This window comes from Pseudomonas sp. OA65 (genome assembly GCF_017498305.1).
In the GTDB taxonomy this organism is placed as follows: domain Bacteria; phylum Pseudomonadota; class Gammaproteobacteria; order Pseudomonadales; family Pseudomonadaceae; genus Aquipseudomonas; species Aquipseudomonas zanjanensis.
This window is the reverse complement of sequence record NZ_JAGDEZ010000006.1, coordinates 113,682-229,024: the sequence shown is the minus strand read 5'-3', so window position 1 is coordinate 229,024 and position 115,343 is coordinate 113,682. Positions and strand designations below refer to the sequence as shown.

General features: G+C 60.4%; 102 protein-coding genes (2 of these 102 cut by a window edge). 39 read left to right on the top strand and 63 right to left on the bottom strand.

Features of this window, described 5'->3' with window-relative positions; all coding sequences use genetic code 11:
* Positions 1-1,744: the 3' portion of an autotransporter outer membrane beta-barrel domain-containing protein gene (locus J3361_RS07725; protein ID WP_207963708.1), read on the top strand. 398 nt of this gene lie to the left of the window's left edge; 1,744 of the gene's 2,142 nt are visible here — the last part of the coding sequence; its start codon lies off the left edge, out of view; its stop codon occupies positions 1,742-1,744.
* A 64-nt stretch (positions 1,745-1,808) separates the two neighbouring features.
* Here J3361_RS07725 and oadA read toward each other — a convergent pair whose 3' ends face one another.
* On the bottom strand, positions 1,809-3,617 hold the full coding sequence (gene oadA, locus J3361_RS07720) for a sodium-extruding oxaloacetate decarboxylase subunit alpha (RefSeq protein ID WP_207963706.1): 1,809 nt from the start codon (positions 3,615-3,617) through the stop codon (positions 1,809-1,811).
* A 12-nt stretch (positions 3,618-3,629) separates the two neighbouring features.
* Complete coding sequence (locus J3361_RS07715) at positions 3,630-5,045, bottom strand: acetyl-CoA carboxylase biotin carboxylase subunit (protein ID WP_003187105.1); 1,416 nt, start codon at positions 5,043-5,045, stop codon at positions 3,630-3,632.
* 187 nt (positions 5,046-5,232) lie between these two features.
* On the opposite strand from J3361_RS07715, the gene J3361_RS07710 reads away from it, so the two are divergent.
* Positions 5,233-6,195 (top strand): LysR family transcriptional regulator, encoded by a 963-nt coding sequence (locus tag J3361_RS07710; RefSeq protein WP_243458777.1) that lies wholly within the window; start codon positions 5,233-5,235, stop codon positions 6,193-6,195.
* On the opposite strand, the gene J3361_RS07705 is transcribed toward J3361_RS07710, so the two are convergent.
* Together J3361_RS07705 and hexR are read right to left on the bottom strand one after the other, a co-directional pair.
* Positions 6,137-6,346, bottom strand: a complete 210-nt coding sequence (locus J3361_RS07705; RefSeq protein ID WP_080675527.1) for a hypothetical protein — start codon at positions 6,344-6,346, stop codon at positions 6,137-6,139. The two genes, J3361_RS07710 and J3361_RS07705, sit on opposite strands and share 59 nt — an antisense overlap.
* Positions 6,347-6,599: 253 nt before the next feature.
* Complete coding sequence (gene hexR, locus J3361_RS07700; protein ID WP_003187110.1) at positions 6,600-7,466, bottom strand: transcriptional regulator HexR; 867 nt, start codon at positions 7,464-7,466, stop codon at positions 6,600-6,602.
* A gap of 433 nt (positions 7,467-7,899) precedes the next feature.
* On the opposite strand from hexR, the gene J3361_RS07695 reads away from it, so the two are divergent.
* Positions 7,900-8,214, top strand: a complete 315-nt coding sequence (locus tag J3361_RS07695) for a hypothetical protein (protein WP_207963704.1) — start codon at positions 7,900-7,902, stop codon at positions 8,212-8,214.
* A 71-nt stretch (positions 8,215-8,285) separates the two neighbouring features.
* On the opposite strand, the gene J3361_RS07690 is transcribed toward J3361_RS07695, so the two are convergent.
* Positions 8,286-11,156 (bottom strand): EAL domain-containing protein, encoded by a 2,871-nt coding sequence (locus J3361_RS07690; protein ID WP_207963702.1) that lies wholly within the window; start codon positions 11,154-11,156, stop codon positions 8,286-8,288.
* A 260-nt stretch (positions 11,157-11,416) separates the two neighbouring features.
* Between J3361_RS07690 and uvrD the strand changes: the two genes are divergently transcribed.
* The 3 genes from uvrD (at position 11,417) to J3361_RS07675 (ending at position 15,342) form a co-directional block, all read left to right on the top strand.
* Entirely contained in the window at positions 11,417-13,600 is a 2,184-nt protein-coding gene (gene uvrD, locus J3361_RS07685; protein ID WP_207963700.1) for a DNA helicase II, read from the top strand.
* Positions 13,601-13,918: 318 nt separating this feature from the next.
* Positions 13,919-14,794 carry a Tim44 domain-containing protein gene (locus tag J3361_RS07680; RefSeq protein ID WP_053126712.1) on the top strand — a complete coding sequence of 292 codons (876 nt, stop codon included), beginning with the start codon at positions 13,919-13,921 and terminating at the stop codon, positions 14,792-14,794.
* A 140-nt stretch (positions 14,795-14,934) separates the two neighbouring features.
* Positions 14,935-15,342, top strand: a complete 408-nt coding sequence (locus tag J3361_RS07675; RefSeq protein WP_024616886.1) for an SMI1/KNR4 family protein — start codon at positions 14,935-14,937, stop codon at positions 15,340-15,342.
* 13 nt (positions 15,343-15,355) lie between these two features.
* On the opposite strand, the gene J3361_RS07670 is transcribed toward J3361_RS07675, so the two are convergent.
* Complete coding sequence (locus J3361_RS07670) at positions 15,356-17,119, bottom strand: cation:proton antiporter (RefSeq protein ID WP_207963698.1); 1,764 nt, start codon at positions 17,117-17,119, stop codon at positions 15,356-15,358.
* A gap of 277 nt (positions 17,120-17,396) precedes the next feature.
* Here J3361_RS07670 and J3361_RS07665 point away from each other — a divergent pair, with 277 nt between their 5' ends.
* Positions 17,397-17,882 carry an acyl-CoA thioesterase gene (locus J3361_RS07665; RefSeq protein ID WP_053126717.1) on the top strand — a complete coding sequence of 162 codons (486 nt, stop codon included), beginning with the start codon at positions 17,397-17,399 and terminating at the stop codon, positions 17,880-17,882.
* Positions 17,883-18,006: 124 nt separating this feature from the next.
* On the opposite strand, the gene pdxY is transcribed toward J3361_RS07665, so the two are convergent.
* Positions 18,007-18,879: a pyridoxal kinase PdxY gene (gene pdxY / locus J3361_RS07660; RefSeq protein WP_207963696.1), complete on the bottom strand. Its 873-nt coding sequence runs from the start codon at positions 18,877-18,879 to the stop codon at positions 18,007-18,009.
* A 119-nt stretch (positions 18,880-18,998) separates the two neighbouring features.
* Between pdxY and J3361_RS07655 the strand changes: the two genes are divergently transcribed.
* Positions 18,999-19,421 (top strand): DUF3301 domain-containing protein, encoded by a 423-nt coding sequence (locus tag J3361_RS07655; RefSeq protein ID WP_207963694.1) that lies wholly within the window; start codon positions 18,999-19,001, stop codon positions 19,419-19,421.
* Between the two features lie 12 nt (positions 19,422-19,433).
* Here J3361_RS07655 and J3361_RS07650 read toward each other — a convergent pair whose 3' ends face one another.
* Positions 19,434-20,399, bottom strand: a complete 966-nt coding sequence (locus J3361_RS07650; protein WP_207963693.1) for a CobW-like GTP-binding protein — start codon at positions 20,397-20,399, stop codon at positions 19,434-19,436.
* Positions 20,400-20,426: 27 nt separating this feature from the next.
* Here J3361_RS07650 and J3361_RS07645 point away from each other — a divergent pair, with 27 nt between their 5' ends.
* A complete protein-coding gene (locus tag J3361_RS07645) occupies positions 20,427-20,780 on the top strand; it encodes an NADH:ubiquinone oxidoreductase (RefSeq protein WP_207963691.1) in 354 nt (117 codons plus the stop codon).
* Here the strand turns inward: J3361_RS07645 and J3361_RS07640 are convergent.
* Both J3361_RS07640 and zigA read right to left on the bottom strand, forming a co-directional pair.
* Positions 20,777-21,427, bottom strand: coding sequence for a DUF1826 domain-containing protein (locus J3361_RS07640; protein WP_207963689.1), 651 nt, complete (start codon positions 21,425-21,427; stop codon positions 20,777-20,779). The two genes, J3361_RS07645 and J3361_RS07640, sit on opposite strands and share 4 nt — an antisense overlap.
* On the bottom strand, positions 21,427-22,635 hold the full coding sequence (gene zigA, locus J3361_RS07635) for a zinc metallochaperone GTPase ZigA (RefSeq protein ID WP_207963687.1): 1,209 nt from the start codon (positions 22,633-22,635) through the stop codon (positions 21,427-21,429). Before zigA ends, J3361_RS07640 begins: the two co-directional genes overlap by 1 nt.
* A 145-nt stretch (positions 22,636-22,780) precedes the next feature.
* Between zigA and J3361_RS07630 the strand changes: the two genes are divergently transcribed.
* The 5 genes from J3361_RS07630 (at position 22,781) to J3361_RS07610 (ending at position 26,602) form a co-directional block, all read left to right on the top strand.
* Positions 22,781-23,170: a glutamine synthetase gene (locus J3361_RS07630; protein ID WP_207963685.1), complete on the top strand. Its 390-nt coding sequence runs from the start codon at positions 22,781-22,783 to the stop codon at positions 23,168-23,170.
* A gap of 117 nt (positions 23,171-23,287) precedes the next feature.
* Positions 23,288-24,184, top strand: coding sequence for a GTP cyclohydrolase FolE2 (gene folE2 / locus J3361_RS07625; protein ID WP_207963683.1), 897 nt, complete (start codon positions 23,288-23,290; stop codon positions 24,182-24,184).
* Positions 24,181-24,849, top strand: coding sequence for an ATP-binding cassette domain-containing protein (locus J3361_RS07620; protein WP_207963681.1), 669 nt, complete (start codon positions 24,181-24,183; stop codon positions 24,847-24,849). Before folE2 ends, J3361_RS07620 begins: the two co-directional genes overlap by 4 nt.
* Complete coding sequence (locus J3361_RS07615) at positions 24,849-25,715, top strand: metal ABC transporter permease (RefSeq protein WP_207963679.1); 867 nt, start codon at positions 24,849-24,851, stop codon at positions 25,713-25,715. Before J3361_RS07620 ends, J3361_RS07615 begins: the two co-directional genes overlap by 1 nt.
* A gap of 11 nt (positions 25,716-25,726) precedes the next feature.
* Positions 25,727-26,602 (top strand): metal ABC transporter substrate-binding protein, encoded by an 876-nt coding sequence (locus J3361_RS07610; protein ID WP_207963677.1) that lies wholly within the window; start codon positions 25,727-25,729, stop codon positions 26,600-26,602.
* Between the two features lie 152 nt (positions 26,603-26,754).
* On the opposite strand, the gene J3361_RS07605 is transcribed toward J3361_RS07610, so the two are convergent.
* Positions 26,755-27,276 (bottom strand): DUF3617 domain-containing protein, encoded by a 522-nt coding sequence (locus J3361_RS07605; RefSeq protein ID WP_207963675.1) that lies wholly within the window; start codon positions 27,274-27,276, stop codon positions 26,755-26,757.
* Positions 27,277-27,416: 140 nt separating this feature from the next.
* Here J3361_RS07605 and cls point away from each other — a divergent pair, with 140 nt between their 5' ends.
* Complete coding sequence (gene cls / locus J3361_RS07600; RefSeq protein ID WP_207963673.1) at positions 27,417-28,856, top strand: cardiolipin synthase; 1,440 nt, start codon at positions 27,417-27,419, stop codon at positions 28,854-28,856.
* Here cls and cfaB read toward each other — a convergent pair.
* The 5 genes from cfaB to J3361_RS07575 form a co-directional block, all read right to left on the bottom strand.
* The gene (cfaB, locus tag J3361_RS07595) at positions 28,853-30,040 is read right to left on the bottom strand and encodes a C17 cyclopropane fatty acid synthase CfaB (protein ID WP_207963671.1); all 1,188 of its coding nucleotides are present in this window, start codon (positions 30,038-30,040) and stop codon (positions 28,853-28,855) included. The two genes, cls and cfaB, sit on opposite strands and share 4 nt — an antisense overlap.
* 184 nt (positions 30,041-30,224) lie before the next feature.
* The gene (locus J3361_RS07590; protein ID WP_207963669.1) at positions 30,225-32,141 is read right to left on the bottom strand and encodes a heavy metal translocating P-type ATPase; all 1,917 of its coding nucleotides are present in this window, start codon (positions 32,139-32,141) and stop codon (positions 30,225-30,227) included.
* Positions 32,138-33,190 carry a protease modulator HflK gene (locus tag J3361_RS07585; protein ID WP_207963667.1) on the bottom strand — a complete coding sequence of 351 codons (1,053 nt, stop codon included), beginning with the start codon at positions 33,188-33,190 and terminating at the stop codon, positions 32,138-32,140. The genes J3361_RS07590 and J3361_RS07585 overlap by 4 nt, the downstream gene beginning before the upstream one ends.
* Positions 33,187-34,227 carry a protease modulator HflC gene (locus tag J3361_RS07580; RefSeq protein ID WP_207963664.1) on the bottom strand — a complete coding sequence of 347 codons (1,041 nt, stop codon included), beginning with the start codon at positions 34,225-34,227 and terminating at the stop codon, positions 33,187-33,189. Before J3361_RS07580 ends, J3361_RS07585 begins: the two co-directional genes overlap by 4 nt.
* The gene (locus J3361_RS07575; protein ID WP_207963663.1) at positions 34,224-36,185 is read right to left on the bottom strand and encodes a protease modulator HflK; all 1,962 of its coding nucleotides are present in this window, start codon (positions 36,183-36,185) and stop codon (positions 34,224-34,226) included. Before J3361_RS07575 ends, J3361_RS07580 begins: the two co-directional genes overlap by 4 nt.
* Positions 36,186-36,406: 221 nt before the next feature.
* On the opposite strand from J3361_RS07575, the gene lpdA reads away from it, so the two are divergent.
* On the top strand, positions 36,407-37,807 hold the full coding sequence (gene lpdA, locus J3361_RS07570) for a dihydrolipoyl dehydrogenase (RefSeq protein WP_207963662.1): 1,401 nt from the start codon (positions 36,407-36,409) through the stop codon (positions 37,805-37,807).
* A 178-nt stretch (positions 37,808-37,985) separates the two neighbouring features.
* Here lpdA and J3361_RS07565 read toward each other — a convergent pair whose 3' ends face one another.
* The 7 genes from J3361_RS07565 to J3361_RS07535 form a co-directional block, all read right to left on the bottom strand.
* On the bottom strand, positions 37,986-40,136 hold the full coding sequence (locus tag J3361_RS07565; RefSeq protein ID WP_207963661.1) for a hypothetical protein: 2,151 nt from the start codon (positions 40,134-40,136) through the stop codon (positions 37,986-37,988).
* Positions 40,123-41,316, bottom strand: a complete 1,194-nt coding sequence (locus J3361_RS07560; protein WP_207963660.1) for a DUF3142 domain-containing protein — start codon at positions 41,314-41,316, stop codon at positions 40,123-40,125. Before J3361_RS07560 ends, J3361_RS07565 begins: the two co-directional genes overlap by 14 nt.
* Positions 41,317-41,523: 207 nt before the next feature.
* Complete coding sequence (locus J3361_RS07555; RefSeq protein WP_207963659.1) at positions 41,524-42,339, bottom strand: class I SAM-dependent methyltransferase; 816 nt, start codon at positions 42,337-42,339, stop codon at positions 41,524-41,526.
* Positions 42,333-43,487, bottom strand: coding sequence for an acyltransferase (locus tag J3361_RS07550; protein ID WP_207963658.1), 1,155 nt, complete (start codon positions 43,485-43,487; stop codon positions 42,333-42,335). The genes J3361_RS07555 and J3361_RS07550 overlap by 7 nt, the downstream gene beginning before the upstream one ends.
* Complete coding sequence (locus J3361_RS07545; RefSeq protein WP_207963657.1) at positions 43,484-44,353, bottom strand: class I SAM-dependent methyltransferase; 870 nt, start codon at positions 44,351-44,353, stop codon at positions 43,484-43,486. The genes J3361_RS07550 and J3361_RS07545 overlap by 4 nt, the downstream gene beginning before the upstream one ends.
* Entirely contained in the window at positions 44,350-45,642 is a 1,293-nt protein-coding gene (locus tag J3361_RS07540) for a glycosyltransferase (protein ID WP_207963655.1), read from the bottom strand. Before J3361_RS07540 ends, J3361_RS07545 begins: the two co-directional genes overlap by 4 nt.
* Positions 45,636-47,240 carry a glycosyltransferase gene (locus J3361_RS07535; RefSeq protein ID WP_207963653.1) on the bottom strand — a complete coding sequence of 535 codons (1,605 nt, stop codon included), beginning with the start codon at positions 47,238-47,240 and terminating at the stop codon, positions 45,636-45,638. The genes J3361_RS07540 and J3361_RS07535 overlap by 7 nt, the downstream gene beginning before the upstream one ends.
* Before the next feature lie 425 nt (positions 47,241-47,665).
* On the opposite strand from J3361_RS07535, the gene J3361_RS07530 reads away from it, so the two are divergent.
* From J3361_RS07530 to J3361_RS07495, 8 genes are read left to right on the top strand one after another with little or no spacing between them, the layout of a single operon-like run.
* Positions 47,666-48,580: a GDP-mannose 4,6-dehydratase gene (locus J3361_RS07530; protein WP_207963651.1), complete on the top strand. Its 915-nt coding sequence runs from the start codon at positions 47,666-47,668 to the stop codon at positions 48,578-48,580.
* Positions 48,577-49,545 carry a GDP-mannose 4,6-dehydratase gene (gene gmd, locus J3361_RS07525; RefSeq protein ID WP_207963649.1) on the top strand — a complete coding sequence of 323 codons (969 nt, stop codon included), beginning with the start codon at positions 48,577-48,579 and terminating at the stop codon, positions 49,543-49,545. The genes J3361_RS07530 and gmd overlap by 4 nt, the downstream gene beginning before the upstream one ends.
* Before the next feature lie 3 nt (positions 49,546-49,548).
* On the top strand, positions 49,549-51,000 hold the full coding sequence (locus J3361_RS07520) for a mannose-1-phosphate guanylyltransferase/mannose-6-phosphate isomerase (protein WP_207963647.1): 1,452 nt from the start codon (positions 49,549-49,551) through the stop codon (positions 50,998-51,000).
* A complete protein-coding gene (locus J3361_RS07515) occupies positions 50,991-51,788 on the top strand; it encodes an ABC transporter permease (RefSeq protein ID WP_207963645.1) in 798 nt (265 codons plus the stop codon). The genes J3361_RS07520 and J3361_RS07515 overlap by 10 nt, the downstream gene beginning before the upstream one ends.
* Positions 51,788-53,053, top strand: a complete 1,266-nt coding sequence (locus J3361_RS07510) for an ABC transporter ATP-binding protein (protein ID WP_207963643.1) — start codon at positions 51,788-51,790, stop codon at positions 53,051-53,053. Before J3361_RS07515 ends, J3361_RS07510 begins: the two co-directional genes overlap by 1 nt.
* Positions 53,050-54,417 (top strand): glycosyltransferase family 1 protein, encoded by a 1,368-nt coding sequence (locus J3361_RS07505; protein WP_207963641.1) that lies wholly within the window; start codon positions 53,050-53,052, stop codon positions 54,415-54,417. Before J3361_RS07510 ends, J3361_RS07505 begins: the two co-directional genes overlap by 4 nt.
* Positions 54,408-55,538: a glycosyltransferase family 1 protein gene (locus tag J3361_RS07500; protein ID WP_207963639.1), complete on the top strand. Its 1,131-nt coding sequence runs from the start codon at positions 54,408-54,410 to the stop codon at positions 55,536-55,538. Before J3361_RS07505 ends, J3361_RS07500 begins: the two co-directional genes overlap by 10 nt.
* A complete protein-coding gene (locus J3361_RS07495; RefSeq protein ID WP_207963637.1) occupies positions 55,539-56,669 on the top strand; it encodes a glycosyltransferase family 4 protein in 1,131 nt (376 codons plus the stop codon).
* A 128-nt stretch (positions 56,670-56,797) separates the two neighbouring features.
* Here the strand turns inward: J3361_RS07495 and J3361_RS07490 are convergent, their stop codons facing one another.
* Both J3361_RS07490 and J3361_RS07485 read right to left on the bottom strand, forming a co-directional pair.
* On the bottom strand, positions 56,798-57,424 hold the full coding sequence (locus J3361_RS07490) for a glutathione S-transferase (protein WP_207963635.1): 627 nt from the start codon (positions 57,422-57,424) through the stop codon (positions 56,798-56,800).
* A 125-nt stretch (positions 57,425-57,549) separates the two neighbouring features.
* Positions 57,550-58,452, bottom strand: a complete 903-nt coding sequence (locus J3361_RS07485) for a LysR family transcriptional regulator (RefSeq protein ID WP_207963633.1) — start codon at positions 58,450-58,452, stop codon at positions 57,550-57,552.
* Between the two features lie 329 nt (positions 58,453-58,781).
* Here J3361_RS07485 and J3361_RS07480 point away from each other — a divergent pair, with 329 nt between their 5' ends.
* Positions 58,782-61,004, top strand: coding sequence for an LTA synthase family protein (locus tag J3361_RS07480; protein ID WP_207963632.1), 2,223 nt, complete (start codon positions 58,782-58,784; stop codon positions 61,002-61,004).
* A 53-nt stretch (positions 61,005-61,057) separates the two neighbouring features.
* Here J3361_RS07480 and J3361_RS07475 read toward each other — a convergent pair whose 3' ends face one another.
* Entirely contained in the window at positions 61,058-62,047 is a 990-nt protein-coding gene (locus tag J3361_RS07475; RefSeq protein ID WP_207963631.1) for an aspartate-semialdehyde dehydrogenase, read from the bottom strand.
* Positions 62,048-62,177: 130 nt separating this feature from the next.
* On the opposite strand from J3361_RS07475, the gene ftrA reads away from it, so the two are divergent.
* Positions 62,178-63,164 carry a transcriptional regulator FtrA gene (ftrA, locus tag J3361_RS07470; RefSeq protein ID WP_207963630.1) on the top strand — a complete coding sequence of 329 codons (987 nt, stop codon included), beginning with the start codon at positions 62,178-62,180 and terminating at the stop codon, positions 63,162-63,164.
* Here ftrA and nudK read toward each other — a convergent pair.
* Genes nudK through J3361_RS07450 form a run of 4 tightly spaced genes read right to left on the bottom strand, consistent with a single transcriptional unit; the run spans position 63,161 to position 66,520 of the window.
* Entirely contained in the window at positions 63,161-63,757 is a 597-nt protein-coding gene (nudK, locus tag J3361_RS07465) for a GDP-mannose pyrophosphatase NudK (RefSeq protein ID WP_207963629.1), read from the bottom strand. The two genes, ftrA and nudK, sit on opposite strands and share 4 nt — an antisense overlap.
* A gap of 41 nt (positions 63,758-63,798) precedes the next feature.
* Positions 63,799-64,632, bottom strand: a complete 834-nt coding sequence (nadE, locus tag J3361_RS07460) for an ammonia-dependent NAD(+) synthetase (protein WP_207963628.1) — start codon at positions 64,630-64,632, stop codon at positions 63,799-63,801.
* Position 64,633: 1 nt separating this feature from the next.
* The gene (gene pncB, locus J3361_RS07455) at positions 64,634-65,863 is read right to left on the bottom strand and encodes a nicotinate phosphoribosyltransferase (RefSeq protein WP_207963626.1); all 1,230 of its coding nucleotides are present in this window, start codon (positions 65,861-65,863) and stop codon (positions 64,634-64,636) included.
* Positions 65,864-65,872: 9 nt separating this feature from the next.
* Positions 65,873-66,520 carry a nicotinamidase gene (locus J3361_RS07450; protein WP_207963624.1) on the bottom strand — a complete coding sequence of 216 codons (648 nt, stop codon included), beginning with the start codon at positions 66,518-66,520 and terminating at the stop codon, positions 65,873-65,875.
* A gap of 183 nt (positions 66,521-66,703) precedes the next feature.
* On the opposite strand from J3361_RS07450, the gene J3361_RS07445 reads away from it, so the two are divergent.
* On the top strand, positions 66,704-67,261 hold the full coding sequence (locus tag J3361_RS07445; protein ID WP_207963622.1) for an adenylyltransferase/cytidyltransferase family protein: 558 nt from the start codon (positions 66,704-66,706) through the stop codon (positions 67,259-67,261).
* Positions 67,251-67,958 (top strand): NUDIX hydrolase, encoded by a 708-nt coding sequence (locus tag J3361_RS07440; protein WP_207963620.1) that lies wholly within the window; start codon positions 67,251-67,253, stop codon positions 67,956-67,958. The genes J3361_RS07445 and J3361_RS07440 overlap by 11 nt, the downstream gene beginning before the upstream one ends.
* 3 nt (positions 67,959-67,961) lie before the next feature.
* On the opposite strand, the gene J3361_RS07435 is transcribed toward J3361_RS07440, so the two are convergent.
* The 7 genes from J3361_RS07435 to J3361_RS07405 all read right to left on the bottom strand — a co-directional run bounded on the left by J3361_RS07435 (position 67,962) and on the right by J3361_RS07405 (position 75,594).
* On the bottom strand, positions 67,962-69,218 hold the full coding sequence (locus J3361_RS07435) for a HipA domain-containing protein (RefSeq protein ID WP_207963716.1): 1,257 nt from the start codon (positions 69,216-69,218) through the stop codon (positions 67,962-67,964).
* Positions 69,211-69,669: a helix-turn-helix domain-containing protein gene (locus tag J3361_RS07430; RefSeq protein ID WP_207963619.1), complete on the bottom strand. Its 459-nt coding sequence runs from the start codon at positions 69,667-69,669 to the stop codon at positions 69,211-69,213. The genes J3361_RS07435 and J3361_RS07430 overlap by 8 nt, the downstream gene beginning before the upstream one ends.
* 192 nt (positions 69,670-69,861) lie before the next feature.
* Positions 69,862-71,292 carry an FAD-binding oxidoreductase gene (locus tag J3361_RS07425; RefSeq protein ID WP_207963617.1) on the bottom strand — a complete coding sequence of 477 codons (1,431 nt, stop codon included), beginning with the start codon at positions 71,290-71,292 and terminating at the stop codon, positions 69,862-69,864.
* Between the two features lie 22 nt (positions 71,293-71,314).
* Positions 71,315-72,472 carry a mandelate racemase/muconate lactonizing enzyme family protein gene (locus J3361_RS07420; RefSeq protein WP_207963615.1) on the bottom strand — a complete coding sequence of 386 codons (1,158 nt, stop codon included), beginning with the start codon at positions 72,470-72,472 and terminating at the stop codon, positions 71,315-71,317.
* 70 nt (positions 72,473-72,542) lie between these two features.
* Complete coding sequence (locus tag J3361_RS07415; RefSeq protein WP_207963613.1) at positions 72,543-74,063, bottom strand: tripartite tricarboxylate transporter permease; 1,521 nt, start codon at positions 74,061-74,063, stop codon at positions 72,543-72,545.
* 9 nt (positions 74,064-74,072) lie between these two features.
* On the bottom strand, positions 74,073-74,546 hold the full coding sequence (locus J3361_RS07410; protein ID WP_207963612.1) for a tripartite tricarboxylate transporter TctB family protein: 474 nt from the start codon (positions 74,544-74,546) through the stop codon (positions 74,073-74,075).
* Between the two features lie 76 nt (positions 74,547-74,622).
* Positions 74,623-75,594 carry a tripartite tricarboxylate transporter substrate binding protein gene (locus tag J3361_RS07405; RefSeq protein WP_207963611.1) on the bottom strand — a complete coding sequence of 324 codons (972 nt, stop codon included), beginning with the start codon at positions 75,592-75,594 and terminating at the stop codon, positions 74,623-74,625.
* Between the two features lie 96 nt (positions 75,595-75,690).
* Between J3361_RS07405 and J3361_RS07400 the strand changes: the two genes are divergently transcribed.
* Entirely contained in the window at positions 75,691-75,864 is a 174-nt protein-coding gene (locus tag J3361_RS07400) for a hypothetical protein (protein WP_207963610.1), read from the top strand.
* A gap of 247 nt (positions 75,865-76,111) precedes the next feature.
* Here J3361_RS07400 and glmS read toward each other — a convergent pair whose 3' ends face one another.
* From glmS to rpmH, 21 genes are all read right to left on the bottom strand, one after another.
* On the bottom strand, positions 76,112-77,944 hold the full coding sequence (gene glmS, locus J3361_RS07395; RefSeq protein ID WP_207963609.1) for a glutamine--fructose-6-phosphate transaminase (isomerizing): 1,833 nt from the start codon (positions 77,942-77,944) through the stop codon (positions 76,112-76,114).
* A gap of 1 nt (position 77,945) precedes the next feature.
* Positions 77,946-78,722: a DeoR family transcriptional regulator gene (locus J3361_RS07390; RefSeq protein ID WP_060739917.1), complete on the bottom strand. Its 777-nt coding sequence runs from the start codon at positions 78,720-78,722 to the stop codon at positions 77,946-77,948.
* Positions 78,723-78,931: 209 nt separating this feature from the next.
* Complete coding sequence (gene glmU, locus J3361_RS07385; protein ID WP_207963608.1) at positions 78,932-80,299, bottom strand: bifunctional UDP-N-acetylglucosamine diphosphorylase/glucosamine-1-phosphate N-acetyltransferase GlmU; 1,368 nt, start codon at positions 80,297-80,299, stop codon at positions 78,932-78,934.
* Positions 80,300-80,414: 115 nt separating this feature from the next.
* Positions 80,415-80,840, bottom strand: coding sequence for a F0F1 ATP synthase subunit epsilon (locus J3361_RS07380; RefSeq protein ID WP_039593182.1), 426 nt, complete (start codon positions 80,838-80,840; stop codon positions 80,415-80,417).
* Between the two features lie 45 nt (positions 80,841-80,885).
* Positions 80,886-82,262: a F0F1 ATP synthase subunit beta gene (gene atpD, locus J3361_RS07375; RefSeq protein WP_003187186.1), complete on the bottom strand. Its 1,377-nt coding sequence runs from the start codon at positions 82,260-82,262 to the stop codon at positions 80,886-80,888.
* A 27-nt stretch (positions 82,263-82,289) separates the two neighbouring features.
* The gene (gene atpG, locus J3361_RS07370; RefSeq protein WP_030139034.1) at positions 82,290-83,150 is read right to left on the bottom strand and encodes a F0F1 ATP synthase subunit gamma; all 861 of its coding nucleotides are present in this window, start codon (positions 83,148-83,150) and stop codon (positions 82,290-82,292) included.
* Positions 83,151-83,200: 50 nt separating this feature from the next.
* Complete coding sequence (gene atpA / locus J3361_RS07365; protein ID WP_024777788.1) at positions 83,201-84,745, bottom strand: F0F1 ATP synthase subunit alpha; 1,545 nt, start codon at positions 84,743-84,745, stop codon at positions 83,201-83,203.
* A gap of 21 nt (positions 84,746-84,766) precedes the next feature.
* Positions 84,767-85,303, bottom strand: a complete 537-nt coding sequence (locus J3361_RS07360) for a F0F1 ATP synthase subunit delta (RefSeq protein WP_003187192.1) — start codon at positions 85,301-85,303, stop codon at positions 84,767-84,769.
* A 12-nt stretch (positions 85,304-85,315) separates the two neighbouring features.
* Entirely contained in the window at positions 85,316-85,786 is a 471-nt protein-coding gene (locus J3361_RS07355) for a F0F1 ATP synthase subunit B (RefSeq protein ID WP_030139033.1), read from the bottom strand.
* A 58-nt stretch (positions 85,787-85,844) separates the two neighbouring features.
* Positions 85,845-86,102 carry a F0F1 ATP synthase subunit C gene (gene atpE / locus J3361_RS07350; RefSeq protein ID WP_003097235.1) on the bottom strand — a complete coding sequence of 86 codons (258 nt, stop codon included), beginning with the start codon at positions 86,100-86,102 and terminating at the stop codon, positions 85,845-85,847.
* Between the two features lie 130 nt (positions 86,103-86,232).
* On the bottom strand, positions 86,233-87,102 hold the full coding sequence (gene atpB / locus J3361_RS07345; protein WP_039593180.1) for a F0F1 ATP synthase subunit A: 870 nt from the start codon (positions 87,100-87,102) through the stop codon (positions 86,233-86,235).
* A 16-nt stretch (positions 87,103-87,118) separates the two neighbouring features.
* Positions 87,119-87,526 (bottom strand): F0F1 ATP synthase subunit I, encoded by a 408-nt coding sequence (locus tag J3361_RS07340; protein WP_053126821.1) that lies wholly within the window; start codon positions 87,524-87,526, stop codon positions 87,119-87,121.
* A gap of 148 nt (positions 87,527-87,674) precedes the next feature.
* The gene (locus J3361_RS07335) at positions 87,675-88,547 is read right to left on the bottom strand and encodes a ParB/RepB/Spo0J family partition protein (RefSeq protein WP_053126822.1); all 873 of its coding nucleotides are present in this window, start codon (positions 88,545-88,547) and stop codon (positions 87,675-87,677) included.
* Positions 88,548-88,556: 9 nt separating this feature from the next.
* Positions 88,557-89,354: a ParA family protein gene (locus J3361_RS07330; protein WP_003187199.1), complete on the bottom strand. Its 798-nt coding sequence runs from the start codon at positions 89,352-89,354 to the stop codon at positions 88,557-88,559.
* 18 nt (positions 89,355-89,372) lie between these two features.
* Positions 89,373-90,008, bottom strand: coding sequence for a 16S rRNA (guanine(527)-N(7))-methyltransferase RsmG (gene rsmG / locus J3361_RS07325; RefSeq protein ID WP_207963714.1), 636 nt, complete (start codon positions 90,006-90,008; stop codon positions 89,373-89,375).
* A 5-nt stretch (positions 90,009-90,013) separates the two neighbouring features.
* Positions 90,014-91,912, bottom strand: coding sequence for a tRNA uridine-5-carboxymethylaminomethyl(34) synthesis enzyme MnmG (gene mnmG, locus J3361_RS07320; protein ID WP_207963607.1), 1,899 nt, complete (start codon positions 91,910-91,912; stop codon positions 90,014-90,016).
* Positions 91,913-92,656: 744 nt separating this feature from the next.
* Positions 92,657-94,027, bottom strand: coding sequence for a tRNA uridine-5-carboxymethylaminomethyl(34) synthesis GTPase MnmE (gene mnmE / locus J3361_RS07315; protein WP_207963605.1), 1,371 nt, complete (start codon positions 94,025-94,027; stop codon positions 92,657-92,659).
* 79 nt (positions 94,028-94,106) lie between these two features.
* Complete coding sequence (yidC, locus tag J3361_RS07310) at positions 94,107-95,789, bottom strand: membrane protein insertase YidC (protein WP_207963603.1); 1,683 nt, start codon at positions 95,787-95,789, stop codon at positions 94,107-94,109.
* 2 nt (positions 95,790-95,791) lie between these two features.
* The gene (yidD, locus tag J3361_RS07305; protein ID WP_010465488.1) at positions 95,792-96,037 is read right to left on the bottom strand and encodes a membrane protein insertion efficiency factor YidD; all 246 of its coding nucleotides are present in this window, start codon (positions 96,035-96,037) and stop codon (positions 95,792-95,794) included.
* A complete protein-coding gene (gene rnpA / locus J3361_RS07300) occupies positions 96,030-96,431 on the bottom strand; it encodes a ribonuclease P protein component (protein ID WP_003207107.1) in 402 nt (133 codons plus the stop codon). Before rnpA ends, yidD begins: the two co-directional genes overlap by 8 nt.
* A 16-nt stretch (positions 96,432-96,447) precedes the next feature.
* The gene (gene rpmH, locus J3361_RS07295; protein WP_003213577.1) at positions 96,448-96,582 is read right to left on the bottom strand and encodes a 50S ribosomal protein L34; all 135 of its coding nucleotides are present in this window, start codon (positions 96,580-96,582) and stop codon (positions 96,448-96,450) included.
* A gap of 567 nt (positions 96,583-97,149) precedes the next feature.
* Between rpmH and dnaA the strand changes: the two genes are divergently transcribed.
* The 5 genes from dnaA to gabP all read left to right on the top strand — a co-directional run bounded on the left by dnaA (position 97,150) and on the right by gabP (position 105,056).
* Positions 97,150-98,676, top strand: coding sequence for a chromosomal replication initiator protein DnaA (gene dnaA, locus J3361_RS07290; RefSeq protein ID WP_207963601.1), 1,527 nt, complete (start codon positions 97,150-97,152; stop codon positions 98,674-98,676).
* 39 nt (positions 98,677-98,715) lie between these two features.
* Entirely contained in the window at positions 98,716-99,819 is a 1,104-nt protein-coding gene (dnaN, locus tag J3361_RS07285) for a DNA polymerase III subunit beta (RefSeq protein WP_003196145.1), read from the top strand.
* Positions 99,820-99,833: 14 nt separating this feature from the next.
* The gene (recF, locus tag J3361_RS07280) at positions 99,834-100,937 is read left to right on the top strand and encodes a DNA replication/repair protein RecF (RefSeq protein WP_003196148.1); all 1,104 of its coding nucleotides are present in this window, start codon (positions 99,834-99,836) and stop codon (positions 100,935-100,937) included.
* Between the two features lie 5 nt (positions 100,938-100,942).
* A complete protein-coding gene (gene gyrB / locus J3361_RS07275; protein WP_207963599.1) occupies positions 100,943-103,360 on the top strand; it encodes a DNA topoisomerase (ATP-hydrolyzing) subunit B in 2,418 nt (805 codons plus the stop codon).
* Between the two features lie 301 nt (positions 103,361-103,661).
* A complete protein-coding gene (gene gabP, locus J3361_RS07270) occupies positions 103,662-105,056 on the top strand; it encodes a GABA permease (protein ID WP_207963598.1) in 1,395 nt (464 codons plus the stop codon).
* Positions 105,057-105,208: 152 nt separating this feature from the next.
* Here gabP and J3361_RS07265 read toward each other — a convergent pair whose 3' ends face one another.
* A complete protein-coding gene (locus J3361_RS07265; RefSeq protein ID WP_207963596.1) occupies positions 105,209-105,943 on the bottom strand; it encodes a response regulator transcription factor in 735 nt (244 codons plus the stop codon).
* A 201-nt stretch (positions 105,944-106,144) separates the two neighbouring features.
* Between J3361_RS07265 and J3361_RS07260 the strand changes: the two genes are divergently transcribed.
* A complete protein-coding gene (locus J3361_RS07260; RefSeq protein ID WP_207963594.1) occupies positions 106,145-107,662 on the top strand; it encodes a HAMP domain-containing sensor histidine kinase in 1,518 nt (505 codons plus the stop codon).
* A gap of 200 nt (positions 107,663-107,862) precedes the next feature.
* Here the strand turns inward: J3361_RS07260 and J3361_RS07255 are convergent, their stop codons facing one another.
* From J3361_RS07255 to glyQ, 4 genes are all read right to left on the bottom strand, one after another.
* Positions 107,863-108,642: a lysophospholipid acyltransferase family protein gene (locus J3361_RS07255; RefSeq protein ID WP_207963592.1), complete on the bottom strand. Its 780-nt coding sequence runs from the start codon at positions 108,640-108,642 to the stop codon at positions 107,863-107,865.
* A gap of 80 nt (positions 108,643-108,722) precedes the next feature.
* A complete protein-coding gene (gmhB, locus tag J3361_RS07250) occupies positions 108,723-109,256 on the bottom strand; it encodes a D-glycero-beta-D-manno-heptose 1,7-bisphosphate 7-phosphatase (protein ID WP_060739901.1) in 534 nt (177 codons plus the stop codon).
* A 3-nt stretch (positions 109,257-109,259) separates the two neighbouring features.
* Positions 109,260-111,314 carry a glycine--tRNA ligase subunit beta gene (gene glyS, locus J3361_RS07245; protein ID WP_207963590.1) on the bottom strand — a complete coding sequence of 685 codons (2,055 nt, stop codon included), beginning with the start codon at positions 111,312-111,314 and terminating at the stop codon, positions 109,260-109,262.
* On the bottom strand, positions 111,311-112,264 hold the full coding sequence (glyQ, locus tag J3361_RS07240) for a glycine--tRNA ligase subunit alpha (protein WP_207963588.1): 954 nt from the start codon (positions 112,262-112,264) through the stop codon (positions 111,311-111,313). The genes glyS and glyQ overlap by 4 nt, the downstream gene beginning before the upstream one ends.
* Before the next feature lie 81 nt (positions 112,265-112,345).
* Between glyQ and J3361_RS07235 the strand changes: the two genes are divergently transcribed.
* From J3361_RS07235 to J3361_RS07220, 4 genes are all read left to right on the top strand, one after another.
* Entirely contained in the window at positions 112,346-112,903 is a 558-nt protein-coding gene (locus tag J3361_RS07235) for a DNA-3-methyladenine glycosylase I (RefSeq protein WP_207963586.1), read from the top strand.
* Between the two features lie 43 nt (positions 112,904-112,946).
* The gene (locus tag J3361_RS07230; RefSeq protein WP_207963584.1) at positions 112,947-113,834 is read left to right on the top strand and encodes a lysophospholipid acyltransferase; all 888 of its coding nucleotides are present in this window, start codon (positions 112,947-112,949) and stop codon (positions 113,832-113,834) included.
* A gap of 522 nt (positions 113,835-114,356) precedes the next feature.
* Positions 114,357-115,082 (top strand): hypothetical protein, encoded by a 726-nt coding sequence (locus J3361_RS07225; protein WP_207963582.1) that lies wholly within the window; start codon positions 114,357-114,359, stop codon positions 115,080-115,082.
* Between the two features lie 190 nt (positions 115,083-115,272).
* Positions 115,273-115,343, top strand: the beginning of a protein-coding gene (locus J3361_RS07220) for a VOC family protein (protein WP_207963579.1). It continues 283 nt past the right edge of the window; only the first 71 of its 354 coding nucleotides appear in the window; the start codon lies at positions 115,273-115,275; its stop codon lies beyond the right edge, outside the window.

Below are 115,343 nucleotides of genomic sequence, written 5' to 3'. Positions count from 1 at the left end.
CGGTGCAAGCCTGGTCGACTCGAAGGCCAAGCTGACCAACACCGGTCAGATTGCGAGTGCGGTGCACGTGCTTGGTATATTCGATAACCGGGGTACCGTGGCCGGTCCCGTGTTCGTTGGAAGAAACGCCACGTTCAGCGGCAACGGGACGGTCGATGCGCTGGATGTAACGGGCTTGATGAAGGTCGGTCCAGACATTGGCGCGCCTTCGGTTACCAACGACCTCAAACTCTCCAAGAGCGCGACGTTGGTTTACGGAATCGACGCGGAGAAAGGCAGCGCCACGATCAAGGTTGGCGGTACCGCGACGCTGGGCAATGCAACGTTGAAAATCCCCGCCGTACCTGGCGAATACACCGATACGCACAGGCGCGTCGTGATTGATGCGGGCAAGATCGAGGGGAAATTCGGAAAGATCGACAGTGAACTTGCCTTTCTGACAGCGACACCTGACTACACGGTAGAGAAACAGGTAGGGCTGGTCTTTGAGCGCAACAACGTTCCGCTGGGAGACGCAGCCACCTCTTCCAACGGTCGCAACTTGATGGAATCTATCGAAGAGCAACAACCGCCAAAAACACCGAAACCGGAACTGTCCAGTACCTTGGTGGCTGCGCCTTCTCCTGCCGTCGATTCGCAAACCAGCAGCCCAACATCAACATCCACCGAACCACCAAAAATCATTGCCAGCGCCCCGCCCAAGTCCGTCGCCAAGTTGCAAGCCATAAAGCCTGCCCCCAAACCCAACGCCGCAATTAGCGCATTGCTCGGTACTAACAAGACCACAGCCGCCGATGCCATCGACCAACTCGGCGGCTACGACACCGCTGACCTGGGCAACGCCACCCTGAGCAGCGTTGCACCGATCAGCTCGGGAATGCTTTCCGCCATGGGCGGCAATAACCCAATGGGTAAGCATGATAACGGCCAGGTCTGGGTCCAGGTCATCGGCAACAGCGGCAGCCTCGCCAAGGAATGGGGCGACTTTGCCCTCAAGCATTCGACCAAGGGCATGATGCTGGGAACCGACTGGGCTGTCAGCCCCGATTGGCGGCTGGGCATTATCGGCAGCAAAACCCAGACGCGGATGGACAGCTATCAATTCGAAGGCGCGCTCGACAGTTGGCTCGCCGGCGCGTACGCCTTGCGCCAGGACGGTCCGCTGGCGCTGCGCCTGGGCGTTGTTTATGGCAATCATGACGGCAGCACCAAGCGCCACGTTGCCTTCAACGGGTTCAGGGATCGCTTGAAGGGTCGTTACGATGCCACGACACAACAGGTCTTCGGGCAGGTGGGCTACAACCTGGATGTTGGACATTTCGATATCGAACCCTATGTCCAAGGGGGTTACCAGCGCTATCGACGCGATGCCTATACCGAAAGAGGTGGAGACGCCGCATTGCAGTACAACGGCCAGGCACAAGAACACTACAGCAGCGACCTCGGCCTGCGCCTCGCTCGCCCTTTTGTGTTCGACCAAGGCATGCGATTGACTCCGCGCGTCGATGTCGGCTGGAAGCACCTATACGGCGACGTCAGGGGCAGCTCCCATCAGCACTTGGTTCATGGCGGCAATACCTACACCATCAAAGGCGTCGAACTGGACCGTGACAGCTTGCTCTGGCAGGCAGGGCTAGATTTGGCCGTATCGCCACGTCATACCCTGGGACTGAATTACAGCGGCGAAACCGGCCAGGACAACCGCAACGGTTCGCTGATGGGCCAGTGGCGGATGATGTTCTGACGGGCGAAAAAAAAGGGGAGCACCTGCTCCCCCGAGGTAAAACATTGCATCGAGGCTGTTGGAATCAGCCTTCGATCTCGATCAGGATCTCGCCCGGGTTGACCCGGTCGCCCTTGGCCACATGAATGGCGGTGACCTTGCCGGCGATGGCCGCCTGGACTTCGGTTTCCATCTTCATGGCTTCGGTGATCAGCACCGCTTGGCCGGCTTTCACCACGTCGCCCTCCTTGACCAGGACATCGACGATGTTACCCGGCATGGTGGTGCTGACATGGCCTGGCGCAGTGGCTTGCTTGCGCTTGCTGCTGCCGCCGCCGACGAACTCATTGAGTGGTTCGAACACGACTTCTTCCGGCATGCCATCGATGGACAAGTAGAAGTGACGCTTGCCTTCGGCCTTGACGCCCACACCGGTGATGTCGACGCGATAGGTTTCGCCGTGCACGTCGATGACGAACTCGGTCGGCACACCTTCACCGCCCGCGGAGCTCACGCTGCCTGCCTCAGGAATTGGCAGCAGCACTTCAGGGGTCAGGGTGCCGGCTTCGCGTTCCTCGAGGAACTTGCGACCGATGTCCGGGAACATGGCATAGGTCAGCACGTCCTCTTCGGACTTGGCCAGTGCACCGATTTCGCCGCGCAGCTTGGTCATTTCCGGCTTGAGCAAATCGGCCGGGCGCACATCGATCACTTCTTCGCTGCCGATGGCCTGGCGACGCAGCTTCTCACTCACCGAGCCCGGCGCCTTGCCGTAACCGCCCTGCAGATAGAGCTTCACTTCGTTGGTGATGGTCTTGTAGCGCTCACCGGCCAACACGTTGAAGAACGCTTGGGTACCGACGATCTGCGAGGTCGGGGTCACCAGCGGCGGGAAGCCGAGGTCTTCGCGTACTCGCGGGATTTCCGCCAGCACTTCGTTCATCCGGTTCAGTGCGCCCTGCTCTTTCAGTTGGTTGGCGAGGTTGGAGATCATCCCGCCCGGTACCTGGTTGACCTGGACGCGGGTGTCCACCGCAGTGAACTCGCTTTCGAACTGGTGATACTTTTTACGCACGGCGTAGAAGTACAGACCGATCTCCTGCAACAGCTCCAGGTCCAGCCCTGTGTCGAATTCACTGCCTTTAAGGGCCGCTACCATCGACTCGGTACCCGGATGGCTGGTGCCCCAGGCGAAGCTGGAGATCGCGGTGTCAATGTGATCGGCACCGTTTTCGATGGCCTTGAGTTGGCACATCGCGGCCAGGCCGGCGGTGTCGTGGGAATGGATGAACACCGGCAACGATTGCTCGGCCTTCAGCGCTTTCACCAGTTCGCCAGTGGCATAGGGGGTCAGCAGACCGGCCATGTCCTTGATCGCCACCGAGTCGCAACCCATGGCTTCCATCTGCTTGGCCTGGGCCACGAACGCGTCGATGGTGTGCACCGGGCTGGTGGTGTAGGCGATGGTGCCTTGGGCGTGCTTGCCGGCAGCCTTCACCGCTTCGATGGCGACCCGCAGGTTACGCACGTCGTTCATCGCATCGAAAATACGGAACACATCGATGCCGTTGACGGCGGCCTTGGCGACGAATGCCTTGACCACGTCATCGCTGTAATGGCGATAGCCCAGCAGGTTCTGGCCGCGCAGGAGCATTTGCAGGCGGGTGTTGGGCAGCGCCGCGCGCAGTTGACGCAGACGCTCCCATGGATCTTCCTTCAGGAAGCGCACGCAGGCGTCGAAGGTTGCGCCGCCCCAGACTTCCAGCGACCAATAGCCGACCTTGTCGAGCTTGTCGCAGATCGGCAGCATGTCTTCGGTGCGCATGCGCGTGGCGAGCAGCGATTGGTGAGCGTCGCGCAGGATTGTGTCGGTAACGTGGATCTTCTTGGACATTGTCATGATTCCTTACAGGCCTGCGTGGGCGGCAATGGCGGCGGCGATGGCCAGGGCCAGCTCTTCGGGTTTGCGCTTGATCGAGTAGTTGGTCAGTTCAGGGTGGCTTTCAACGAAGCTGGTGTTGAACTGGCCGCTGCGGAACTCCGGATTGCGCAGGATCTCTTGGTAATACGCGGCGGTGGTCTTGACCCCCTGCAGGCGCATGTCATCCAGGGCTCGCAGGCCACGGTCCATCGCTTCTTCCCAGGTCAGCGCCCAGACCACCAGTTTCAGGCACATCGAATCGTAGAACGGCGGAATGGTGTAGCCGGTGTAGATCGCCGTGTCGGTGCGCACACCCGGGCCGCCCGGGGCGTAGTAACGGGTGATCTTGCCGAAGCTGGGCAGGAAGTTGTTTTTCGGGTCCTCGGCGTTGATGCGGAACTGCAACGCAAAACCCCGGTGCTGGATATCTTCCTGCTTGACCGACAACGGCAGCCCGGAGGCGATGCGGATCTGTTCGCGAACAATGTCGATACCGGTGATTTCTTCGGTGATGGTGTGTTCCACCTGCACCCGGGTGTTCATCTCCATGAAGTACACCTCGCCTTCGGCGAGCAGGAACTCCACGGTGCCGGCATTCTCGTAACCCACGGCCTTGGCGGCGCGTACCGAGAGGTCGCCGATGTAGGCGCGCTGCTCAGGGGTCAGTTGCGGGCTTGGAGCGATCTCGATCAGCTTCTGGTTGCGGCGTTGGATCGAGCAATCCCGTTCGAACAGGTGCACGACGTTGCCGAAGCTGTCACCCAGGATCTGCGCTTCGATGTGCTTGGGATTGACGATGCATTTTTCCAGGAATACTTCCGCCGAACCGAACGCCTTGGTGGCTTCGGAAATCACCCGCGGGAAGGCCTGTTCGAGTTCTTCACGGCTGTTGCAACGACGGATACCGCGACCGCCGCCACCAGAGGTGGCCTTGAGCATCACCGGGTAACCGATCCGATCACCTTCGGTCAGGGCCTCTTCGATGCCCGCCACGTTGCCTTCGGTGCCCGGCGTGACCGGCACACCGGCCTTGATCATGCTGCGGCGCGCTTCGGTCTTGTCACCCATGCGGCGAATGACTTCCGCCGAAGGGCCAATGAATTTGATGCCGCGTTCAGCGCAAATGTCCGCCAGTTCGGCGTTTTCCGAGAGAAAACCGTAGCCAGGGTGCAAGGCATCACAGCCAGTTTCCACCGCCAGGTTCACCAGTTTGCGCGGATTGAGATAGCCGGCCAGCGGATCAGCGCCGATGCTGTGGGCCTCGTCCGCACGCTTGACATGCAACGCATGGCGGTCCGCGTCGGAATAGACCGCGACCGAGCGAATGCCCATCTCGGCGCAAGCGCGCACGATGCGGACGGCGATCTCACCACGGTTGGCGATCAGGATCTTTGTTATCAATTGGAGGTTCCCTTGAGCCGGTGATACCACGGCCTGGGGTCCAGGCCGACGCGTGACCAGATGTAACAATTGGTCGCAGCTCCACACTAGTCCTGGCTGGGGATTAACAAAAATGAATAATTATTGGGTCATGCATAAGTAAAGACTTATAGTCGCGCTATTCATTTCGGCCCAGGGTGCTTGGATTATGCGTAAGTCATTGATGCGTATGACATTGCGTCAACTGCAGATTTTCAATGAGGTGTGCGACCTAAGGTCCTACAGCCGTGCTGCCGAGGAAATGTCTCTCACACAACCGGCCGTCAGCCTACAGATTCGTTCCTTGGAAGAGCTGATTGGCCAGCCGTTATTCGAGTATGTCGGCAAGAAGCTCTACATGACCGAAGCCGCCGAAGCCCTGCAACGTGCCAGCCGGGACATCTTCGGGCGCCTGGAAAACCTCGATATGCAGCTCTCGGACATGCAGGGTTCGCTGCAAGGCCAATTGAAGTTGGCGGTGGAGTCCAGCGCCAAGTACTTCGTCCCGCATTTGTTCGCCGCGTTCAAGCGTCAGCATCCGGAGGTCAACCTGAACCTCACGGTGGTCAATCGCGGCCAGGTCATCCGCCGGCTCTCGGACAACCGCGACGACCTGGTCATCATGTCCATGGTGCCCCAGGACATGGGCCTGGAATTCCTGCCCTTTCTCAACAATCCGATCGTCGCCGTGGCGCCGCCCGATCATCCGTTGTGCCACCTGGGTCCGCTGCGTTTGCAGGACCTGGAGCCTTATACGCTGCTGTTGCGCGAACCGGGGTCCGGCACGCGACTGGCCTGCGAGGAATATTTCAAGGAGAAACGGGTGCATTTCACCCAGACGCTGGAAGTGGCGTCAGCGGAGGCCCAGCGCGAGTGCGTAGTCGCCGGGCTGGGCGTGGCGCTGCTGACGCGCCACGCCGCATGCCGGGAACTGTCATCCGGCGCGCTCATCGAGTTGCCGGTGGAGGAATTGCCACTGTACCGCAGCTGGTGCCTGGTGCAAGCCAGGGCCAAGCGCCTGTCACCGGTGGCCCATGCCTTCCTGGCCTTCGTTCGCGGCGAGCGCGCTCAGATCAGCGGCCTGGTTGAGCGTTTCGACGGGAAGCCGCCGGCGTTGCCTGCCAGTAATTGAATTCTACCGCGTCAGGGAATTCGCTGATCTCGGCCAGAAGCTGACGCTGTTCATAGCGGTCTTCAATTGCACGACGGAACGCCATGCGGCGCTGGTCTTCCTGCTGACGACGGGTTTTGACGGCGCTGCGTTCTTCGTAGGACTGGGTCATGTCGAGTCTCCCAAGACGTATACGGGAGCTTTACGATGACGATGAGGGATGACGGTTTGGCGGCGCGTGCGTTACAGAACGATGAATTCAGGGGAAATGACACTTTGTGGCGAGGGAGCTTGCTCCCGCTCGGCTGCGCAGCAGTCGCAAACCAGCCAATGCGGTGTATCTGGGGAAAATCGTTGGGGCCGCTTCGCAGCCCAGCGGGAGCAAGCTCCCTCGCCACAAAGCGCCTAACTTCCAAGACCAGTGCTCAGTCGTCCAGCGCCTTCACCGATTTGGGCGACAGCCGCAGGCTGCGAAGGCTACGCTTCACGCTCTTGAGGTGGTTGACCAGGCTCGGACCGCGCGCCATGGCGACGCCCATCGCCAGCACATCGATCACCACCAGATGAGCGATGCGCGAGGTCAGTGGAGTGTAGATCTCGGTGTCCTCATGCACATCAATGGCCAGGTTCACCGTGGACAGCTCTGCCAAGGGTGTCTGGCTCGGGCACAAGGTGATCAGCGAAGCCCCGCTTTCGCGCACCAGGTTCGCAGTGATCAGCAGGTCCTTGGAACGCCCCGACTGGGAAATGCAGATCGCCACGTCGGTGGGTTTCAAGGTGACCGCCGACATGGCCTGCATGTGCGGGTCGGAATAGGCCGCCGCGGTCAGCAGCAACCGGAAGAACTTGTGCTGGGCGTCGGCCGCCACCGCGCCCGAGGCGCCGAAGCCATAAAACTCGACACGCTGGGCCTGGGACATGGCCGTGACGGCTTTTTGCAACGCCACCGGGTCGAGTTTCTCGCGAACCTCCATGAGGGTATGCAGGGTGGTGTCGAAGATTTTCAGGCTGTAGTCAGCCACTGAATCATCTTCATGGATCGCAAACTGACCGAAGCTCGCGCCGGCGGCCAGGCTTTGCGCCAGCTTGAGTTTCAGATCCTGGAAACCCGAGCAACCAATGGCCCGGCAGAAGCGCACGATGGTCGGTTCGCTGATGCCGACGCTGTGGGCAAGATCGGCCATGGAGCTATGCATCACGGCCGCAGGATCAAGCAGTACGTGATCGGCGACTTTCAGCTCCGACTTGCGCAGCAAGTGGCGTGACTGGGCGATGTGTTGCAACAGGTTCAAGGGGCTGGACTCTTGTTATGGGCAGATGCCGGGATGTAGCAAGCTTGTAGTTATACTACAAGAATTGGCTCTTTGCCCGTCCAAAACGTAACTGGATTGCCTCGCTGCCCCCTTGTTTTGGCCGAGGATCGCCCGATGTAGCAGGCTATGTCGGTGCGCAAACCACCCCCGCAGCCGATCCGCTGACTTCCAGACCCGCCCTGAACCTCAAATGTGTCTAGTGATCATGAACTCATCACTAAACAACTTAAAGCCCTTGAACAATATATCCCCGCACTAACAGCCCAACGACTTCACAGCACAACTAAGCAAGTCGATGCAAACTCATCTTTCCTTACAATACCAACGACAATCAAGCCAACACCATCAAGTCGAAGTCGATATATTAGGCCCCGCAGGAAGCAATCAACTTTAACTACAGGAACTTACTATTATGAAAATCATCACTAAAGATTGGACCGCACAAATCGATCGTATGCCAGGCGCTGCATCTTTCCGCACCTTTGGCACCGTAACCGTAGCAAATTCCGGCGTTATCCCGACGTTGGTACGGAGCGAAAAACAAGACAAATCCTTTGATCTACGCTTGGATTTGGTACTTCAAAACGCCGGTGGAGTTTCGCTACAAGTACTTACAGACAAGGTTGTCGAGTATAAAGAACTGGGCGACTCCAATGTCACTGGCGTAAGTATTTTTTTCGAAGGCCAGCTACTGCACCATATCGATAACGTGATTATCACTCACTAAGCTCACGCTTTTTACAACTTCCCGTCGGAGGACTTGGTTGTCCGACGGGAAGTTATCCCTACGCCGTTTAGTCACCCTTCATATTGAGCGCGTAACAACGCTGCCAGCCCCTCGGCTCCCACCGGACGGCTGATCAAATAACCCTGCACCTCATCGCAATGCTCATTCCTGAGGAACTCGAGCTGCTCTTGGCGCTCAACGCCTTCGGCCACTACCTTTAGCGACAAGCCATGGGCCATTGCAATGATTGCCCGGGTAATGGCGGTGTCCACGCTGCCCTCCCCCAGCCCGCGAATGAACGCTTGGTCGATCTTCACATAGTCCACCGGGATACGCTTGAGGTAGCTCAGGGATGAGTAGCCGGTGCCAAAATCATCGATCGCCAGCTTAACCCCAAGGTCACGTAGTTGCTGGAACGTGGCAATGATGTGTTCAACGCTGTCGAGCAACTGGCTTTCGGTCAATTCCAGTTCCAGGTACTGGGGCGCCAGGCCGGTTTCCTCCAACACTTGCCGCACCAGGCTGACCAGCTTGCCCTGGCGCAATTGGTGTACCGACAGATTGACCGACACCCTGATCGGCTCAAGCCCTTGGCGCTGCCATTCGCAAGCCTGCCAGCAGGCCTGGCGCAACACGAACTCGCCAATCGGCCCGATCAACCCGGTTTCTTCAGCCAAGCCGATGAAGTCCCCCGGCGGGACTCGGCCCATGGTCGGATGATCCCAACGCACCAGCGCCTCGGCGGCGTTCAGGCGACCGGTCGCCAGGCACAATTTCGGTTGATAAAAGACCTTCAGTTGTTTCTCTTCCAAAGCCTTGCGCAGTTGATTCTCCAGTTGCAGGCGCTCCAGCGTGCTGGCCTGGAGGCTGTCGGTGTAGAACTGGAAATTGTTGCCCCCCAGATGCTTGGCGTGCTGCATGGCCATGTTCGCCTGGCTGACCAGCGTGGCAATTTCCCGCGTGTTGTCTGGCAACAAGCTGATGCCGATGGAGGCACTGAGCACCAATTCATGACCTTCGATGGTCAGCGGCACGCGCAGCTTGGCGGCCAACCGGGTCGCCACTCGCGCCAGGCTGGAAAGGTTGCCGTAGGCATCGAACAACACCGCAAACTCATCGCCCGATAACCGGGCGATGGTGTCGGCCTCGGGCAGCGCATTGATCAGGCGCCGCGCCATCTTCTGCAACAACTGGTCAGCAATGTCATGGCCGAGGCTGTCGTTGAGCAACTTGAAACGGTCCAGGTTGATGTGCAACAACGCCAGGCTGCGTCGTCCGCCCTGGCGCACCCGCTGATGAGCTTCGTTCAGGCGCTCGCGGAACAGCGAGCGATTCGCCAGCCCGGTCAGTTCGTCGTAGTGGGTCAGGTAACGCATGCGCTCTTCGGATTCGCGGCGCGCCGAAAGATCGGCGAAAAAACCCACGATATGGCTGACATTTCCCCGAGCATTGCGCACGACGTTCAGTTGCAGCCATTGCGGATACAACTCGCCGTTGGCCCGCGCCTCCACCAACTCACCCTGCCAGGTGCCATGCTGTTTGAGCGCTTGGCGAATGATGGGGTAGTGCCGGCGCGCGTCGCGGCTGCACGGCAGGTTGACGACGTTGCGCCCGAGCATGTCATCGATATTGAAACCGGTGACTCGCGTAAACGCTTGATTGGCCGCGAGCAGCACATAGTTGGGGTCGAAAATCACAATGCCTTCGCTGGCGGCCTCGAACACCGTGGCCGCCAGCTGCCGTTGCTGCTCGATCTCCTTGCTCGCGCTGATGTCGCGCCGAGTCCCGACCATGCGCAGCACCCGTCCGCTGGCGCTGCGCTCCACGGCCCGGCCACGGTCTTCGATCCAGACCCAATGACCATCGCCGTGCCGCACCCGGTATTCGATCTGGTAATCCTCGCTGCGGCCCTTGAGGTGTTCGATCAGGGCCCGCTTGAGCGCCGGCAGGTCTTGGGGATGCAGGCGCGGAGTGAGATGGCTGAGCATCGCTGTGACGTATTCGGGCTCCAGGCCAAACAGTTCCTTGAGCTGGGTGTGATGGACTTCGTCAGTCTGCAGGTTCCAATCCCACAACCCCAACTCACTGGCCTTGAGGGCCAGGGCCAAGCGCGCCTCGCTTTTGCTCAGGGCTTGGCTGGCGGCCTCCAACTCAAGGCTGCGCTGCGCGACCCGCGCCTCCAGGCCCACCTGGGCCGCCCGCAATTTTTCCTCGGCCGAGCGCCGTTGCTCAACCTCCCGACCCAGCGCCTCGTTGAGCATCGCACCGCGGGTTTGGGTTTGCTGCAGATGCTCGATCAACGCCTGGTTCTGGAAACGGCGCAACATGCCGTTCTGGATCAGGCGGTTGACTTGCCAAGCCACCACACTCAGGGAAACCAGCACAATCAGCCCGAGCCAGCCCCACCCCCGTTGCTGCTCATCGCCGCCCCAGAAGAGATAGCCGATGGCCGGTAACAGGCAGGGCAAGGCAAAGGACAGGAACGCCGGAAGACTCACGGCATAGGCCACGCTGGCCGACAGCGCGGCCGCGCCAATCAGGCCGAACACCCAGGCCTGCTGCTGGAAGCTGTCGGCCGGGACTAATGCGATGCCGGCCCCGGCCAGCGTGAGGCCGGTCATCGCCGAGCCCAGCAAGAACATACGCAACCAGATCGGATGAGCCTGGCGGTTTGGCATTGCCGAATCGAACGCCGCCACCTGGATCACTCGCAACGCCACCAGGGACAACAGCCAGACGAGCCAGACGCTGACCAGAAAATAGCGCTGTGGCTCCCATAACAGTGCGGCGCAGACCAGACCGTTGAGCAGCATGAACAATGTGGGAAGCAGTGAGCCTTGATACAGCAGACGTGTGCGCTCGACCGCCATCTCCGTGGCGTACTGCTTGCAGATGACCCGGGGTTCCACACAGGGGCCCGCCGGATCGGAATTGAGGGTCATTGGCACTGTTCTTGTTCTTATAGAGAGGAGCGTGGAGAACCCGAAACGAGCACCGAGCATACACAAGCCACGGGCCATCCCACACTGCCCCAGCTCATAAAAACCTTGAAAAAGTCGCTATTTCATTGGCTGGCGACCCTCCCGAGCGAGTCCCGCCAACGCCTGTAGCCTGTGACTCGCCGGTCATCACCAAACGGTCTTTTATCGGCGGATGCAAAGCTCGGTTTGCCCGGGGTGACGCCGCACCCTAGAATGCCCCGATGCGCGATGATCTCTCCCTTCTGCTGAACTCACTCAACGATGCCCAACGTCAGGCCGTAGCCGCCTCCGTGGGTCGTCAGTTGGTCCTGGCCGGTGCCGGCTCCGGTAAAACCCGAGTGCTGGTGCACCGTATCGCCTGGTTGATCCAGGTCGAGAACGCCTCGCCCCATTCGATCCTGTCGGTGACGTTCACCAACAAGGCCGCGGCCGAGATGCGCCATCGCATCGAGCAACTGATGGGCATCAACCCCGCCGGCATGTGGGTCGGCACCTTCCACGGCCTGGCACACCGCTTGTTGCGGGCGCATTGGCAAGAGGCCGGGCTGAGCCAGACCTTCCAGATCCTGGACAGCGACGATCAGCAGCGTCTGGTCAAGCGGGTGATCCGCGAGCTGGGCCTGGACGAACAACGCTGGCCGGCCCGCCAGGCCCAATGGTTCATCAACGGCCAGAAAGACGAAGGCCTGCGTCCGCAGCATATTCAAGCCAGCGGCGATCTGTTCCTGGCGACCATGCGCAGCATCTACGAAGCCTACGAGGCGGCGTGCCAGCGTGCCGGGGTCATCGACTTTTCCGAGCTGCTGCTGCGGGCCCTGGACCTGTGGCGCGACCACCCGGGCCTGCTGGCTCACTACCAAAAGCGCTTCCGGCATGTACTGGTGGACGAATTCCAGGACACCAACGCCGTGCAATACGCCTGGTTGCGCCTGCTCGCCAAGGGCGGCGACAGCCTGATGGTGGTGGGTGACGACGATCAGTCGATCTATGGCTGGCGCGGCGCCAAGATCGAGAACATTCACCAGTACTCGGCGGACTTCCCCGACGCCGAAGTCATCCGCCTGGAACAGAACTACCGCTCCACTGCCGGCATCCTCAAGGCCGCCAACGCGCTGATCGCCAACAACACCGGTCGCCTGGGCAAGGAACTGTGGACTGACGGCGGCGAAGGCGAAGCCATCAACCTCTATGCCGCCTTCAACGAACACGATGAAGCCCGCTATGTGGTGGAAACCATCGAGAGCGCGCTGAAAACCGGCCTGGCCCGCAGCGACATCGCCATCCTGTACCGTTCCAACGCCCAGTCGCGTGTACTGGAAGAGGCCTTGCTGCGCGAACGGATTCCTTACCGCATCTATGGTGGCCAGCGCTTCTTCGAACGTGCGGAAATCAAGAACGCCATGGCCTACCTGCGCCTGATCGAAGGTCGCGGCAACGACGCGGCCCTGGAGCGGGTAATCAACGTGCCGACGCGGGGCATCGGCGAGAAAACCGTCGAGGCTATTCGCGACCACGCGCGCCACAGCCATGTGTCCATGTGGGAAGCCATGCATCAACTGGTCACCAACAAAGGCATGACCGGTCGCGCCGCCGGTGCCCTGAAGGCCTTCATGGACCTGATCGAAGACCTGGCCGCCAAATGCGGGGACATGCCCCTGCACTTGATGACCCAGACCGTCATCGAGCAGTCCGGCCTGATCGCCTACCACGAAGCGGAAAAAGGTGAGAAAGGCCAGGCTCGGGTGGAAAACCTCGAGGAACTGGTCAGCGCCGCGCGCAACTTCGAGAACACCGAAGAAGACGCAGACCTGTCGCCCCTGTCGGCCTTCCTGGGTCACGCTTCCCTTGAGGCCGGCGACACCCAGGCCGACGAACATGAAGACAGCATCCAACTGATGACCCTGCACAGCGCCAAGGGCCTGGAATTCCCTTACGTGTTCCTCGTGGGCATGGAAGAAGGCCTGTTTCCCCACAAAATGAGCCTGGAGGAGCCGGGACGCCTGGAAGAGGAACGACGCCTGGCCTATGTCGGCATCACCCGTGCCATGCAGAACCTGGTCATGACCTACGCCGAAACCCGACGCTTGTATGGCAGCGAGACCTACAACAAAGTGTCGCGCTTCGTACGTGAAGTGCCGAAGGGCTTGATCCAGGAAGTACGGCTGTCCAACAGTGTCAGCCGACCGTTCGGTGGCGGCCAGCAACAAAGCACCAGCAGCTTGTTTGGCGGCAGCGATATCCCGGAAACCGGCTTCAGCCTCGGCCAGACCGTGCGGCATTCGGTATTCGGCGATGGCGTGATCCTCAACTTCGAAGGCGCCGGCGCCCAGGCCCGGGTACAAGTGAACTTCAGCGAAGGCAGCAAATGGTTGATGCTGGGGTATGCCAAGCTCGAGGCGATCTGAAGATTTGCTAAACCCTGTGGAGCAAGGCTTGTGGGAGCAAGGCTTGCCCGCGAGGCGGTGGCACATTCGCCATAGGTGTGTCAGACAGATCGCTATCGCGGGCAAGCCTTGCTCCCACAGATACCTTCCCCTACCCATACTAGTTTTCCGACAGAACTTGTCCCCCTTTCCTACAGCCCAAAGCGAACAGGCCTTCTTGCACAGCCGAAGCTGAACCTCAGCTGTCACGCAAAAGCCCGAAACACTCTGTCACTAGCCAGCAACAGTTCAGCTGTGCAACATGGCGCGCGTGCTATCCACAAATGGGAATGCCTTTATATGAAACGTTTTCTTAGCATCGCCATGGCGCTGTGCATCGGCCTGACGATGGCCATCGACGCCAATGCCGCCAAGCGTTTTGGCGGTGGTAAAAGCTCGGGCGCTGCCCCGACTCACCAGACCAGCCAGATGGCACCGTCATCTGCCGCCGGTTCTACCGCTGCCACTGCGGGCGCGGCCGGTGCCGCGGGCGCTGCCACCAAGGCCAGCGGCGCTTCGCGCTGGCTCGGCCCCTTGGCCGGCATCGCGGCCGGTGGCCTGCTCGCCTCCATGTTCATGGGCGACGGCTTCCAGGGCATGCAGATCTTCGACATCCTGATCATGGCGGTCATCGCCTTCCTGGTCTTCCGCTTCATTGCCGCCCGTCGTCGCAAGCAGCAGGAGCAACTCGCTCCAGCCGGCCACGCGCCGATGCAGCGTGAAGTGTTCAACCAGCAGCCTGCCAGTGGTTCGATCTTCGGTGGTTCGGCAGCGCCTGTGGCCGCTCGTCCGGTCATCAATGCGCCGGCCTGGTTCAATGAACAACGCTTCATCGAAGCCGCGCGCAACCACTTCATGGCCCTGCAACAGCATTGGGACGCGAACGAGATGGACAAGATCTCCGAGTTCGTCACCCCGCAATTGCTGGAATTCCTCAAGCGCGAACGGGCCGAGCTGGGTGACGGCTTCCAGTCCACCTACATCGACAACCTGCAGGTGCAACTGGATGGCGTCGACGATCGCGCCGACAAGACCATCGCCACCCTGACCTTCAGCGGTGTGTCGAAGGATTCTCGCTTCGACAAGGGCGAAGCGTTCAGCGAAAGCTGGAACATGGAACGTGCCCAGGGCGATGACCAGCCTTGGCTGGTGGCAGGTATCCGCCAGAACGGTTGAACCTTTACCGGTTTTGCATGTTGAAATAAAAGAACCCCGGCTCAGGCCGGGGTTTTCTATTTCGCGGTTGCATCTATAGCGAGCTACTGTATAAACCGCTCCATATAAAACCGCGCCATCGAGAAAGAGGATCCCCGGACGTGGAAGAAATCATCGAACAATTGCGTGAAGCCAACGAGCCCGTACCGGTCCCGCTGGAATTGCCCGACGAAGACTTGCTGGTAGAGATCGAAGAGCAGCTGTTCATCGACATCCCCTTCGTCTTCAGGGAGTTTTTGCTGACCGTCAGCGATGTCGTCTACGGCAGCCTGGAACCGGTGACCGTCACCGATCCACAATCCCACACCTACCTGCCTGACGTGGCCGCCAATGCCTGGGATGCCGGCGTCGACCGCAGCCTGATCCCGATCTGCCAGGACGGCGACGATTATTACTGCGTCGAAGAAGACGGTACGGTGGTGTTGTGGCAAGCCGAAGAAGAACTGGTCGCCGAGGAAACCTGGGAATCGGTCTGGCACTGGGCCCGGGACGTCTGGCTGGAAAGCTGAGCCCCGCTGCCGGTCAATGCCCGGACGACTCCTTGTGGTTGTCCAGGGTTTCAAGCAAGGCCACCTGCATCCGTGTATGCAAGCGGATGAACCAGCGCCAGAGCAATGCCGCCACGGCAGTCGCCACCACGGCGATCAGTACGAGCAACTTGTTGGTCGGCAGGATGCTGGCCGACAAGGCGGCCAATAGCAGGAATATCACCAGCAGCGAGAGAAGCGGAATCACTTCGGCGATCACCCGACGCACGCGCTGGGTGTGGCGGCCAGCTATCTCCGGCTTCACGCCCATCTCCGCCAGCAACATCGACAGCGCCTTGAGCTTGCGGTACGCGGCGATCAGGAACGGTAGCGACAGCAGCAACGCGCCGCCCCAGATCAGTGCTTTCTGCCAGCTCGGATCGCTGATCCAGGCTTGCAGGTAAGCCGACATCCGCTCGGCGAAATATCCCCCCGAGACAAAAATGGCGATGACCAACGCTAGGTTGACGCCGACCTGCAGCAGAATCCGCCGGATCATCGACGCCAGCATCGCACCTTCGCCGTGGGGCTGAATGCTACGCAGCCATTCGCCATACATCCCCAGCACCCGCGTCAGCCGTTGCGGCATGGCCGTCGCCAACTTGACGGACAGCGGGTCGGCGGCTCGGATCAAGTACGGCGTCAGCAGTGTGGTCAGCACCGAGACGGCGACCGCTACCGGGTAGAGGAAATCGCTGGTGACCTGGAGGGTCATCCCCAGCGACGCGATGATGAAGGAAAATTCGCCGATCTGCGAAAGACCCATCCCAACGCGCAGCGAGGTGCGTCCATCGTTGCCGGCGATAAAGGCACCGAGTCCGCAGGACAACATCTTGCCAAGCACCACGGCGCCCGTGATCACCGCAATTGGCCAGGCATACTGCAGCAATATCGCCGGATCGAGCATCAGCCCGATGGCGACAAAGAAGATGGCGCTGAACAGATCGCGCACCGGCTCCACCAACCGCTCGATCTTCAGCAGTTGCCGGGACTCGGCCATGATCGCACCGATCAGGAACGCCCCCAGCACCATGCTGTATTCCAGCTTCACCACCAGCAGGCAGAAGCCGAAACACAGGCCGAGCACGGTAATGAGCAGCATTTCATTGCTGTCGAACTTCGCCACGTACGCCAGTAACCTCGGCACCAGCAGAATGCCGATGACCAACGCGACGATCATGAAAAGGGACAACTTGCCGACGGTGGAAAACACCTCGCCGGAGCTCACGGTGCCGCTGACGGCGATGCTCGACAGCAAGGCGATGATACCGATACCGAGGATGTCCTCGACGATCAACACCCCGAAGATAAGCTGCGCGAAGCGCTCGTTCTTCATCTTCAGGTCGTTGAGGGCCTTGACGATGATGGTGGTGGAGGAAATGGCCAGGATCGCGCCCAAAAACAGCGCGTCCATGGTGCTCCACTCGAACCAGCGGCCGATTTCATAGCCGATCCAGATCATCAACACGATTTCGAGGAACGCCGCGATGAAGGCCGTGGCGCCGACCTTGAACAGTTTGCGCAGGCTGAATTCCAGGCCTAGGCAAAACATCAGGAAGATCACCCCGAGCTCGGCCAGGGTCTTGATCGTGTCTTCGTCGTGGATAAAACCAAACGGCGGCGTGTGCGGGCCAATGATGAAGCCGGCCACGATATAGCCCAGTACCACCGGTTGTTTGAAACGATGAAAGAGTACGGTTACCAACCCCGCAGCCAGCATGATGATCGCCAGATCCTGGATGAAACTGATGGCATGCATGTCGGGGCTCCCTGTTCAAATGACGCACTGCCGAGCTGGAGAAATCCGTTTCCGCTGTAGGAATTGCCCTCGCAAGGGGCTTTTGAAGGGTAACACCGCGACTTCCGACAAAAAGACGGTGCAATATACGGAAACAGATCCATCGGCGCGTGACGGCAAGCACAGGCGCAGCGTCCCGATATCGGTGGTTTTAAAACGGGGTGACCTGTTTGCAGGCCACTCACCAGCATCCGCAGAGGTGCACTCCCGAATGACTGCCTTGAACCGTGAGTACGTTATGGAACCCGGAAACGCCCAGCTGTCGATGACGGTGTTGATGACCCCCGATATGGCCAACTTCTCTGGCAATGTCCATGGCGGCACCTTGCTCAAATACCTCGATGAAGTCGCCTACGCCTGCGCCAGCCGCTACGCCGGGCGCTACGTGGTGACCCTGTCGGTTGACCAGGTGATCTTCCGCGAGCCGATTCATGTCGGCGAACTGGTGACCTTCCTGGCCTCGGTGAACTACACCGGCAACACGTCGATGGAAGTGGGCATCAAAGTCGTGACCGAAAATATTCGCGAACGCTCGGTGCGTCACACCAACAGTTGCTTCTTCACCATGGTTGCGGTGGATGACCAGCGCAAACCCGCTGCCGTGCCGCCCTTGCAGCCGCAGAACAGCGAAGAAAAGCGCCGCTACGAACAAGCCCAGCAACGGCGGCAGATTCGCCAGGAACTGGAGAAGCGTTATCAGGACATCAAGGCAGATGGGCCTTAAGCGACCATTGAAACAAATGTGGGAGCGAGCCTGCTCGCGATGGCGGCATCAAATCCAACATTGATTTGCCTGTCACACCGCTATCGCGAGCAGGCTCGCTCCCACATGGATTAGGGCTGTTTGATCAGAGGCTGATCGGCACCGCCTCGAACCGCACCCGCGGATGGGCGATCCGGTCCTGGGCACGGACCAGTTCCAGTTCATAGCTGGTGCAGGCCTGGGTTTCCAGCAGCACTTCGTGCACCGCAGCGGCGGTGAATTCGAACGCCGCCACCAGGCTGTCCCCCAACAGTATCCGTGCCAGGAACAACCCCGAGGTCAGGTCACCCACACCCACCGGCTGGCGCGGGAAAGCCAGCAGTGGACGGCGCAGGTGCCAACTGCCCTCGGCGGTCACCAGCAGCATTTCGAAGCTATCGTCGGGTTTGCCGGGGTAGGCCAGGTGCTTGACCAGCACCGCTTTCGGGCCACGGACCAGCAACGCGCGAGCCATGGCCAGGCAATCCAGCAAGGACTGCGCCTTGCGCCCGGAAAAACTGTCCAGTTCCAGTTGGTTCGGGCACATGAGGTCCGCCACCGCAGCGGCTTCTTCCAAGAGAAACTCGCTTACCTCGGGCGCCACGATACAGCCCTTCTCTGGATGCCCCATGACCGGGTCACACAGGTACAGCGCCTTTGGGTTGGCCGCCTTGATCCGCGCCACGCCCGTCAGAATCGCCCGCCCCTGGGCCGCACTGCCCAGGTAACCGGACAACACCGCATCGCAATGCCCCAGCTCGCCGATGGCGGCAATGCCTTCCACCAAGGCCGGTATCTGCTCTGGCGCCAGCACCTCCCCGGTCCATTGGCCGTACTGGGTGTGATTGGAAAATTGCACGGTATTGAGCGGCCAAACGTTCACGCCGACCCGCTGCATCGGAAACACTGCGGCGCTGTTGCCAGCGTGACCGAACACCACGTGGGACTGAATGGCAAGCAGATGAGGCGTACGTTTCATGCGGGAGGTTTCCGTAAAACGATTGAAATTCAAGCCGCGCAGTATGCGACTAAACGCAGCCTGTACGACAGACCGGCGAGACAGTTAAGCTGACAGCAACTTGTTGGAGCACTTCGTTCATGCTGACCCTTGGAAACATTTTCGTGCTGATGCTGCTGGCTAGCGGCGGCGCCTGGCTGTGGCACAACCATGGTTTGCGCGAACGAGCGTTGGCGAGGGTCATGCAGCATTGCGCCAACCTCAAGATCGAATTGTTGGACGGCAACGTGGCGCTGAAAAAAATCGGCTTCGTGAAGGACGCCAATGGTCGACGACGCCTGGCTCGCGTCTATACCTTCGAGTTCACCGTCACCGGCGAAAGCCGCCATTCGGGAACCATCACCCAGTTTGGTGCCCACAGCGCACACATAGAACTGGCGCCCTACCCGATGCCGTTCGAAGAAACACCGCCAACGCCTCTTGAGCCGGTCCAGACCAGGCCCAGGGCCGAAGTCATCGAGTTGAGCCAGTGGCGCCAGGAACACAACAAGTGGAAGCCTTGAAACAGGGTTGAGTCAGGCACACCGGCAGTTCGCCAAACCGGCTTGCAGGCGATCGACGTCTTGCGGCTGATCGAAAATCAACTCGATCCGGGAGTCCTGGCGCCATTCGCTGGCTTGCCAGCCCAGCGCCGCCCCTTCCAACGCATTGGCTGAAACCCAACCGTCGAGGCTGTGGATAACCATTTTCGCCCGTTTCCAGTCTTGGCCTTGTAGCCATCGCGTCAATGTCGCTGCGTCGAATTGCTGGCTGGGGTGCCAGCGCCAACCAATACTCCAGCCACCTTCCTGCTGCTGATACAAGCAGATCGGCAGCGTCGGGTCGGACCAGATGGCCTGTATCTGGCCCAGGCTCTTCGGTAGATTCAAGTTATCCACAGCCCCACTGCCCCGAGACGCAAGGCCTGGCAATCGCTCGATCGGGAACGCCGCGTATTGCGTCCAGTACAACGCGTGCCCTGACAACTGCGCCGTCAGTCGTTCGCGATCGGCTTGGGTGACGGTCTCGGATTTGTTCAGCACCAGCAGTCCGGCACTCGCCAAGGCTTGTTGCTGTGCCCCGGGCAAGGGCTTGCCGTCCACCATTACCCGGGCATCCAACACCAGCACACAGGGTTGCACCGCCAGCACGCCGAGCCATGGCGCTTCGCTCAACTGCCGCATCAACTGCGCCGGATGGCCCAAGCCCGAGGGTTCGATGAACAGCCGATCCGGTCGGGCCTTGCGCAGCAAACGCCCAAGACCGATCTGAAACGGCGCGCCGTTGACGCAACACAAGCAGCCGCCGGCCACTTCGCCCAGTGCGATACCATCGCCAGCCTGGGTCAGCAGCGCGGCATCCAGGCCGATCTGGCCAAACTCATTGATCAGCACCGCCCAGCGCTCGTTGGCCGGTCGCTGGGCGAGCAGATCCCTGATCAGGCTGGTCTTGCCGGCGCCCAAAGGGCCGGCGATGACATGGGTGGGAATGTGCTGCAACATAATCGACGACTTTCGATGGAGGTGAACATGCGGATGATCGGCTGGTTGTTACTGGCATTGACGTCGAACCAGGCATTGGCCCAGGCCTGTGTGGTCCACAGCCAGGCGGAACGGCTCGATGTGAAAGTCTGCCAGCAAAACCGCAACATTCCGCAGAAGCTCTTTGCCGACGGTTTCTGCCAGCCAAAACTTGCCGGCCAAAAGGTCGAGGTGCAATACGTCGATCAATGCCCTGGCGGCGCGTTCGGCGTGTGCAGCAACGCCCAGGTCGCCAATATGCCTTACCGCCAGGATATTCACTATTACGGCGTGGCGACCGATGCCGCTTACCTGCAGCCATTTTGTGAGGGGAAAAGCCAGGGAACTTGGCTCAAGCCTTAAGCCAGCCAATCCAGGGTGAGAATCAATCGGCGCTCTCCCGGCGCGAGCTCCGGTGATCGATGGATCAGGCCAAACCCCTCATCACCGTGCCATTTCTCGCCTTTAAGCAAGCCGACATCACCGCAACCAAACTGCTGGATCACGCGCGGATCAACCGGCCCGGCTTCAGGCTGTGCCAGGCGTCGGCGGTCCATGGCCTCCTCCTTGAGCCACTGGCTGCCGACACCCGCATAGGTAGTCAGCAACCGCACCGGCACGTGGTCAACATGGAAACGCGGGCACATGGCCTTGTCCAGGGTGCGTAGACGCATACCTACACGTTGGGCGCCCAGCAGGCAGGCAAACGCACTGACGAGCCAGGAAACATCGGCGATAAAACCTTCATAGCCTTGCAGGTCGCTGAAACCTGCAGCCAGGCCGTGCAGCGCTGGACGGGTGTCCTCCTCTGGCAAGTCGAGCACACGGGACTCAGCCAGTGGCTGGTCCATCGCTAGCACCATGGCGGCAAAATCGCTGATGTGTGCAGGAAGCTGCCGCTGCCAGACCGCCAGGTTGGTGCCGTCGTCCAGGATCTGCGTGAATATTCCCGGCGTATCAGCTTGGACCTGCCGTACCCCAACCGCGCTTATCAGACTGGGCGCCAGCATCACGCTGCGACCTCGTCATGCCACGGCCCGAACGGATCCGGCAACAAGCGCCAACGCTCCACACCCAAGACCATTTCCGCATCGGTGAGCAGGCACGCGTCCAATTCAGCAGTGAGTTGGGCAAAATCGATGTCCTGACCAATAAAGACCAGTTCCTGGCGACAATCGCCGGTGGCGGCCAGCCAGTTCTTCATGATTGCTGCCGTGCTCTCTTCATCCTGCGGCCATTGGTTTTTCGGCACGAACCGCCACCAGCGCCCAGCGAAGCCATGCCGCATCAAGCCTCCCGCCTGGGACCAACTGCCCGCCTCCTCAGACTTGCTGGCCAGCCAGAAAAAACCCTTGGAGCGCAGGAGTTTGCCGTTGGGCCACGGACGGTCGATGAAGCTGAAGAACCGTTGGGGATGGAACGGCCGGCGGGCACGGTAGGCAGTCGAGGCGATGCCATATTCCTCGGCTTCGGGCACGTGTTCGCCACGCAACTCCTGTAGCCAACCAGGTGCCTGGGCGGCGCGTTCAAAGTCGAAAAGGCCAGTGTCGAGAATTCGGCCCAGGGGTACCTGCCCCATGACCATGGGGATGATCTGCGCCTGGGCGTTGAGGCGCCGCAGAATCGCGCTCAATTCTTCACGCTCGTGTTGGCTGATCAAATCGATCTTGCTGATCAGAATGACGTCGGCAAACTCGATCTGTTCGATCAGCAAATCGGTGATCGAGCGCTCATCCTCGTCTCCCAAGGTTTCGCCCCGTGAGGCCAGGCTCTCAGCAGCCTGGTAATCCAACAGGAAATTCACCCCATCGACCACCGTGACCATGGTGTCGAGTCGCGCCACGTCGGCCAAGCTTCGGCCTTCTTCATCACGAAACGTGAAAGTTTCCGCCACGGGCAACGGCTCAGAGATACCTGTGGACTCGATCAGCAGGTAATCGAAGCGCCCTTCCCTGGCGAGTTGCCCGACTTCTTCAAGCAGGTCCTCACGCAACGTGCAGCAGATGCAGCCGTTGCTCATTTCCACCAGTTTCTCTTCGGAACGATTCAGGGTGACATCTCGCTGGACTTCGCTGCCATCGATGTTGATTTCGCTCATATCGTTGACGATTACGGCGACCCGCAAATTGTCTCGATTACGCAGGACGTGGTTGAGCAACGTGCTTTTACCGGCACCGAGAAATCCGGAAAGCACGGTTACGGGAAGGCGATTGGGCATCGGTATATCCTCATCGGGCGGCCGCTTCGACGTCGGCTCGTTTCCAAGGTTTGGCTGGGTTCAAGGCCTGGTTATTTTGTATGTTATAGTATAACAACACAGTTCAGCCAGCCCCACCGGTCCTCATTGGTCCTGAGATCAATTCATGCGCAATCATCTGAAACTTGTTTTGGCGGGCCCGTTGCTGCTGTGGACGCTGAGCGTAGCGGCCCAAAGCCCACTTTCGGCGAACTGCACCCGAAGCGCGAATTTGCTGGCCTGCGTGGATGGCCAAGGCAATGCCTACAGCGTTGCGACAGTTGGAGATACGATTTATTTGCGCGGCTTTGAAGCCGCCAGTCGCCGTTATTGGGCGCAAACAAACAGCCGTTACGGTCAGCTCACGTTCTTTACTGGCTTGGCATCGGATGGAGAAAGTTGGGTTGGTTACAGCCGACGTGTGGGTTGGACAACCCTCAATCGCTTCTCAAGCTCGGGTGGTAGCGGCGGCGTATTTGTATGCGGCCGCATGAACGGATGTCAGGATTCACGCTGATGTTTCACGTGGAACGTGAGCCCTGGGGGTAGATGAAACTCCTTTCATGGAAAAGGTTTCTTTAAATTGACTGTTATACTATAACATCTAATTTTGAACCTTCGATGAGCCTTGACCATGAATGCGTTAACGCTGCCCGACGTGGCTGCGCAGGTTTCACGTCAAACCCTGCCCCTTGATTGGGTGGGCATGTGTGGCATCGCAACTCCGGTGTTGATTGACGGCCAGCGCCTAAGTGCAACGGCCGACGCCGGCGTCAGCCTCGATGACGGTGAGGCGCGTGGCATCCACATGTCACGCTTATACCTGGCGCTAGGGTTGCTAGAGAAAAGGCCACTTTCACCATCGCTAATGCGCCAGATCTTGGAGCGATTCCTGGATAGCCATGAAGGTTTGTCCGATGCGGCCTCGCTCAGCGTACATACAGATCTGCTGCTCAAGCGTCCGGCGCTAATCAGTCCATTGATGGGCTGGAAAGGTTATCCGGTGAGTATCAATGCTCACTTAAAAAACAGAGTGTTCCACGTGGAACTGAAAATCCAGATTCCTTATTCCTCGACTTGCCCATGTTCGGCGGCCCTTTCGCGGCAGTTGATTCAGCAGCAATTCGTAGACGACTTTGCCAATAGGAAACTTGAGCACGCCGAAATCTTGGCTTGGCTGGGTTCATCGAACGGCATCGTCGCTACCCCACATAGCCAACGAAGTACCGCGACCCTGAGCTTGCGCCTGGACGCCAACGTCGAGGAATTGCCCTTACAGTCGTTCATCAACGAAGCCGAAGCAGCCCTCGGCACCGCTGTGCAAACCGCCGTCAAACGCGCCGATGAACAAGCATTCGCCCTGGCGAACGGCCAAAACCTGATGTTCTGCGAAGACGCTGCGCGGCGGCTGAACACGGCTCTGGCCCGGTCCCCGCAGATCACGGCCCTGGATGTACGCGTCGTTCACGCCGAGAGCCTTCATGCCCATGACGCCGTGGCGCAAAGCCGCTGGACCCGAGACCTATCATGATCAACTGCCAAGCACTGCGCTGGGGCATACCCGGGCAACCGCTCACGCCAGCGCTCGCCATGGAGCGACCGGAAGGCAGCCTCACCGCCATCATCGGTGCCAACGGCTCGGGAAAAAGCAGCCTGTTGAAGGTCATTGCGGGGCTGCAAAAACCACTCTCCGGCAAGGTCACCCTGAATGTTCCACGACGTGGTGGCGTTTCATTCATGCCGCAGCAGCAACATCTGGATCGGCAATTTCCCATCAGTTTGCAAGAACTGGTGGCCGCCGGTTCCTGGGGTAACCGCCACACGCCGGCCATGCGCAGACAGTTGCTGCAAACCGTACTGGAGGATTGGGCACTGAGCGGCCTCGAACATCGTCCCTTGATGGCGCTGTCCGGAGGCGAGCTGCAACGTGCCCTGCTCGCTCGGCTGAGTCTGGCTGAGGCGCCCTTGCTGTTGCTCGACGAACCCCATGCCGCCCTCGACGAACAAGGCCAAATGCTGTTGTGGAAGCACATTCACCGATGGCATGCCGCGGGCAGAACGATCGTGGTGGTGTGTCATGATTTGGCGGCGGTACGCCAACATGTTCCCCATACACTGCTGATCAAAAACACCGGTTGCGTGCTCGGCCGCAGTGTCGACTTGATTGCCCAACAACCCCAAACGTGGGTGGCTTGATGCTCGCGGCCGCTCATTTCTGGCAACCGTTCCAAGAATTTGTCTTCATGCGCCGGGCCTTGCTGGGTGGCCTGGTGTTGGCGTGCAGCACGGCGCCGTTGGGTGTGTTCCTGATTCTTCGGCGCATGAGCCTGATCGGGGATGCTGTCGCTCACGGCATCCTGCCCGGCGCCGCTCTCGGGTTCTGGTTTGCCGGACTGAGCCTGCCAGCCTTGACCCTCGGCGGCCTGGGCGCGGGCTTGAGCATGGCCGGCCTCGCCGCCTGGATTACTCGGCGCACCGGGCTGCGAGAAGACGCCAGCCTCGCGGCGATGTATCCCATTTCTTTGGCAGCGGGGGTGCTGATCCTTGGCATGGCCGGCAAACGCCTGGACTTGCTGCACCTGCTGTTCGGCTCGGCCTTGGCGGTAGATGGCCCGACGCTCACCGGCATGCTGTGGGTGTCCGGCGCCAGTCTGGCGGCGATGGCGTTGATCTACCGACCGCTGCTGCTCGATACCCTGGATCCATTGTTCCTGCAAACCGTCAGTCGTCTCGGCCCGTTGGCCCATGGTGTGTTCCTGACGCTGGTGGTGCTGAACCTGGTGATCGGCTTCCAAGCCATCGGCGCGCTGATGGTGGTCGGCCTGATGATGCTGCCGGCCGCCGCGTCGCGATTCTGGAGCCGTCGCCTGCCGCTGCTGATGCTCATCGCCGCGCTGCTCGGGTGCCTCTCGGTCTGGCTTGGCCTGTTGCTGTCCTTCTACTACTCACTGCCCAGCGGGCCGTCCATCGTTCTGGTGGCAGGCGCGTTGTATCTGTTGTCGGTGGTATTCGGTCCGGTGCACGGTTTGCTGCACCGCCCGCCTTTGCTCACATCCCAATGAGGTGTCTCCCGATGCGCGTTCTGCTCGTGCTACTCAGTCTGATGCTGTCCATGTCTCTGTCCGCCGCAGAAAAACTCCAGGTTGTGACCAGCTTCAGCATCCTCGCCGACATGACCCGGCAGGTCGGCGGTGAGCATATTCAAATCACCAACATGGTCGGGCCCGACGCCGATGCACACACCTACGAACCCACGCCAGACGATGCCAAGGCATTGCTCAAGGCAAAACTGATCATCAAGAATGGCTTGGGCTTCGAGCCGTGGCTGGACCGCCTGGTGACCAGCACCGAAACCAGCGCCCCGGTGATCAGCGCCAGCCGCGGCGTCATCCCGCGATCGTTGGACGAGGATGGTGAGACCGTCCCCGACCCGCACGCGTGGCACAACCTGGCGAACGCCGAGTTGTACGTCCGCAACATCACCAAGGCACTGGAAGCGGCCGACCCGGCCAACAAAGCCGATTACGAACGCAACAGCCAGGCGTACCTGAAGAAGATCTACGCCCTGCTCGCCGAAGCCAAGACCAAGCTCGGTGCACTGCCTGCCGGTAATCGCAAGATCGTGACCTCCCACGACGCCTTCGGCTACCTGGGCCAGGCCTATGGCATCGAGTTCATGGCGCCCCAGGGTTTATCCACCGAGCGCGAACCGTCAGCAGCGGAAGTCGCGGCGCTGATTACCCAGATCCGTCAGGCGAAGGTCAAAGCGGTGTTCATGGAAAACATCAAGGATGCGCGCCTGCTCAAGCAGATCGCCGACGAGAGCGGTGCCCACATCGGCGGCACGTTGTACTCCGATGCACTCGCCGCCAGCGGACCGGCCAGTACGTTCACCGGCCTGTTCGAGTACAACCTCAATACGTTGTATGAGGCGCTGAGTCGGCCTTGATCAAGCACTTGTGGTAAGGCTGCCCTTACCAAGCACTTGTGGGAGCAAGGCTTGCCCGCGATGAACGATGACGCGCTTGGCGATAAACCAAGTTGCCCGCATCGCGAGCAAGCTTTGCTCCCACAGGTTCACCAAGAGATTACGTTTACGATTCAAGCCCTCGGCTTGACCGTCCCGCAATCCTGCCCCAGCCACACTGCGCGAGTGTCGAGGCTGCCGTTCTGTTGGATGCCGGTGGCGTTAAAAGTGCCATTGACCTTGGTGGTGAATTCACGATCGCTCTGGAACGTGGCGACCCCATTCCCCTGGGCTTTTGGGCAACTGAAGCGAAACTTCCACTGATTGCCGGTGCGATCGGTGATTTGCTGTTTGCAACCCGATTGCGGGTCTTGCAGCGGAATGTCATTGGTTTGCACCTGCGCCGGCGTCAGGCACACGCGAATGCCTTTGCCGCCCATGGTGATGCCCTGCTTTTCCAGCATCGCCCGTTGCTCCGGGGTCATCTGGGTTTGCAACTGGCCGAGGATCAGCTGCAGGTCCGGCAGGTTCTGGTTATCGACCTTCATGTTGCTGGTGGTCAATTCCCACAAACCCGGCTGGAGCATTTGCGCCTGAGCCGCCATCGAAACCGACACACCCATCGCCAAGGCCACACCCAGCAGACGAACATTCATTACACAAACTCCAGAGGACAAGTGGCCGTTAGACGCCGGCCACGGGCTTCGGTTCAGGCCTGAACCGGTGAATTAAATAGCGACATTCGCCATGGAACATGGTCTGTTAAGCATTGAAACCTCAGGAGCAAGGCTGCCCCATGGATTATTTCGGCCCGCATGTTTTCGGTTACCTGATCGCGCTGCTCCACACCCTGGGTTCCATCGCCGCTGTCCACGCCGTACTGACGGTGCGCACAGCCCAAGGCTCGATTGCCTGGGCCCTGTCGCTGACGTTCATTCCCTACCTGACGTTGATTCCATATCTGGTGTTCGGCCGCAGCACCTTCGATGGCTACATCAAGGCGCGCCGGCAAGCCAACGAGGAAATGCGCAAGGCGATCTCAGAGCTGAACTGGCGGCCGTGGGTCGAAGAAGCCCTGACCGCTCGCGCCTCCCAGGCCTACGCTTCATTGCGGGCCATGCCGAAACTGGGGCGCGCGCCGTGCCTGGCGAATAACCAGGTGCGGTTGCTCGTCAACGGCCACGCCACGTTCGAAGCGATTTTCCACGCCATCGAGCAGGCACGACAGGCCGTGCTGATTCAGTTTTTCATCATCCATGACGACCGCCTCGGTCAACGCTTGCAAACACTGCTCTTGAAGAAAGCCGCCGAAGGCGTGGCGGTGTATCTGCTCTACGACCGTATCGGCAGCCACTCCCTGCCCCACCGCTATGTGCAAGCCTTGCGCGACGGCGGTGTCCACGTCAAAGCGTTCGCCACCCGCAGTGGCTGGCTCAATCGGTTCCAGGTCAATTTTCGCAACCATCGCAAGGTCGTGGTGGTGGACGGTGTGCAGGGGTTCGTCGGCGGGCACAACGTGGGAGATGAATACCTGGGCGAAAAACCACCCTTGGCGCCATGGCGCGACACCCACGTGCAAGTGCGCGGGCCGGTGGTGGCAAGCATGCAGGAATCGTTTGCCGAAGACTGGTTCTGGGCGGCCCGTTCGCTGCCTCCCCTGATCCTGCCAGACAGTTACCCAGACGAGGGCGTGCTGTGCCAGTTGCTGGCCAGCGGCCCGGCCGACGCCTATGAAACCTGCTCGTTGTTTTTTGTCGAGGCGATTCACGCCGCCAGCGAACGCGTCTGGATCACCACGCCGTATTTCATCCCCGACGAAGCGGTGTTCGCTGCCTTGCGCCTGGCGGTACTGCGCGGCGTGGACGTGCGCATCCTCCTGCCCTCGCGGCCCGATCACAAGATCGTCTATGCCGCGTCCAGCCTGTATGCGTTTGAAGCGGTGCGGGCCGGTGTGCGGGTGTTTCGCTATACGCCGGGCTTCCTGCACCAGAAGGTGGTGTTGATCGACCGGGAAATCAGCGCCATCGGCAGTGCAAACCTCGACAACCGTTCGTTCCGCTTGAACTTCGAGGTGATGTTGCTCACCGTCGATATCCCCTTCGCCAGCGAGGTCGGGGAGATGCTCGAAGAGGACTTCGCCCAGGCCCAGGAAATCGACAAACAGGAAAGCCGGGAGACCCACCGCCTGCAGAAGATCGGCATGCGGATCGCCCGGCTTATCTCGCCGATTCTTTAAGGGACGTAGAGATCGTCGCGGGTCCAGGGCAATTCGTGACTGCCGTCGGCGTGTGCCTTCACCGCGAGGATCTGGTGCAGATTGATCCAGCCCTTGGCGAACGCGTAGGCGCAGCCGGCCAAGTACAGTCGCCAGATCCGTAAGGCCTGCTCCGACACTTCCTTCGAGGCTGCCTCAAGATTGTCCTCCAGGCGCTCACTCCAGTGATCGAGCGTGCGTGCGTAGTGCATGCGCAGACTTTCCACATCGACGATCTCCAGCCCCGCTTCGCTGATCTGCGCGGAAATCATCGACAGGTGCGGCAGCTCGCCGTTGGGGAAGACGTACTTTTCAATAAACTCACCGGCGCCGCGACCGACCGGACGCCCGTCGGTGTGCTTGGCGGTGATGCCATGGTTCATCACCAACCCGCCCTCGCGCACGGCGCCGAACAGCGTCTTGCAGTACTGCTCAAGGTTGGCATGGCCGACATGCTCGAACATGCCAACGCTGACCACTTTGTCGAAACGGCCGTCCTGGGGCAGGTCGCGGTAATCCAGAAGTTGCAACTCGACCTGGTCCTCCAGGCCTTCAGCCTTGACCCGTTCCCGAGCCAGGGCCAACTGCGCCTTGCTCAGGGTGATACCGAAGACCTTGGCACCGAACTCGCGAGCGGCATAACGGGCCAGCCCGCCCCAGCCGCAACCGACATCCAGCAGGTAGTCGCCCGGCTGCAATCGCAGCTTGCGGCACAGATGACGGAATTTGGCTTGCTGGGCCTGTTCGAGGGTTTCGCTGCCCGTCTCGAAATAGGCACAGGAGTAGACCATGTCACTGTCGAGCCACAGCTGATAGAACGCGTTGGAAAGATCGTAGTGATAGGAGATCGCCTTGGCGTCGGTTTCCTTGTCATGGACGGAACGCACCGGCTGGTTACCGGCATCATCCTCGACCAATGCCTGGCTCCATTCATCGCAGACCCGAATGACTTCATGGATCGAGCCTTCGAGTTCCAGTTTGCCTTCGACGAATGCCGCCCCCAATGCGTCCAGGCTGGGGCGGGTGAATTGCGCGACCATTTGTGGGTCCTTGACCACAATCGTGACGCTGGGGTCGTCCCCCAGTGAAAATTCATGGCCATCCCAGAGCCGCAGCCGAAGCGGGAGATGCAGATTCTGTAAGGCCGGTGGAAGTTGCGCGAGCATGAAAAATCCCCCCTTGTTTCAGACGTCTGAAATGAGGGTAGACCATGCTAGAAAAATAGCAGGCTATCGAATTTATAGCCTTTTTCTATCGCTGTCCCATATCACTCCCTGTGACGGGTCACTACTGCGGCGGTATGCCCTCTCCAACAGCAGACTGCGCGTGTGACACACAGTTCGCCTGAAGCTATCCAACGGTGCCTTTCGCTTGGATCTTGAGCAATGGCTCATGGAAGCGCAGCAAGCGCCCGGCATTCCCTAACACTAGCAGGGTACTGAGATTGTGCAGCAGCGCAGCGATCATCGCCCCCGCCGCGCCGAGCCAACCGAAAGCGGCAAACGCGACGATGGCCAGCGTCCAACCCAGGCCGATGATCACGTTGACCTGCAAGGTGCGCCGGCACTGGCGACTCAACCGCACGCAGGTGCCTAGGCGCCGCAAGTCGCTGCCGATCAACACGATGTCCGCCGACGCCAGGGCGATGTCTGCACCACCCGCGCCCATGGCGACACCCACTACCCCGGCCTTGAGCGCCAGGGAATCGTTGATACCGTCGCCCACCACCATGGGGCGGAACCCATGGTCGATTTCAGCCATGACCCGCTTGAGTTTGTCTTCCGGCAAAGCCTGGGCTTGCACCTCGCCGATGCCGACCTCCCGGGCCAGTGTCGCGGCCACGCTCTGGCGGTCGCCGGTCAACAACAACTGACGGCCCAGACCCAACTCACGCAGTTCGTCCATGGCCACCTGCGCCTCCGGCTTCACGCTGTCGGCCAACAGCAGCCAGGCGAGAAACTGCCCGTCCAAGGCCAGGCCAGCAATCGGACCGTCGTGCTCAGGGATCGCTGATGTTTGAATGCCTAGCTGTGCAAACAACTCGGGCCTACCAAGCGCCGCTTCGCCCTGGACGGTCATCGCGACCACCCCCAACCCTTGGCGCTCGCGAATATTCGTCAGCGACAGGTAACGGTCCTGTTCCACCAGCCCTGCCAAGGCACGGCTGACCGGATGGCTGCTGGCCGAACCGAGGCTCGCGGCCAAGGGCAGTAACGATGCGTGAGCTTCCTGGGCGTGTTCGATGGATTGCAGACGCAGCACGCCGTAGGTCAAGGTGCCGGTCTTATCGACCACCAACGAGGTCAGGTCCGCCAGTTCCTCCAGGAACGCCGAGCTGCGGATCAGGATCCCGTGGCGCGCCGCCACCGCTATCCCGGCGATGGCCGTGGCCGGCGCCGACAGCACCAACGCGCAAGGACATGCGGCCACCAACACCGCCAGCATCGCCTGGGCATCGTTGGTGACGAACCAGGTCACCGCCGCCAGCAACAACACCAATACCAAATAGCTGCCGGCGTAGCGTTCCAGCAAACGGGTGATGGGCGGCTTCGAGCGTTCGGCGTTTTGCATCAGGGCAATGACTTTGCCCAAGGTGGATTCTTCGCCGGTGCGAGTCACTTCCAGGCGCAGCAAGCCATCCAGATTGATCGCGCCACCAAAGACTTCCGTGCCGACCACTGCCTCCAGCGGCACCGACTCACCCGTGATAGGCGCGGTGTCGAGGCTGGCCTGGCCGGACAATACCCGACCATCGGCCGGCACTCGGTCACCGGCACGCACCTCGACGACATCGCCGGGCTGCAGCGTCGCGTTGTCGACATCAATGATCGAGCCGTCGGCCTGCACTTTGCGACCCTGGCTGCGGGTCAGTTGGCCAAGGGCATGGATCGCCTCCTGAGACCCGATGACACTGCGCTCTTCCAGCACATGGCCGAAGATCATGATGATCGGCAGCAATGCCGCCGTCAGCAGATCCCCGGTCGCCCACGCGCCGAGCATCGCCAGGGCGATCAGTTGGTCAGTGATCCCGTGCAAGCTCGGGTAACGCAAGCTGTACCAGGCCGAACGCATCACCGGCACCGCCACCAGCAGCGAAGCAAACCCCAACAGCAGTTGACTGACACCGCTCTGCTCCGGCGACCAGCCGCGCCATGCCAGGCCCAATGCGAGCAAGCCGAGGGCGACCATTGCCAAGGTCAATTGCCGAGCTGCGGTGCGTTGTTCCGCCGAGGACAACATCGGTGCTGCGGGGGTTTGGGCGCTCATTGGCCAGCTCCCTGGATGATCAGACGAGAGTCGTCTTTCGGGTTCACCGTGGTCACTGAACCGGCCTGGCGAAGGATGGCGGGCATACGGTCGCGATACAGGCGCAGCAGCATTTGCGGATCGCTGCCTTGGGTCTTCGCCAGGCCGAGCACCGTGGCCGTGTCGGCCGACGCCTTGGCGAGCCGTTCGCTGGCCTGGGCATGGGCGACTTGCACCGCCCTGTCAGCGTCTTGGCGAGCGACCTGGGTGAGTTTTTCCGCTTCGGTGCGGGCGTTGGCCACGGCTTTGTCGGCCTGCTGGCTGGCGGTCAGCACCGCATTGAACGCACTCACCGCAGGCCCCGGCAGACTCGATTGTACATCGACCCGCACCACTTCGATGCCCAGCCCCTGCCCTGTCGCCGCCAGGTCAACCAGGCGCCGGTTAAGCCCCTGCACCAGATCACCCCGCAAGCGCTCGCGCCGCTCGGCGGCCTGGTTATCGCTGCCCATCAGTTCGGGGCGAGCCACCAGAATAGTGTCGAGGTCCCGGGCCGCCGTCAGCGCCACGGCACTGCGAGTCGCCAGCCGATCCAGTGCCGGCAGGACATGTTCGCCTTGCAAGACGAAGGCGTAAGGGTCGGTGACTTTGTAAAACACGCGCACGTCCAGTTGCACCACGCCGGCATCACCGGTCAATAAATAACCAGAACCGGCCAACGCATCGCTGACCGGCGTGGCGAAACTGGCGACACGATCCGCTTGCAGGGCCGCGTCCGAGCGCAGCAGGTTCTCCACCCGCCGCTCAAGCACCCGATCTGCGGCTGGCAGCAGGATCACTTGCTCCACGGGACGCGGCCACGCCAACAAAAGACCGGCATTCTGGATTCGATCCAAGGCGCCAAAGTGCAACACCACTGCGCGATTCTGCGGGTCGATCTGCCGCACATTGGAGAACAGCCAAGTCAACGCCGCCAACACCGTCACGGCGTAAAGCGCCAGGAACGCCAGGCGCCCGGCCTGGATCCACGGACTGGATAACGCGTTTGTTCCACGTGGAACCACGCTCATGGTTGCGTTCCACCTTTGCCTTCCACGGAAGCAGGGCCGTCCACCAGCACACGGAATGGCACGGCATCGGTGCGCAAAATGAGCTTGGTGCCAGGGCCGACGATGGTGCCCAAGGTGTCCAGCGAACGGAGCAAGTTGTAGAGCTGCGGAGAGCCCGCGTATGCCCGCCCGTAAATCTCGGCCGCTTCTACTCGGGACTGTGCTTCGATATCGGCGGCTTTCACTGTGGCATCGGCTTGCACGACCCGGGCATCACGCTCCGCGGCGGAGCGAATCTGCGCCGCTTCCCGTTTACCGATGGCGGTGCGCTCGGTGGCGATGGTCTCGCGCTCGGCTCGCATGCGATCCACCGTTGCGGTCAGCGTCACCGACGGCAACGTCAGGCGCTCAATGCCGACTTGCAACACCCGTACGCCGTAAGTGGTGAGCAGTTGCTGGTCGATCTGCTGACGCAACTGCGCTTCGAAATCGGCGATGCGCACTTGGCTGGCATCGGTGTTGACTAGATTCGCCAAGTCGAAACTGGCGGCGGTGGTTTCCAGCGCCGAGCCGACGAAGGTGCGGATTTGTCGCGCCGCTTCGTCCGGTTGGTTCTGCACCGCGCGCATGAAACGCTGCACGTTGTCCGGATCACCCTGCACCTGCCAAGCCACGTACGCCTGGACGATAATTCGCAGTCCATCCCGGGTACCGACGTCCTGCAGGCCGCTGGAGGTGGTGCGCAATCGCAGGTCAACCGGGATCGCCGCCTCGAACGGTGCCGGCCAGCGCCACCCTAGGCCGGGTTGCAACAGCACTCGGGCCGGATTACCGAAACGGGTAATGACCGTGGCTTCCCCCGAACGCACCTGCACCAGGCTCGCTGCCGCGACGGCAAATGCCACCAGCAGCGCCGCCCAGCCCATCCGTCGCCAAGGAAACGGGCCAACGTGCTGCGGATCGCCATGATGATGGTGATGATGGCCATGGTGATGACCGCCATGACCGTGGTCGTGACCGGCGTGGCCGTGGTGACCGTGTGGAGAGGACTGGCTCAATGGGCAGCTCCTGGTGGGACAGGGTTACGCGGCGACGCGGGGTCGGCCGGCAGCGTGAAGGTACGCAAATCGATGGTCGGCGCGTTGCTGCTGCCGCCCAGGCGATGATCGAGGATCAGCAACTGGGCATTGCCGAGGCCCTGGCTCAATTGGCTCAAATAATGTTCCAGCACAAAAGCGTGCCCCGCCGTGGCGTAGGCTTTGCGGTCGGCGTTGAAACGCAAATCGGCCGCCTGGGCGGTCGCGTTGATTTCCTGGGCGGTGGCAGTGGCCTGGTCATGGGCGATGCTGGCCTGCAACTGCGCCTGGTTGGTCTGTTCCGCCGCCGCACCACGCTCCCGGGCGATCAATGCCTGGGCGCCGATCTGCGCCGCCTGCACGCCGTGGTAGGCATTGGCTGCACCGGCCGGCGGATGGATCGCCTCCACCACCGTCGCCAAGATTTCCACACCACTGTCGAGCGATTGCAAGTCCGCCTGCACCGCGCGACCGATTTCGTCGGCCAGGCTGACACGGTCCGCACCCAGCAAACCATCCAACGTGCGCGAAGCAAATTCATGCACCAGGATGCGGCTAGCGGTGCTGCGGATCAGCGTCGGCACATCGGCGCTGTTGTAAGTCGCTGCCAACGCCGCGGCGTCCGTCAGGCCGATGCGGTAGACAAACCGCACGTCCATGTTGACGATCTGGAAGCTTTGTTGATCGGCACGACGGCTGGCAATGACCTGGGATTTGTCGTTCACGTGGCTGGCGTCCCACAACCGATTGGCGATTGCTGGCGCCGGGCCTTCCGCCGGCTCAGCCTCGACCACCGCCCGGTTATCCGTGGCGCTGGTCGCCAGTTCATGCACAACACCATTCTCGACGTTGAGCACCCTGCCCCACGGCCAAGGCAACGCAATGTGCAAGCCCGGGCCGAATACCTTCACCGGTTTGCCAAAGCGCTCGTAAATGCCCCGGCCCTGTAGCGGTACCTCGTGCACGCCCGTCAGCAACCAGCCCACCAGCGCCACCAGCGCCAACACCGGCAAAAAAGCCCGGCGCATGTAGCTGAAGGCCCAAATCTGGCGCAGGTCGATGCCGAAACGGTTGTGCAGTTCATGTTGCAAGGCCAGCAACGGTTGCGGCGGCCAGCGCAGCAGATCGGCGATGACACTGCGGCCCAGCAGCGTTGGCTCGAGCGCTTCCCGGCGGGGGATGAACAACGACAGCACCGCGCGCAGCAACAACTCTGCCGCCACCAACCCCGGCAACAGCCCCATCAGTACCGCCAGGCGCAGCGGCCAGAGGGACGTTTCTGTGGCGAACAGCAAGCACAAGGCGCCAAGCACCAGCACGATGATCGCCACTCGCGTGAGTTGCGCCAGCGCTGGCGCTTCCGGCCATTCCACAGTGGACTGCTGGGCCAGTTGCCGCTCGAATACCAATAATCCGAACGCCAACAACAACGACAGCACCGCCCCCACACTGGCCGAGACCCCGAGGGTTGCAGCAGGCAGCTGCAAGTTCCAGGCTTGCTCCAGCCCCAGCAATGCCAGCACCGCCCAACCGGCCAGCCACAGCGTAGGTGCACCGATTTGCTTGAGCAGGCCGACCCAGCGTGCGCCGATGCGGTCCAACAACCGCTCATACCAACCCAGGTTATCAACAGGCTCGTCTTCAATCGACGGGTTATCCACAGCCGGCAACAGCGCCTCGCTACGCCATTGCGTCACCCACCAGGCCGATTGCAAGCCTGCCACCAACACCAGCAGCCCTGCCCCTTGGCTGACCAACAAAGCTGGCCACAGCGATTGCGGCGAAAACACCCCAATAAAAAATGCCAGTACCAGGCCCCCTCCCGCCACGCTTGCCAAGGCGAAGGCGATCCGTTTCAAGCGCCGCCCCTGAAACGATGCTCGCTGAAAACGCGGCCATTCGGCCACTTGCGCCCCTTCGATATCTAGATCGACTTGCATACCACCCCAGCACTTGTGGCGATCAAAATCCGGGCCCGTGGACAGACGCCACCGACGCTCTGCTCTATGTCGTTACCTTATAACCATTGCTGTGAAATTTCTGTTTTGAATTCTTCATGGCAAGGCCGACGCTGGCCGCTTGACTTAAACCTTGACCGAAATCTCTGGAAACGCTCATATTACGAGCATAATTTTTTATCAGGCCAAGCGGGAGAACAGCAATGAGCAACTACGACGTGGTCATTCTGGGCGGCGGCCCTGGCGGCTATAACGCGGCGATTCGCGCCGGGCAGTTGGGGCTAAGGGCTGCCTGCGTCGAAGGCCGAGCCACCCTGGGCGGCACATGCCTGAACGTCGGTTGCATGCCCTCCAAGGCGCTGCTGCATGCCTCGGAACTGTACGAAGCGGCCACGGGCGCGGAGTTCGCCAACCTGGGTATTGAAGTCAACCCCACGCTCAACCTTGCGCAGATGATGAAGCAGAAAGACGACAGCGTGGCGGGCCTGACCAAGGGCATCGAGTTTCTGTTTCGCAAGAACAAAGTCGACTGGATCAAAGGTTGGGGCCACATCGACGGGCCGGGCCAGGTGACCGTCACCGCCGACGATGGAACCAAGACCGAACTGAGCGCCAAGGACATCGTCATCGCCACCGGCTCGGAGCCCATGCCGCTGCCAGGCGTGACCATCGATAACCAACGCATCCTCGACTCCACCGGCGCCTTGTCCCTGAAAGAGGTGCCCCGGCATCTGGTGGTGATTGGCGCTGGCGTGATCGGCCTCGAACTGGGTTCGGTCTGGCGGCGCCTGGGTGCCCAGGTCACCGTGGTGGAATACCTGGATCGCATCTGCCCGGGCGTGGACGGCGAGGCTGGCAAGACCTTGCAACGGGCCTTGGCTAAGCAAGGCATCCAGTTCAAGTTGAGTGCGAAAGTCACCGGTGCCGCCACCTCCGCCAGCGGTGTGCAACTGCAGGTCGAACCGGCGGCGGGTGGCGAAGCACAGACCCTGGACGCTGACTACGTGCTGGTCGCCATCGGTCGTCGGCCCTACACGCAAGGGCTGGGGCTGGAAAACGTCGGGTTGAGCACCGACAAACGCGGCATGCTCACCAACCAGCGTCACCGCACCGAAGCCCCCGGCGTCTGGGTGATCGGCGACGTGACGGCCGGACCGATGCTGGCCCACAAGGCCGAAGACGAAGCGATGGCCTGCATCGAACAGATCGCCGGCAAGGCCGCCGAGGTCAACTATGGGCTGATTCCCAGCGTCATCTACACCCGCCCGGAACTGGCCAGCGTCGGCAAGACCGAGGAGCAGCTCAAGGCTGAAGGCCGCGCCTACAAGGTCGGCAAATTCCCGTTCACGGCCAACAGCAGGGCCAAGATCAACCACGAGACCGAAGGGTTCGCCAAGGTCCTGGCCGATGAACGCACCGATGAAATCCTTGGCGTGCACCTGGTGGGCCCGAGCGTCAGCGAGATGATCGGTGAGTACTGCGTGGCCATGGAGTTCAGCGCCTCGGCCGAGGACATCGCCCTGACCTGCCACCCCCACCCTACCCGCTCGGAGGTGTTGCGCCAGGCGGCCATGAATGTGGAGGGGATGGCGACGCAGATGTAGGAACAACGCAAAGCTGGAGTGCACAATCTTTTGTGGCGAGGGAGCTTGCTCCCGCTGGACCGCGAAGCGGTCCCCATCGTTTCCCAGGTCAGGCAGCAGACTCGCAAAATGACGGCCGCTGCGCAGCCGAGCGGGAGCAAGCTCCCTCGCCACAATTTGTGTTCGGCTGGCCGTTAGCTTAGCTGGCCGACATCCGCGCCTTGCGCTGGCGCCGGCTGATCAGCCCCAACCCCACCGCCACGGCCAGCACCACACCGCCCATTTGCAACCAAGCCTTATAGGGACGCAGCGTCGAACGTACCGGGTCCAGGGCCTGAGTGACGTAGCGTTTGTTCGTCGAGCTGAAATCCGGTTCCTGGCATTGATGCCCGAAATCCCCTGCCCAAACTACATAGGGGCCGTCCTTCACATAACGCTGGTACAACGCGCTTTGCTCTTCAAGGCTGGAGTTGTATCCCACGGCTTTGCACAGCACCGCCGCAAACGCCTGGCTGGTATGGGGTAGATAATCTGCGCCTTGGCTCGCCAGCGCCGTGGCGACAAACCGATAGTGATAACGCACCTCTGGCTGCGCAGCGCTGGCCTGTTGGCGTTGCACTTCTCCTTCGGCCACCAGCGGCCCGACTTTCAGCTCAACGGGTTCCAGGCTGTAGTTGCCGCCCAGGCTGGCGTAATCCGGCGCCATTTCGTAACCCAGCAGCTCCATGCCCCAGTCGCGCGCCATCCGGGATGCGTAGTAATACGCCTCGGCCCGCCGGGTAGGCCACCACTTGGACTCCGCGTCCTGGCGCAACTGCCCATAGGCCCGGGCCTTGTTCTGCAGGTCCGCGTTATCGAAATAAGCCGGCGCCTCATCAAAGCGCCCTTCCCTCAGCAGACGCCGACCCAGTAGGTTGCGCAGGTTCGCGGCCACGGGCAGCGGCACGTAGTTGTCCCGATCCTCCTGACTCAATGCCGGAGGCGCCGGGACTTGGGCGTCGACGTACTGCTTGAGCTCATCCACCGTGAGCACCCGCTCGGCGACGGCGGCGGCGTCGTACCAATAGTTGCCCTGGCCGCGATAGAGCTGATCGAAGGCTTGCAAGTAATCGCCGCGCTGCAAGGCCAGGATCGCGCTTTCACCCTCGACCCGGCACTTGGGCTGCACCGACTCGTAATTCCAATCCGGTGTGCGCCGGTTGCCCCAGGACTCATCGTTCGGAAAGGCCTGAGCCGCCTTGGCATAAGCCGCCGCCGCGGCCACCTTGTCGCCGTCGCGCAAGGCCAGCTTGGCACGCACCCACCAGGCCAGGCCGGTGTCGGCGGCCTTTTGCACAAAAGCCTGGGCGCTGGCGTAATCGCCGTGCTGGTAACTCACCGCCGCCAAACGGTCGGCATCGTCCAGGTTGTTCCGGGCATTGGCCTGCAACAGTTCGAACAGCCTTTTCTCACCCGACGGTTCTTCACCGTCCCACCAACCGACGCGGCTGAGCAAGTAGGCGGTGATCAGTCGCTGCACCGACTTGGTCTTGAGCAGTTCACTCAAGCGTTCATCTGGCTGGACGCTCAAGCTTTGGGCCAATTGCAGCAACGAGCTGTAGCCGACCGGCGATCCTTGCAGGTTCTGGATCGCGTACAGGCCAATAGCGCTGTCCCAGTCGTCCGCGGTATAAGCCACCCGGGCTTCTTCGCCGAGGCTGGCGATGCCCAATTCCAACGGGTCGCTGAAGCCGGCAATGCTCATTTCCCGGGCCTGGCGAAACGCTGCGCGCGCCTGGTCCTGCAAGGCCACGGGGTCGCCACTGCCCGCCTCGGTGCTCACGGCGAACAACGCCCGCCCCAGGGAATACGCGGCCCAGGTGCTGCGCAACCGACGTTGATCAGCCGGCAATGCCAGCAACTGCTGGAAGGTTTCCACGGCGCGCTGATGTTCACCGACATTAAAAGCCGCCGCGCCGAGCGCATACAGGCGCAGTTCATCCGGCAGATTCGCCGCCTCAGCCGCCACCTGGTCTATGTCGGTCAGCGCCCGCAAGCGCTCCACCACCGCTTGTTGCGGCGCAGTCAGGCCAATCTGCTCGGCCTTGCTGCGTTGCTCCACGTAGGAAGGCAGGTCGTCATAGCTGTAGTCCGGATTGCGCGTCGCCTCGGTGGCCGGCTTGAGCCCGGCAATTGCCTGGCCGAGACGGCTGACCTCGAAGCGAAAGCTGCCTTCGGGCAACTCCGCCAACGTCTGGGCACGGTTATCCAGCAGGCGCATCGGGAAATCCGGCCCGCAGGCCAGCGCCGGGCCCAGCGGCAGGCACAGGCTCAGGCACAGCAGATGACGAGGCCACTCACGGGTAAACATTGAAACCTCCTTGGTCGATTTTCGTACAGCGCGCCCAGCCGATTGCCCGTTGGCTGCCTGCAGCCAAGCGGCCTTCCTGAATGCGGGTGAAGGTAAGCAGTCCGGGGGTTTGTTGCAACGTATAACCGGCCAGGGCATCGACGCCGTCACAAGCGCCTACAGTCAGCGTCAGGCGCTGGGGCCAGGGGCTGTCAAGATTGCCCTGGTTGACCAGGCGGATATCGTACAAGCCGTCCTGCTGCTCCCACTGCAACGCCAGGCGACTGTCCAGATGATCGCCCCGAGCGACAGCACCGAGCGTGGTCAGGCTCCATGCCCGCCGATCACCGACCAGGGGCAGGCGAAACCAGATCAGCCCCGCGAGATGTCGTGGCGGATCAGCCCGCAAATCTGCCGCAAGCCCGGCCACTTGTTGCGGATCGGCGAGCAACTCCTGGCGCTCGCCGCCGCGATCGATCGGCACTTCACTTTCCACCACCGGCACGCCGCTCTCCTGGGTCAGCAGCGCCACGCCGTAGGCCGGCAGGGCCAGGTAAAACGGCTTGGTGGTGACATCACCCCAGCGTTCAACCCAATGCCGGGCCTGCTTCGGGTCAAACAAGCCTTGCCGTGGATCGCTCACCGCGTGGACCTGCAACACGCTGCTGTCCACCGCTTCCAGCAACCCCGGCAAGGCGGGGCTGTCGAGCCAGGCCGGTAGCGCCGTGATGCTGAGCCGCAGATTGGCCGGCAGGCTGTGCCGCAGTTGGCCGAGGAATTGCCCATAGGCCGGCAGCCGTGCATTGCCGGCATCGTGGTCGATCTCCACGCCCATTGGGGTCAGGCCTTGGGCCTGCCAATCGCCCAGCACTTGCTGGACTTGCGTGATGACTTCGTCCTGGTCCAAAGCCTTGAGCTGGCCGTCCAGGCGAATCACGGCGACCAGCGGACGGCCGTCCGCCTTGAGCAAGGCCGGATCGATCCGCGCACGGCGCCAGCCCGCTCCGGGAAACGCCTGCAACGCCAGCACCCGCAGCGTGGAGAAGTCACCCTGGCTTTGGCGCAGCGCCAGCCCGTGGGCCGGGGTCCATTGGCGTTGCCAGATGTAGAGTTGTTGATCGAGGGCTGGCGCCGGGGGTTGTTCGCAGCCCCCCAGAAGCAACGCGGCGAGGGCCAAGGGGAGCCGGAAAAGAAACGTCATGAAGCCTTACCACCCATAAAAGCCCGGCAGATTACCGCCACTCGGGTCGAAGCGAAAATGGTGCAGAGCAGATTTGACCCTGCTGTGGGAGCAAAGCTTGCTCGCGACGCAGGCGCCTCAATTCTTGGAGGACCGCATCGCCTTTATCGCGGGCAAGCCTTGCTCCCACAGGCCTTGCTCTCACAAGCCTTGCTCATATAGAGGGCATCACCCAGGCTTACGCGCAATAATGACCTGACTCTTGGCCACCACCGCGTCCAGCGCCTGCTTGATCTGCGCGCCACGGGGCGAATTCAGTACGGCTTGCCAGGTGTCGGCCCAATGCTTGAGCAACGGGTGGTCGGGGTTGCTGAAATCGACCTTGGCCTCCCAGAACAACAGCATCCACATCGACCAATAGAATCCGTATTGGCTGTGGCTCAACACTTCCAAGCCGGCCTCGCTGACCATCGCCTTGAACTGCTCTTCGCTGATGATGCGAATGTGGTTGGGCTTGCGGAAGTATTCCGGCGCGGCGATGTCCTTTTGCAAGTCTTCAGAGCTGGGGTGCGGCACGCTCAGCAAGTACAGCGCGCCGGGCTGACCGACCCGCACCAGCTCGGCGAGGAACTGCGCCGGGTCGTCGACGTGCTCGATGACTTCGGTGGACACCACCCGGGTGGCCGTGGCGTCGGCAATCGGCAGCGGGTTGCAGTCGGTCACGTGGCACTCGACTTCGCGCGCGGGGGTGTCGCTCAAACGTTGGCGAGTGGCTTCGACCTTGGCCGCGTCGATATCGGCAATGATGATCTTCGCCCCGCGCATTCCACAAAAATGCACGTTGCCGCCGTCGCCGCAGCCCACGTCCAGCAGCGTGTCTTCAGGCGTCACCGGGAAACCCGTGAACAGTTCGCCGGTTTGCTGGTTGAACCAGCCGCTGAGCATCGCATCGTGCAGCCCGAGCATATACGGGTCGACTTTCTCGGCGACCGGCTCGGCGGGCGCGGGCGTGCCCGTGGTGAGTTTCTTCAAAAGGCTCAGCATGTCGGGGCTCCAGAGGCAGGAAGGACGGTTCGGGCGGCGGATAGGCGTTCCACCAACCGGGCGCCACGATTGCGCATGGGCATCTCGACCCAGCGGTAGTTGAGCTCGCTCAACAGTCCAATCAGCAGCAACGCACAGGCCAGGGCCGGCCAGGGATGGCTTGCCGGGTCCGGCGAACCCAAGGGGGCGAAACGAAACCACAACTCACGCAGCAGGAAAACCACCGGGATGTGGATCAGGTAGATCCCATAGGAACGACTGCCCACCCAAGTCAGCGCGGTTTTCAGTCGACCGCGGGGCAACAGATAATCCCGATCATAGGAGGCCACCCAGACCAGCACAGCGCTGAGCACGGCAATGACCCCGAGACGGTAGAACGACAAATTGAAGTGCTCGGTCGCGATCCAGGCCATCACGCTGCCAAGCCCCAGCACCAGCAGCACGCCCAAGGGCGGGCGGCACAACCACGAGGGCTCTAAGCGCCAGTAGCTGGGCCGCAGGCTCCAGATCGACAACAGCACACCCAACGCCAAGGCATCGGTACGAATCACCGACAGCCACAGCGCCCGCCAGGTGAAAAACTGCACCAGCACCACCGCCAGCAACACCCACACCAGGTAGCGACGCGAGACGAACACCAGCAACGGCAGGATCAGGTAGAACTGCTCTTCCAACGACAGCGTCCAGTACACGAAGCTTGCGCCGTATTCATACTGCATGAACGCATCGGCAAAACGCAGGTTGGCGAATTGCAGGAAACCGGCCAGCGTCGCCTGCAGGTTGGCCTGCACGCTGCCAAACGCGCCGGAGCGGTTCAGGAAGAACACCGCGAACAGCACCAGCAGCAGCCAGAGCCAGGCCGAGGGCAGCAGGCGAAACGCCCGGCGAATCCAGAAGTCCCGGGTGACGGCCCAGAATTGCCGCCGGTTGTCGCAGCGCCGTAATTGCGGGATCAGGCTGCGTCCGATGACGAACCCGGAAATCGCGAAGAACAGGTCCACGCCCCACCACAGCTGGAAACTGTCGGCCAGGGCCGCCAGGCGCGGCCAGCCGCCAGGAAACGGCATGCCTTGCAAGTGATGGAACAGCACGCCGATCACCGCAACGGCGCGCAACAACTCGATGTCCATGATCCGCTTGCTGCTCATGAAGGCCTCCCGGCAGAAGGATCGGGTTTACGCGCGATGATGACCTGGCTCTTGGGCATGAACCGGTCCAGCCCCTGCTTGATCGCCAAGCCGTCGGGCTGCGCCAGCAAGTCCTGCCAGAGGCCCGCCCAGCGCTCCATCAACGGTGGGTACGGCGCCTGGATACGGTCGCGCACGGCCCCCTCGAGGTCCCGGCCCGCCGCTCGCTCGCTGGCCCAGAAAAAAATCATGCCCATGACCCAGAAAAATCCGCTGGCCTGACGGTGCTCGATCACCAACCCGGCGTCCTCCACCAGCGCGGCGAAGCGTTCGGCAGTGAAAATCTGTACATGGTTGGGCGCTTGAAAGTAGCCCGGCGGCGCGATGCCTTGCTGCAGATGCTCGCCCACCGAGGCCGGCACGCTGAGCAGGTATTGCGCCCCGGGCCGGCCCATGCGCACCAGTTCGACCATGAACGGCGCTGGATCATGAATATGCTCGAGCACTTCCATGCAGACGATCTTGTTCGCACAGCCATCGGCCAGGGGCAGCGGCAGGCTGTTGCTGACCAGGCCCAGGAATGGCGCGGCGGCCTGGGCTTCGACCTGGCGGGCCAGGTCGCGCACCTTGTCCTGTTCGCTGTCGGTAAAGATCACCGACGCGCCCTGACGCATTGCAAACAGAGTCGCCACACCTTCGCCGCAGCCGACGTCCAGCAAAGTATCCTCGGCCGTGATGGCAAAGCCCTTGAGCAATTCACCGGTTTCACTGCAAAACCAACCGTCGAGCATCGCGTCGTAGAGGCCGGCATCCCGGGGCGAAACGGCGGCCGTCGGCGCCGGCGAGGGTGCCGGCGGCCTGAGCCCGGCCAGCCATCGGCGGATCATGGCTGCTGCGCGCTCCGGCGCCGCTCAGGTATGGCTTCGAAAAACGCCCGCAAACGCTGCTCGGCATTGGCCTGGCTGCAGAATTTCTCCAGGCTGCCCACGGCGTGGGCCGACATCCGGCGATAACGCTCGGGGTCGTTCTTGGCCACGTCGTAACTGGCGCGATAGGCCGAACACAGCGAGTCCCAATCGGTGACATAACGCAGGGTGCGGTAGGCGGCTCGCGGGTCGTGGGGCCAGGCGGTCAATTCCTCGGTCGAGTCCACTATGAAGGCGTTGTCTGGGTCGATGTAGTCGGCCATCGCCGTGTTCAGCGGCGCAATCGCCGGACGGCCGCAAGACATGAACTCCATCAACGGCAGGCACTGCCCTTCGCCGTAGGAACTGTTGACCACGTACCGGGTGGCTTCCACCAGTCGTTCGTAGTCCGCGTCAGCCAGGTAACCGTGTATCAGCACGATGCGGCAGCGGTACGACTGGTTCTTGTAGACGTGGTGGAGCATGTCGGTCAGCGCGGCGCTGACGTCGTGATGAGTCAGCTTGAGCACCAGGGTTGCGTCGGCAACGTCGCGAAACGTCGTGCAAAACGCGCTGATCATGTCCTTCCAGTTCTTGCGACCGTCGTAGGGATTGAACACGGAGGTGTAGATCACACCGTCCAGCAGTAACTCGCAATCCTCGGCCGGGCCGTCCAGCACCAGCGGCGTACCGGCTTGATGCACCGGTGGGCCATACGGCCGCAGGTCGGTGGTGCGGCTGTCGATCAACAGGCCGCGCAATTGCAGGCGCATGTGATCCACCGTCGGCCGCTGGGCCAGCGCCGCCCCGCGGGCGGCAAAACGGTCCCATACCGGCGCGGCGACGGCGGCGACGGGGAAATCCGCCCCCATCACTTCACGAACGGTTTTGACCGTGAAGCTGGAATGGGTGATCGCCATGCCGGTTGCGCCCAGGACTACCCGCCAATCATGCCGGGGCTCGCCCTGCCAGCTTTCGGTGGGGATGGTGCTGAACTCCCAGGCGAACACCGGGATCGTCGGGCAGGCGTAGTGTGCGGCGGTGCGGTGAGGGGGGGAAAACGACAGGAATACGCAATCCTCGCCGCGCGCCAGGCAATCGGTATAGAGCTGATCGACTTCTTCGTCGGGCCGGGTCACTTCGACGACCTGCCCCAACCGCTCCAGCACCGGGCGAAACTCCTTGAGCACGAAGTAATAGCTGTACTCGGGCTTGCCGAGGTTCTCCAGAATGTTGCTCTGGTTGGTTTCCGAATAAATGATGATCAACATGAGGCAGTACCTGCCTGGGCCGCCAGCGGCAACCCTTCGTCACAGCCTGGCGCCGCCAGGAAATCCGCCAGGCGCTGCTGCACCGGGGCGAACCCGCAATAGCGACGCATCCGCTCGTTCGCGGCAACGGCCATGGCCTGGTAGGCCTGCGGCTGGTGCTTGGCCATGGCGTAGCTTTGCTCATAGGCGAGTTTCAATGAACCCCAGTCGGGTCGATGGCGCAGGGTGCGATACAAGATGCGCGAGTCTTCCGGCCAGATCGTGGGTTCGCGGCTGGACTTGACGATGAAAGCCACCTCGGCGTCGATGTAGTCGCGCATCGCCGTGTGGTCCGGGGCAATGGCCGGGCGCGCACAGGACATGAACTCCATCAGCGGCAGGCACAGGCCTTCGCAACGGGACGCGTTGACGTAGAAACTCGCCGCGCCATACAGCCGGGCGAATTGTTCGTCCTCCAGGTAACCGTGCATCACCACCACCCGGCAACTGAATGGCGACAGCTGGGACAACAGCGTCAGCAGCTCGACGTAGTAAGTCGACAGATCGTTCTGGGTCATTTTCAGCACGAGTGTGGCGTCCTCTACGTCGCGCAGGGCCCAACAGAATGCGGTGATCAATTGATGCCAGTTCTTGCGACCGTCATCGGGGTTGAAGACGCTGACGTACACCACCCCGCTGACGGTGGTCTCCACCACCTGGCTGGTATCCGGCAGGACGGCCTGGGGGTGTTCCGGTGCCGCGGGCTCGGGAGTAGGCTCTGGAACGGGCTCGACCAACGGTAGCGGTGCCGGTCCCCTCAGGACCCTGCTGGCGGCAATGCGCACCGGCACCGGTATCAGGTCGCGTACCGCTTCGCGATACCAGCACAACAGGTTGTGCTTGCACAGCCACACAGGGCCCTGCTCGCTCTTGCCGGTGAAGGCGCGGATGACTTCGCGCAGGTAATGGCGGGAGATGAATGCGCGCCGCCGCCAGGTCAGGAACGGCGGCTCAATGATCGGCTCCGGCTCTGCCACTGCTTCGATGACCGGCGCGATCAAGCCATCCGCCGACAGCCCGAGGGGCCGGCTGTCGATGATGCAGCCCTTGATCTGCAGGGTCGCTCCTGGATTGATCGGCAGGCTCGGGTAGTGTTCGCGAACCGCCGCGAAACGCTCCCACAGCGGCGTAGGCAATACCAACACTGGGAAGTCTTCGCCCAAGGTCCGACGGATCGCCTCGGCCGTGTGGCTGGACAGGGTAATCACCCGGCCATGCCGCGCCAGCGTACGGCTCCAGTCATGACGCAGGTCGTCATCCCAGTGCTCGGCCGGGATCGAATCGAACTCCCACGCCACCACGCAGACCATAGGGCACAGCAGGCCGAGCGGGGTCTTGTGCGGAGGGGAAAACGAAAGGAACAAGCAGTCCTGTCCGGCCTGCTGCAATGTTCGATACAGCGGATCGACCTCGGCGACCGACGACACCACATGCACCGGCCCCAGGCTTTCCAGCACGGGGCGATAGGCCTTGAGCACGAAGTAATAGCTGTACTCAGGGCGACCGAGGCTCTGGCTGATGGAGTGATCGTTTACGTCCGAGTAAAGAATGAAATTCATGGCATCCCATCATGGCGCCGCCATCCCGGCAGCCCCACTTCATGACGGTCGAGTCACGCTTCGAGCCGGCCCGGGGCCGCCACGCGTCGTTCATCTTGCTACCCGTCTCGTTCTTGTTTTTTTAAGGTCCGGCCCCAGCGATGCGACTTGAAGATCAGCACCAGGAGCAACGTGACGAGGGGCATTCTAAACACATCCACCAAGGGTTCGTGAACCGCCGGATGTGAATAAACCCGCTATAAATATGAGAACTGACCAGTCACGGTTTGCGCTGTTGAAATTGCCGCAAAATTGGCACAGATTGGCAACCAAACAACTACAACAAACGCTTCGCCAGGCTGAACGTTGAGGGACTTTTCCCCGATCTTACGGAAATTTCCCACGCAGTTCGCCATAGACGAAGCAACCGCCAAGGGGGCTGGTGCTTGAAAAAACGTCTGTTCGTTACGGGCCTCAGCGGTTTCGTTGGACGTCACCTCAAATCTCGACTGAACGGTCATGATTCGGCCTGGCAGGTGATGCCTGTCGCCGCTCGCTACGACCTGACGGATGCCAAGACCTTGGAGGGCCTCTGGCCCGAGGTTCCCGACGCCGTGATCCACCTGGCCGGCCAGACATTCGTCCCTGAAGCCTTCCGCGACCCGGCACGCACCCTGAACATCAACCTGCTAGGCACCTTGAATCTGCTCCAGGCCCTCAAGGCCCGGGGCTTCACCGGCACGTTCCTGTATGTCAGCTCCGGTGATGTCTATGGCCAGGTCAGCGAAGACCGGCTGCCGATTACCGAACTGCACCCCCCCGCCCCGCGTAACCCCTATGCCGTGAGCAAGCTCTCGGCCGAACTGCTGAGCCTGCAATGGGGCATGAGCGAAGACTGGCCGGTGCTGGTGGCTCGCCCGTTCAATCACATCGGTCCCGGCCAGAAGGACAGCTTCGTCATTGCCAGCGCCGCCCGGCAAATCAGCCGGATCAAGCTGGGCCTGCAAGCGCCCCGGTTGCAGGTGGGCGATATCGACGTGACCCGCGACTTTCTCGATGTCGGCGATGTGATTTCGGCCTACCTGAGCCTGCTGGAAAAAGGCGCCCCGGGGCAGGTCTACAACATCTGCTCGGGTCGCGAGCAGAGCATTCGCAGCCTGATCGAACAACTGGGCGATATCGCCCAGGTCGATGTGCAACTGATCCAGGACCCTGCGCGTCTTCGCCGCGCAGAACAGCGTCGCGTCTGTGGTAGCCCTGCCAAGCTACAACAGGCCACCGGATGGACGCCCGAAACAACAACACAACAATCCTTGCGGGCGATCCTGTCCGACTGGGAGATACGGGTACGACAAGAATGAAAAGTGCATTGATCACAGGGATCACCGGCCAGGACGGCGCGTATCTGGCCAAGTTGCTGCTCGACAAGGGTTACAAAGTCCACGGTCTGGTGGCGCGACGCAGCAGCGACTCGCGCTGGCGGCTGCGAGAGATGGGCATCGAACAAGACATCGTTTACCTGGACGGTGACATGGCCGACGCCTGCTCGGTGCAGCGAGCGGTGATCAAGTCTACGCCGGACGAGGTATATAACCTGGCCGCGCAAAGTTTCGTCGCCGCCTCTTGGGACCAACCGGTGACCACCGGCATCGTCGACGGGCTGGGGGTCACCCACCTGCTCGAAGCCATTCGCCAGTTCAGTACGCAGACCCGTTTCTACCAGGCCTCCACCAGCGAAATGTTCGGCCTGATCCAGGCCGAGCAACAAGACGAGCACACGCCGTTTTACCCGCGCAGCCCCTATGGCGTAGCGAAACTGTACGGCCACTGGATCACCGTCAATTACCGGGAAAGCTTCGGCCTGCATGCCAGCAGCGGCATCCTGTTCAACCACGAATCACCGCTGCGCGGCATCGAGTTCGTGACCCGCAAGGTCACCGACGCCGCTGCACGCATCAAGCAGGGCAAGCAGCAGGAGTTGCGCCTGGGCAATATCGACGCCAAGCGCGACTGGGGCTTTGCCGGCGATTACGTCGAAGCCATGTGGCTGATGTTGCAGCAGGACAACCCCGACGATTATGTGGTGGCCAGCGGCGTCACCACCACCGTGCGCGAGATGTGCAGGATCGCCTTCGAACACGTGGGCCTGGACTACCGTGACTTCGTCAAGATCGACCCGGCGTTTTTCCGCCCGGCCGAAGTCGAGGTGTTGCTCGGCAACCCGGCCAAGGCCCAACGGGTCCTGGGTTGGAAGCCTCGGACCGACCTCGACACCCTGATCCGCATGATGATGGATGCGGACATGAAACGCGTCGCCAAGGAGTAGGCCATGCTCATTCCCGTGATTCTCTCCGGCGGAGCCGGGACGAGGTTGTGGCCGGTGTCCCGCGAGGGTCACCCCAAGCCTTTCATGCGCTTGCCCGACGGCCAATCGCTGCTGGGCAAGACCTATCGGCGGGCGGCGGGGTTGTTCGATGGCCGGGGCGATATCGTCACGGTCACCAATCGCGAATACTATTTCCAGAGCCGCGATCACTACCAAAGTGCCCACCTGGAGCGTCACCGTGGTCACTTCGTCCTCGAACCCGCGGGCCGCAACACCGCGCCAGCCATTGCCACGGCCACCCTCGCCATTGAGGCCTTGCATGGTGACGAGGCGATCCTGGTGGTCATGCCCGCCGATCACCTGATCCAGGACGAGGCGGCCTTCCAGGCATCCGTGGCGCACGCCGTGGAACTGGCAAAGAACGGCCACTTGGTGACCTTTGGCGTGCTGCCCTCGGCGCCGGAAACCGGATTCGGCTACATCGAACGGGGCCAGCCCCTGGACACCAAGGGCGCGGCCAGGGTCGTGCGCTTCGTCGAAAAGCCCGACTTGCCGACCGCCACGCAGTATCTGGAAAGCGGCCGTTTCCTGTGGAACTCAGGGATGTTCTGCTTCTCGGTCAAGACCCTGCTGGCGGAGTTGCATGCCCACGCCCCCGAGCTGCTGGAACAGGCGCGCGCCTGTGTCACGGCCAGCACGGCAGTGGAGACCTCAGGTTGTGTGCAGCAGGAACTGTCCGCGGCGCATTTCACCGACATGCCAGACATCTCCATCGACTACGCCCTGATGGAGCGCTCCGCCAATGTCGTGGTGATCCCGGCCACATTCGATTGGAGCGATATCGGTTCCTGGAGCGCCGTCGCCGGCCTGGTGCCTGCCGATGCGCAGAGCAACCGCGCCACCGGCGAGGCCCTGTTCATCGACAGCCAAAACAATTTCGTCCAAAGCGAAGGCCGCCTGGTGGCGGCCCTGGGTGTGGAAAACCTGATCATCATCGACACCGCCGACGCCGTGCTGGTAGCCCATGCCGACCGCGCCCAGGATGTGCGCCGCGTCGCCCGGCAACTCAAGGACAAGGCACACGAAGCCTATCGCCTGCACCGCACGGTCAGCCGTCCATGGGGCACCTACACCGTGCTCGAAGAAGGGCCACGCTTCAAGATCAAGCGCATCGTGGTCAAGCCTGGCGCTTCTCTGTCGCTGCAGATGCACCACCATCGCAATGAACACTGGGTGGTGGTCGAAGGCATGGCCAAGGTCACCAACAATGGCTCGGGCTCGCACCTGGTGGCCAAGAACGAATCGACCTTCATCCCGGCCGGCCACAAGCATCGCCTGGAGAATCCCGGCGTGATCGATCTGGTGATCATCGAAGTGCAAAGTGGCGAATACCTGGGGGAAGACGACATCGTTCGTTTTGAGGACCACTACGGCAGGGTCGACGCATGTTGCTGAGCTTGCCCTACTCCCTGTGGAACTACCGCGGCTTCGTCCTGGGCAGCGTCAAGCGCGAATTCCAGGCGCGATATCGCAACTCGCTGTTCGGCGCGTTGTGGACGGTGCTCAACCCGTTGTCGATGATCCTCGTCTACACGGTGATTTTTTCCCACATCATGCGTGCCCGCCTGCCCGGGGTGGAAGACGGCATGGCCTACAGCGTCTATCTCTGCGCCGGACTGCTGACCTGGGGGTTGTTCGCGGAGATCACCACCCGCAGCCAGGGCATGTTCCTGGAAAACGCCAACCTGTTGAAAAAGATCAGCTTCCCGCGGATCTGCCTGCCGGTGATCGTGCTGTTCAACGCCGGGATCAACTTCGCGATCATCCTTGGGCTGTTCCTCGGTTTCCTGTTGATCACCGGGCGCTGGCCAGGCATGACCCTGCTGGCCCTGGTGCCGCTGCTGGCCCTGCAAATCATGTTCGCCGCCGGGCTGGGCATGCTGCTGGGGATCCTCAATGTGTTTTTCCGCGATGTCGGGCAGCTGTTCGGCATTTGCCTGCAATTCTGGTTCTGGCTCACGCCGATCGTTTACCCGATGACGATCCTGCCGCCGTCGATCCAGCAACTGCTGGCCTTCAATCCCATGACCGCCCTGATGCAGAGCTACCAGAACCTGTTTCTCTACAACCAGTGGCCGGTCTGGAGTTCGCTGGTGCCGTTGCTGGTGCTCGCGCTGCTGTTGTGTGCCTTGGGCTTGCGCATGTTTCGCCGGCGCGGCGGTGAAATGGTGGATGAACTCTGATGGGACATTTGCGTGTCACCGGCCTGGGCAAGGCCTACAAGCAGTATCCGAACCGCTGGAGCCGGCTGTTCGAGTGGTTGATTCCCTTTTCCCGCCAGCGTCACCAATTGCACTGGATCCTGCAGGGTGTGGATTTCGAGATCCAGCCCGGGGAAGCCGTTGGCATCGTTGGGGTCAACGGAGCTGGCAAAAGCACATTGCTCAAGATGATCACCGGCACCACCCAACCCACCTGCGGGAACATCCAGCTACAAGGCCGCGTCGCCGCGTTGCTGGAATTGGGCATGGGCTTTCATCCGGACTTCACCGGTCGCCAGAACGCGTTCATGGCCGGTCAGTTGCTGGGCATGCAGGTGGAGGAAATCGAAGCCCTGATGCCCGAGATCGAGGGCTTCGCCGAGATCGGAGAAGCCATCGACCAGCCAGTACGCACCTATTCCAGCGGCATGCAGATGCGCCTGGCCTTCAGTGTCGCCACCGCCCGGCGCCCGGACATCCTGATCGTCGACGAAGCGCTGTCGGTGGGCGATGCCTACTTCCAGCACAAGAGCTTCGAGCGCATCCGCAGCTTTCGCAAGGCCGGCACCACGCTGCTGATCGTGTCCCATGATCGCTCGGCGATCCAGTCGATCTGCGACACCGCCATCCTGCTCGAACACGGGCGCATGGCCATGCGCGGCAAGCCGGAAGAGGTGATGGATTACTACAACGCGATGCTGGCCCAGCGCGAGGGCCAGGTGGTCCGCCAGGAGATGCTCGCCAATGGCCAGGTACGGACCATTTCCGGCACCGGCGAGGCCGGCATCGTTGATGTGCAGTTGCTCAACAGTCAGGGGCAGTCGGTGGAAGTGGCCGAGATCGGCCAGCCGATGGTGCTGCAAGTGCGGGTTGAGATCCGCCAGGACATCGAACGGCTGGTGCTGGGCTTTCTGATCAAGGACCGCCTTGGCCAGCCCATGTACGGCATCAACACCCATCGCCAGGACAAGGCCGTGACCGACCTCAAGGCCGGCGAACAGATCACCTTCCGTTTCAGTTTCGACATGCGCTTGGGCAAGGGCAATTACTCCGTCGCGCTCAGCCTGTCGCGGCTGGACTCGCACTTGGACCGTAATTTCGAATGGCGCGACTACGGGTTGGTGTTCCATGTGATCAATAATCGCCAAGAGGATTTCGTCGGCTGTTCCTGGCTCCAGGCCCGGACCAGTATCCAGCGTTCGAGCCAGACGGCCGTCGAGGCGGTGCCGCAAAAGGAGTTGCCATGAGCCGTCTGTTGGTGGAATGCACCTACGTCTATGAAAACCCGAAGGCCAACTCCGGGATCCAGAGAGTCGTGCGCAATGTCATCCGCGAATTACCGGCCAAAGAGCTTGGGCGCGAATGTATTCCCGTCGTGATGCTGCAAGGCAAACTCTACGAGGTTAAAAAACTGGCACCGCCGCCCACGAAAACGTGGGATCTGGTAAGCCTGCGCGAACGGCTGGAACAAGCGGCCAATCTGTTTTGGCTACGGCACCGGACGCTGGAATCGCGGCACGTCTTCAGCCAATCGGTCTGGGCGCGTCGCCTGTTGTACGTTGGCTGTCGGCTTTTCGTCTTCGGTTGCCTGAGCCTTCCGATTCGTCTACTCAACCTGCTCCTAAAAAACCGCCACGTTTCGCCACGCATCGCGCCGCTAGAGCACCGGGCCGGGGACCAATTGGTGTTGTTGGACTCCTCCTGGCACGCGGATTTCTTTCCCCTGGCCGAACAGCTCAAGCGCGATGGCGTCGGGATCATCTCGGTGGTTTATGACCTGATTCCCCTGACCCATCCACAATTCTGCGACGCTGGGCTGGTCAAGGTATTCAATCGTTGGTTCGACTGGATCGCCCGCACCGCCGACGGCTACGTCGCCATATCCACCACCATCCGCGACCAGCTTCGCCAGGAAATGGTCCGGCGCATTGGCGAGCAAGCGGTGCGCGAGCGCTGGTTCGACTATTTCCATTTAGGCAGCGAACTGGACCTGATGGATGCCACTCATCCCGTCGCCCCAAGCTTGCTGCAACTGTTCGAGCAAACCGAGCCGGTGTTCCTGATGGTCAGTACCATCGAGCCGCGCAAAAACCATGCTTATCTGCTCGATGCATTCGAGCGGGCCTGGGCCGCCGGTTCCCAGGCGCGGTTATGCATTGTCGGCAAGATCGGCTGGAAATGTGAGGCGCTGATTGAACGTATCAAGCGTCATCCGCAACTCAACAGCCGCCTGTTCATGTTTAACAACCTCTCGGACCAAAGCCTGGAACATGCCTATCGACACTCGACAGCGTTGGTGTTCCCGTCTTATGTGGAAGGCTTCGGCCTGCCACTGGTGGAAGCCATGCAGCGCGGCCTGCCGGCAATGGGCAGCGATATTCCGGTGTTTCGCGAAATCGGCGGAGAGTTCATGGCCTATTTCGATCTCGACGATCCCCAAAGCCTGGCGAACCTGGTCATCGACATGGAACACACCGGCGTATTCCCGGCCAAGCGCAACCTGGACCAATGGCAATGGCTGAGCTGGCGCCAGGCCAGTGCGCAATTGGTGGAGCGAATCGAGGGCCACATTGATGCTGCGGTTGTCGACAGGGAAACAGCATGCGGATAGCCCTCAATGCGCGCATTCTCCAGGGGCCCCGCACCGGCATTGGCCATTACGTAGCGGAACTGGCGATGGCCTTGGCCCGGGAGCCGGATGTCCAGCTGTCGCTGTTCCACGGCTGGGGCTGGAGCCCGCAATTGCCGCCAACAGCCAAGCCTGGCTATTCAAAACTGAGCCCCCTGCTGCGACGGGTTCCGGGCGCCTACCAAGCGCGGCGCTGGCTGGAGCAGAAACGCTTCGATCAAGGCCGTTCAACGGCTATCGACCTGTATCACGAACCCAGCCTGTGGCCGCTGGCTTTCGATGGGCCAACGGTGATCACCCTCCATGACCTCACGCACCTGCGCTACCCCGAGACGCAGCCACCGGCACGCCTGAAGGAAATCGAGCGGCGACTCAGCCGCGCAGTGGAACAGGCCCAGCTGATTCTGACCGACTCGCAGTTCATCGCCCATGAAGCCCAACAGCATTTCGGCCTTCCCGCCGAGCGCCTGCGGGTCGCGCCGCTGGGGGTGGGGGCACGTTTCCACCCGCGCGAACCGGAAGTGATCGACGCCGTGCTCAAGGTCCATGGCCTGGAACATGGCCGATATTTTCTCTGTGTCGGCACCCTGGAACCACGCAAGAACCTGTCGTTGGCCTTGCGCGCCCATGCCGAGCTCCCTGAGTCCGTGCGTCAGACCTTTCCCTTGTTCATCGTAGGAATGAGCGGATGGCAACAGGCACAGCTCAATGATGAATTGAAACGTGCCCTGGCAAGTGGTCATGTTTGCCTGGCGGGTTACCTGCCTGACGAACAGGTTGCCCAACTGTTGGCTGGGGCGCGGGCACTGGTTTTCCCGTCGTACTACGAGGGTTTTGGCCTACCGGTGCTTGAAGCCATGGCCAGCGGCACGCCAGTGATCACCACCCGCTGTTCGGCGATGCCGGAAGTCGCCGGGGCGGCTGGCATTTATTGTGAGCCCGACGACCCGCAAGGCATGCGCGACGCCATGGCGCGGTTGATCGAAGATCGCCTGCATTGGCAGGCGTGTCGGGAAGCGGGATTACAACAGGCTGCGCTGTTTTCCTGGGAACGCTGTGCAAAGGTCACGGCCCACGCGTATCGCCAGGTCTTGGGAGGTTGAATGCGAGTCCTGCACTTTTACAAAACCTATTTGCCAGACTCCATGGGTGGCATCGAACAGGTCATTTTCCAGCTGTGCGACAGCACTGACCGGTTGAGTATCGATAACACCGTGCTGGCCCTGAGCGGCCGGCCGGCGCCCGAGCCGATCAAGATTCGCCAGCATGTGGTTCATCAAGCTCGAATGGACTTCCAACTGGCGTCCACCGGTTTCTCCTACAGCGTTTTCAAGAAATTCCGTGAGCTGGCCGCCGAAGCGGACGTGATCAATTACCACTTCCCCTGGCCGTTCATGGACCTGGTGCACTTTTGCAGTGCCGCGAAAAAACCCTACGTCGTGACCTACCATTCGGACATCGTCCGCCAGCGACACCTGCTCAAGCTCTATCGACCGCTGATGCGACGCTTTCTGGACGGCGCCGACCGCATCGTCGCGGCCTCGCCGAACTATGTGCATACCAGCGATGTGCTCAAGGAATACAGGGCCAAGACCCGAATCATCACCTACGGCCTGAACAAAACCAGTTATCCACAGCCCGACGCCGAGCGCATGGCGGGGTGGAAGGCAAAACTGGGTGAGCGGTTCTTTTTGTTCGTCGGGGTGATGCGCTATTACAAAGGCCTGCACATTCTGCTCGACGCCCTGAAAGGCGTGGATTACCCGGTGGTCATCATGGGCGCTGGCCCGTTGGAAAAACAACTACATGCCCAAGCCGCAGCACTGGGCTTGCGCAACCTGCATTTCCTCGGGCGACTGGGGGACGAAGACAAGGTTGCGTTGCTGGAACTGAGTTATGCCATCGTGTTTCCTTCGCACCTGCGCTCCGAAGCCTTTGGCATCTCCCTGCTCGAAGGCGCGATGTTCGGCAAGCCGATGATTTCCAGCGAAATCGGCACCGGCACCAGCTACATCAACATCCACGAAGAGACCGGCCTGGTGGTGCCACCGAGTAACCCAGGGGCGTTCCGCGAGGCGATGCGAACCCTATGGGAAAACCCGGCGCAGGCCCAGGTAATGGGTGCCAGGGCCGAAGCCCGTTACCGCCAGTTGTTCACCTCCGAAGAGATGGGCCGCAAGTGGGTACAGTTATACGAAGAACTGTTGGAGGAAAAGGCGCTTTCCTACGCATAGGCCTGCCATGTGGGAGCAAAGCTTGCTCGCGAAACAGGCGCCTCGATCCCTGAAAGACCGCAGTGCCTTCATCGCGGGCAAGCCTTGCTCCCACCGTGACGATAACCCTCTCGCCACCGGGTTCCGTTTCAGGAATGCTTTTGCAACCCGACAACCGTCCGCGGCATGCCCACGAACCCGGGCAAGGCTTCGATCCGCGCCAGCCAGGCGCGCACATTGGCGTACTCCTCCAGCGACACATTGCCTTCCGGTGCATGGGCGATGTAGCTATAGCCGGCGATGTCCGCGACGGTCACCGCGTCACCCGCCAGGAAAGCACGGTTGATCAATTCCTGATCAATGACTTTCAACACAGTGTGGGAACGGGCAATCACGTCCTCGGCGTTGTAGGGCGCGCCAAACACCGTGATCAGCCGCGCCGTGGCCGGCCCCGCATGGATCGGCCCGGCCGCCGCCGACAACCAGCGCTGCACCCGTGCGGCGCCGACTGGATCGGTGGGCAACCAGCGGCCCTGGCCATATTTGTGCGCCAGGTACACCAGGATCGCGTTGGAGTCCGCCAGCACCACGCCGCCATCGTCAATGACCGGTACTTGGCCAAACGCATTGAGCGCAAGGAAATCCGCCTGTTTGTGCGCGCCCTTGGCCAAGTCGACGAAGATCTCCTCGACCGGCAGCTCAAGCAACGACAGCATCAGTTGAACGCGATGGGAATGGCCGGAAAGCGGGAAGTGATAGTGCTTGATAGGGTTCATGGTCGACTCCGCTGGAAGTGACGCCATCAGCACAACGGCGTCGATGGAGCCATCTTCCGCTTCAGGAAAAAACAAGAGAATCACCCAGAAATGCAATCCATTGTTTCAGCCAGAGAAACAATGCTTCAGCCGCTCAAGGCCGGATGTTCGCGCAAGGCACTGACGACGAAATCAACAAAACTGCGGACCCGCGCCGGCGCGTTGCGCCCGCCTTGGTACACCACATGGATCGGCAGCGGCGGCAATTCGAAATCGGCCAGGACGATTTCCAGCTCACCGGCGGCCACGTTGCCCGCCACCTGGTAAGACAGGACGCGTGTCATCCCCAGTCCCTGGCAAGCGGCAATGATCGCCGCCTGGTTGGCCGTCACCACCAGCCGTGGCACGGGCCGGACGGCCAATGGCTGGGCTGAATCGATGAAAGTCCAGCTTTTGACCTGGCCAATGGCCGACGACGCCACCACAGGCATTCGCTCCAGGTCATCCGGATGCCGGGGCCGCTCATGGCGCGCGAAGAAATCAGGGGAGCCGCATACCACCCGCCGCACTTCACCGACCCGCACGGCATGCAGGTTGCTGTCCGGAAGCTCGCCAATGCGCAGGGCAACGTCGATGCCCTCCTCCACCAGGCTGACCGTGCGGTCCAACAACAAGGCGTTGATGCTGACCTCAGGAAATCGGTGCAGGTAATCCACCAGCAGCGGCGTGATGAACGACTGGCCGAACAGTACCGGCGCGGTAATCGTCAACTGCCCCCGGGGCTGGACGTGACTACCGGCCGCTGAATCCTCGGCTTCCTGCAAATCGCTCAGGATCCGCCGACAGTCCTCGAGAAAGCGCTGGCCGGCTTCGCTCAGGTAAACATTGCGAGTGGTGCGCACCAGCAGTGGCGTGCCGATCCGTTGCTCCAACGCCGCCACCGCCCGCGTAACGCTGGCCGCCGACAGGCCTAGCCGCCGCGCCGCCGACGAAAAACCCGACGCCTGGGCCACGGCGAGGAAAACCTGCATTTCCTGGAACCTGTCCATCCATCCCCCGATGAGAAATCCTGATACAAGTTTTCTGCGCGCCTCAAAGCAGCGCCACGCGGCCATTGTAGAGGCCTGCGCCAGTGAACCACAGCGTAGCGCAGCCGGACACCAGGCCATTGGCCCGGCCAGGGACGACAGCCCTTGCTACCATCTCTCTTCATGACAGTTTCATGACCGACGGAAGACCCCTGTGGGAGCGAGCCTGCTCGCGATGGCGGTGTGTCAGTCACATGAACTCAGCTGATCCGGCGCTATCGCGAGCAGGCTCGCTCCCACAGGGGCAGTGTCCGTTCAGTAGAATGACTTCAACCGAAAGGCCTGCTTTTGTGAACGTTCTTTATCGCGCTTCAACTCATCCCCGCGCCTCGCTCATCGCCCTGATTGGCTGCGTATTGCTGGTCCCCATGGGCCTGCGTCTTGCCTTGGGCTGGTCCGATCCGCTGGGTTATCTCTCGGACCTGGGGATCGGCGGGTTGTTGATCGTGCTGCTCCATCGCCGTCCCGGGTGGCTGGCGTTCCCGGTATTACTGGTCTGGAGCGCATTGACGCTGGCCAGTATTGAGTTGGTCAGCGCTGTCGGGCGGATGCCCAATCCCTCGGACATTCATTACCTGACCGACCCGCAGTTCGTTGAGAACTCCACCAGCGGTGGCTTCGCCCATCCATGGCTGGCCGCAGTCCAGCTGGCAGCCCTGGCGTTGTGGCTGGTGAGCCAATGGACTCGCCGCCCACGCCAGGCGCCAGGCTTGCCTCGCCATGCCTGGGCCGTGCCGGTGTTGCTCCTGCTGAGCCACGGCGCACTGCAAGCCTGGCGCCCCAGTGAGGCGGACCAATGGAATGTGTTCAACCTGCCCCACCAACTCGTCACGGCGGGTATCGCCGCCGGGCAGGACCAAGCTCGGCATTGGCTCGATGGCGACACCGTGGACCCAATCCCGCCCATGGCAGGGTTGGCCCGCCTGGACCTCAATGGCACTAAGCTAATGGCCGAACCAGGACGTGCGCGCAACGTCCTGGTCATCGCCCTGGAGGGCATTCCCGGCGCCTACGTGAACGCTAACCGCCAAGCCTTGAAAAGCAGCTACCAGGAAAACCTGATGCCACACCTCAGCGCCTGGGCCGAGCGCGGCATGAACACCCCCGATTACGTCCTGCACAGCCACCAGACCATTCGTGGCTTGTACGCGATGCTGTGTGGCGATTACGACAAGCTCGCCGACGGCACGCCCAAAGGCGTCGAAATGCTCAACCAGACCCAGCGCAACCAGGCCTGCCTGCCGGCCCAGTTGCGCCAGAACGGCTTTTCCACACATTTCCTCCAGGGCGCAGGCCTGCGCTTCATGGCCAAGGACCGGATCATGCCGCACATCGGCTTCGACACGACCCTGGGCATGGAGTGGTTCACCCGCCCTGCCTACCTGGAGTTCCCCTGGGGCAAGGACGACAGGACCTTCTTCGAGGGCGCGCTGGACTATGTCGGGCAACTTCAACAAGCGGACAAGCCCTGGATGTTGACCTTGCTGACCGTGGGCACGCACCAGCCCTATTCCGCGCCGGATGAGTACCTGCAACGCTACGACACGGCCAAGCAGGCAGCGGTGGGTTACCTGGACGACGCACTGGCGAACTTCCTGGTGGGCTTGGAACGCCAGGGCATCCTCGATAACACCCTGGTGGTCATCACCTCGGATGAATCCCATGGCATCGACGATGTGCGGCTGGCCTCGTCCTGGGGGTTCAACCTGACGCTGGCGCCGGAACCGTTGCCCCGGATCAAGTCAGGCACCTACGGGCATGTCGACCTGACCGCCTCGATCCTCGATTACTTCGGCTTTGCAGTGCCCACGTCGTTGTCCGGCCGCTCGATGTTCAGGGACTACCCGGCGGGTCGGGAAATCATGTCGTTCACCAACGGCAAGCTGCGCTACCACGATGGCAAGGGCACGTTTACCGAATGCGATTTCCTCCAGCATTGCCGTTACTACAGCAGCGAAGGCTTCATCGCCGACCGCGCCACCTACGGCGGTCAATACAGCGGCCAGCGCGCCCGATTGATCAGCGCCCGGGCCACCGCCCTGGACCAGACCCTCTTGCGCACGCCCTTGAACCAGCATTATCAGTTCGGCAGCTCGGACAGAATCCCGCTGCCGGCCCAGGTCACCAACGACTGGACCGACAACCTGATCGGTGCCCAATACCTGGAAATGCCCAAGGGCTCACAGACCCGCGTCAGCCTGACCATTCGGGCCGTGGAAGCTGACCATGCCGCCTACATTTCCCTCAAGGCCAAGGAGTTCGAGCAGGATGTGGCAATGGACTTGCCGACCGAGGTGGCGGTGACCCCCGACCAGCCACTGGTGATGAACATCAGTTTCGACAACCCGCAGCAGCGCAAGGCGTTTTCCTTCCATCTGCTCGGTCATGGGGTCGGCGCCATCGAGATCAGCGACTTCAGCGTCGTGACCGAACAGCCGGATCAGGCAGGCCAGACGGACCAGCCGCAATACCTGGACGATATGCAGGAAGACAGCGAGGCCCAATCCAGCTGAACAAAAAACGCGCAGCCATGGCTGCGCGTTTCAATGTTCGGGGCCGAATTTGATCAATGTTTGATCAATTGCATGATTTCAAACGCATTCAAGGCCGCCCCGCGCAGCAGCTGGTCGCCGCTGATGAACAAGTCCAACCCGTACTCGCCGTAGATCAGGTTGTAGCGAATCCGTCCGACTTCCACCGCGTGTTTGTAGGTCGAGGTCATGGGCATCGGGTATGCGCCGTACTCCGGCTCATCCACCACTTCAACCCCTGGCGCGTTGCGTAACAGCTCTCGCACCTGCTCCAGCGACTGGATGGCGGTATTGAACCGCAGGCTGAGACTTTCGGCATGGGAACGCAAGGTTGGCACCCGGACCGCGGTGGTACTGATCGCCAGCGCCGGTTCATCAAGCACCTTGCGCAACTCCCAGACCACTTTCATTTCTTCACGGGTGTAACCGTTGGCCTCGAACGAATCGACCTGGGGAATCACATTGAAGGCCAGGTTATGGGCGAAGTGCTCGCTGTCATCGCGGTCGCCATAGTCGCTGAAAGACTTGGCCTTCTCCCGCAACTCGAGCATCGCCGGCTGTCCCGCGCCACTGGCCGCCTGGTACGTAGAGATGATCACGCTCTGCAGCCCGAACGCGTCATGCAGCGGACCCAGCACCATCAGTGCGATGGCTGACGAGCAATTGGGATTGGCGATCAATTTCTCGCCCCTGTAGCGCTGCCCATTGATGGGCGGTACGAGCAACGGAATCTCGTGGTGATAACGGAACGCCGATGAATTATCGATGACGTAGGAATTTTCCGCTAAGCGCTCACCGTACTCCAAGGCGAAAGCCCCGGAAACACACAGGAAAACGATATCGCAGGCGGCGCAACCTTCAAGGGAAAAAGGCTCGATCAGATGTCGCGTCCTACCCACCGCCAAACGTTTTCCCGCCGAACGCCCCGAGGCCATGCAGACCACTTTATAGTCGGTATTTTCAAGCAATTGCAGCAGGGTCATGCCCACTGCACCGGTGCAGCCCACCACGGCGACTTTCTTCATTTCCCGTCCCTTATCCACCTTCGCAAGGCTCAACCGTCTTGGTTTCCCTGATTGCCTGCGATCGATTGTAGGGAGACCGGCCAGTCCGCTACAGTGCGGCGCAAGACAATAAACGGTGGAATCACGCCAAATGCACGCTCACCCCGGAACCGTGGCGATCCTGGTTTATGAAGGCTTGTGCGTATTCGAATTTGGCATCGCCCTGGAGATCTTCGGCCTACCGCGCCCGGAACTGGATGGAGCGTGGTATGACCACCAAATCGTCGCCGTCGATCCAGGACCGATGCATGCCCTGGGCGGCCTTCGGATAGCCGTCGACGCGGGGCTCGAAGCCCTGGACAGCGCGCGAACCATCATCATCCCCGGCTGGCGCAGCCACCACGAACCACCGCCCGAGGCGTTGTTGCAAGCACTGCGCCGCGCCCACGCCCGCGGCGCACGCCTGTTGTCGATCTGCTCGGGTGTGTTTGCCATGGCCGCCACCGGGCTGCTCGACGGCAAGACCGCGACCACCCATTGGCAATTCTGCGCGGAACTGGCCGAGCGATTCCCGCTGATCAAGGTTGATCCAAACGTGCTGTATGTCGATTCCGGGCCATTGATCACCTCCGCCGGCAGCGCGGCGGGCATTGACGCCTGCCTGCACCTGATCGCCCGGGACTTCGGCACGCATGTCGCCAACTCGGTGGCCCGTCGCCTGGTCATGGCGCCGCAACGGACCGGCGGCCAGGCGCAATTCATCGTCGCCCCGGTGAGCAAGTCGCCACGCAACGAACTGAGCCGCGTCCTGCAGTGGCTTCGAGAGCACCTGGATCAACCCTTGAGCGTCTGCGACATGGCGGCCCGCGTCGCCATGAGCGAGCGGACCTTCCTGCGGCGCTTCGTCGAGACCACCGGCCTGCCGCCCAAGACCTGGCTGCAACAGGAACGCTTGAACCGGGCCCGGGAGCTGCTGGAAAGCACCGACCAGAGCACGGCCGGCATCGCCCAGGCTTGCGGCTATCGGTCGGTGGAAAGTTTCCGCGCCGCGTTCCGCAACGCTGTCGGTTTGCCGCCCACCGCCTATCGCGAACGATTCGGCTGCGGCGCGCCCCGCCCACGGCAGGCCCGGGGCTAATCCAGCAACCGGTGCAGCTTGGCGTATTGCAATAGCATGATGGTCTTGCCGTCGCAGATTTCCCCGGTCTCGATCATGCCCAAGGCCTGGTCGAGAGGCAGCTCCAGCACTTCGATTTCCTCGCCCTCGGCTTCCAGGCCACCGCCTTCGTGCTGTTTGTCTTCGTCGAAATATTCGCCGACGAAAAAATGCACCCGCTCCGTCACCGAGCCCGGGCTCATGAAGGCGTCGAACACCTTGCGCACGTCCTGGATGATATAGCCGGTTTCCTCCTGGGTTTCCTTGCGGATGCAGGTGTGCGGATCGTCGTTGTCCAACAGGCCGGCGCAGGTTTCTATCAACAGGTCATCGTGGCCGTTGACGAAGGCCGGGAAACGGAATTGCCGGGTCAACACCACCGTTTGCTTGGCCTTGCTGTAGAGCAGGATGGTGGCGCCGTTGCCGCGGTCATAGGTTTCGCGCGTCAGCTCGCGCCATTGGCCGTTGCGGCCGAGGTAGTCATAGGTGGTCTTGCGCAGCACGTACCAATCGTCCGAGAGGACTTCGACGTCCTTGATGCGCACGCGATCCTTGATGCTGATTGCCTGTGTCATGTGCCACTCCGTTCGAGGCCAAAGGTCCCATTAAAACCCTATTACAACGATACCGGCACGCGGGGCAATGCTCGTTTGTGGGCAGTCTTGAGGTAGGCGCGTTCAATGATCTGTTGTGCCTGCGACGACACCGCTTCGCCCATCAGGTACGCATCGATTTCCTCGTAGCTGCAGCCATATGCCACTTCATCCAACTTACCGGGTGCCAGGTCTTCCAGATCCGCAGTCGGAGCCTTGCCCACGAGATGCGCAGGGGCACCCATCGCGTCCGCCAACCATCTCACCTGGGTTTTGGTCAGCCCGGACAGCGGTGCCAAATCGCACGCGCCGTCGCCGAACTTGGTGAAGAAACCCATCACCGCTTCCGCCCCATGATCGGTTCCCACCACCAATCCGTTGCTCAGATTGGCAATGGCGTATTGCGCCAGCATCCGCGCCCGGGCCTTGGCGTTGCCTTTGGTAAAGTCGGTGAGTTCGGCCGAAGGCTGCAAGCCGTCGATGGCGACATTGTCCATCAACCCGTCGACACACGCGGCGATGTTGCTGGTGGTGATCACGTCCGGCCGGATGAAGTCCAGGGAAGCCTGGGCGTCCTGCTCATCGGCCTGGGCCTTGTACGGCAGCCGGACCGCGATGAACCGCGCTGCGTAGTCTTCCCCTCGCAGTTGCTCCACCGCCAACTGGCAGAGGCGACCGGCGGTGAGCGAGTCGACGCCGCCACTGATCCCCAGGACCAGGGACTGGCAATCCGACTCGCGCAAGATCTGCTTGATGAACTCGACGCGGCGGGCAATTTCGGTTGTTACGCCACCCTGAGTGAGTTGACGATCGATGCCCAGATCCCGGGCAATGTTCTCTTGGACAAGCGCAGTCATATCAAGCTCCCAACTGTGGATTGATCAGGGCGACGTTGAACACTTGGGCGGCGTAGCGCAGGAACGAGACGTCCTCGCAGACGTTCTTGATCGGATCGTCGGAGAACTTCACGACCGGTTCGCCGTGGACCCGCACCAGTTTCATGACGATGCTCAGCGGTTCCACACCGTCGACATCGCAGGCCAGGCTGGTGCCCATGCCAAAACCGAATTTGGCCTTGCCGCGAACATGACGCAGGATCGGCAGGCACTTCTCGAAATTGAGGCCATCGGAGAACATCAGGTCCTTGGTGCGCGGGTCGATGCCCAGCTCTTGGTAACGCCCCAGCACCTTGTCCGCCCAGACGATCGGGTCACCGGAATCCTGACGCAGGCCGTCATAGAGCTTGGCAAAGTACAGGTCGAAATCCTTGAGGAAAAAGTCGGTGCTGATGCAGTCCGTCAGGGCGATACCGAGGCGGCCGCGATACTCGCGCACCCAGTTTTCCAACGCCGCGTTCTGGCTCTCGCGCAAGCGTCCGAGTTGCTGGTGCACCATCAGCCATTGGTGGGCCATGGTGCCGATCAGCGGGAGATCGAACTCGTAAGCCAAGTGGGCGTTGCTGGTGCCGACAAAAACCCCGGGGAAATCGCTGCGCATGACATTCACCACTTCACGCTGGGCCTTGAACGACAGCCGCCGGCGGGTGGAGAAGTCTGAAACGCGAAACTCGGCGAGTTCTTCACGGCTGGCATTTTTCTCCAGCCATTCGAACTTCTGGTACAGCTTGCGAGTGACATCGGCCAACTCGACTTCGGGGTACTTCTCACGGTTGCGCAGTTCGCTGACCATCGCCAATACCGGTTGCTCGAACATGATGCAGTGCAGCATCGGCCCACGGACGCGGATGTGCAGTTGGCCGTCGACTTCCGAAACGTGGATGTAGCGCAAATTGAAGCGAAACAGGCCGAGAAACTGTTCGAAGTCCGGTGTCAGGTACTCGCGAAAACGCTTGTTGAACAGGAACCGCTGCTCCCCCTCGCGCAACTGTAACCCGGCGAGTTTTTCCAGTTCGACACGGATGTCCGGAATCAGGTGACCGAGCCGTTCCTTGGAACGCACGATGAACTGGTATTCCACCTCGACATTCGGGTGCTGGTGCAAGACCGCCTGCATCATGGTGAAGGTGTAGTAGTCGGTATCCAGAAGACTCTGGATGGTGCCGCAGTTTGTATCGAATGCACTGTCCATGTCTGTTCCTTATGCGTTTGCCAGGCGGAGGGTGTCTTCGCGCGTCGCGGCGACCGAGACGCCCGCTTGCTGCATGTCTTGAACGGCTTGAACGGCCCCCTCCTCGCTGATGGCCCGGCAGGCCGGGAGGTGAATGATCACCTTGAAGCCAGCGGCGGCCAGTTGCAGAGCAGTGGTCTTGACGCAGAAATCCAGCGCCAGCCCGCCAACGATGACCTGCTCCACAGCTTGGCCTTTGAGGTACTCGATCACGCCGGTGGACAGCTTGCCGTGCAGGTCGTGGTAGCAGGCGCCGTACGGGTGCAAATCCGGCTCGACACCCTTCCAGACGAAATAGTCGTAGTCGTAGGGGGTCGGCAGTTGATCCAGCAAGGCGAAACCTTCGGTACCAGGAACGCAGTGGCTGACCCAGGTGATGTCGGCGTGCTCGAGCCCGGTCGGCACGAACATTTGTGCGTGATCGGCGACCACCCAAGGGGCCAAGGGCGAATGAGCGTCCTTGCTGCCGATACGGAGGCTGGCCAGGGACGCGATGAAATTCAGCTCACCGGCAATCTGGTCACCGCCCGGCACCGGGAGCTCATCGGGGCATAGCGGCGTGAAGCTCTTTTGCGCATCGACATCGAAGGAAGCGGTTTTCCGGGTCAGGCTGTTCATGCTGGGTTTCTCCTCTTCATGGCCACGAGAGTACATAAGGTGTACTTTCATGACAAGTCACTTGCAGAAATTATTTTTGGTGAGCTTTCTTTTGAAGGACCCAATGATTCATAGCACACCCTATTTTCATCAAAAAGATTTTGCTGCTAGAGTACATGTCATGTACCAAAAGAGGACGAAACCATGTTCGAGATTGCCCTGTACGGCGGTGCCTTCAATCCCCCTCACGCCGGTCACGCCCAAGTGATGATCGAAGCCTCACGCCAGGCCAGGCGCGTGCTGGTGGTCCCCAGCTTCCGGCATCCCTACGGCAAGCAAATGGTCGACTATGAGGTGCGCCTGAACTGGCTGGAATCGATCGTCGAAAAGGTGCAGCCGCTGTGCTGCGCCGAAGTGCGCGCAAGCCGGGTGGAGCAAGTCGTGGCCCGTGGCGTCGAAGGCGCCATTTTCAGCTACACCCTGCTCGCCCACCTCGCCGACAGCCTGGCCCTGGACGGCAAGCGGATTGCGTTAGTGGTGGGTCGGGATGTCGCGGATCAGCTGTCGACCTTCTATCGCGGCCAGGAATTGCTGGAGCGTTTTTCCATTCTTTGCGTCGAGGAAAGAATCCATGTGCGCAGCACGGCGGTTCGCGACCGACTGGCCTTGGGCAAGCCGTTGCCTACGGACTGGATAGCACCCGGCATGAACCCGTTAAACTATGACCTTTACGCTACCCACGGAAATCGACATGCCCACTAGCACAGCCCCTGCGCGCGGTTATCTGCACACCATCGACCTCTGTGTGCTGCGCTTCTGCCGGGAGACCCAGGCGCTGGAAATCCTCCTGAACCGCCGGGAAGCCGAGCCGTTCGCCGGCCATTGGGCGCTGCCCGGGATCGTGGTCAATGGTGGCGTCGAAGACCTCACGCTGAACGACGCCGTGGAGCGCCTGCGCAATTCAAACAAGGTCGGCATGCCGCTGGCGTGGATCGAACAAGTCGGCACCGTCGGCGACGCGTTCCGCGATCCGCGCTGTTGGTCGTCATCGACGTTCTACCTGGCGATTGTCAGCGAAGCGGTCCAGCTCGCCGAACACCAGGGATTTTTCCCCCTCAAAGACGTCGCTGACGCCTCGATCAAACTCCCTTTCGATCACAACAGCCTGGTGGCGACGGTCCAGGAGCGGTTGTTGTCCAAAGCCCTCTACAGCAGCCTGCCGCTGATGTTCCTGGGCCCTGAATTCAGCGCGCCGGAAGCGGTGAACATCTTCTCCGTAGTGCTCGATCGTCCGGTGCTCAAGACCAGCATGCGCCAGCGCTTGCTGAAGATGACCGAGGCGGGCTATTTGCAGGAAACCGGCCGCAAGAAAAGCGGCGACGGCGGCCGCCCGCAACGAACGGTGGAAAATCTCAAACCGGCCAGCGTTTATCTTTTTGATCGGTGTTTTCTGGAGTAGCGTTTAGCGGGCAAGGGCGAATGCTGGCGCTATCCGCTCCTGCTCGCTAGCGGCAATCCCCAGATAGCGCGCAACCTTGGGCCACTTCCTGACGACGCCCTGGAATCTCTCGATTGTGTGTCTGGCATCGTCAACAGAAACGCGGAAATAGCCGGCCACGCTCATTGCCAAATCCAGGTCTATTGCGTTATCTGCCTCTGAAACGTTGAGTCTCAAGCCAGTGTCGCCAGGGACAGGGTTCATGTCATATGCAGGCGAAAGACGCCAACCGCGCCCTGGCTCCATTAGGAAGCCATGGTTTCGTAGGTGATCGTCAGTATTCGAAACTAGCATGTTGAAGACAATTCTTCGCCAAAGCTCGGGAATATCTACGTCGGGGGCCGCCCCCTCCCTTACCAATACCTCTGCTATCTCCAGATAACTGGCCCCAGTCTCATGCCCATCACCATCTTGGCGGTCCGTCAGGGTCATCGCTGAAGCAAAGTGCAGTCGGCCACCCGTTGCTGTTCTGTCAAAGCGTTTAACCATGAAACAGTGGTACTCACTCGCATACCGTTGCGCTTTTCCTTCGGCAACAGAGAGACCACAGCCTTGGGCCAATGTGTTGACGACCATCTCCCAGCCCCCCACGTCGTGGGTGTCTTTATTACTCGGAAACTTCCCTATCCAAAGGGCGTGATCGTCATCCACTACGCTTGCCTTGGGCCTCGCTCCACCCAGAGAGCCGCCTGGAGCGATGAGCATTCGAATCCAGTCCTGACCCTGAGCCCCCCAATCCTCTCCAGCTTCAAATCGACGCGAAGCCTCTTCAAGCTCACGCATGCGGGCCATGGGAGGGGCGGCTTGCTCCACATGGTCGTCAAGGAACGCGCCTTCTTCCTCAACTTTGAAACGCAGCCCTCCTACCCGGTAGGCGTCGTGAACACCGATGAGGTAGTCCGAGTCAAATAGCCGTGCATCCCGCGACACAACGCCTGCTCTCTTGTCTCGCTCCAAGCGACGATCCATCAGCAATCGCCCCCATCGATCAGGCGAGGAGTCCGATACGCACCCAAAGCAATTTCTCGCTGGATATTGCCGCCCTTCGTAAGGCTGAATCCGAGGGTCGATCGCAATCTGAGTGTGAATGGTTTGAAGAACAGCCCGCTCGTACTCGAACTCCATACGCTCGGATCCTGCCAATCTGCGGGAATGAAGGGTTCCAAGCAGTACTGGTGCTGTTTCATTCCAGTCTGCGTAGACGAAAATCCTTTCAGGCATCGTCATCCCCTAGAAGTTTCTTAGCCAGTTCAGAGCTTGTCTGGCTTCGATTGTCGGAGGCTGGTGATGTAGAACTATTCTCTTTTGCGGAGACGCTGACCAAGTTGTCCCAATGAAACTGAGGCAGCTGTACTTTTGGCTTGATGTGCTCGACTGTAGAACGCCCTTTCAATTCAGCATCTTGCAGATCACGCCCTAACTCATCCGTGCGTGCGAGCAATTCAAGGTCCTTCTCCAACCCCAAGGCGACTAGCACCGAAACATAAGCGCCGATGGTCACAGCTGGGCTGCCACTCTCCAGCGCCCTCAACGTAGGGGCGCTCATGCCCGCCCGCGCAGCCATTTGCGCCGCGGTGATCTTACGGCGCTTACGAGCCAGCTCGATCCGTTCGCCGAACTGGCGCAGGAGCCGTTCAGCTGAAGGCATGAGAGATGCTGTTTTTTTAGGCATGACAGTATTTTTTCAATTTTTCCGCAGATTTGAAAAAATACTAGCACACGATATCCTTTCAAAATCGCTAATTGGTAGCTAAGTGTGAAAGTATTTTTTCATAACTAGCCAAATAATCGAAAAATACCTTTCAATCGCTTCATCCATTTCCTGTCCAACATTCAGCGGGGAGGCCAGTAACGGCCGATTCGATCACTCCAGCCCGGCAGTAAAGACCTTGCCAGGGTTCATCAGCCCCGCCGGGTCCAGCGTGCGTTTGATGGCGCGCATCAGCTCGATCTCCAGGGGATCCTTGAACTGGGCTGCGGCATGAGGCTTGGCTTGTCCCAGTCCATGTTCAGCACTGATGCTGCCGTTGAAGGTACTCGTCATCCGGTAGATGACCTGCATGATCGCGTGTTCGCGGGCCTTGAACGAGGCGTCTTTATCGCCGACCGGCTTGCTGATGTTGTAGTGCAGGTTGCCGTCACCCATGTGGCCATAGGAAACGATGCGCACGCCCGGAAAGTCCTGTTGCAGTGCGCGGTCGGTGCGCTCGATGAATTCCGGTATCCGGCTCACGGGCACACTGATGTCATGCTTGAGGCTCGGGCCCTCATGATTCTGCGCCTCGGAAATACCTTCGCGCAGCGCCCACAACGCAGCCGCCTGCGCCTGGCTGCTGGCCAATACCGCGTCGATGACCCAACCGCGTTCGAAAGCATGGGCCAGGCCGTTTTCCAGCAATAGCGCCAAGGGCGCGTCGGGCACTGTGTCGCGCAGTTCGATCAATGCATACCAGGGATGTTTGGTTTCCAGCGGATCACTGCAACCGGCCACATGGTCCAGAACAAAGTCCAGGCTCTGGCGCGACATCATCTCGAAGCCCGTCAGGCGGTCGGCGCACAGGCTGCGCACATGGCCGATCAAGTCCACCGCCGCTTGCGGCGAAGGCAGCGCCACCCAGGCTGTCGCGGTGCTGTGGGTCGCCGGAAACAGTTTCAGCACCGCCGCCGTGATGATGCCCAACGAGCCTTCCGAGCCGATAAACAAATGCTTGAGATCGTAGCCGGTGTTGTCCTTGCGCAGGCCACGCAAACCGTTCCAGACTCGTCCGTCCGGCAGTACCACCTCAAGCCCGAGGGTCAGCTCACGCATGTTGCCGTAGCGCAGCACCGCCGTGCCGCCGGCATTGGTCGCCAGATTGCCGCCCACCGTGCAACTGCCCTCCGCTCCCAACGACAGCGGGAACAGGCGACCGGCCTGGCTGGCGGCGTCCTGTAGCTGCTGCAGGATCACCCCGGCCTCGACCGTGATGGTTTCATTGGCCAGGTCGATTTCACGGATGCGCCGCATACGGGTCAAAGACAACACCACCTGGCTGCCGGAAGCATCCGGAATCGAGCCGCCACACAAACCGGTATTGCCGCCCTGGGGCACCAGCGCCACCCTGGCTTCGTGGCAAAGCCGCACCACTGTGGCCACCTCCTCGGTTGTGGCGGGCCTGACCACCAACGCGGCCTGGCCTTGGTAGGCGTTGCGCCAGTCTGTGAGGTAACTGGCCATGAGGGCCGGATCGCGTACCACACCCGCAGCGCCCACCACCCGCTCGATGCTGTGGATAAACTCAGGACTCAACGCCATGCCGGGCTCCTCGTCGACCTGATCACGGGCGCCGCCCGATCTCGATCTGGTCCGCCGTCCATCCCGCCACGCGCTCGCTCAAGGACAGGCCAAGGCCAGGCCGCGTAGGCACCAGCATTCGTCCGTCACGGGTTTCCATGCGTTCGTTGAACAACGGCTCCAGCCATTCGAAATGTTCCACCCACGGCTCGCGACTGTAGGTGGCGGCCAGATGGATGTGCAGTTCCATGGCAAAGTGCGGCGCGATCATCAGCCCCGCTTGTTCGGCCGCTGCCTGGACTTTCAGGTAAGGCGTGATGCCACCGACACGCGGGGCATCGGGCATCAGATAATCCGCCGCACGCAGCTTGATGAATTCCCAATGCTCGGCAACGCTGGTGAGCATTTCACCGGTCGCGATCGGCGTATCGAATTGCTCGGCCAGCGCGGCATGACCTTCGGCGTCGTAGCAGTCCAACGGTTCCTCGATCCAGACCAGATTGTATTGTTCCAATTGGCGGCACATGCGTTGCGCGGTGGGTCGGTCCCACTGTTGGTTGGCATCGACCATCAAGGGGAAGCCCTCCCCCAGGTGTTTGCGAATGGTACTGACCCGATGCAGATCCAGCGCCTGGTCAGGCTGGCCGACCTTGAGCTTGATCCCGCCGATACCCTTCTCCCGAGAGAGGTCAGTATTGATCATTAATTGATCAAGCGGTGTATGCAGGAATCCACCCGATGTGTTGTAGCACTGGACAGAATCGCGATGGGCACCCAGCAAGCGAGCCAGGGAAAGATTGGCCCGCTTGGCTTTCAAATCCCACAGGGCGACATCAAATGCGCCGATCGCCTGGGTTGCCAGGCCGCTGCGCCCCACCGAGGCACCTGCCCAGCAGAGCTTGTCCCATAGCTTGGAAATGTCGCTGGGGTTTTCGCCAAGCAGGCTGGGGGCGACTTCCTGGGCATGGGCAAATTGCCCGGGGCCACCGGCGCGCTTGGAATAGCTGAACCCCAGGCCACGGTGGCCGTCCCTGGTTTCGATTTCCACGAACAGAATGGCGATTTCGGTCATTGGCTTTTGCCGACCGGTCAACACCTTGGCGTCGCTGATGGGGTTGGCCAACGGCAGGAAAACCGAGGCCACGCGCACCCAGGCAATGCGGTCGTCGTCGGCCGAAGGCGTTTGAGGCGTGTCTTGCATGACTGTGCTCCGAACGGTTGGGTTCGGCTGCTGCAACACGGCGTCGTGTTACAGCAGCGAATGCAATGGGCTAGCTGCGCATCAATTCAATCGCCGCACTTTTGCGGTTGCGAATGACCGTCACCAGGTGCCAGGAGATGGACGCGGCGGCCAGGATGAGGAAGCCCGCCGAGATGGGATTGGTCAGGAAGCCGCCGAAATTGCCATCGGACAGCATCAAGCCGCGACGCAAGTTGGTTTCAGCCATCGGACCGAGGATGAAACCAATAATGAACGGTGCAATCGGCAAACCGGCCTTGACGAACCCATACCCCAGCAAGCCAAACAGCAGCACCGCCCAGACGTCGAAGATCCGGCTGTTCAGGCCAAAGGCACCGACCACACAAAGCACCAGGATGATCGGCAACAGGATGTGCTTGGGCACCGCCAGCAACTTGATGAACATGCGCAGGCCGTAGAACTCCAGCACCAGCATCAGCACGGAAGCGAGGATCAGCGCGGCGAAGATCGTATAGACCAACGGTGCCTGGCTGATGAACAGCAGAGGCCCGGGCTGAATGCCGTGGATCATGAAACCACCGAGCATCACCGCCGTGGTGGTGTCGCCGGGAATGCCCAGCGTCAGCAGGGGAATCATCGCGCCGCCAATACCGGCATTGTTCGCCGTCTCGCTGGCGACCACACCGTCGATCTTGCCTTTGCCGAACTCCTCCGGGGTCTTGGAACGTTTCTTCGCCACGATGTAGGAGACGATATTCGACGTACCGGCACCGATGCCGGGCAAGATGCCGATGCCCAGGCCGATCAGGGATGAACGGGTAGCATTGGGCAGTTGGCCGACGAACTCCTTCATCGAAAAACCAAAACCTTTCACGCCTTTCATGCTGACGTGCTGGGGTTTGGCCCGGTGGCTCAGGCGCGCGCTTTCCGCGAACTTCAGCACTTCGGCGACCGCGAACATACCGATCATCACCGTGAGCATGGCGAAGCCGCCGTTGAGGCTCGGCAGGTCAAAGGTGAACCGACGGATAGCCTCGACCGGGGCGATCCCCACGGTGGAGAAAGCAAAGCCCAAGGCACCGGCAAACAAGCCTTTGACCAGCGAGCCGGTGGACAGCGTGGCAATCAACGTCAGCGAAAAGATCGCGATGGAGAAGTATTCGTGCGGGCCAAAGCTCAGGGCCAGTTCCGCCAGGATCGGGGCGATGAACATCAGCGCGGCGATACTGAAGATCGTGCCGAGGAACGAGAACACCACGCCAATCCCAAGCGCCTTCACGCCCAGTCCCTTCTTCATCAGCGGCCAACCATCGAACGTCGTCGCGATGGAGGCCGGCGTTCCCGGTATGTTGAGCAATATCGCCGATATCAGCCCTCCCGAGGTAGCGCCAACGAACAGCGCCACCAACAGCGCCAGGCCAGGGCCGGGGCCCATCGAGTACGTCAGCGGCAAGCACAGCGCGATCGCCATGGTGGCCGAGAGGCCGGGCACCGCGCCAAAAACGATCCCCACCGCAACGCCAAGGGTGATCAGCAGAAAAACGTAGGGTGTCAGTACGGCTGCGAAGCCTGTTTGCATGAGCTCAATCATGGCCGTCCCCTAGAAATCCAATAAACCGACAGGCAGGAGCAAGTCGAAGCCATGACGAAAGATGTAAAAAATCAGGACAGACGAGACGACCGCGATCAGCGCGTATCGCAGGTGCTTGACCTTTTCGTCCGCCGGGGTCAACACGATGAACTGGGCATAGAGATAAAGCACTGTCGTGATCACGAAACCCACTGGCTCCATCAGCACCGTATAAAGCAGCACCAACGCCAAGGACTTGATGACCGTTGGGTAATCGATCGCCTCTGACTTTTCCGTGGGTTCGGCACTTTTGTTCGGCAACTTTCGCCATGCCCACAATTGCAACGCGCCCAACAGGCACAACGCGATGGCCAATATCCAGGGTACAAACGCGGCATCGACCGTCCCGCGACGCGGCAGGTTCAGGGTCAATACCAGGTAAGCGATGCCGGCGCCGAGCATGGCCAGGCCGGCGATCAACTCGTTTCTTTTATAGGAATCCATACAGGCTCCTCTTGCTGGGAAGGACGGGGTGTCGGGTGCTGGCCAGCGCGGCACGCACCCGAACCGTTACGCAAAATTATTTGGCTTTACGCATCTCGTCCTTGAACTGCATGAAGCTGTCGCGGGTTTTGTTCAACGTGGCGACGGCTTCTTCGGGGCCCTGGAAGCTGACCGGCTGCTTGAAGGATTTCTTCAATTCCTCGGCATATTCCGGCTGTTCGGTGATTTTCTTCATGGTCTCGGCCATCTTCTTGACGATGGCCGGGTCGGTGCCTTTCGGGAAGGCAACGACGTAAGGCTTGTCGAGGATCAGGTCCACGCCTTGTTCCTTGAACGTCTTGACGTCGCCCAGCAGCGCGTTGCGCTCAGCGTTGGGCTGGCCCAGGGCAGTCATCTTGCCGCTGGAAATGTAGTCCTGGACCGAGCCATAGCTGATGGCGCCGAGGTCGATGCGCTTGCCCAGCAAGGCAACGATTTTTTCCGAGACGGTGCCGCTGTCGACCATTTTCAGCTTCACGCCGGCGAGCTTCTCGAACATCAAGCCTTGCAGGTGCGAGAAGTTACCCATCTCGGTGCCGTAGGTGATGGTGCCGGGCTTGGCCTTGGCTTTTTCAATCAATTGATCGAGGCTGTCGATGCCCGAGCTTTTCGCCGAGACGAACACCGCGCCCTTGTCGACGCCAGCGATGCAGGAAATATCGAACGCATCGAAACGGTCTTCGGACAGTCCCGCGACCTCGTTGACGATCAACTGGCCGGTGTGAGTAAACAGAATGGTATTGCCATCCGGCGCTGCGCTCTTCACTGCATCGGCGGCGATGGTGCCGCCCCCACCGGCCATATTGGTCACTACCATGGATTTTCCGGTGAGCTTGGTGAAGTACTTGGCCATCATTCGTGCGTTGAAATCGGTGTCACCGCCGGCGTTGGCGATCACCACCACTTGCACCGGACGACTTGGCCAGTCGCTGGCGTCGGCCGCCATTGCACTGCCGGCGGTCAGGCTCAGAAACGAGGCGATCAAAGAGGCGCAGAGTGTTTTCTTCATTATTGTTCTCCGGGTGCTGCCATTCATTGTGGGATTGAGGTTGAGCGAAAAACGGACACGCCCAGTGCTAACGCCAGATGGGAAAGGCGAAGGCGCATGGATGTGGAAAACGAGGTGTTCGGTAGTAGCTGCGAGCCTGCGAGGGGCTTTTCGGACAGGAAAGAAATCGTTCGGCGCACGGCGCTAAAGCGTGAGACCGGAGGACTGCATACCCTTTGGGCGGCAAATGCAGAAAACATGACTGCACCTTTCATTTTTATTATTTTCTGATGTCATACGTTGTCGTATGACTTGATATCAACACCTCTACTCCCTGTTGTCAACGCAGTTGTTCCGGACCTGCCACGAATGCGACGAACAGGACCGGTTAAAAAACCGAATCGAGTCATCGCGCTGATCCTCAAAAGGAAACGCCGTTTAACTTGCGCCCATAAAAAACCCCCTGGAGTCAGGGGGTTAGTTTGGCAAGGTTTACGGTCCGCACCGTCTTGCTGGGGCTTTGCCCAGCGTGAGGCTCTTACTCAACCGTTACCGATTTCGCCAGGTTACGCGGCTGGTCTACATCGGTGCCCTTGAGCACCGCCACGTAGTACGACAACAACTGCAGCGGGATGGTGTAGAGAATCGGCGACAGGATGTCGTGGATGTGCGGCATGTGCACGACATGGGTGCCTTCGCCGTTGGTCATGCCGGCCTTCTCGTCGGCAAAGACAATCAACTGGCCGCCACGGGCGCGGACTTCCTGCAGGTTGGACTTGAGCTTTTCCAGCAGCTCGTTGTTCGGCGCGACGGTGACGACGGGCATGTCGTTATCCACAAGCGCCAGCGGGCCGTGCTTGAGCTCACCGGCCGGGTAGGCCTCGGCGTGGATGTAGGAGATTTCCTTGAGCTTCAAGGCCCCTTCCATCGCCACCGGGAATTGTGCGCCACGGCCCAGGAACAAGGTGTGGTTCTTCTCGGCGAACAGTTCGGCGATTTTTTCCACGGTGCTGTCCATGGCCAAGGCTTCGCCCAGGCGGGCCGGCAGGCGACGCAGTTCTTCCACCAGCTTGGCCTCGACGCCCTCACCCAGCGTGCCGCGGACCTGGCCCAGGGACAGCGTCAGCAACAGCAGGCCCACCAGTTGCGTGGTGAACGCCTTGGTCGAGGCCACGCCGATTTCACGGCCGGCCTGGGTCAGCAGGGTCAGGTCGGACTCACGCACCAGCGAGCTGATGCCGACGTTGCAAATCGCCAGGCTGGCGAGGAAACCCAGTTCCTTGGCATTGCGCAGCGCGGCCAGGGTGTCGGCGGTTTCGCCGGACTGGGAGATGGTCACGAACAGCGAATCGGGTTGCACCACCACTTTGCGATAACGGAACTCGCTGGCGACTTCGACCTGGCAGGGAATACCCGCCAGCTCTTCCAGCCAGTAACGGGCGACCATACCGGCGTGATAACTGGTGCCGCAGGCGACGATTTGCACGTTGCGGACCTTGGCGAACAATTCGGCTGCCTGTGGACCGAATGCCTGGACCAGCACCTGGCTCTGGCTCAGGCGGCCTTCCAGGGTGCGTTGCACCACGGCCGGTTGTTCGTGGATTTCCTTGAGCATGAAGTGGCGGAACTCGCCCTTGTCGGCGGCTTCGGCACCGTCGCGGTACTGGACGGTTTCACGCACCACGTCTTTGCCGTCGAGGTCCCAGATCTGCACGCTATCGCGGCGAATTTCGGCGATATCGCCTTCTTCCAGGTACATGAAGCGGTCGGTGACCTGGCGCAGCGCCAACTGATCGGAAGCGAGGAAGTTTTCTCCCAGACCCAGGCCGATAACCAAGGGGCTACCACTGCGGGCTGCGACCAGGCGATCGGGTTGTTTCGCGCTGATGACCGCCAGGCCGTAGGCACCGTGCAGTTCCTTGACGGTGGCCTTGAGGGCGACGGTCAGGTCCACCAGGTCCTTGAGCTTGTGGTTGAGCAGATGGGCGATGACTTCAGTGTCAGTGTCCGAAGTGAACACATAACCGAGCGCCTTGAGCTGTTCACGCAGGGCTTCATGGTTTTCGATGATGCCGTTGTGCACCACCGCCAGGTCGCCGGAGAAATGCGGGTGAGCGTTACGCTCGCATGGCGCGCCATGGGTGGCCCAACGGGTGTGGGCGATGCCCAGGCGACCGAGCAGTGGTTCGGCGTCCAGCGCCTGTTCCAGCTCGCTGACCTTGCCTGGGCGACGCATGCGCTCGAGCTTCTCGTCTTGGGTGAACACCGCTACACCGGCGCTGTCGTAGCCGCGATATTCGAGACGCTTGAGACCTTCAAGCAAGATGGCAGTGATGTTGCGTTCAGCAACGGCGCCGACAATTCCACACATGCTATTTCTCCTGGCTGACAGGCGCGCAGATCACGGTGATGCCGCGGGCCTGAATCTGATCGCGGGCCTCTACGGGCAGGCGATCATCGGTAATGAGGGTATGGACGCTGCTCCACGGCAGCTCCAGATTGGGGATCTTGCGGCCGATCTTGTCGGCCTCCACCATCACGATCACTTCCCGGGCCACCTCAGCCATCACACGGCTCAAGCCCAGCAGTTCGTTGAAGGTGGTGGTACCTCGAACCAGATCGATGCCGTCGGCGCCGATGAACAACTGGTCGAAATCGTAGGAACGCAGCACCTGCTCGGCCACCTGGCCCTGGAACGACTCGGAGTGAGGGTCCCAAGTGCCGCCGGTCATCAACAGCACCGGCTCATGCTCCAGTTCGCTCAAGGCATTGGCAACGTGCAGGGAATTGGTCATCACTACCAGGCCCGGCTGCTGGCCGAGTTGAGGGATCATGGCGGCGGTCGTGCTGCCGCTGTCGATGATGATCCGCGCATGTTCGCGGATCCGCTTCACGGCGGCCCGGGCAATGGCGAGTTTGTACTTGGAGACGGTTTGCCCGTTATCGGCCACCAATTCCTGCGGCATCGGCACCGCGCCACCGTAGCGACGCAGCAGCAGGCCATTGGTTTCCAAGGCGGCGAGGTCCTTGCGAATCGTAACCTCCGAGGTTTCGAAGCGCTTGGCCAACTCATCCACACTGACCTCGCCCTGCTCTTGGAGCAAAGCAAGAATATTGTGACGGCGCTGTGGTGTGTTGCGTTTCGACATGACGGCTTAAGTTTCGATTCGAAAGATAACGTAAGCAATCAAAACCTATTGCAGCGGAATCGTCAAGGCGCCGATAGAAAAATTCAGAAATCACGCAATTCGAATGTGGAGCGGGCTTGCTCGCGAATGCGTTGGGTCAGCAACGAATTAATTGGCTGAACCACCGCTTTCGCGGGCAAGCCCGCTCCCATAAGGAGTTGTGGATAACTTCAGGGCTTCTTGATTTTCTCTGGTCGCTTCCAGCCGTCGATGTTGCGCTGGCGCGCGCGTCCGACGGCCAATTGGCCGTTATCCACATTCTGGGTAAGGGTCGAACCGGCTGCCGTGGTCGCACCGCTGGAGATATCCACAGGCGCCACCAACGAGTTATTGGAGCCGATGAAGACATCGTCCCCCATGACGGTTTTCCACTTGTTGGCGCCATCGTAGTTGCAGGTGATGGTACCGGCGCCAATATTGGTGCGGGCGCCGACCTCAGCGTCGCCCAGGTAAGTCAGGTGACCGGCCTTGGCATCTTCGCCCAAGTGAGCGTTCTTGAGTTCGACGAAGTTACCCACATGGGCCCGGGCTTCCAGTACGGAGCCTGGACGCAGGCGTGCGAATGGGCCGGCGTCGCTGCCTTCGCCCATGACCGCGCCGTCGAGATGGCTGTTGGCCTTGATCACCACGCCTTTGCGCAAGGTGCTGTCCTTGATCACGCAGTTCGGGCCGATGATCACGTCATCTTCGATGACAACCTTGCCTTCGAGAATGACATTGATGTCGATGACCACGTCGCGACCTACGCTGACGTCACCGCGTACATCAAAACGGGCAGGGTCGCGCAGCGTCACGCCTTGGGCCATCAGGCGGCGGGCGGCGCGCAATTGATAGTGGCGCTCCAACTCGGCCAGTTGCCGGCGATCATTGGCGCCCTGCACTTCCATGGCATCCTGCGGCTGCTCGGTGGCAACGACCAGCCCGTCGGCAACGGCCATGGCAATCACATCGGTCAGGTAGTACTCGCCCTGGGCGTTGTTGTTCGACAGACGACTCATCCAATCACCCAGGCGCTCGGCCGGCACAGCAAGAATCCCGGTGTTGCCCTCGGTGATCGCGCGCTGAGCTTCGTTGGCATCTTTTTGCTCAACGATGGCCGTCACCTGGCCATCGGCGTTGCGCACAATGCGGCCATAGCCGGTGGGATCATCCAACTCCACGGTCAGCAAGCCCAACTGCTGTGGCGCGACATGCTTGAGCAGGCGCTGCAGGGTCTCGACTTCGATCAGCGGCACATCGCCGTAGAGAATCAGCACCGTATCGGCCTTGATAAACGGCACAGCCTGGGCCACCGCGTGGCCAGTGCCCAGTTGTTTGTCCTGCAGGACGAAATTCAGGTCGTCCGCCGCCAGGCGTTCGCGCACCGCATCAGCACCGTGACCGATCACCACATGAATGCGCTGTGGATCAAGTTGCCGCGCGCTGTGGATAACATGACCGAGCATGGAATTGCCGGCGATCGGGTGCAAGACCTTGGGCAACGCCGAACGCATGCGGGTGCCTTGGCCGGCCGCGAGGATAACGATTTCAAGAGACATGACTGGCTACCAATCCTGGGTGGTCAGCGGCTGCGACCAGGTAATGAATGTCGGGAAAAGAAAAAAGGGTAGCCGAGGCTACCCTTTTTAATCAATCGCACAGAAAGCAGACGGCTTAGCCGCCGAACTTCTTGCGGATCTGCTGGACGGTACGCAGCTGGGCTGCGGCCTCGGCCAGACGTGCGGCAGCAGAACCGTAGTCGAAGTCCGCGCCTTTTTCATGCAGAGCCTTCTCGGCTGCCTTGACGGCCTCCTGAGCGGAGGCTTCGTCCAGGTCGGCAGCACGTTGCACGGTGTCGGCAAGAACCTTGACCATGTTCGGCTGAACCTCGAGGAAACCACCGGAGATGTAGAACACCTCCCGTTCCCCGCCCTGCTTGGTCAGAGTAATCGGACCTGGCTTCAAGCTGGTGATCAGCGGTGCGTGACCCAGGGCGATACCAAGATCACCCAGCTCACCGTGCGCAACCACAAACTCGACCAGACCGGAGAAGATTTCCCCTTCCGCACTGACGATATCGCAATGGACTGTCATAGCCATCTGATTGCCTCAACCTAAATTAGCGCCCGTTGCCGGGCGCCGGGATTACAGTTTCTTGGCTTTCTCGATCGCTTCTTCGATGCCGCCGACCATGTAGAACGCTTGTTCTGGCAGGTGGTCGTAGTCACCGTTGAGGATGCCTTTGAAGCCAGCAATGGTGTCTTTCAGGGAAACGTATTTACCCGAGGCACCGGTGAAGACTTCAGCCACGAAGAACGGCTGCGACAAGAAGCGCTGGATCTTACGAGCACGGTTTACCAACTGCTTGTCGGCTTCCGACAGCTCGTCCATACCCAGGATCGCGATGATGTCCTTCAGTTCCTTGTAACGCTGCAACACGTACTGAACGCCGCGAGCGGTGTCGTAGTGCTCCTGGCCGATCACGTTCGGGTCCAGTTGGCGCGAAGTCGAGTCCAGTGGATCTACCGCTGGGTAGATACCCAGGGAAGCGATGTCACGGGACAGAACGACGGTGGCGTCCAAGTGGGCGAAGGTGGTCGCTGGCGACGGGTCGGTCAAGTCGTCCGCTGGTACGTATACCGCTTGGATCGAGGTGATCGAGCCTTGCTTGGTCGAAGTGATGCGCTCTTGCAGCACGCCCATCTCTTCAGCCAGGGTCGGCTGGTAACCTACTGCCGAAGGCATACGGCCCAGCAGTGCGGATACTTCGGTACCGGCCAGGGTGTAACGGTAGATGTTGTCGACGAACAGCAGAACGTCGTTACCTTCGTCACGGAACTTCTCGGCCATGGTCAGGCCGGTCAGGGCTACGCGCAGACGGTTTCCCGGCGGCTCGTTCATCTGGCCGTAGACCAGTGCCACTTTGTCCAGAACGTTGGAATCCTTCATCTCGTGGTAGAAGTCGTTACCCTCACGAGTACGCTCACCCACACCGGCGAACACGGAATAACCGCTGTGCTCGATGGCGATGTTACGGATCAGTTCCATCATGTTTACGGTCTTGCCTACACCGGCACCACCGAACAGACCGACTTTACCGCCCTTGGCGAACGGGCAAACCAGGTCGATAACCTTGATGCCGGTTTCCAGCAGTTCGTTGCCACCGGCCTGTTCAGCGAAGGTTGGCGCAGGACGGTGAATGCCCCAGCGCTCTTCGGTGTCGATCGGGCCAGCTTCGTCGATCGGGTTGCCCAGTACGTCCATGATCCGGCCCAGGGTCGCTTTACCGACCGGTACGGAGATGGCTGCGCCAGTGTTGTTGACGTCCAGACCGCGCTTCAAGCCCTCGGTGGAGCCCATCGCAATGGTACGAACCACGCCGTCGCCCAGCTGCTGCTGAACTTCCAGGGTGGTTTCGGCGCCTTGAACCTTCAAGGCGTCGTAGATGCTCGGTACGCTGTCGCGTGGGAATTCCACGTCGATAACGGCGCCGATGATTTGAACGATACGTCCGCTACTCATAGCTGGATCCTCTGAATATTTGAACCGTTAAACCGCGGCAGCGCCGCCGACGATTTCCGAGATCTCTTGGGTGATCGCAGCCTGACGCGCCTTGTTGTAGATCAGCTGCAAATCGCTGATCAAATCACCGGCGTTGTCGGTAGCGTTCTTCATCGCGATCATCCGCGCCGCTTGTTCAGCTGCGTTGTTCTCGACCACCGCCTGGTAGACCTGCGACTCCACGTAGCGGACCATCAAGCCGTCGAGCAGCTCCTTGGCATCCGGTTCGTAGAGATAGTCCCAGTGGTGCTTGAGTTCCTGTTCCGGGGTCGCCACCAGTGGAATCAACTGCTCCACGGTCGGCTGTTGCGTCATGGTGTTGATGAACTTGTTGGATACCACGGACAGGCGGTCGATCCGGCCTTCCAGGTAAGCATCCAGCATCACCTTGACGCTGCCGATCAGGTCATTGATCGACGGTTCTTCACCCAGGTGGCTGATAGCTGCGACGACGTTACCGCCGAAGTTGCGGAAGAAAGCCGCACCCTTGCTACCGACCACGCACAGATCGATCTCGACGCCTTGTTCGCGGTTTACCGCCATGTCCTTGACCAGGGCCTTGAACAGGTTGGTGTTCAAGCCACCGCACAGACCACGGTCACTGCTCACCACAACGTAACCGACGCGCTTGACGGCGCGGTCGATCATGAATGGGTGGCGGTATTCCGGGTTGGCGTTGGCCAGATGACCAATCACCTGGCGGATGCGCTCCGCATAAGGACGGCTAGCAGCCATGCGCATTTGTGCCTTGCGCATTTTGCTGACCGCCACTTTTTCCATGGCGCTGGTAATCTTTTGCGTGCTTTTGATGCTCGCAATCTTACTGCGAATCTCTTTTGCGCCTGCCATGTAACACCTATCAGGTTAGCAAGCGGGAGCCTTGCGGCTCCCGCTGCGGCTTACCAGGTTTGGGTGGCCTTGAACTTCTCGATACCGGCCTTGAGGCCAGCGTCGATTTCGTCATTGAAGTCACCTTTAACGTTGATCTTGGCCATCAAATCGGCGTGATCGCGGTTGAAGAAAGCGATCAGCGCTTGTTCGAAGCTGCCGATCTTGGCGATTTCAATGTCAGTCAGGAACCCACGCTCAGCGGCATACAGCGACAGCGCCATGTCAGCGATCGACATTGGTGCGTATTGCTTCTGCTTCATCAGCTCGGTAACGCGCTGACCATGCTCAAGTTGCTTACGGGTCGCTTCGTCCAGGTCAGAAGCGAACTGGGCGAATGCTGCCAGTTCACGGTACTGGGCCAGGGCGGTACGGATACCACCGGACAGCTTCTTGATGATCTTGGTCTGAGCGGCACCACCCACACGGGATACCGAAACACCGGCGTTCACAGCAGGACGGATGCCCGAGTTGAACATGGCCGATTCCAGGAAGATCTGACCGTCGGTGATGGAGATCACGTTGGTCGGAACGAACGCGGAAACGTCGCCAGCCTGGGTTTCAATGATCGGCAGAGCGGTCAGGGAACCGGTCTTGCCAGTCACGGCGCCATTGGTGAACTTCTCTACGTACTCTTCCGAAACGCGGGATGCGCGCTCCAGCAGACGGGAGTGGAGATAGAACACGTCGCCTGGGTAGGCTTCACGGCCTGGTGGACGGCGCAGCAGCAGGGAAATCTGGCGGTAAGCCACTGCTTGCTTGGACAGATCGTCATAAACGATCAGCGCGTCTTCACCGCGGTCGCGGAAGTACTCGCCCATGGTGCAACCGGAGTACGGTGCCAGGAATTGCAGTGCGGCCGATTCCGAAGCACTGGCAGCCACGATGATCGTGTTGGCCAGGGCGCCGTTCTCTTCCAGCTTGCGAACCACGTTGGCGATGGTCGATTGCTTCTGACCGATTGCCACGTAAACGCAGAAGATGCCGCTGTTTTTCTGGTTGATGATCGCGTCGATCGCCAGAGCGGTCTTACCGATCTGACGGTCACCGATGATCAGCTCACGCTGGCCACGGCCGACAGGGATCATGGCATCGACAGCCTTGTAGCCAGTCTGTACAGGCTGGTCTACCGACTTACGCCAGATCACGCCTGGAGCAACTTTCTCGACCGCGTCGGTCTCGGTGTTGTTCAGCGGACCTTTGCCGTCAACAGGGTTACCCAGTGCGTCGACAACGCGACCCAGCAGTTCCTTACCTACCGGAACTTCGAGGATGCGGCCGGTGCACTTGGCGCTCATGCCTTCAGCCAGCGTCGTGTACGCGCCCAATACCACGGCACCTACAGAGTCTTGCTCCAGGTTGAGGGCCATACCGTAGACGCCGCCCGGAAACTCGATCATCTCGCCGTACATGACGTCGGCCAGACCGTGAATCCGCACGATGCCGTCAGATACGCTGACGACAGTGCCTTCGTTACGGGCTTGGGAGGTCACATCGAGCTTTTCGATGCGGCCCTTGATAATTTCACTTATTTCGGAAGGATTGAGTTGCTGCATTGCTCTGCTGCCCCTTCAAACTCAAGATTTCAATGCTTCGGCAAGTTTCGCGATTTTGCCGCGAATCGAGCCATCGATAACCAGGTCGCCGGCGCGGATGACAACGCCCCCAATCAGGGACTTGTCTTCCTCGACTTGCAGGCGCACTTCCCGGTTGAGTCGTGCACTGAGAACCTTGGCGAGTTTGTCTTGCTGTTCTTGGTTCAATGCGAAAGCACTGGTCACTTCCACGTCTACCGACTTCTCTTGCTCGGCCTTGTACAGGTCGAAAAGAGCGGCGATCTCCGGCAGAAGCGGGAGACGGTCGTTTTCGGCAACGACGTGAATGAAATTCTGTGCCTTGGCATCGAACTTGTCGCCGCACACGTCAATGAACGTGGCGGCCTTTTCTGCGCTCGTCAGTCGCGGGGCCTTGAGCACGCGCTGCATGGTGTCGTCTTGCGACACCGCTGCTGCCAGGCCGAGCATGGCTGACCAATTGGCCAGTTGCTGGTGGGCCTGAGCGTGCTCGAAGGCCGCCTTAGCGTAAGGTCGGGCCAACGTGGTCAGTTCTGCCATGATCGCCCTCGCTTAGATTTCAGCAGCCAGTTGGTTAACCAGCTCTGCGTGCGCGTTTTGATCGATTGTGGCACCCAGGATCTTCGAAGCACCGCCAACGGCCAGGCTACCCACTTGGGCACGCAGCGCGTCTTTGACACTGTTGAGTTCCTGTTCGATCTCGGCTTGAGCCTGAGCCTTCACACGGTCAGCTTCGACGCGAGCCTGTTCACGGGCTTCGTCGACAATCTGGGTACCGCGTTTCTTGGCTTGCTCGATGATTTCAGCTGCCTGAGCCTTCGCTTCGCGCAGTTGCTGACCCACTTTCTCATGGGCCAACTCCAGGTCGCGAGCTGCACGGCTGGCAGCGTCCAGACCATCAGCGATCTTCTTTTGACGTTCGTGCAATGCCGCAATGACCGGAGGCCATACGAACTTCATGCAGAACAGTACAAAAATCAGGAACGCAACGGACTGGCCAATCAGGGTCGCATTAATGTTCACGCCAACACCTCGCAGTTACGTTGTCCATCACACCAATCTACTCGAGACATCCGAGTAATTAGCCAGCGATTTGACCAACGAACGGGTTCGCAAAGGTGAAGAACAGCGCGATACCAACACCGATCATGGTCACGGCGTCGAGCAGACCGGCCACGATGAACATTTTGACTTGCAGCATTGGAACCATTTCTGGCTGACGCGCTGCGCCTTCCAGGAACTTGCCGCCCAACAGGCCGAAACCAATTGCGGTACCCAGTGCGCCCAGGCCGATCAACAGTGCAACAGCGATAGCGGTTAGACCAACTACAGTTTCCATCTTTCCTCCCGACTTTTACGTCGTATGGTTTAGGTTTTTTAGATTAAAGCGGTAAAACAAATCGTTTCTCAGCCCGGATGGGCTCCTTCCCGTTTGACCGGGAAGGACATCAGACTAGTCGAGACTGGCCTTAATGGTTTTCTTCGTGCGCCATCGACAGGTAGACGATGGTCAGCATCATGAAGATGAACGCCTGCAGGGTGATGATCAGGATGTGGAACACCGCCCACGCCCATTGCAGGACTACACCCAGACCGCTGAGCCACAGCAGGCCGCTGCCGAACATCACAGCGATCAGGATGAACACCAGTTCGCCGGCATACATGTTGCCGAACAGACGCAGTGCCAGAGAAATCGGCTTGGCGATCAGGGTCACGAATTCCAACAGGAAGTTCACCGGGATCAGCAGGGCTTGAACGAGGATGTTCTTGCTGCCGAACGGGTGCAGGGTCAGTTCGCCGATGAAGCCGCCGATGCCCTTGACCTTGATGCTATAGAAAATGATCAGTGCGAAAACCGAGAACGCCATGCCCAGGGTCGCGTTCGGGTCGGTGGTCGACACGGCGCGGAATGGGATGTGTGCATCGCCGGAGATCAGGATGGCCAGCTGAGGAATCCAGTCGACCGGTACCAGGTCGATGGCGTTCATCAGGAACACCCAGACGAAGATGGTCAGTGCCAGCGGTGCGATCACCGGGCTGCGGCCATGGAAGCTGTCTTTCACGCTGCCATCGACGAATTCGACCAGTACTTCAACGAAGTTCTGCAGTGCACCTGGCTGACCGGAGGTCGCCTTCTTGGCCGCCATGCGGAAAAGAAGAACGAAGATCAGGCCCAGTGCGACCGACCAGCCGAGGGTATCGACGTGGAAAGCCCAGAAGCCCATTTCCTTGGCTTCTGCTGCGGTATGGGCGAAGCCCCAGCCGCCGTTAGGTAGCTGACCGAAGGTCAGGTTCTGCAAGTGGTGCTGGATATAGCCCGAAGCGGTTGTCTCTGCCATGGTTGCCTCAAACGCCCTAAGGTCTCGAAAGTCTTGTTCTCATTAGCAGGGGAGCGAACCAGCTGACCAGTTGGGTCAGCACGAAGACGCCGAATACAGCCAGCGGCGCCAATGGCTTCACACCTGCGAACGTCAATGCAAACAGCACTGCCGTCAAAATCAGTTTCCCCGCCTCGCCGGCATAAAAAGACCGGACGATAGCCTGGGCTGCTCGGGCGCCGGAAAACCGAAAGGCCCTGTGAGCAAAGTAAATATTGGGAAGCAAGGCTATCAGGCCTCCGCAAAGCCCTGAGTATCCGGCGACGACTCCTTTCCATTGCCAGAGCGCCAATGTGGCGATCAGTACGACGGTAAATTGAGCCATCAGAACCGGGAAAACTGCCAGACGATGGAACGGCAAGCGGTTTGGCGTGCGGGTTTCCATCGCTTTTGCTCTCCAATAGTCGGCCGCCATAATTCAATAACTTGGCATAATTTGTGCCGACAAAATGCGCGCAGAGTATAGGGGCGGTTCTGCCCCTATTCAACCTTCAGGTAGTGATTTCCGACTGCGCGCTACAAGAGCAATTGTTTCAGCGAATGTGCGCGAGAACACCTTGCAGCTCATCGAGAGAGTTATAGCCAATCACCAGCTGCCCTTTGCCCTTCTTTCCGTGGCGAATCTGCACCGCAGAGCCCAGGCGCTCGGCCAGGCGCTGTTCAAGGCGGGCGATATCCGGATCAGGTTTGGGCGCTTCGACAGGGGCGGGTTTACCGCTCAACCATTGACGAACCAGTGCCTCGGTTTGGCGCACGGTAAGGCCGCGTGCGACAACATGTCGCGCCCCTTCAACCTGTTGATTTTCCGGTAAACCGAGCAATGCCCGGGCATGACCCATTTCCAGGTCGCCATGGGAGAGCATGGTCTTGATGACTTCCGGCAACGCAATCAGGCGCAACAGGTTGGCCACGGTCACGCGGGACTTGCCCACCGCCTCGGCAACTTGTTGCTGGGTCAGCTGGAACTCCTGCTGCAAGCGCTGCAGGGCCACGGCTTCCTCGATCGGGTTGAGGTCTTCACGCTGGATGTTCTCGATCAACGCCATGGCGATGGCCGTTTCATCCGGGACGTCGCGAACCATTGCCGGGATGGTTTCCTGGCCGGCCTGCTGGCTCGCGCGCCAGCGGCGTTCGCCGGCGATGATCTCGAAGCGGCCATTGGCGATCGGCCGGACCACGATCGGCTGCATCACGCCCTGGCTCTTGATCGATTGGGCCAATTCTTCCAGCGCCTGCGGGTCCATGTCCCGGCGCGGCTGGTATTTGCCGCGCTGGATCAGGTCCAGGGGCAGGTGCTGCAGCTCGCGCTGGTCGGCCTGCACGGCCTGTTCTTCCAGCGAACTGACGGTCGGACCGCTGAGCAGTGCATCCAGTCCACGTCCGAGACCTCGTTTCTTGACGGCCATGGGGTTTCCTTAAGTTGGCTGGGCTGCAGCGGTGCGTGGGTTGCGGCGCTGACGGCGAACCATCTCGCCCGCCAGGGCCAGGTAAGCCAGCGCACCACGGGATTGTTTGTCGTAGGCCAGGGCCGGCATGCCGTAGCTCGGGGCTTCGGCCAGGCGGATGTTACGCGGGATGACCGTGTCGTAGAGCTGCTCGCCGAAGTGTTCCTTGAGCTGGGCCGAAACGTCGTTCATCAGGCTCAGGCGCGGGTCATACATGGTCCGCAGCAGGCCTTCGACCTTCAGTTCCGGGTTCAGCAGTTCGGCGATGCGCTTGATGTTATCCACAAGGTCGCTCAACCCTTCCAGGGCGAAGTACTCGCACTGCATGGGGATAATGACCCCATCGGCTGCCACAAGGGCGTTGAGGGTCAGCATCGACAGCGACGGCGGGCAATCGATCAGGATGTAGTCGTAGTTTTCCCGGATCGGCGCCAAGGCGCTGCGCAGGCGGCTTTCCTTCATCTGCATTTCCAGCAGCACCACTTCGGCCGCCGTCAGGTCACGGTTGGCCGGCAGCAGTTGATAACCGCCGTGTTCGGAGAAGTGCATGGCCTGGCCCAGATCGCATTCGCCGATCAGGACGTCGTAGATGGAGTTTTCCAGGCCATGCTTATCCACACCGCTGCCCATGGTGGCGTTGCCCTGTGGATCGAGATCGATCAACAGCACCCGGCGCTTGGTCGCGACCAGGGATGCTGCGAGGTTGATGCAGGTGGTGGTCTTGCCCACACCACCTTTCTGGTTCGCTATCGCGAATACCTTAGCCATTCTTGCTTGTGTTCCCAATCATGCCGTGCGGCGCAGTATCAGCAGATGGCGTTGGCCTTGGCAACCAGGTACGGCCAAGGCGTGTTCGCTATCGAGGTGGAAGTCTGCCGGCAATGCTACCAGCTCATCGGCCGGATGAACGCCCTTCATTGCCAGCCAGCGCGTATCGGCGTCGCCCAGGTGGCGAGTCCAGTTGCTGAAGTTCTCCATGCTGCTGAACGCCCGGGAAATGATTCCATTGAACGGCTCGGCAGGCTGGAATGCTTCGACACGGCTGTGGATAACTTGCAAGTTATCCAGTTTGAGTTCGAGTTTGACCTGGGTCAGGAAACGGGTTTTCTTGCCGTTGCTGTCCAAACAGGTCACTTGCGACTCGGGAAACAGGATGGCCAGCGGGATCCCCGGCATGCCGCCGCCGCTGCCGACATCCAGCCAGCGACCATTTTCGATGAAGGACATGACGCTGAGGCTGTCGAGCAAATGCCGTGAGACCATTTCATCCGGATCGCGCACGGCGGTCAGGTTGTAGGCCTTGTTCCATTTGATCAACAGCGCCAGATAACCCAGCAACTGCGCGTGCTGGGCTTCGGTCAGGCTGACGCCGAGCTGACGGGCACCTGTGGATAACTCTTCAGCGTGTTGCGAGGTGACCATCGAACTCAAGCGCTTTGCTCCAACTGGCGGCCCGCGCCGCGTTTTTTCAAATGAATCATCAACAGGGAAATCGCCGCCGGCGTGACGCCTGGAATGCGCGAGGCCTGGCCCAGGGTTTCTGGACGGGTCGCACCGAGCTTGCCCTGGATTTCTTTCGACAACCCGGAAATGCCGGTGTAATCGATATCCACAGGCAGCTTGGTGTCTTCGCTAGCGCGCAGGCGGGCGATTTCGTCCTGCTGGCGGTCGATGTAACCGGCGTATTTGGTCTTGATCTCGACCTGCTCGGCCACTTGCGGATCTTCAGCGCCCTGACCGGTCACTTCCACCAGCCCGGCGTAATCGATTTCCGGGCGGCTCAAGAGGTTCAGCAGGTTGTATTCGTGGGTCAGCGGCGTGCCGAATTTCGCCGCGATGGCATCGCCCTGCTCAGTACCGGGACGCACCCAGGTGCTTTTCAGGCGTTGCTCTTCCAGCTCAATACTCTCGCGTTTCTTGCAGAACGCGGCCCAGCGCGCGTCATCCACCAACCCCAGCTCGCGACCTTTCTCGGTCAGGCGCAGGTCGGCGTTGTCTTCACGCAGGATCAGGCGATATTCGGCCCGGGAGGTGAACATCCGATACGGTTCCTGGGTACCCAGGGTAATCAGGTCATCCACCAGCACACCGATGTACGCCTCATCGCGACGCGGGCACCAGGCTTCCTTGCCCTTGGCGAGCAGTGCGGCATTGACGCCGGCGAGCAAACCCTGGGCACCCGCTTCTTCGTAACCGGTAGTGCCGTTGATCTGCCCGGCGAAGAACAGACCGCCAATAACTTTGGTTTCCAGGCTGTACTTCAGATCGCGCGGATCGAAGTAGTCGTACTCGATCGCATAACCCGGCCGCACGATGTGCGCGTTCTCCATGCCACGGATCGATTGCACGATCTGCAATTGCACGTCGAACGGCAGGCTTGTGGATATCCCGTTCGGATACAGCTCATGGGTAGTCAAACCTTCCGGTTCGATGAATACCTGGTGGCTTTCCTTGTCGGCAAAGCGATGGATCTTGTCTTCGATCGACGGGCAATAGCGCGGGCCAACACCTTCGATTTCACCGGCAGCGGAATACATCGGCGAACGATCGAGGTTCGCCGCGATGATTTCGTGGGTGCGAGCGTTGGTATGGGTGATCCAGCAGCTGACTTGCCGTGGATGCTGTTCCTTGTTGCCCATGAACGACATCACCGGGATCGGGGTATCGCCAGGCTGCTCGGTCATCACCGAGAAATCCACCGACTTGCCGTCGATGCGAGGTGGCGTACCGGTTTTCAGGCGCCCGACACGCAATGGCAACTCACGCAGACGGTGGGCCAGAGCAATCGAGGGCGGATCACCGGCGCGACCGCCGGAAAAATTCTGCAAGCCGATGTGGATAAGTCCGCCGAGGAAGGTCCCGGTGGTCAACACCACGCAATCTGCGAAGAAACGCAGGCCCATTTGTGTGACGACACCGCGTACACGGTCCTGCTCGACGATCAGGTCATCGGCTGCTTGTTGAAATATCCACAGGTTCGGCTGGTTTTCCAGGATTTCACGGACAGCGGCCTTGTACAGGACGCGGTCGGCCTGGGCGCGAGTAGCGCGCACGGCCGGGCCCTTACGGCTGTTCAATACGCGAAACTGGATACCACCTTTATCGGTGGCCATGGCCATCGCACCGCCAAGGGCATCGATTTCCTTGACCAGGTGGCTTTTGCCGATCCCACCAATGGCAGGGTTGCAGCTCATGGCGCCAAGGGTTTCCACGTTATGCGTCAGCAACAGGGTTTTTGCCCCCATGCGTGCTGATGCAAGTGCTGCCTCGGTACCGGCATGACCGCCGCCGATGACGATCACTTCAAAACGGGAAGGGAAATCCACCACGCACCTCGTGCCTGCTTTATTCAGGTAATTCGGAAATAGGTTTTGAGTCTGGTCCTGAGCGTTTTTCGAACCAGGTCGGCAAGTATAGGGACTTCGCCCTTTCTAAAGAACCCTTTGCACAAAATTTAACCAGCTGTGGAGAACTCGCGGTTAAAAAAATAAAAAAGAAAGAAATTTATAAAATCTTTGTTTTTATGTTTATTCTTACTGCCCTACCTTTCTGTGGATAACGTTCTGTAGGCCTTGAATTACCTTATGTACAGAGATTCAAAACCCTGTGGTCATGTGGCAATGAGGGGCTTGGATAACCGGTGTAAGCCTGTGGATGAATGGGGTGGTTATCCACAGGGGCATTTATCTTCAGTTTTGAAGGAGGTTTATCAACCGACCTCAGTGGCAGTTATTCACAGGGCTTAATCCATAGAAAACAGCCGCTACCTGGTCACAGCAGCGTCCACAGGCAAGCCGCCATCAAGGGCAATCGGGTCAAAAAGAGAGGAGGGACCGGGTTTGTGTTGCGCTCGATAGGCTTTCGAGGACAAACCCGGTTGCAAAGACGTAATGTGGTTGCTGAAGAACGATAGGCCTGTGGCCAGAGATTGCTCCCGCTGGGTCGCGAAGCGGCCCCAAAACCTGCCGAATCCGGAGTACCTGACACACCGCACCCGCCGGTTTACGACTGCTTCGCAGCTGAGCGGGAGCAAGCTCCCTCGCCACGGGTTCGTCGTCAGTCCGGTGGGGTTATTTACCGATGCAGAAGCTGGAAAAGATTCGTCCCAGCAGGTCATCGGAGCTGAAGGCACCGGTAATTTCCCCCAGGGACTGTTGCGCCTGGCGCAAATCTTCAGCCAACAACTCCCCAGCCCCTGCCAAGGTCAGCTGCGCGCGACCGTGTTCGAGGGCCGTGCTGGCATGGCGCAACGCTTCAAGATGCCGCCGGCGGGCACTGAAGCTGCTTTCCGAGGTCTGTTCATAGCCCATGCAGGCCTTGAGATGCTCGCGCAGCAGCTCCAGGCCTTCACCCGCCGACTTCGCGCTCAGGCTGATGGTCACGTGGCCGTCGTTGCTGACCTCAAGGACAATCGCCTCTCCGGTCAGGTCGGCCTTGTTGCGAATCAGCGTGACTTTCGCGGGATCCGGACGGACCTCGAGGAATTCCGGCCACAAGGCAAAGGGATCGTCCGCTTCCGGTGCGGTGGCATCCACCACCAGCAATACCCGGTCGGCTTCACCGATGGCCTTGAGTGCCCGTTCAACGCCAATTTTTTCCACATGGTCCTCGGTGTCGCGCAAACCGGCGGTATCCACAACGTGCAGCGGCATGCCGTCGATGTGGATATGTTCACGGAGGATGTCCCGGGTGGTGCCGGCGATCTCGGTGACGATCGCGGCCTCGCGGCCGGCCAGGGCATTCAATAGGCTGGACTTGCCGGCATTCGGTCGTCCAGCGATCACAACCGTCATCCCGTCGCGCAACAAGGCACCCTGCCCGGCTTCGCGTAGTACTGTGGATAACTCATCGCGCACTTTATCGAGCATGCTCAGCACATGGCCATCGGCGAGGAAGTCGATTTCCTCCTCCGGAAAGTCGATGGCGGCTTCGACGTATATCCGCAGCCCGATCAATTGTTCGGTGAGGTTATGCACACGCTGGGAAAACGCCCCCTGCAAGGAACGCAAGGCGTTGCGGGCGGCCTGTGCGGAACTGGCTTCGATCAGATCGGCAATCGCCTCGGCCTGGGCCAGGTCGAGCTTGTCGTTGAGAAAAGCGCGTTCACTGAATTCCCCCGGCCTGGCCAGGCGACAGCCCAGTTCAAGGCAACGCTTGAGCAGCATGTCCTGCACGACGGGGCCACCGTGCCCTTGCAGTTCCAGCACGTCTTCGCCCGTGAACGAATTCGGTCCCGGGAAATACAAGGCCAGCCCTTCGTCGAGCACCTGCTGGTCGTCACTGAAAAACGGGCCGTAGTGGGCGAACCGCGGTTTGAGTTCTCGACCGCTGATGGCTTTGGCCGCAACCTTGGCCAACGGGCCGGAAATACGGACGATGCCGACACCACCACGACCTTGGGCGGTGGCGACGGCGGCGATGGTTTCACGCGGTGCGCTCATAAACCGGTATCCAGACAAAAGTGGCAGATAGCAAAACGCCCCACTAGGGGGCGTTTTGTGTGGTTATCCACAGAGCAAGTTACGCCTCGGCTTTTTTCGTCGCCGCTTCGATCTTACGTGTGATGTACCACTGCTGAGTGATGGACAACACGTTGTTCACAACCCAGTACAGCACAAGACCCGCCGGGAACCACAGGAAGAAGAAGGTGAAGATGATTGGCATCATTTTCATGACCTTCGCCTGCATCGGATCCGGTGGCGTTGGGTTCAGCTGCTGCTGGATGAACATGGTCGCGCCCATGATGATCGGCAGGATGAAGAACGGATCCTTGATCGACAGGTCAGTAATCCACAGCATGAACGGTGCCTGACGCATCTCCACGCTTTCCAGCAGAACCCAGTAAAGCGCGAGGAACACAGGCATCTGTACGAGAATCGGCAAGCAACCACCCAGCGGGTTGATCTTTTCTTTCTTGTACAGCTCCATCATGGCCTGGGACATTTTCTGCCGGTCATCGCCATGTTGTTCTTTCAGGGCGGCCAGTTTCGGTGCCACTGCACGCATGCGCGCCATCGACTTGTAGCTGGCGGCCGACAATGGGAAGAAGATCCCCTTGATCAGCATGGTCAGGAAAATGATCGACCAACCCCAGTTGCCGACAAGGCTGTGGATATGTTGCAGCAGCCAGAAGATAGGCTGGGCAATGAACCACAGGAAGCCATAGTCAACGGTCAGTTCCAGGCCTGGGGACAACTCTTTCAGCACGGCCTGGCTTTTTGGACCGGCGTACAGGACGGCACTGGTTTCGGCTTTTGCACCGGGCGCGGCAGTCAATGTCGGGCCGGTGTAACCGATGATGAAGTTGCCTTTGCTGTCTTTACGCGTCTGGACGACGTTGCTGTCGCCTTTCTGCGGGATCCAAGCTGTTACAAAATAGTGCTGCAGCCAGGCAACCCAGCCACCTTGGACAGTTTCCTTCAACTGAGCCTTGTCCATGTCTTTCATGGACACTTTCTTGTACGGCTCCGAACTTGTCCACAGGGCGGCGCCCAGGTAAGTCGCGGTGCCGGTGGCGGTGCTCGAGGAAGGATCGTCGCTGGCGTCACGCTTGAGTTGCGCGAATATCGCGCCGGACCAAGGCTGGGCGCTCTGGTTGTCGATCAGGTAAGAGACGGTTACGTCGTACATCCCACGTTTCACCGTGAAACGCTTGATGTAGTTGACGCCGTCCTTGCTGAACTTCAGGTCCACGACCAGTTGGTCCTGACCGTCAGCCAGTTGATAAGTCTTCTTCTCGGTAGAGTAGATCGGGCGACCGGCCGGGTTCGAATCCGGACCGTTGGTACCGATCAGGCCACTTTGGGCCAGATAGGTGCGCTCGTTACCGTTGTCGAACAACTGGAACGGGATTTCCGGATGATCCTGGCGACGTGGGTACAGCGGCAGTTTCAGCTGGGCGACGTCACCACCTTGTGGATCGATTGCCAGCTCGAGCACGTCCGTTTTGATCTGGATGAGATCTTTGCTTACGGCCACGGGGGCTTCGGCAGGAGCGCTGGTATCGCTAGCCGCGCGTGGGATGTCGTCATTGCTGGCAGCGTTGTTGCCAACTGGAGCATCCGGCAGGCTCGGTGCGGTATTGCTGGCTGCAACATTCTGAGTCGGCAGGGCAGCCTGGCCATAGTCCTGGTTCCATTTAAGGACCATGACGTAGGACACGATTGCCAGGGCGACGATCAGGATCGTGCGTTTGATATCCATGATTACTCGGCCATCGAAGAAGAACGGGAGGTAGGGATAGGCGGAACCGGGTCATAACCGCCGGGATTCCACGGATGACAGCGACCTAAACGACGAAAGGTCAGCCAGCCACCGCGCAGGAGGCCATGATTTTCTATGGCTTCGTACGCGTAGCAGGAACAACTGGGGTAGAAACGACAGTGACTGGCCATCAAAGGACTAATGGCATAGCGATAAAACTGGATCGGAACGAGTGCCAGTTTACGCATCGGGACTGTCTACCCCTACAGTTTCGGTGTTGACTGCTGGTACTGGCTTGTTGCGCGCCAGACGCTTCCAGAGTTTGCCGAAATGCTGAATCAATTCGGGGTTTTCTACGTCACCCAAACCTTTGCGCGCGACGATAACGATGTCCCATCCGACCAGTGAATCCTGGTTCAGGCGAAACGATTCGCGCATCAGACGTTTGAGGCGATTGCGCTGAACGGAGAGCTTGACGCTCTTTTTCCCGATGACCAGCCCGAGACGGGGGTGATCGAGATCGTTGCTGCGCGCAAGGAGCAGGAGATTTTTCCCCGGAACCTTGCCGGTAGGGGAGTCAAAGACTGCCTTGAAATGCCGGGGTGTAAGCAGACGCTTTTCCCGGCTGAAGTCCTGACTCACCTCCAGTGCCGGATTATCAAACTGCCAGACGCGCACGACCTTTGGCGCGACGACGCGACAGGACGGCACGACCGTTCTTGGTAGCCATGCGAGCACGGAAACCGTGGGTACGAGCGCGTTTGATAGTGCTTGGTTGGAAAGTACGTTTCATGTCGTGTTACCTGGTTCGTCCACAACGGGCCGGAATGGCCCCCGTTTTAAGAGACCGGGGATTCTAGAGAAAGCAAGCCTCTAGGTCAATTTCCAACCAGCGTTTCCTTTAAATAGATGTCCAGGCGCTTTTGGCGGATTCATCACACAGCGCTAGATATAGAAATAAAGAAGGGAATTATTTAAAGCTTTTCTGTAAAGCTTATAAAAGCTAGGCCGCCACTTGTCTGTGGATAACTAGGTCAAGGCCTTGTAATCCGCCATGTACAGAGAATGACAACTACGCGGGAAAGCAGTGACCAGCCTGTGCTGCGCTGTCGGATAACCTGTGGGTGGAATGCAGGGTTATCCACAGGCCGGTTATCCACTGAGTTTCGCCCCCAGTTGTGCAACGACCTCAGGCACGGTTATCCACAGAGCTTATCCACCGACCGCTGGTCGTCTTTCTCTCGGTTAACGCACTGATAAATCATGGCCGATGAGCAAGCTGCGTGTGGATAAGTGCACGTCTGCTCGCTACAATGGCCGCTTGTTTTTGCCTCACCGGCTTTCAACTTAGGGGATATCCGTGTCAGTGGAACTTTGGCAGCAGTGCGTGGAGCTTTTGCGCGATGAGCTGCCTGCCCAACAATTCAACACTTGGATCCGTCCACTACAGGTCGAAGCCGAAGGCGACGAGTTGCGTGTCTATGCACCGAACCGTTTCGTTCTCGACTGGGTCAACGAAAAGTACCTGGGCCGGGTCATGGAACTGCTCGACGAGCATGGCAATGGCATGGCGCCAGCGTTGTCCTTATTAATAGGCAGCAAACGCAGCTCGGCACCTCGCGCCGCGCCCAATGCGCCGCTGGCCGCCGCCGCGTCACAGGCCCAACAGTCTGCGCCGGCACCGGTCAACAACCATGCCGCCCCGACGCCCGCGCCTGCCCCGAGCAAACGCAACACACAAAAAGTCGCCGAGGTCAGCGAAGAGCCGTCCCGGGACAGCTTCGACCCCATGGCTGGTGCCAGCTCCCAGCAGGCTCCGGTGCGTGCCGAACAGCGCACCGTCCAGGTCGAAGGTGCGCTCAAGCACACCAGCTACCTGAACCGGACCTTTACCTTCGAGAACTTCGTCGAAGGTAAATCCAACCAACTGGCCCGCGCGGCGGCCTGGCAGGTGGCGGACAACCCCAAGCATGGCTACAACCCGCTCTTCCTGTATGGCGGCGTAGGCTTGGGTAAGACTCACTTGATGCACGCGGTGGGCAACCACTTATTAAAGAAGAATCCGAATGCCAAGGTCGTGTACCTGCATTCCGAGCGTTTCGTGGCCGACATGGTCAAGGCGCTGCAACTGAACGCCATCAACGAGTTCAAGCGTTTCTACCGTTCGGTGGATGCCTTGCTGATCGACGACATTCAGTTCTTCGCTCGCAAGGAACGCTCCCAGGAAGAGTTTTTCCACACCTTCAACGCATTGCTTGAAGGCGGGCAGCAGGTCATTCTCACCAGTGACCGTTACCCGAAAGAGATCGAAGGCCTTGAGGAACGCCTCAAGTCGCGCTTCGGCTGGGGCCTGACGGTGGCCGTCGAGCCGCCGGAACTGGAAACCCGGGTCGCGATCCTGATGAAAAAAGCCGACCAGGCCAAGGTCGAGTTGCCTCACGATGCGGCTTTCTTCATTGCCCAGCGTATTCGCTCGAACGTGCGTGAACTCGAAGGCGCTCTCAAGCGGGTGATCGCCCACTCGCACTTCATGGGCCGCGATATCACCATCGAGCTGATTCGCGAATCCTTGAAGGACCTGCTGGCGCTCCAGGACAAATTGGTTTCTGTGGATAACATTCAGCGAACGGTTGCCGAATACTACAAAATCAAGATCTCCGACCTGCTGTCCAAACGCCGTTCGCGTTCGGTGGCACGTCCGCGCCAGGTGGCCATGGCCCTGTCCAAGGAACTGACTAACCACAGCCTGCCGGAAATCGGCGATGTGTTTGGCGGACGCGACCACACCACCGTGTTGCACGCCTGCCGCAAGATCAACGAACTTAAGGAATCCGACGCGGACATCCGCGAGGACTACAAGAACCTGCTGCGTACACTGACCACTTGATGACCACCAGCGCAGCTTATTAAGGCAAGGGACTAGACCATGCATTTCACCATTCAACGCGAAGCCCTGTTGAAACCCCTGCAACTGGTCGCAGGCGTCGTCGAACGCCGCCAGACCTTGCCGGTACTTTCCAACGTGCTGCTGGTTGTCGAAGGCCAGCAACTGTCGCTGACCGGTACCGACCTGGAAGTCGAGCTGGTCGGTCGTGTGCAGCTTGAAGAACCGGCCGATCCGGGTTCCATCACCGTGCCGGCGCGCAAGCTGATGGACATCTGCAAGAGCCTGCCCAACGATGCGCTGATCGACATCAAGGTCGATGAGCAGAAGCTCGTGGTCAAGGCCGGTCGTAGCCGTTTCACGTTGTCCACACTGCCCGCCAACGATTTCCCGACCGTTGAAGAAGGCCCGGGTTCGCTGACCTGTAGCCTGGACCAGAGCAAATTGCGTCGTTTGATCGAACGCACCAGTTTCGCCATGGCCCAGCAGGACGTGCGTTATTACCTCAACGGCATGCTCCTGGAAGTCTCCGCTGGCGTTATCCGCGCCGTCGCCACCGACGGGCACCGCCTGGCCATGTGCTCGATGCAGGCCGATATCGGTCAGCCGGATCGCCATCAGGTGATCGTGCCGCGTAAAGGTATCCTGGAGCTGGCCCGTCTGCTGACCGAGCCGGACGGCAACGTCAGCATCGTGCTGGGCCAACACCACATCCGCGCCACTACCGGCGAGTTCACCTTCACGTCGAAGCTGGTGGACGGCAAGTTCCCGGACTACGAGCGCGTGCTGCCAAAAGGTGGCGACAAGCTGGTATTGGGCGATCGCCAAGCGCTGCGCGAAGCCTTCAGCCGTACCGCGATCTTGTCCAACGAGAAGTACCGTGGCATTCGTCTGCAACTGGCCAATGGTCAGCTGAAGATCCAGGCGAACAACCCGGAGCAGGAAGAAGCGGAAGAAGAAGTGGGCGTTGAGTACAACGGCGGCTCCCTGGAAATCGGCTTCAACGTCAGCTATCTGCTGGACGTGCTGGGCGTGATGACTACCGAGCAAGTGCGTCTGATCCTGTCCGACTCCAACAGCAGTGCGCTGGTGCAAGAGTCCGACAACGACGACTCGGCTTACGTTGTCATGCCGATGCGTCTGTAATCAGAATCAGCTAGATGTCCTTAAGTCGCGTCTCGGTCACCGCGGTGCGCAATCTGCACCCGGTGACCTTCTCCCCTTCCCCCCGCATCAATATCCTTTACGGCGCCAACGGCAGCGGCAAAACCAGCGTCCTGGAAGCCGTGCACCTGCTCGGGCTTGCCCGTTCGTTTCGCAGCACCCGCCTGTTACCGGTCATCCAGTACGATCAACTGGCGTGCACGGTGTTCGGCCAGGTGGAACTGGCGGAAGGCGGCCATAGCGCCCTGGGGATCTCGCGGGACCGGCAAGGCGAGTTCCAGATCCGCATCGATGGGCAGAACGCTCGCAGCGCAGCACAGCTGGCGGAGATCCTGCCGTTGCAGTTGATCAACCCGGACAGCTTCCGTCTGCTGGAGGGCGCACCGAAGATTCGCCGGCAATTTCTCGACTGGGGCGTGTTCCACGTGGAACCGCGCTTCATGACGACTTGGCAACGCCTGCAGAAGGCGCTGCGCCAGCGAAACTCTTGGCTGCGACATGGTACACTTGACGCCGTTTCGCAAGCGGTTTGGGACAGGGAACTGTGCCAGGCCAGCGCTGAAATCGATGAATACCGCCGCGCTTACATCAAAGCCTTGAAACCGGTCTTCGAGCAGACCTTGAGCGAACTGGTTGAGCTTGAGGGCCTGACGCTCAGCTATTACCGAGGCTGGGACAAGGACCGGGAACTGAGCACCGTGTTGGCTGGCTCGCTGCAGCGGGACCAGCAGATGGGCCATACCCAGGCCGGACCACAACGTGCTGACTTGCGCCTCAGATTGGGCGCACATAACGCCGCGGACATCTTGTCCCGGGGGCAGCAGAAGTTGGTGGTGTGTGCCTTGCGTATCGCCCAGGGGCATCTGGTCAGCCAGGCCCGTCGCGGTCAGTGTATTTATCTGGTGGATGACTTGCCGTCCGAGCTGGACGAAGCCCACCGTCGCGCGCTGTGCCGCTTGCTGGAAGACTTACGCTGCCAGGTGTTCATCACCTGTGTAGACCACGAATTATTGAGGGAAGGCTGGCAGACGGAAACGCCAGTCGCTCTGTTCCACGTGGAACAGGGCCGTATCACCCAGACCCACGACCATCGGGAGTGAAGGCATTGAGCGAAGAAAATACGTACGACTCAACGAGCATTAAAGTGCTGAAAGGCCTGGATGCCGTACGCAAACGTCCCGGTATGTACATTGGTGACACCGACGATGGCAGCGGTCTGCACCACATGGTGTTCGAGGTGGTCGACAACTCCATCGACGAAGCCCTCGCCGGCCATTGCGACGACATCAGCATCATCATCCACCCGGATGAGTCCATCACCGTTCGCGACAACGGCCGTGGCATCCCGGTAGACGTGCACAAAGAGGAAGGCGTTTCCGCCGCCGAGGTCATCATGACCGTCCTCCACGCCGGCGGTAAGTTCGACGACAACTCCTACAAGGTCTCCGGCGGTCTGCACGGCGTCGGTGTATCGGTGGTGAACGCACTGTCTGAACAACTGGTTCTGACTGTTCGCCGCAGTGGCAAGATCTGGGAACAGACCTACGTCCACGGCGTGCCCCAGGCACCGATGGCGATCGTTGGTGACAGCGAGTCCACCGGCACCCAGATCCATTTCAAGGCCTCGAGCGAAACCTTCAAGAATATCCATTTCAGCTGGGACATCCTGGCCAAGCGGATTCGTGAACTGTCCTTCCTCAACTCCGGTGTCGGCATCGTCCTCAAGGACGAGCGCAGCGGCAAGGAAGAGCTGTTCAAGTACGAAGGTGGCTTGCGCGCGTTCGTTGAATACCTGAACACCAACAAGACCGCGGTCAACCAGGTGTTCCACTTCAATGTCCAGCGTGAAGACGGCATCGGCGTGGAAATCGCCCTGCAGTGGAACGACAGCTTCAACGAGAACCTGTTGTGCTTCACCAATAACATTCCGCAGCGTGACGGCGGTACCCACCTGGTGGGCTTCCGTTCGGCGCTGACCCGTAACCTGAACAACTACATCGAACAGGAAGGCCTGGCGAAGAAGCATAAAGTCGCCACCACCGGTGACGATGCCCGTGAAGGCCTGACCGCGATCATTTCGGTAAAGGTGCCGGATCCGAAGTTCAGTTCCCAGACCAAGGACAAACTGGTGTCTTCCGAAGTGAAGACCGCCGTTGAACAGGAAATGGGCAAGTACTTCTCCGATTTCCTGCTGGAGAACCCGAACGAAGCCAAGCTGGTCGTCGGCAAGATGATCGACGCCGCCCGTGCCCGTGAAGCGGCGCGCAAGGCCCGTGAGATGACCCGCCGTAAAGGCGCGCTGGACATCGCCGGCCTGCCGGGCAAACTGGCTGACTGCCAGGAAAAGGACCCTGCCCTGTCCGAACTGTACCTCGTGGAAGGTGACTCTGCTGGCGGTTCCGCCAAGCAGGGTCGCAACCGTCGCACCCAGGCCATCCTGCCGCTCAAGGGCAAGATCCTCAATGTCGAGAAGGCGCGCTTCGACAAGATGATTTCCTCCCAGGAAGTCGGCACCTTGATCACGGCGTTGGGCTGCGGCATTGGCCGCGAAGAGTACAACATCGACAAGCTGCGCTATCACAACATCATCATCATGACCGATGCTGACGTCGACGGTTCGCACATCCGTACCCTGCTGCTGACGTTCTTCTTCCGTCAGTTGCCGGAGCTGATCGAGCGCGGGTACATCTATATCGCCCAGCCGCCGCTGTACAAGGTCAAGAAAGGCAAGCAAGAGCAATACATCAAAGACGACGACGCCATGGAAGAGTACATGACGCAGTCGGCCCTGGAAGACGCGAGCCTGCACCTGAACGAAGATGCCCCAGGCATTTCCGGCGAAGCCCTTGAGCGCCTGGTCAACGACTTCCGCCTGGTGATGAAGACCCTCAAGCGCCTGTCGCGCCTGTACCCCCAGGAACTGACCGAGCACTTCATCTACCTGCCAGCCGTGAGCGTGGAGCAACTGTCCGATCACGCAGCGATGCAGGATTGGCTGGCCCAGTACGAAGTACGCCTGCGCACGGTTGAGAAATCCGGCCTGGTCTACAAAGCCAGCCTGCGTGAAGACCGTGAACGTAACGTCTGGCTGCCGGAGGTCGAACTGATCTCCCACGGCCTGTCGAACTACGTCACCTTCAACCGCGACTTCTTCGGCAGCAACGACTACAAGACCGTGGTTTCCCTCGGCGCGCAATTGAGCACGCTGCTGGACGAAGGTGCCTACATCCAACGTGGCGAACGCAAGAAAGCCGTGACCGAGTTCAAGGAAGCCCTTGAGTGGCTGATGGCCGAAAGCACCAAGCGCCACACCATCCAGCGATACAAAGGTCTGGGTGAGATGAACCCGGATCAGCTGTGGGAAACCACCATGGACCCAGGCTCGCGCCGGATGCTGAAAGTCACTATTGAAGACGCCATTGGCGCGGACCAGATCTTCAACACCTTGATGGGTGATGCGGTCGAGCCTCGTCGTGACTTCATCGAGAGCAACGCGCTGGCGGTGTCCAACCTGGATTTCTGATTCTTCAGCGCTCCGCTCCTACAAAAGCCAACGCACATGCGTTGGCTTTTTTTTACGCTCGAAAAATATCCGCGTCCTTTAAGACTCATCGGTCACAAACGGGGTAGCTGGGTAACACCCTGGCACAAAGCCTTCATTCTCAATGGGTTAGGAATCTGTGAAGAGCCCCGGCTACCGGGGTCCTCAGGTTTTCTGGCGTAAAACTTGCGTGTTTAATAACTTACACATCGTTTTTTTAAATTTACAGAAAACGATGGGATCGAGGTGGTACGAATAAATCCAAATGCCAAGGGTTGTCTCAATGAGTGGTACGCAAACTTCCGATAATCTGACGCAAGGGCTCAAGCCCCGTCATGTGACGATGCTTTCCATCGCCGGGGTGATTGGCGCCGGTCTGTTCGTCGGTTCCGGCCACGCGATCGCTGCGGCCGGTCCCGCCGTGCTGCTGGCCTACGCTGCCGCAGGTGCTTTGGTGGTGCTGGTGATGCGGATGCTCGGCGAAATGGCGGTGGCCTCGCCGGACACCGGCTCCTTCTCGACGTATGCGGACCGTGCGATTGGGCACTGGGCCGGTTTCACCATCGGCTGGCTCTACTGGTGGTTCTGGGTCCTGGTGATTCCGCTGGAGGCCAATGCTGCCGCAACGATTCTGCATGCGTGGTTCCCGGACGTTGCAATCTGGGCGTTCACGCTGGTCATTACCCTGCTGTTGACGGTCACCAACCTGTTCAGCGTGAAGAATTACGGCGAGTTCGAATTCTGGTTCGCCCTGGTCAAGGTGCTGGCGATCATCGGCTTCATCGGGTTGGGTGTGATGGCGATCTTTGGTTTTCTGCCCACCAGCCAGGTCAGCGGCGTTTCGCACCTGTTCGACACCCAGGGCTTTCTTCCCAACGGTATGGGCGCGGTGCTAGGGGCGATCCTGACTACCATGTTTTCGTTCATGGGCACCGAGATCGTGACCATCGCCGCGGCCGAATCGAAGAACCCTGGCCAGCAGATTTCCAAGGCGACCAACTCGGTAATCTGGCGGATCGGCTTGTTCTACCTCGTCTCCATCTTCATCGTCGTGGCCTTGGTGCCCTGGAACGACCCGCTCCTGGCCAGCGTTGGTTCCTACCAGACGGTGCTGGAGCGCATGGGCATTCCCAATGCCAAGTTGATCGTCGACATCGTGGTGTTGGTGGCGGTCACCAGTTGCTTGAACTCGGCCCTGTATACGGCGTCCCGGATGATGTTCTCGTTGGGCAAGCGCGGTGATGCACCGGCCGTGTCCCAGCGCACCAATAAAAGTGGCACGCCTTATTGGGCGGTGATGCTGTCGACCGCTGCGGCCTTCCTCGCGGTGTTTGCCAACTACGTGGCACCGGCGGCGGTCTTCGAGTTCCTACTGGCCAGTTCGGGTGCGATTGCGTTGTTGGTTTACCTGGTCATCGCGGTTTCGCAGCTGCGTATGCGCAAGCAACGCATGGCCCGTGGTGAAAAAATCGCCTTCAGCATGTGGCTGTTCCCCTGCCTGACCTACGCGGTGATTATCTTCATCGTCGGGGCCCTGACCATCATGCTGTTCCAGGAAGCCCACCGTGTGGAAATCCTGGCGACGGGGCTACTCAGCGTGCTGGTGGTCGTGTCCGGATTGCTGATACAGCGCCGCCGGGTCACAAAGGCAGGAAGCCTGGTGCGGACGGTCAGCTGATATCCATTGTGGCGAGGGGATTTATCCCCGCTGGGCTGCGCAGCAGCCCCAAGCCAGGCAACTCAGTGTGACAGGAAGATTGAGTTCATTGCTTTAGGGCTGCTACGCAGCCCAGCGGGGATAAATCCCCTCGCCACGGATGTAATCAAATACTAACTTGCGACAGAGGCCTCACTCCCCGCCGCCACACTCTCCAACCGATATCCATACCCGTAAATCGTCAGCAACTGCCAACCCCGATCCGCCGTCAGCCCGAGCTTGTTGCGCAGACGATAGATGTGGGTGTCGAGCGGGCGGGACGAGGTCATTTCCTCGTGGGTCCAGAAGCGTTCGTAGAAGTATTCCCGGGATAGCGGCCGGCCCAGGTTGGCGAACAGGCAGCGGGCCAGGCGGTATTCCCGTTCGGTCAGGCTGATGGGGATGCCGGCGCGGGTGATGGTCAGTTCGGCGTCGTCGAACGCCAGGTCGTTGAACACCAGCACGTCGCTGGTGGGCGCGCGTTGCAGGTTATGACGGCGCAGCACAGCGGTGACGCGGGCCTTGAGCTCGTTGGGCCTGAAGGGTTTGCTCACGTAGTCGTCGGCACCGGCGTTGAGGGCCTGGACGATATCGTGCTCACCGTCGCGGCTGGTCAGCATGATGGCGGCCGGCGGCGCATCCATATGTTCGCGGGTCCAGCGCAGCAGCGAGAGCCCGCTGATATCGGGCAGTTGCCAGTCGAGGATCAACAAGTCGAAGGTTTCCCGGCGCAATTGCCGTAACAGGTCTTCGCCTCGTTCAAAGCTGTGCAGGGTCCAGGCTTGCTCGTTCCTGCCAGGGATTTGTTGCAGTGTCTGTTCTACCCGGCGCAGCTCGGCCGGTTCATCGTCCAGTATGGCGACACGCATGGAATGCGATTCCTTGATCTCGAAAATAACGGACATCTTCAGGTGGCAATGAAAGGCAGCCAGGGGCTGGTCCATTGACCTGTCGCTGGCTGCGACAATACCGGCTCGCGGCACGGAGGGAAAGGCAGCAGCGCGCCACCCATCGAGTTCGTTATAGTCGTGGGCTTGATACAGACCTGTTTGAGTTCGGCCAGGAGGCCTATGAGTAACCAGCGTCGTCGTGAGAGTCGTGAGCCCACCCAGGTCCAGCGGTTGTTCCGCCAGTTGGTGCGGGAATGGTTGTGGATAAGTCTATTGCTGTTGCCGGTGACGGCCTTGTTGTCATTGAGCAGCCAATCCACGGGCAACCATCCAGGCGCTGCGTTGTTGTCGGTGTGCCTGGTGGGGGGCGTGTTGGGTTTGTTGCTGTTGCGCCCGCGCCTGGCCCTGTGGACAACCGTGGGCGGCATGAGCCTGGCCCTGCTGATCAGTGCCGTACTGGGCGCGCAGGGTTGGTGGTGGTCGCCCATGGCCAGTGTGCTCGGCATCATGTTCGGCTACTTGATCTGGAACTGGCGGCGCCTGAGTGTGGTGCTGGCCTATTTCGGCTGGGAACTGGCCCGGCTGGACGCGGAACCCAAGGTCTTCCCGGAACGTCGTCGTACTTCGTACACCGGCAGCGACCGTCTGCAGGGGCAAATCATGGCCCTGGAACAAGCCATGAGCCGAACCCGCGACACCCGACGCTTCATCGCCGACGGCCTGGAATACCTCCCCGTGGCGACCATGATCAGTGATCCTCAAGGCAAGTTGCTGCTCGGTAATCGCAAGGCGCGTGAGTTGTTCGGCCATGGCCTGGCGGGCGGTGATGTGCTGGAGCATCTCGGGCAATTGGGTTATCCCGGGTTGGAGCATGGGGAGCACCACCGGTTATCCACACTGCCCTTGGTGGAGTTTCGCGATATGCGCGAGCGCAGCTTGCGCCTGGAACGGGCGGCGCTGTTCCCGGTTGATGGCGATGCGCCGATTGGCTGGTTGCTGAGCCTCACGGATCTGAGCGCCGAACGTGAGGCGGAAGAACAGCGTAGCGTCATGCTGCGTTTCCTCTCCCATGATTTGCGCGCGCCTCACTCGGCAATCCTAGCGCTGCTCGATGTGCAGCGGCACCAGGCGGGCGGCGATCATCCGTTATTCGACCAGATCGAGCGCCAGGTACGTCGCGCGCTGGACCTGACCGAGGGCTTCGTGCAATTGGCCAAGGCGGAATCCGAGGCGTATCAGTTCCAGCCAACGCTGTTCGCGATGCTGGTGCTGGATGTGCTCGACCAGGCGCTGCCCATCGCCCAGGCAAAGCGCATCCGGTTGGTTCATGAACTGGAAGATGAAGAGGCGATGGTGAGGGCGGATCAATCGTTGCTGACCCGTGCGCTGTTCAATCTGCTGGAAAATGCCATCAAGTACAGCCCGCCCGACGCCTGCATTTCCCTGCAGGTGCATTGCGCGTCGGGCTGGTTGATCTGCAATGTCGCCGACCAGGGCAAAGGCATCAGCGCCGAAGAACTGCCGGACCTGTTCAGCCAGTACCGACGATTTTCGTCGGCTCAAGGGGTGGATGGCATTGGCCTGGGATTATCGATGGTCAAGGCCGTGGTGGACCATCACGAGGGGAAAATCGAGTGCCACAGCGTGGTGGGTAAAGGCACGACGTTCAGCCTGCGATTCCCGCTGTTGGAAGAATGAAGATCGCAGCCCTCGGCAGCTCCTACAGGATTGGATTACAACCTGTAGGAGCTGCCGAAGGCTGCGATCTTTGAGTGCTATAAAAACTTATGCACCTGAACACGGCTTTTATGTATTTAAGAAATATGTATTAAAAACAAATACATACAGCATAAAAACAACGAATTACGAAAAAACGGTACACAGGTTATCCACAGATCTCAAACAGCGGCTTGTTCCGTGGGAACTTCCGCCACAGGGCCGGGAGGAAGCGAGCCCATGTCCCGTTGTGTCTGCTCATTCCATGCTTGTACGCGGTCATTGAGCTCGGCGATGGCGCGGGGCCCAGTGCCTTCGGCATACATCGGCGCGCCGATCACCACGGTGATGACGCCCGGCGTCCTGATCCAGCCAGCCTTTGGCCAGAATTTTCCGGCATTGTGTGCAATCGGCAGCACGGGTAGGTCGGCGTTCACGGCCAATGCCGAACCGCTGCGGGAAAATTTGCCGACAGTGCCATAAGGCACACGGGTGCCCTCGGGGAAAATCAGCACCCAGGTATTATCCCTTAGCAGCTCGTCACCCTTCTTAGCCACTTGCTTGAGCGCCAGTTTGGGGTTGTCGCGATCGATGGCAATCGGGCGCAGCATCGCCATGGCCCAGCCGAAGAACGGTACGAACAGCAGTTCACGCTTGAGAACCTGACTCAACGGCTCGAAATAGGCCGAGAGAAAGAACGTCTCCCAGGTGCTCTGATGGTTGGACTGAATTACGCAGGGCCGGTCCGGCACGTTCTCGGCGCCCTTCACTTCATAGCGAATGCCCAGGAACACCTTGCTCAGCCACAGTGCGCAGCGGCACCAGTACACGTTGATGAAACGGTAGCGCGCCCGGAACGGCAAAAAAGGCGCGATAAAAAAACTCAAGGAACACCACAACAAGGAACTGGTGCCCAGCAGCAGGTAAAAGAGGAAGCTTCTGATGGCCTGCAATATCGACATAGCGGCGTTTACCGTTGCGGGCACTGCCCGCCTGTTTAAGCGCTTCCCGAACAGTCCTTGATCAGGATGTCTTGGGAGCTCTAATTGTGGATAAGTTCAGCGGCAATCGCCGCCAGGTCGTCAAAAATCAAGGTGCCCACCGGCAGGGTCTTGCCCAGAGTCTTCTCGCCTTTCCCGGTCTTTACCAAAACTGGCTGACAATCGACGGCCTTGGCCGCCTCCAGGTCACCGAGACTGTCACCGACGAACCACACACCTGCCAAAGCCACATCGTAATGCGCGGCAATGGTTTTCAACATGCCCGGCTTGGGCTTGCGGCAATCGCAGCCGTCGTCCGGCCCGTGCGGGCAATAGACGATCAAGCCGACTTCCCCGCCCTGCTCCGCCACGAGGGCGCGCAAGCGCTCGTGCATGGCGTCCAGGACCGTGAGGTCATAGTAACCGCGGGCAATGCCCGACTGGTTGGTGGCCACCGCCACCGTCCAGCCGGCCTTGCTCAACTGCGCGATGGCTTCGATCGAACCGGGCAGCGGCAGCCACTCCTCCACCGATTTGATGTAAGCGTCGGAGTCGTGATTGATCACCCCGTCCCGATCGAGAATCAGCAGTTTCAAGCGTTACCCCAGCAGCGAAATATCGGCGACACCGAGGAACAGCCCACGCAGACGCGCCAGCAGCGCGTAACGGTTGGCCCGTACTTTGGGGTCTTCGGCATTGACCATCACCGCCTCGAAAAACGCATCCACCGGCTCGCGCAGTGCCGCCAGGCGTGCCAGGGTTTCGCTGTACTGACGCGCCGCCGCCATTGGCTGGACCGCCTGGTCCGCCTGCTGGATCGCCGAATACAGGGAGAACTCGTTGGCATTGTCGAAGTACTTGGCTTCGACGGTGGCCGCGATGTTGCCTTCGGCCTTGCCCAGCAGGTTCGACACGCGCTTGTTCACCGCCGCCAACGCTGCCGCTTCCGGCAATTTGCGGAATGCCTGCACCGCTTGTACACGCTGGTCGAAGTCCAGGGCGGAGCCCGGCTTCAGGGCACGCACCGACAGGTAGGTCGCAACGTCGACGCCTTCATCTTCATAACGCGCACGCAGACGGTCGAAGATGAATTCCAGCACTGCATCGGCCAAGCCGGCGGCCTTGACCTTGCTGCCGAACGCATTGACGGCGAACGCCACGGCGTCGTTCAGGTCCAGGTCCAATTGCTTGTCGATCAGGATCCGCAACACGCCCAGCGCCGCGCGACGCAAGGCATACGGGTCTTTGCTGCCGGTGGGCAGCATGCCGATGCCGAAGATGCCGACCAGGGTGTCGAGCTTGTCGGCGATCGCCACGGCCGCACCGGTCAGGGTGGTAGGCAACTCAGCGCCGGCACCGCGAGGCATGTACTGCTCGTTCAGCGCCAGGGCCACGTCCTGCGGCTCGCCATCGTTGAGGGCGTAGTAGTAACCGGCGACGCCTTGCATCTCCGGGAACTCACCGACCATTTCGGTGGACAGGTCGCACTTGGACAGGATGCCGGCACGGGCTGCGCGCTGGGCATCGCCGCCGATGCGTGGGGCGATGAACGCGGCCAGTTTCGACACGCGCTCGGCCTTGTCGTAGACGCTGCCGAGTTTCTCCTGGAACACCACGTTGCGCAGGCGCTCGTTGAAGCTTTCCAGGGGTTGTTTCTTGTCTTGCTTGAAGAAGAACTCGGCATCGGTCAGGCGCGGGCGAACGACTTTTTCGTTACCGGCGATGATCTGCTGCGGGTCCTTGCTTTCGATGTTGGCGACCGTGATGAAGCGCGGCAGCAACTTGCCTTCGGCGTCCAGCAGGCAGAAGTACTTCTGGTTGTCCTGCATGGTGGTGATCAGTGCTTCCTGCGGCACTTCAAGGAAACGCTCCTCAAACGAACACACCAGCGGCACCGGCCATTCCACCAGCGCGGTCACTTCATCCAGCAGGTTGGCCGGCACGATGGCGGTGCCTTCCTGCAGGGTGGCCAGCTCTTCGGTGCGCTTGCTGATCAGTTCGCGGCGCTCGTTGGCGTCGGCCAGCACGTAGGCGGCACGCAGGTCGGTCAGGTAGTTGGCCGGCGAGGTGATGCGCACGCTTTGCGGGTGATGGAAGCGGTGACCGCGGGAATCGCGACCGGCCTTCTGGGCCAGGATCGTGCAATCGATAACCTGGTCACCGAGCAGCATCACGAGCCATTGGGTTGGACGTACAAACTCTTCCTTGCGCGCAGCCCAGCGCATGCGCTTGGGGATCGGCAAGTCATTGAGGGAGTCTTCGACGATGGTCGGCAACAGGCTGGCGGTCGGCTTGCCCTTGATGCTCTGGCTGTAGCGCAGCTTTGGGCCGCTCTGGTCGATTTCGCTCAGGTCCACGCCGCACTTCTTGGCGAAGCCCAGGGCGGCCTGGGTCGGGTTGCCGTCGGCATCGAACGCAGCCTGGCGTGGCGGGCCATCGAGGTTGATGCTGCGGTCCGGCTGTTGGGTCGCCAAGGCGGTGATCAGCACGGCCAGGCGACGCGGCGCAGCGTACACCTGTTTGGCTTCATAGCTCAGGCCGGCGGCTTGCAGGCCCTTGTCGATACCGGCGAGGAACGCATCGGCCAGGGTGTTCAGGGCTTTGGGTGGCAGTTCTTCAGTGCCCAGTTCAACCAGAAAATCTTGAGCACTCATTGTGCAGCCTCCAGCTTAGCCAACACTTCATCACGCAGGTCGGGGGTCGCCATCGGGAAGCCCAGCTTGGCACGCGCCAGCAGGTAGGCTTGCGCAACGGAACGCGCCAGGGTGCGTACACGCAGGATGTATTGCTGGCGCGCGGTCACGGAAATCGCCCGACGTGCGTCCAGCAGGTTGAAGGTATGGGACGCCTTCAACACCATTTCATAGCTCGGCAAAGGCAGCGGCTGGTCCAGCTCGATCAGGCGCTTGGCTTCGCTCTCATAGAAATCGAACAGCTCGAACAGCTTCTCGACGTTGGCGTGTTCGAAGTTGTAGGTGGACTGCTCCACTTCGTTCTGGTGGAACACGTCGCCGTAGGTCACTTTGCCGAACGGGCCGTCGGCCCACACCAGGTCGTAGACCGAATCCACGCCCTGCAGGTACATGGCCAGGCGTTCCAGGCCATAGGTGATCTCGCCGGTGACCGGGTAGCACTCGATGCCGCCCGCTTGCTGGAAGTAAGTGAACTGAGTCACTTCCATGCCGTTGAGCCAGACTTCCCAGCCCAGGCCCCAGGCGCCCAGGGTTGGCGATTCCCAGTTGTCTTCGACGAAACGAATGTCGTGCACCAGCGGGTCGAGGCCGATGTGCTTGAGGGAGCCCAGGTACAGTTCCTGGAAGTTTTCCGGGTTCGGCTTCAGCACCACCTGGAACTGGTAGTAGTGCTGCAGGCGGTTCGGGTTTTCGCCGTAGCGGCCGTCAGTCGGGCGGCGGCTGGGCTGCACATAAGCGGCGTTCCAGGTTTCCGGGCCGATGGCACGCAGAAACGTGGCAGTGTGGAAAGTGCCGGCGCCTACTTCCATATCGTAGGGCTGAAGTACCACGCAACCTTGCTCGGCCCAGTATTGCTGGAGGGCGAGGATCAAGTCTTGGAAGGTACGCACGGCTGGCGTAGGCTGGCTCACGAAATTCACCTGTTTCTTGGGCTGCGATTTAAAGAGCGGGAGTATACCCGATTCGTTCGTGCGCACGCCCCCTGGAGCCTTATGCCACGCTGCTTTTGGTGTTCTGACGATCCGTTGTACATGGCTTATCACGATCAGGAGTGGGGCACGCCGCTGCGCGATGCGCAGGGTTTGTTCGAGTTGCTTTTGCTCGAAGGGTTCCAGGCCGGGTTGTCCTGGATCACCGTTTTGCGCAAACGCGAGCGCTACCGGGAAGTGTTGTACGGCTTCGACGTGCAGCGGGTGGCGCAAATGAGCGATGCGGAAATCGATGAACTGATGCTCGACCCCGGCATCATCCGCAACCGTCTCAAGCTCAAGGCCGCCCGCCGCAATGCCCAGGCTTGGCTGGCCCTGGAAGACCCGGTGGTGTTCCTCTGGTCGTTCGTGGGCGGCAAACCCATCATCAACCATTTCAAGGATCGCACCGAAGTGCCGGCCATCACCCCCGAGGCGTTGGCGATGAGCAAGGGGCTGAAGAAAGCCGGGTTCACCTTCGTCGGGCCGACCATCTGCTACGCCTTGATGCAGGCCTCGGGCATGGTCATGGACCATACCCAGGACTGCGACCGCTACGCCGAGTTGGTAAACGGCGGTTAGAATAGCCGGCTCGCAACACGGCCCATACATTCAGGAGTGACTTGTGGATAAGTTGAAAGGCGCCTTGCTGGTCGGCGCTCTGCGGTTGTTTGCGCTGCTGCCCTGGCGAGCGGTGCAGGCAGTGGGCTCGGCGATTGGCTGGCTCATGTGGAAATTTCCCAACCGTTCCCGCGACGTGGTGCGGATCAACCTCGCCAAGTGCTTTCCCGAGATGGACCCGGCCGAGCGCGAACGCCTGGTGGGCCAGAGCCTCAAGGACATCGGCAAATCCCTGACCGAAAGCGCCTGCGCCTGGATCTGGCCGGCCCAGCGCTCCATCGAACTGGTGCGCGAAGTCGAAGGCCTGGAAGTGCTGAAAGAAGCCCTGGCCTCCGGTAAAGGCGTGGTTGGCATCACCAGCCACCTGGGCAATTGGGAAGTGCTCAATCACTTCTATTGCAGCCAGTGCAAACCGATCATTTTCTACCGTCCGCCCAAGCTCAAGGCGGTGGATGAACTGCTGCAGAAACAACGCGTACAGTTGGGCAATAAAGTCGCGGCGTCGACCAAGGAAGGCATTCTCAGCGTCATCAAGGAAGTGCGCAAAGGCGGCCAGGTGGGCATCCCCGCCGACCCGGAGCCGTCAGAATCCGCTGGCATCTTCGTGCCCTTCTTCGCCACCCAGGCCCTGACCAGCAAGTTCGTGCCGAACATGCTGGCTGGCGGTAAAGCAGTCGGCGTGTTCCTTCATGCCCTGCGCCTGCCGGACGGCTCGGGCTACAAAGTCATCCTCGAAGCCGCCCCGGACGCGATGTACAGCACCGACACCGAAACCTCGTGCGCCGCCATGAGCCAAGTGGTGGAGCGCTATGTACGGGCCTACCCAAGCCAGTATATGTGGAGCATGAAACGCTTCAAGAAACGCCCGCCGGGCGAGGCGCGGTGGTACTGAGGGCCTGTTGCTTCATATGAGCGAGGGCGCTTGGGATTTGTGCTGAACGCAGAATCTGTGAACACCCAAGACCCCGGTGGGAGCCGAGCTTGCTCGCGATAGCGGTGGGGCTGCTTGCATCGATGTTGAATGTGCCGCCGCCATCGCGAGCAAGCTCAGCTCCCACAGTTTTTCCAAGTCATTCACAGGCATCGCATCCATCCCAAATCCCTGTGGGAGCGAGCCTGCTCGCGATAGCGTTGGGTCTGCCTGCATCGATGTTGAATGTGCCGCCGCCATCGCGAGCAAGCTCAGCTCCCACAGTTTTTCCAGGTCATTCACAGGCATCGCATCCATCCCAAATCCCTGTGGGAGCGAGCCTGCTCGCGATAGCGCCCCTGACAGCCACCGCTTAACCAACTGGCCCCACCCTCCTGTGGCGAGGGAGCTTGCTCCCGCTGGGCTGCGCAGCAGCCCTCGCTCCTAAAGCTCGGTCCCCCGCTGTCGATAACCCGATGTATCCGCCAATCATGGACCGATGAAATGGAATTCTCAGTTAGCTCTGCCGCTATCGCTCCCGCCAACACCAACCTCACCCGCTCCGACCAGAAGCTGGTAACCCATCCTCCCGCAGACGCCGTAAAGCAGCTGGCAAACGCCGGCCCTGCAGCGATCTTCCACCCCAGTGACGACGCCCAGGTCATGGTGGAGTCGCCAGTGGTCATCGAAACCTGGATCGGTCGCTCCCAATCGCCAGACTTCCCTCGATTCGCCGCACTTGCCGAGAGCACGAAAAACACCCTGAAGACCTCTTTCGAGACCTTCCAGTCAACGCTGTCGGCAACCCATCCGGACCTGGCCGGCAAGAAATACGGCTTCACCGTCGAGGCCGATGGCCGACTCAAGGTGCTCAACACGGCCGGCCAACTCAGCAGCGCAGACACCCAGCGGCTGACCGATTTGCTCAATGAATCCAGCGACCTGAAAACCGCAGCCGTTGCGTTCCGCGACGCCTCTATCGACATGGTCGACGCCGACTCGCCCTGGTCCGGCAGCTACTTGGGCCGCTACAACCTGACCAAGGAAAACTTCGCCAACACCATCGACTTGGCGCCGATGCTCAAACCCAGAGGCTCGGTGTCTCTCCAGGAGTTTTCGGACGGGTTGTTTTTCAACCAACTGGCCTACAAAGGCGAACGGGCGACGCGAGAGACCGAAGCCGCGATGCTTGCACGGCGTGCTGCACAGCGATTCAGCGCGCAGGCCTGAAAGCTGGGTCGACCGAACCCCGTGGCGAGGGAGCTTGCTCCCGTTGGGCTGCGCAGCAGCCCCACCCCATGAGCAAAAACACCACCAACCCCTGTGGGAGCGAGCTTGCTCGCGAAGAGGCCGGCACATTTACATGAATGTCGGCTGATGCCCTAAGCTTGCTTGTCCCCAACCAGCCAAGGAAGCATCAATGGGCATTCGCGGAAAAGACCGTCAGATCGATAACATCGAGCTCAATGTCAACGACATCGTCCGAAGCAA

Excerpts from the sequence above, each read along its gene's own strand:
- J3361_RS07260 (WP_207963594.1), top strand. The coding sequence starts at position 106,145 with ATGAGTAACCAGCGTCGTCGTGAGAGTCGTGAGCCCACCCAGGTCCAG.
- J3361_RS07265 (WP_207963596.1), bottom strand. The coding sequence starts at position 105,943 with ATGCGTGTCGCCATACTGGACGATGAACCGGCCGAGCTGCGCCGGGTA.
- J3361_RS07255 (WP_207963592.1), bottom strand. The coding sequence starts at position 108,642 with ATGTCGATATTGCAGGCCATCAGAAGCTTCCTCTTTTACCTGCTGCTG.
- J3361_RS07440 (WP_207963620.1), top strand. The coding sequence starts at position 67,251 with ATGCCCACTAGCACAGCCCCTGCGCGCGGTTATCTGCACACCATCGAC.
- J3361_RS07615 (WP_207963679.1), top strand. The coding sequence starts at position 24,849 with ATGCTCGCGGCCGCTCATTTCTGGCAACCGTTCCAAGAATTTGTCTTC.
- J3361_RS07575 (WP_207963663.1), bottom strand. The coding sequence starts at position 36,185 with ATGCAAGTCGATCTAGATATCGAAGGGGCGCAAGTGGCCGAATGGCCG.
- gabP (WP_207963598.1), top strand. The coding sequence starts at position 103,662 with ATGAGTGGTACGCAAACTTCCGATAATCTGACGCAAGGGCTCAAGCCC.
- atpG (WP_030139034.1), bottom strand. The coding sequence starts at position 83,150 with ATGGCAGGCGCAAAAGAGATTCGCAGTAAGATTGCGAGCATCAAAAGC.
- folE2 (WP_207963683.1), top strand. The coding sequence starts at position 23,288 with ATGAATGCGTTAACGCTGCCCGACGTGGCTGCGCAGGTTTCACGTCAA.
- J3361_RS07705 (WP_080675527.1), bottom strand. The coding sequence starts at position 6,346 with ATGACCCAGTCCTACGAAGAACGCAGCGCCGTCAAAACCCGTCGTCAG.
- nudK (WP_207963629.1), bottom strand. The coding sequence starts at position 63,757 with ATGACACAGGCAATCAGCATCAAGGATCGCGTGCGCATCAAGGACGTC.
- ftrA (WP_207963630.1), top strand. The coding sequence starts at position 62,178 with ATGCACGCTCACCCCGGAACCGTGGCGATCCTGGTTTATGAAGGCTTG.
- glmU (WP_207963608.1), bottom strand. The coding sequence starts at position 80,299 with ATGTCTCTTGAAATCGTTATCCTCGCGGCCGGCCAAGGCACCCGCATG.
- J3361_RS07655 (WP_207963694.1), top strand. The coding sequence starts at position 18,999 with ATGCTGACCCTTGGAAACATTTTCGTGCTGATGCTGCTGGCTAGCGGC.
- J3361_RS07550 (WP_207963658.1), bottom strand. The coding sequence starts at position 43,487 with ATGAGCAGCAAGCGGATCATGGACATCGAGTTGTTGCGCGCCGTTGCG.
- J3361_RS07235 (WP_207963586.1), top strand. The coding sequence starts at position 112,346 with ATGCCACGCTGCTTTTGGTGTTCTGACGATCCGTTGTACATGGCTTAT.
- uvrD (WP_207963700.1), top strand. The coding sequence starts at position 11,417 with ATGCGCGATGATCTCTCCCTTCTGCTGAACTCACTCAACGATGCCCAA.
- J3361_RS07630 (WP_207963685.1), top strand. The coding sequence starts at position 22,781 with ATGCGCAATCATCTGAAACTTGTTTTGGCGGGCCCGTTGCTGCTGTGG.
- J3361_RS07585 (WP_207963667.1), bottom strand. The coding sequence starts at position 33,190 with ATGAGCGTGGTTCCACGTGGAACAAACGCGTTATCCAGTCCGTGGATC.
- J3361_RS07435 (WP_207963716.1), bottom strand. The coding sequence starts at position 69,218 with ATGCCTGAAAGGATTTTCGTCTACGCAGACTGGAATGAAACAGCACCA.
- J3361_RS07560 (WP_207963660.1), bottom strand. The coding sequence starts at position 41,316 with ATGACGTTTCTTTTCCGGCTCCCCTTGGCCCTCGCCGCGTTGCTTCTG.
- J3361_RS07425 (WP_207963617.1), bottom strand. The coding sequence starts at position 71,292 with ATGGCGTTGAGTCCTGAGTTTATCCACAGCATCGAGCGGGTGGTGGGC.
- J3361_RS07360 (WP_003187192.1), bottom strand. The coding sequence starts at position 85,303 with ATGGCAGAACTGACCACGTTGGCCCGACCTTACGCTAAGGCGGCCTTC.
- J3361_RS07515 (WP_207963645.1), top strand. The coding sequence starts at position 50,991 with ATGTTGCTGAGCTTGCCCTACTCCCTGTGGAACTACCGCGGCTTCGTC.
- glyS (WP_207963590.1), bottom strand. The coding sequence starts at position 111,314 with ATGAGTGCTCAAGATTTTCTGGTTGAACTGGGCACTGAAGAACTGCCA.
- J3361_RS07415 (WP_207963613.1), bottom strand. The coding sequence starts at position 74,063 with ATGATTGAGCTCATGCAAACAGGCTTCGCAGCCGTACTGACACCCTAC.
- yidD (WP_010465488.1), bottom strand. The coding sequence starts at position 96,037 with ATGCGTAAACTGGCACTCGTTCCGATCCAGTTTTATCGCTATGCCATT.
- J3361_RS07335 (WP_053126822.1), bottom strand. The coding sequence starts at position 88,547 with ATGGCCGTCAAGAAACGAGGTCTCGGACGTGGACTGGATGCACTGCTC.
- J3361_RS07445 (WP_207963622.1), top strand. The coding sequence starts at position 66,704 with ATGTTCGAGATTGCCCTGTACGGCGGTGCCTTCAATCCCCCTCACGCC.
- J3361_RS07605 (WP_207963675.1), bottom strand. The coding sequence starts at position 27,276 with ATGAATGTTCGTCTGCTGGGTGTGGCCTTGGCGATGGGTGTGTCGGTT.
- J3361_RS07505 (WP_207963641.1), top strand. The coding sequence starts at position 53,050 with ATGAGCCGTCTGTTGGTGGAATGCACCTACGTCTATGAAAACCCGAAG.
- J3361_RS07610 (WP_207963677.1), top strand. The coding sequence starts at position 25,727 with ATGCGCGTTCTGCTCGTGCTACTCAGTCTGATGCTGTCCATGTCTCTG.
- J3361_RS07390 (WP_060739917.1), bottom strand. The coding sequence starts at position 78,722 with ATGTCGAAACGCAACACACCACAGCGCCGTCACAATATTCTTGCTTTG.
- J3361_RS07545 (WP_207963657.1), bottom strand. The coding sequence starts at position 44,353 with ATGATCCGCCGATGGCTGGCCGGGCTCAGGCCGCCGGCACCCTCGCCG.
- J3361_RS07490 (WP_207963635.1), bottom strand. The coding sequence starts at position 57,424 with ATGAACCCTATCAAGCACTATCACTTCCCGCTTTCCGGCCATTCCCAT.
- dnaN (WP_003196145.1), top strand. The coding sequence starts at position 98,716 with ATGCATTTCACCATTCAACGCGAAGCCCTGTTGAAACCCCTGCAACTG.
- J3361_RS07645 (WP_207963691.1), top strand. The coding sequence starts at position 20,427 with ATGCGGATGATCGGCTGGTTGTTACTGGCATTGACGTCGAACCAGGCA.
- J3361_RS07400 (WP_207963610.1), top strand. The coding sequence starts at position 75,691 with ATGGATGTGGAAAACGAGGTGTTCGGTAGTAGCTGCGAGCCTGCGAGG.
- J3361_RS07380 (WP_039593182.1), bottom strand. The coding sequence starts at position 80,840 with ATGGCTATGACAGTCCATTGCGATATCGTCAGTGCGGAAGGGGAAATC.
- lpdA (WP_207963662.1), top strand. The coding sequence starts at position 36,407 with ATGAGCAACTACGACGTGGTCATTCTGGGCGGCGGCCCTGGCGGCTAT.
- J3361_RS07510 (WP_207963643.1), top strand. The coding sequence starts at position 51,788 with ATGGGACATTTGCGTGTCACCGGCCTGGGCAAGGCCTACAAGCAGTAT.
- J3361_RS07710 (WP_243458777.1), top strand. The coding sequence starts at position 5,233 with ATGCGTAAGTCATTGATGCGTATGACATTGCGTCAACTGCAGATTTTC.
- recF (WP_003196148.1), top strand. The coding sequence starts at position 99,834 with ATGTCCTTAAGTCGCGTCTCGGTCACCGCGGTGCGCAATCTGCACCCG.
- J3361_RS07450 (WP_207963624.1), bottom strand. The coding sequence starts at position 66,520 with ATGAACAGCCTGACCCGGAAAACCGCTTCCTTCGATGTCGATGCGCAA.
- atpA (WP_024777788.1), bottom strand. The coding sequence starts at position 84,745 with ATGCAGCAACTCAATCCTTCCGAAATAAGTGAAATTATCAAGGGCCGC.
- yidC (WP_207963603.1), bottom strand. The coding sequence starts at position 95,789 with ATGGATATCAAACGCACGATCCTGATCGTCGCCCTGGCAATCGTGTCC.
- J3361_RS07620 (WP_207963681.1), top strand. The coding sequence starts at position 24,181 with ATGATCAACTGCCAAGCACTGCGCTGGGGCATACCCGGGCAACCGCTC.
- J3361_RS07565 (WP_207963661.1), bottom strand. The coding sequence starts at position 40,136 with ATGTTTACCCGTGAGTGGCCTCGTCATCTGCTGTGCCTGAGCCTGTGC.
- J3361_RS07680 (WP_053126712.1), top strand. The coding sequence starts at position 13,919 with ATGAAACGTTTTCTTAGCATCGCCATGGCGCTGTGCATCGGCCTGACG.
- J3361_RS07405 (WP_207963611.1), bottom strand. The coding sequence starts at position 75,594 with ATGAAGAAAACACTCTGCGCCTCTTTGATCGCCTCGTTTCTGAGCCTG.
- cfaB (WP_207963671.1), bottom strand. The coding sequence starts at position 30,040 with ATGCTCGCGCAACTTCCACCGGCCTTACAGAATCTGCATCTCCCGCTT.
- J3361_RS07665 (WP_053126717.1), top strand. The coding sequence starts at position 17,397 with ATGGAACCCGGAAACGCCCAGCTGTCGATGACGGTGTTGATGACCCCC.
- J3361_RS07410 (WP_207963612.1), bottom strand. The coding sequence starts at position 74,546 with ATGGATTCCTATAAAAGAAACGAGTTGATCGCCGGCCTGGCCATGCTC.
- J3361_RS07640 (WP_207963689.1), bottom strand. The coding sequence starts at position 21,427 with ATGCTGGCGCCCAGTCTGATAAGCGCGGTTGGGGTACGGCAGGTCCAA.
- J3361_RS07485 (WP_207963633.1), bottom strand. The coding sequence starts at position 58,452 with ATGGACAGGTTCCAGGAAATGCAGGTTTTCCTCGCCGTGGCCCAGGCG.
- oadA (WP_207963706.1), bottom strand. The coding sequence starts at position 3,617 with ATGTCCAAGAAGATCCACGTTACCGACACAATCCTGCGCGACGCTCAC.
- pdxY (WP_207963696.1), bottom strand. The coding sequence starts at position 18,879 with ATGAAACGTACGCCTCATCTGCTTGCCATTCAGTCCCACGTGGTGTTC.
- rsmG (WP_207963714.1), bottom strand. The coding sequence starts at position 90,008 with ATGGTCACCTCGCAACACGCTGAAGAGTTATCCACAGGTGCCCGTCAG.
- J3361_RS07535 (WP_207963653.1), bottom strand. The coding sequence starts at position 47,240 with ATGAATTTCATTCTTTACTCGGACGTAAACGATCACTCCATCAGCCAG.
- mnmE (WP_207963605.1), bottom strand. The coding sequence starts at position 94,027 with ATGAGCGCACCGCGTGAAACCATCGCCGCCGTCGCCACCGCCCAAGGT.
- zigA (WP_207963687.1), bottom strand. The coding sequence starts at position 22,635 with ATGCCCAATCGCCTTCCCGTAACCGTGCTTTCCGGATTTCTCGGTGCC.
- atpD (WP_003187186.1), bottom strand. The coding sequence starts at position 82,262 with ATGAGTAGCGGACGTATCGTTCAAATCATCGGCGCCGTTATCGACGTG.
- J3361_RS07420 (WP_207963615.1), bottom strand. The coding sequence starts at position 72,472 with ATGCAAGACACGCCTCAAACGCCTTCGGCCGACGACGACCGCATTGCC.
- J3361_RS07695 (WP_207963704.1), top strand. The coding sequence starts at position 7,900 with ATGAAAATCATCACTAAAGATTGGACCGCACAAATCGATCGTATGCCA.
- J3361_RS07330 (WP_003187199.1), bottom strand. The coding sequence starts at position 89,354 with ATGGCTAAGGTATTCGCGATAGCGAACCAGAAAGGTGGTGTGGGCAAG.
- J3361_RS07340 (WP_053126821.1), bottom strand. The coding sequence starts at position 87,526 with ATGGAAACCCGCACGCCAAACCGCTTGCCGTTCCATCGTCTGGCAGTT.
- J3361_RS07500 (WP_207963639.1), top strand. The coding sequence starts at position 54,408 with ATGCGGATAGCCCTCAATGCGCGCATTCTCCAGGGGCCCCGCACCGGC.
- pncB (WP_207963626.1), bottom strand. The coding sequence starts at position 65,863 with ATGGACAGTGCATTCGATACAAACTGCGGCACCATCCAGAGTCTTCTG.
- cls (WP_207963673.1), top strand. The coding sequence starts at position 27,417 with ATGGATTATTTCGGCCCGCATGTTTTCGGTTACCTGATCGCGCTGCTC.
- J3361_RS07495 (WP_207963637.1), top strand. The coding sequence starts at position 55,539 with ATGCGAGTCCTGCACTTTTACAAAACCTATTTGCCAGACTCCATGGGT.
- J3361_RS07590 (WP_207963669.1), bottom strand. The coding sequence starts at position 32,141 with ATGAGCGCCCAAACCCCCGCAGCACCGATGTTGTCCTCGGCGGAACAA.
- J3361_RS07540 (WP_207963655.1), bottom strand. The coding sequence starts at position 45,642 with ATGTTGATCATCATTTATTCGGAAACCAACCAGAGCAACATTCTGGAG.
- atpB (WP_039593180.1), bottom strand. The coding sequence starts at position 87,102 with ATGGCAGAGACAACCGCTTCGGGCTATATCCAGCACCACTTGCAGAAC.
- J3361_RS07225 (WP_207963582.1), top strand. The coding sequence starts at position 114,357 with ATGGAATTCTCAGTTAGCTCTGCCGCTATCGCTCCCGCCAACACCAAC.
- J3361_RS07555 (WP_207963659.1), bottom strand. The coding sequence starts at position 42,339 with ATGCTGAGCCTTTTGAAGAAACTCACCACGGGCACGCCCGCGCCCGCC.
- rpmH (WP_003213577.1), bottom strand. The coding sequence starts at position 96,582 with ATGAAACGTACTTTCCAACCAAGCACTATCAAACGCGCTCGTACCCAC.
- gmd (WP_207963649.1), top strand. The coding sequence starts at position 48,577 with ATGAAAAGTGCATTGATCACAGGGATCACCGGCCAGGACGGCGCGTAT.
- atpE (WP_003097235.1), bottom strand. The coding sequence starts at position 86,102 with ATGGAAACTGTAGTTGGTCTAACCGCTATCGCTGTTGCACTGTTGATC.
- J3361_RS07520 (WP_207963647.1), top strand. The coding sequence starts at position 49,549 with ATGCTCATTCCCGTGATTCTCTCCGGCGGAGCCGGGACGAGGTTGTGG.
- J3361_RS07690 (WP_207963702.1), bottom strand. The coding sequence starts at position 11,156 with ATGACCCTCAATTCCGATCCGGCGGGCCCCTGTGTGGAACCCCGGGTC.
- J3361_RS07430 (WP_207963619.1), bottom strand. The coding sequence starts at position 69,669 with ATGCCTAAAAAAACAGCATCTCTCATGCCTTCAGCTGAACGGCTCCTG.
- nadE (WP_207963628.1), bottom strand. The coding sequence starts at position 64,632 with ATGACTGCGCTTGTCCAAGAGAACATTGCCCGGGATCTGGGCATCGAT.
- J3361_RS07670 (WP_207963698.1), bottom strand. The coding sequence starts at position 17,119 with ATGCATGCCATCAGTTTCATCCAGGATCTGGCGATCATCATGCTGGCT.
- glmS (WP_207963609.1), bottom strand. The coding sequence starts at position 77,944 with ATGTGTGGAATTGTCGGCGCCGTTGCTGAACGCAACATCACTGCCATC.
- J3361_RS07650 (WP_207963693.1), bottom strand. The coding sequence starts at position 20,399 with ATGTTGCAGCACATTCCCACCCATGTCATCGCCGGCCCTTTGGGCGCC.
- J3361_RS07475 (WP_207963631.1), bottom strand. The coding sequence starts at position 62,047 with ATGAAGAAAGTCGCCGTGGTGGGCTGCACCGGTGCAGTGGGCATGACC.